This is a genomic window from Bradyrhizobium sp. CCBAU 51745, assembly GCF_028128715.1.
Lineage (GTDB): Bacteria > Pseudomonadota > Alphaproteobacteria > Rhizobiales > Xanthobacteraceae > Bradyrhizobium > Bradyrhizobium manausense.
The window spans coordinates 275,656-387,812 of record NZ_LBJP01000008.1; the positions used below are offsets into that span (position 1 = coordinate 275,656).

106 protein-coding genes, 5 tRNA genes and 1 pseudogene (2 of these 112 only partly in view) are annotated in these 112,157 nt (G+C 64.2%); 72 read left to right on the top strand and 40 right to left on the bottom strand.

Annotated elements, in window-relative coordinates:
• Positions 1–193, top strand: partial view of a lysine-2,3-aminomutase-like protein gene (locus XH98_RS12060; protein ID WP_271618713.1) — the 3' end only. It extends 902 nt beyond the left edge of the window; only the last 193 of its 1,095 coding nucleotides appear in the window; the start codon falls outside the window, past its left edge; the stop codon is at positions 191–193.
• Between the two features lie 42 nt (positions 194–235).
• Positions 236–490 (top strand): hypothetical protein, encoded by a 255-nt coding sequence (locus XH98_RS12065; protein WP_057754665.1) that lies wholly within the window; start codon positions 236–238, stop codon positions 488–490.
• A gap of 54 nt (positions 491–544) precedes the next feature.
• Here XH98_RS12065 and XH98_RS12070 read toward each other — a convergent pair whose 3' ends face one another.
• The 6 genes from XH98_RS12070 to XH98_RS12095 form a co-directional block, all read right to left on the bottom strand.
• A complete protein-coding gene (locus tag XH98_RS12070; protein ID WP_271602814.1) occupies positions 545–1,630 on the bottom strand; it encodes a 3-deoxy-7-phosphoheptulonate synthase in 1,086 nt (361 codons plus the stop codon).
• Between the two features lie 233 nt (positions 1,631–1,863).
• Complete coding sequence (locus tag XH98_RS12075; RefSeq protein ID WP_057754671.1) at positions 1,864–2,442, bottom strand: HdeD family acid-resistance protein; 579 nt, start codon at positions 2,440–2,442, stop codon at positions 1,864–1,866.
• A 69-nt stretch (positions 2,443–2,511) separates the two neighbouring features.
• A complete protein-coding gene (locus tag XH98_RS12080; protein WP_271602812.1) occupies positions 2,512–3,552 on the bottom strand; it encodes a PrsW family glutamic-type intramembrane protease in 1,041 nt (346 codons plus the stop codon).
• Positions 3,553–4,106: 554 nt separating this feature from the next.
• Positions 4,107–4,364: a hypothetical protein gene (locus XH98_RS12085; RefSeq protein ID WP_271618714.1), complete on the bottom strand. Its 258-nt coding sequence runs from the start codon at positions 4,362–4,364 to the stop codon at positions 4,107–4,109.
• Positions 4,365–4,537: 173 nt separating this feature from the next.
• Positions 4,538–5,164 carry a PilZ domain-containing protein gene (locus XH98_RS12090; RefSeq protein WP_271602810.1) on the bottom strand — a complete coding sequence of 209 codons (627 nt, stop codon included), beginning with the start codon at positions 5,162–5,164 and terminating at the stop codon, positions 4,538–4,540.
• A gap of 136 nt (positions 5,165–5,300) precedes the next feature.
• Positions 5,301–5,966 (bottom strand): hypothetical protein, encoded by a 666-nt coding sequence (locus XH98_RS12095; protein WP_271602809.1) that lies wholly within the window; start codon positions 5,964–5,966, stop codon positions 5,301–5,303.
• A 319-nt stretch (positions 5,967–6,285) separates the two neighbouring features.
• Between XH98_RS12095 and XH98_RS12100 the strand changes: the two genes are divergently transcribed.
• Positions 6,286–7,731, top strand: coding sequence for a glycosyltransferase (locus XH98_RS12100; RefSeq protein ID WP_271618715.1), 1,446 nt, complete (start codon positions 6,286–6,288; stop codon positions 7,729–7,731).
• 134 nt (positions 7,732–7,865) lie between these two features.
• Here the strand turns inward: XH98_RS12100 and XH98_RS12105 are convergent.
• A tRNA-Glu gene (locus tag XH98_RS12105) sits at positions 7,866–7,940 on the bottom strand.
• A gap of 227 nt (positions 7,941–8,167) precedes the next feature.
• On the opposite strand from XH98_RS12105, the gene XH98_RS12110 reads away from it, so the two are divergent.
• The 3 genes from XH98_RS12110 to XH98_RS12120 are packed head-to-tail and all read left to right on the top strand — an operon-like array spanning position 8,168 to position 8,878.
• On the top strand, positions 8,168–8,422 hold the full coding sequence (locus tag XH98_RS12110) for a PilZ domain-containing protein (RefSeq protein ID WP_057754690.1): 255 nt from the start codon (positions 8,168–8,170) through the stop codon (positions 8,420–8,422).
• A gap of 46 nt (positions 8,423–8,468) precedes the next feature.
• The gene (locus XH98_RS12115) at positions 8,469–8,705 is read left to right on the top strand and encodes a porin (protein ID WP_271618716.1); all 237 of its coding nucleotides are present in this window, start codon (positions 8,469–8,471) and stop codon (positions 8,703–8,705) included.
• 5 nt (positions 8,706–8,710) lie between these two features.
• On the top strand, positions 8,711–8,878 hold the full coding sequence (locus XH98_RS12120; protein WP_271618717.1) for a hypothetical protein: 168 nt from the start codon (positions 8,711–8,713) through the stop codon (positions 8,876–8,878).
• 118 nt (positions 8,879–8,996) lie between these two features.
• Here XH98_RS12120 and XH98_RS12125 read toward each other — a convergent pair whose 3' ends face one another.
• From XH98_RS12125 to XH98_RS12135, 3 genes are all read right to left on the bottom strand, one after another.
• Entirely contained in the window at positions 8,997–9,635 is a 639-nt protein-coding gene (locus XH98_RS12125) for a glutathione S-transferase family protein (RefSeq protein ID WP_271618718.1), read from the bottom strand.
• A 347-nt stretch (positions 9,636–9,982) separates the two neighbouring features.
• Complete coding sequence (locus tag XH98_RS12130; RefSeq protein ID WP_057754696.1) at positions 9,983–10,435, bottom strand: VOC family protein; 453 nt, start codon at positions 10,433–10,435, stop codon at positions 9,983–9,985.
• A gap of 357 nt (positions 10,436–10,792) precedes the next feature.
• Positions 10,793–11,305 carry a hypothetical protein gene (locus XH98_RS12135; protein WP_271618719.1) on the bottom strand — a complete coding sequence of 171 codons (513 nt, stop codon included), beginning with the start codon at positions 11,303–11,305 and terminating at the stop codon, positions 10,793–10,795.
• Positions 11,306–11,510: 205 nt separating this feature from the next.
• On the opposite strand from XH98_RS12135, the gene XH98_RS12140 reads away from it, so the two are divergent.
• Positions 11,511–12,311, top strand: a complete 801-nt coding sequence (locus XH98_RS12140) for a hypothetical protein (protein WP_271618720.1) — start codon at positions 11,511–11,513, stop codon at positions 12,309–12,311.
• Between the two features lie 160 nt (positions 12,312–12,471).
• Here XH98_RS12140 and XH98_RS41055 read toward each other — a convergent pair whose 3' ends face one another.
• Positions 12,472–12,888 (bottom strand): tannase/feruloyl esterase family alpha/beta hydrolase, encoded by a 417-nt coding sequence (locus tag XH98_RS41055; RefSeq protein ID WP_442868575.1) that lies wholly within the window; start codon positions 12,886–12,888, stop codon positions 12,472–12,474.
• A gap of 117 nt (positions 12,889–13,005) precedes the next feature.
• Positions 13,006–14,091 (bottom strand): annotated as a pseudogene (locus XH98_RS12145) (tannase/feruloyl esterase family alpha/beta hydrolase); the annotation flags it as partial.
• A gap of 254 nt (positions 14,092–14,345) precedes the next feature.
• Here XH98_RS12145 and XH98_RS12150 point away from each other — a divergent pair.
• On the top strand, positions 14,346–15,221 hold the full coding sequence (locus tag XH98_RS12150) for an alpha/beta fold hydrolase (RefSeq protein ID WP_333931839.1): 876 nt from the start codon (positions 14,346–14,348) through the stop codon (positions 15,219–15,221).
• 91 nt (positions 15,222–15,312) lie between these two features.
• Here XH98_RS12150 and XH98_RS12155 read toward each other — a convergent pair whose 3' ends face one another.
• Together XH98_RS12155 and XH98_RS12160 are read right to left on the bottom strand one after the other, a co-directional pair.
• Positions 15,313–15,816, bottom strand: coding sequence for a hypothetical protein (locus tag XH98_RS12155; protein ID WP_271602801.1), 504 nt, complete (start codon positions 15,814–15,816; stop codon positions 15,313–15,315).
• A 23-nt stretch (positions 15,817–15,839) separates the two neighbouring features.
• Entirely contained in the window at positions 15,840–16,343 is a 504-nt protein-coding gene (locus XH98_RS12160) for a Spy/CpxP family protein refolding chaperone (protein ID WP_271618723.1), read from the bottom strand.
• A gap of 214 nt (positions 16,344–16,557) precedes the next feature.
• Here XH98_RS12160 and XH98_RS12165 point away from each other — a divergent pair, with 214 nt between their 5' ends.
• Together XH98_RS12165 and XH98_RS12170 are read left to right on the top strand one after the other, a co-directional pair.
• Entirely contained in the window at positions 16,558–17,187 is a 630-nt protein-coding gene (locus tag XH98_RS12165; RefSeq protein WP_271602799.1) for a hypothetical protein, read from the top strand.
• A 365-nt stretch (positions 17,188–17,552) separates the two neighbouring features.
• Positions 17,553–17,888 carry a GYD domain-containing protein gene (locus XH98_RS12170; RefSeq protein ID WP_057754711.1) on the top strand — a complete coding sequence of 112 codons (336 nt, stop codon included), beginning with the start codon at positions 17,553–17,555 and terminating at the stop codon, positions 17,886–17,888.
• A gap of 243 nt (positions 17,889–18,131) precedes the next feature.
• Here the strand turns inward: XH98_RS12170 and XH98_RS12175 are convergent, their stop codons facing one another.
• A complete protein-coding gene (locus tag XH98_RS12175) occupies positions 18,132–18,449 on the bottom strand; it encodes a PilZ domain-containing protein (RefSeq protein WP_271598729.1) in 318 nt (105 codons plus the stop codon).
• Positions 18,450–18,746: 297 nt separating this feature from the next.
• Between XH98_RS12175 and XH98_RS12180 the strand changes: the two genes are divergently transcribed.
• Together XH98_RS12180 and XH98_RS12185 are read left to right on the top strand one after the other, a co-directional pair.
• Positions 18,747–18,998 (top strand): hypothetical protein, encoded by a 252-nt coding sequence (locus tag XH98_RS12180; protein WP_271618724.1) that lies wholly within the window; start codon positions 18,747–18,749, stop codon positions 18,996–18,998.
• A gap of 6 nt (positions 18,999–19,004) precedes the next feature.
• The gene (locus XH98_RS12185; protein WP_271598731.1) at positions 19,005–19,169 is read left to right on the top strand and encodes a hypothetical protein; all 165 of its coding nucleotides are present in this window, start codon (positions 19,005–19,007) and stop codon (positions 19,167–19,169) included.
• A 48-nt stretch (positions 19,170–19,217) separates the two neighbouring features.
• Here the strand turns inward: XH98_RS12185 and XH98_RS12190 are convergent, their stop codons facing one another.
• Positions 19,218–19,520 (bottom strand): hypothetical protein, encoded by a 303-nt coding sequence (locus XH98_RS12190; protein ID WP_057754726.1) that lies wholly within the window; start codon positions 19,518–19,520, stop codon positions 19,218–19,220.
• A gap of 411 nt (positions 19,521–19,931) precedes the next feature.
• Between XH98_RS12190 and XH98_RS12195 the strand changes: the two genes are divergently transcribed.
• Entirely contained in the window at positions 19,932–20,228 is a 297-nt protein-coding gene (locus XH98_RS12195; RefSeq protein ID WP_057754729.1) for an HU family DNA-binding protein, read from the top strand.
• A 505-nt stretch (positions 20,229–20,733) separates the two neighbouring features.
• On the top strand, positions 20,734–20,874 hold the full coding sequence (locus XH98_RS12200) for a hypothetical protein (protein ID WP_167354004.1): 141 nt from the start codon (positions 20,734–20,736) through the stop codon (positions 20,872–20,874).
• 242 nt (positions 20,875–21,116) lie between these two features.
• On the opposite strand, the gene XH98_RS12205 is transcribed toward XH98_RS12200, so the two are convergent.
• Together XH98_RS12205 and XH98_RS12210 are read right to left on the bottom strand one after the other, a co-directional pair.
• A complete protein-coding gene (locus tag XH98_RS12205; RefSeq protein ID WP_271598732.1) occupies positions 21,117–21,242 on the bottom strand; it encodes a hypothetical protein in 126 nt (41 codons plus the stop codon).
• 73 nt (positions 21,243–21,315) lie between these two features.
• Positions 21,316–21,546, bottom strand: coding sequence for a hypothetical protein (locus tag XH98_RS12210; protein WP_271618725.1), 231 nt, complete (start codon positions 21,544–21,546; stop codon positions 21,316–21,318).
• A gap of 279 nt (positions 21,547–21,825) precedes the next feature.
• Here XH98_RS12210 and XH98_RS12215 point away from each other — a divergent pair, with 279 nt between their 5' ends.
• On the top strand, positions 21,826–22,110 hold the full coding sequence (locus tag XH98_RS12215) for a hypothetical protein (RefSeq protein WP_271598733.1): 285 nt from the start codon (positions 21,826–21,828) through the stop codon (positions 22,108–22,110).
• Between the two features lie 72 nt (positions 22,111–22,182).
• On the opposite strand, the gene XH98_RS12220 is transcribed toward XH98_RS12215, so the two are convergent.
• Complete coding sequence (locus XH98_RS12220; RefSeq protein ID WP_167354005.1) at positions 22,183–22,347, bottom strand: hypothetical protein; 165 nt, start codon at positions 22,345–22,347, stop codon at positions 22,183–22,185.
• Between the two features lie 266 nt (positions 22,348–22,613).
• On the opposite strand from XH98_RS12220, the gene XH98_RS12225 reads away from it, so the two are divergent.
• The 6 genes from XH98_RS12225 to XH98_RS12250 all read left to right on the top strand — a co-directional run bounded on the left by XH98_RS12225 (position 22,614) and on the right by XH98_RS12250 (position 26,709).
• Positions 22,614–23,375 carry a Sir2 family NAD-dependent protein deacetylase gene (locus tag XH98_RS12225; protein ID WP_271598734.1) on the top strand — a complete coding sequence of 254 codons (762 nt, stop codon included), beginning with the start codon at positions 22,614–22,616 and terminating at the stop codon, positions 23,373–23,375.
• Between the two features lie 200 nt (positions 23,376–23,575).
• Positions 23,576–24,208, top strand: a complete 633-nt coding sequence (locus tag XH98_RS12230) for a cold-shock protein (RefSeq protein WP_220004806.1) — start codon at positions 23,576–23,578, stop codon at positions 24,206–24,208.
• Between the two features lie 161 nt (positions 24,209–24,369).
• A complete protein-coding gene (locus tag XH98_RS12235; RefSeq protein ID WP_271618726.1) occupies positions 24,370–24,849 on the top strand; it encodes a DUF192 domain-containing protein in 480 nt (159 codons plus the stop codon).
• Between the two features lie 169 nt (positions 24,850–25,018).
• A tRNA-Pro gene (locus XH98_RS12240) sits at positions 25,019–25,095 on the top strand.
• Positions 25,096–25,262: 167 nt separating this feature from the next.
• Complete coding sequence (locus tag XH98_RS12245) at positions 25,263–25,991, top strand: outer membrane protein (protein WP_271618727.1); 729 nt, start codon at positions 25,263–25,265, stop codon at positions 25,989–25,991.
• Positions 25,992–26,517: 526 nt separating this feature from the next.
• Positions 26,518–26,709: a hypothetical protein gene (locus tag XH98_RS12250; protein WP_271598738.1), complete on the top strand. Its 192-nt coding sequence runs from the start codon at positions 26,518–26,520 to the stop codon at positions 26,707–26,709.
• A gap of 139 nt (positions 26,710–26,848) precedes the next feature.
• Here XH98_RS12250 and XH98_RS12255 read toward each other — a convergent pair whose 3' ends face one another.
• Together XH98_RS12255 and XH98_RS12260 are read right to left on the bottom strand one after the other, a co-directional pair.
• Positions 26,849–27,274, bottom strand: a complete 426-nt coding sequence (locus XH98_RS12255) for a hypothetical protein (RefSeq protein ID WP_057754806.1) — start codon at positions 27,272–27,274, stop codon at positions 26,849–26,851.
• 164 nt (positions 27,275–27,438) lie between these two features.
• Positions 27,439–28,620 carry an OpgC domain-containing protein gene (locus tag XH98_RS12260; RefSeq protein WP_271598739.1) on the bottom strand — a complete coding sequence of 394 codons (1,182 nt, stop codon included), beginning with the start codon at positions 28,618–28,620 and terminating at the stop codon, positions 27,439–27,441.
• A 254-nt stretch (positions 28,621–28,874) separates the two neighbouring features.
• Between XH98_RS12260 and XH98_RS12265 the strand changes: the two genes are divergently transcribed.
• Positions 28,875–29,180, top strand: a complete 306-nt coding sequence (locus XH98_RS12265) for an ETC complex I subunit (RefSeq protein WP_057754809.1) — start codon at positions 28,875–28,877, stop codon at positions 29,178–29,180.
• A 236-nt stretch (positions 29,181–29,416) separates the two neighbouring features.
• A complete protein-coding gene (locus XH98_RS12270) occupies positions 29,417–29,908 on the top strand; it encodes an Lrp/AsnC family transcriptional regulator (RefSeq protein WP_057754812.1) in 492 nt (163 codons plus the stop codon).
• A gap of 30 nt (positions 29,909–29,938) precedes the next feature.
• Here XH98_RS12270 and XH98_RS12275 read toward each other — a convergent pair whose 3' ends face one another.
• Positions 29,939–30,967: an AraC family transcriptional regulator gene (locus tag XH98_RS12275; RefSeq protein WP_271598740.1), complete on the bottom strand. Its 1,029-nt coding sequence runs from the start codon at positions 30,965–30,967 to the stop codon at positions 29,939–29,941.
• 160 nt (positions 30,968–31,127) lie between these two features.
• On the opposite strand from XH98_RS12275, the gene XH98_RS12280 reads away from it, so the two are divergent.
• Genes XH98_RS12280 through XH98_RS12295 form a run of 4 tightly spaced genes read left to right on the top strand, consistent with a single transcriptional unit; the run spans position 31,128 to position 36,815 of the window.
• The gene (locus tag XH98_RS12280; RefSeq protein WP_271598830.1) at positions 31,128–32,255 is read left to right on the top strand and encodes an isovaleryl-CoA dehydrogenase; all 1,128 of its coding nucleotides are present in this window, start codon (positions 31,128–31,130) and stop codon (positions 32,253–32,255) included.
• A 34-nt stretch (positions 32,256–32,289) separates the two neighbouring features.
• A complete protein-coding gene (locus tag XH98_RS12285) occupies positions 32,290–33,894 on the top strand; it encodes a carboxyl transferase domain-containing protein (RefSeq protein WP_271618728.1) in 1,605 nt (534 codons plus the stop codon).
• A gap of 4 nt (positions 33,895–33,898) precedes the next feature.
• Positions 33,899–35,902 carry an acetyl/propionyl/methylcrotonyl-CoA carboxylase subunit alpha gene (locus XH98_RS12290; protein ID WP_271618729.1) on the top strand — a complete coding sequence of 668 codons (2,004 nt, stop codon included), beginning with the start codon at positions 33,899–33,901 and terminating at the stop codon, positions 35,900–35,902.
• Between the two features lies 1 nt (position 35,903).
• Positions 35,904–36,815 (top strand): hydroxymethylglutaryl-CoA lyase, encoded by a 912-nt coding sequence (locus XH98_RS12295; RefSeq protein ID WP_271618730.1) that lies wholly within the window; start codon positions 35,904–35,906, stop codon positions 36,813–36,815.
• Positions 36,816–36,918: 103 nt separating this feature from the next.
• Here the strand turns inward: XH98_RS12295 and XH98_RS12300 are convergent, their stop codons facing one another.
• From XH98_RS12300 to XH98_RS12310, 3 genes are read right to left on the bottom strand one after another with little or no spacing between them, the layout of a single operon-like run.
• Positions 36,919–38,277, bottom strand: coding sequence for a TRAP transporter large permease (locus XH98_RS12300; protein WP_271598744.1), 1,359 nt, complete (start codon positions 38,275–38,277; stop codon positions 36,919–36,921).
• Positions 38,274–38,828, bottom strand: coding sequence for a TRAP transporter small permease (locus XH98_RS12305; protein ID WP_271598745.1), 555 nt, complete (start codon positions 38,826–38,828; stop codon positions 38,274–38,276). The genes XH98_RS12300 and XH98_RS12305 overlap by 4 nt, the downstream gene beginning before the upstream one ends.
• Positions 38,825–39,847, bottom strand: coding sequence for a TRAP transporter substrate-binding protein (locus XH98_RS12310; RefSeq protein WP_271598746.1), 1,023 nt, complete (start codon positions 39,845–39,847; stop codon positions 38,825–38,827). Before XH98_RS12310 ends, XH98_RS12305 begins: the two co-directional genes overlap by 4 nt.
• A 344-nt stretch (positions 39,848–40,191) precedes the next feature.
• Here XH98_RS12310 and XH98_RS12315 point away from each other — a divergent pair, with 344 nt between their 5' ends.
• The gene (locus XH98_RS12315) at positions 40,192–40,434 is read left to right on the top strand and encodes a pentapeptide MXKDX repeat protein (RefSeq protein ID WP_271598747.1); all 243 of its coding nucleotides are present in this window, start codon (positions 40,192–40,194) and stop codon (positions 40,432–40,434) included.
• Between the two features lie 158 nt (positions 40,435–40,592).
• Here the strand turns inward: XH98_RS12315 and XH98_RS12320 are convergent, their stop codons facing one another.
• Positions 40,593–40,940 carry a DUF6481 family protein gene (locus tag XH98_RS12320; RefSeq protein WP_271598748.1) on the bottom strand — a complete coding sequence of 116 codons (348 nt, stop codon included), beginning with the start codon at positions 40,938–40,940 and terminating at the stop codon, positions 40,593–40,595.
• 264 nt (positions 40,941–41,204) lie between these two features.
• On the opposite strand from XH98_RS12320, the gene XH98_RS12325 reads away from it, so the two are divergent.
• The 3 genes from XH98_RS12325 to XH98_RS12335 all read left to right on the top strand — a co-directional run bounded on the left by XH98_RS12325 (position 41,205) and on the right by XH98_RS12335 (position 42,755).
• Entirely contained in the window at positions 41,205–41,441 is a 237-nt protein-coding gene (locus XH98_RS12325) for a hypothetical protein (RefSeq protein WP_271618731.1), read from the top strand.
• A 122-nt stretch (positions 41,442–41,563) separates the two neighbouring features.
• A complete protein-coding gene (locus tag XH98_RS12330; RefSeq protein ID WP_442868569.1) occupies positions 41,564–41,785 on the top strand; it encodes a hypothetical protein in 222 nt (73 codons plus the stop codon).
• A 184-nt stretch (positions 41,786–41,969) separates the two neighbouring features.
• Complete coding sequence (locus XH98_RS12335) at positions 41,970–42,755, top strand: hypothetical protein (RefSeq protein ID WP_271618733.1); 786 nt, start codon at positions 41,970–41,972, stop codon at positions 42,753–42,755.
• Positions 42,756–43,086: 331 nt separating this feature from the next.
• On the opposite strand, the gene XH98_RS12340 is transcribed toward XH98_RS12335, so the two are convergent.
• Complete coding sequence (locus XH98_RS12340; RefSeq protein WP_271598751.1) at positions 43,087–43,257, bottom strand: hypothetical protein; 171 nt, start codon at positions 43,255–43,257, stop codon at positions 43,087–43,089.
• A gap of 337 nt (positions 43,258–43,594) precedes the next feature.
• On the opposite strand from XH98_RS12340, the gene XH98_RS12345 reads away from it, so the two are divergent.
• Positions 43,595–43,726 (top strand): hypothetical protein, encoded by a 132-nt coding sequence (locus XH98_RS12345; RefSeq protein ID WP_271618734.1) that lies wholly within the window; start codon positions 43,595–43,597, stop codon positions 43,724–43,726.
• Positions 43,727–44,987: 1,261 nt separating this feature from the next.
• Here the strand turns inward: XH98_RS12345 and XH98_RS12350 are convergent.
• Positions 44,988–45,064: transfer RNA gene (locus tag XH98_RS12350), tRNA-Arg, on the bottom strand.
• 403 nt (positions 45,065–45,467) lie between these two features.
• Between XH98_RS12350 and XH98_RS12355 the strand changes: the two genes are divergently transcribed.
• From XH98_RS12355 to XH98_RS12385, 7 genes are all read left to right on the top strand, one after another.
• The gene (locus XH98_RS12355; protein WP_271618735.1) at positions 45,468–50,672 is read left to right on the top strand and encodes an alpha-2-macroglobulin family protein; all 5,205 of its coding nucleotides are present in this window, start codon (positions 45,468–45,470) and stop codon (positions 50,670–50,672) included.
• Positions 50,673–50,680: 8 nt separating this feature from the next.
• Positions 50,681–52,888: a penicillin-binding protein 1C gene (gene pbpC / locus XH98_RS12360; RefSeq protein WP_271618736.1), complete on the top strand. Its 2,208-nt coding sequence runs from the start codon at positions 50,681–50,683 to the stop codon at positions 52,886–52,888.
• Between the two features lie 50 nt (positions 52,889–52,938).
• Positions 52,939–54,681 carry an ArnT family glycosyltransferase gene (locus tag XH98_RS12365; protein WP_271618737.1) on the top strand — a complete coding sequence of 581 codons (1,743 nt, stop codon included), beginning with the start codon at positions 52,939–52,941 and terminating at the stop codon, positions 54,679–54,681.
• 1 nt (position 54,682) lies between these two features.
• The gene (locus XH98_RS12370) at positions 54,683–55,528 is read left to right on the top strand and encodes a phosphatase PAP2 family protein (protein WP_271618738.1); all 846 of its coding nucleotides are present in this window, start codon (positions 54,683–54,685) and stop codon (positions 55,526–55,528) included.
• A gap of 63 nt (positions 55,529–55,591) precedes the next feature.
• A complete protein-coding gene (locus XH98_RS12375) occupies positions 55,592–56,326 on the top strand; it encodes a glycosyltransferase family 2 protein (RefSeq protein ID WP_271618739.1) in 735 nt (244 codons plus the stop codon).
• A complete protein-coding gene (locus tag XH98_RS12380) occupies positions 56,323–56,661 on the top strand; it encodes a lipid-A-disaccharide synthase N-terminal domain-containing protein (protein ID WP_027557997.1) in 339 nt (112 codons plus the stop codon). The genes XH98_RS12375 and XH98_RS12380 overlap by 4 nt, the downstream gene beginning before the upstream one ends.
• Before the next feature lie 38 nt (positions 56,662–56,699).
• Positions 56,700–57,137, top strand: coding sequence for a DUF3592 domain-containing protein (locus XH98_RS12385; RefSeq protein WP_271618740.1), 438 nt, complete (start codon positions 56,700–56,702; stop codon positions 57,135–57,137).
• On the opposite strand, the gene XH98_RS12390 is transcribed toward XH98_RS12385, so the two are convergent.
• Positions 57,111–58,799 carry a Na/Pi cotransporter family protein gene (locus XH98_RS12390; RefSeq protein ID WP_271618741.1) on the bottom strand — a complete coding sequence of 563 codons (1,689 nt, stop codon included), beginning with the start codon at positions 58,797–58,799 and terminating at the stop codon, positions 57,111–57,113. The genes XH98_RS12385 and XH98_RS12390 overlap by 27 nt on opposite strands.
• 156 nt (positions 58,800–58,955) lie before the next feature.
• Complete coding sequence (metC, locus tag XH98_RS12395) at positions 58,956–60,140, bottom strand: cystathionine beta-lyase (protein WP_271618742.1); 1,185 nt, start codon at positions 60,138–60,140, stop codon at positions 58,956–58,958.
• A gap of 370 nt (positions 60,141–60,510) precedes the next feature.
• On the opposite strand from metC, the gene XH98_RS12400 reads away from it, so the two are divergent.
• Genes XH98_RS12400 through XH98_RS12415 form a run of 4 tightly spaced genes read left to right on the top strand, consistent with a single transcriptional unit; the run spans position 60,511 to position 65,022 of the window.
• The gene (locus XH98_RS12400; protein WP_271598760.1) at positions 60,511–61,527 is read left to right on the top strand and encodes an amino acid ABC transporter substrate-binding protein; all 1,017 of its coding nucleotides are present in this window, start codon (positions 60,511–60,513) and stop codon (positions 61,525–61,527) included.
• Between the two features lie 23 nt (positions 61,528–61,550).
• Complete coding sequence (locus XH98_RS12405; protein ID WP_271598761.1) at positions 61,551–62,756, top strand: amino acid ABC transporter permease; 1,206 nt, start codon at positions 61,551–61,553, stop codon at positions 62,754–62,756.
• Positions 62,753–64,273, top strand: a complete 1,521-nt coding sequence (locus tag XH98_RS12410) for an amino acid ABC transporter permease (protein WP_271618743.1) — start codon at positions 62,753–62,755, stop codon at positions 64,271–64,273. Before XH98_RS12405 ends, XH98_RS12410 begins: the two co-directional genes overlap by 4 nt.
• 11 nt (positions 64,274–64,284) lie before the next feature.
• On the top strand, positions 64,285–65,022 hold the full coding sequence (locus XH98_RS12415; protein WP_271598763.1) for an amino acid ABC transporter ATP-binding protein: 738 nt from the start codon (positions 64,285–64,287) through the stop codon (positions 65,020–65,022).
• Positions 65,023–65,050: 28 nt separating this feature from the next.
• On the opposite strand, the gene XH98_RS12420 is transcribed toward XH98_RS12415, so the two are convergent.
• The 4 genes from XH98_RS12420 to XH98_RS12435 all read right to left on the bottom strand — a co-directional run bounded on the left by XH98_RS12420 (position 65,051) and on the right by XH98_RS12435 (position 69,660).
• The gene (locus tag XH98_RS12420; protein WP_271618744.1) at positions 65,051–66,085 is read right to left on the bottom strand and encodes a cysteine synthase A; all 1,035 of its coding nucleotides are present in this window, start codon (positions 66,083–66,085) and stop codon (positions 65,051–65,053) included.
• A gap of 97 nt (positions 66,086–66,182) precedes the next feature.
• Positions 66,183–67,412, bottom strand: a complete 1,230-nt coding sequence (locus XH98_RS12425) for an SAM-dependent methyltransferase (RefSeq protein ID WP_271618745.1) — start codon at positions 67,410–67,412, stop codon at positions 66,183–66,185.
• Between the two features lie 99 nt (positions 67,413–67,511).
• Positions 67,512–68,342: a DUF1365 domain-containing protein gene (locus tag XH98_RS12430; RefSeq protein WP_271598765.1), complete on the bottom strand. Its 831-nt coding sequence runs from the start codon at positions 68,340–68,342 to the stop codon at positions 67,512–67,514.
• 4 nt (positions 68,343–68,346) lie between these two features.
• Positions 68,347–69,660, bottom strand: a complete 1,314-nt coding sequence (locus XH98_RS12435; protein ID WP_271598766.1) for an NAD(P)/FAD-dependent oxidoreductase — start codon at positions 69,658–69,660, stop codon at positions 68,347–68,349.
• A 495-nt stretch (positions 69,661–70,155) separates the two neighbouring features.
• On the opposite strand from XH98_RS12435, the gene XH98_RS12440 reads away from it, so the two are divergent.
• The 7 genes from XH98_RS12440 to XH98_RS12470 all read left to right on the top strand — a co-directional run bounded on the left by XH98_RS12440 (position 70,156) and on the right by XH98_RS12470 (position 80,562).
• Positions 70,156–71,568 carry an efflux transporter outer membrane subunit gene (locus XH98_RS12440; RefSeq protein ID WP_271598767.1) on the top strand — a complete coding sequence of 471 codons (1,413 nt, stop codon included), beginning with the start codon at positions 70,156–70,158 and terminating at the stop codon, positions 71,566–71,568.
• A complete protein-coding gene (locus XH98_RS12445; protein ID WP_271598768.1) occupies positions 71,558–72,973 on the top strand; it encodes an efflux RND transporter periplasmic adaptor subunit in 1,416 nt (471 codons plus the stop codon). The genes XH98_RS12440 and XH98_RS12445 overlap by 11 nt, the downstream gene beginning before the upstream one ends.
• A gap of 37 nt (positions 72,974–73,010) precedes the next feature.
• Positions 73,011–76,157, top strand: coding sequence for an efflux RND transporter permease subunit (locus tag XH98_RS12450; RefSeq protein WP_271598769.1), 3,147 nt, complete (start codon positions 73,011–73,013; stop codon positions 76,155–76,157).
• A complete protein-coding gene (locus tag XH98_RS12455; RefSeq protein WP_271618746.1) occupies positions 76,157–79,264 on the top strand; it encodes an efflux RND transporter permease subunit in 3,108 nt (1,035 codons plus the stop codon). Before XH98_RS12450 ends, XH98_RS12455 begins: the two co-directional genes overlap by 1 nt.
• A gap of 37 nt (positions 79,265–79,301) precedes the next feature.
• The gene (locus XH98_RS12460; protein ID WP_271598771.1) at positions 79,302–80,042 is read left to right on the top strand and encodes a tRNA-uridine aminocarboxypropyltransferase; all 741 of its coding nucleotides are present in this window, start codon (positions 79,302–79,304) and stop codon (positions 80,040–80,042) included.
• A 108-nt stretch (positions 80,043–80,150) separates the two neighbouring features.
• Positions 80,151–80,224 (top strand) — tRNA-Cys (locus tag XH98_RS12465).
• Between the two features lie 191 nt (positions 80,225–80,415).
• On the top strand, positions 80,416–80,562 hold the full coding sequence (locus XH98_RS12470) for a hypothetical protein (protein ID WP_167354006.1): 147 nt from the start codon (positions 80,416–80,418) through the stop codon (positions 80,560–80,562).
• Between the two features lie 52 nt (positions 80,563–80,614).
• On the opposite strand, the gene XH98_RS12475 is transcribed toward XH98_RS12470, so the two are convergent.
• A complete protein-coding gene (locus tag XH98_RS12475) occupies positions 80,615–80,821 on the bottom strand; it encodes a hypothetical protein (RefSeq protein WP_271618747.1) in 207 nt (68 codons plus the stop codon).
• Positions 80,822–81,095: 274 nt separating this feature from the next.
• Here XH98_RS12475 and XH98_RS12480 point away from each other — a divergent pair, with 274 nt between their 5' ends.
• The 6 genes from XH98_RS12480 (at position 81,096) to XH98_RS12505 (ending at position 88,560) form a co-directional block, all read left to right on the top strand.
• Complete coding sequence (locus XH98_RS12480; protein WP_057756641.1) at positions 81,096–81,359, top strand: hypothetical protein; 264 nt, start codon at positions 81,096–81,098, stop codon at positions 81,357–81,359.
• Positions 81,360–81,834: 475 nt separating this feature from the next.
• On the top strand, positions 81,835–82,716 hold the full coding sequence (locus XH98_RS12485) for an ABC transporter substrate-binding protein (protein WP_271618748.1): 882 nt from the start codon (positions 81,835–81,837) through the stop codon (positions 82,714–82,716).
• Positions 82,716–84,338 carry an amino acid ABC transporter permease/ATP-binding protein gene (locus tag XH98_RS12490; protein ID WP_271618749.1) on the top strand — a complete coding sequence of 541 codons (1,623 nt, stop codon included), beginning with the start codon at positions 82,716–82,718 and terminating at the stop codon, positions 84,336–84,338. The genes XH98_RS12485 and XH98_RS12490 overlap by 1 nt, the downstream gene beginning before the upstream one ends.
• Before the next feature lie 43 nt (positions 84,339–84,381).
• Positions 84,382–85,623 carry an acetamidase/formamidase family protein gene (locus tag XH98_RS12495; RefSeq protein WP_271618750.1) on the top strand — a complete coding sequence of 414 codons (1,242 nt, stop codon included), beginning with the start codon at positions 84,382–84,384 and terminating at the stop codon, positions 85,621–85,623.
• A gap of 205 nt (positions 85,624–85,828) precedes the next feature.
• Positions 85,829–88,180, top strand: coding sequence for an acetamidase/formamidase family protein (locus XH98_RS12500; protein ID WP_271618790.1), 2,352 nt, complete (start codon positions 85,829–85,831; stop codon positions 88,178–88,180).
• Positions 88,177–88,560: a RidA family protein gene (locus XH98_RS12505; protein WP_271598775.1), complete on the top strand. Its 384-nt coding sequence runs from the start codon at positions 88,177–88,179 to the stop codon at positions 88,558–88,560. Before XH98_RS12500 ends, XH98_RS12505 begins: the two co-directional genes overlap by 4 nt.
• A gap of 40 nt (positions 88,561–88,600) precedes the next feature.
• Here XH98_RS12505 and XH98_RS12510 read toward each other — a convergent pair whose 3' ends face one another.
• Complete coding sequence (locus tag XH98_RS12510) at positions 88,601–89,743, bottom strand: transporter substrate-binding domain-containing protein (protein ID WP_271618751.1); 1,143 nt, start codon at positions 89,741–89,743, stop codon at positions 88,601–88,603.
• Between the two features lie 711 nt (positions 89,744–90,454).
• Between XH98_RS12510 and XH98_RS12515 the strand changes: the two genes are divergently transcribed.
• The 10 genes from XH98_RS12515 to XH98_RS12560 all read left to right on the top strand — a co-directional run bounded on the left by XH98_RS12515 (position 90,455) and on the right by XH98_RS12560 (position 101,732).
• Positions 90,455–91,618, top strand: coding sequence for a PspA/IM30 family protein (locus XH98_RS12515; RefSeq protein WP_271618752.1), 1,164 nt, complete (start codon positions 90,455–90,457; stop codon positions 91,616–91,618).
• 13 nt (positions 91,619–91,631) lie between these two features.
• On the top strand, positions 91,632–92,300 hold the full coding sequence (locus tag XH98_RS12520) for an OB-fold-containig protein (RefSeq protein ID WP_271598778.1): 669 nt from the start codon (positions 91,632–91,634) through the stop codon (positions 92,298–92,300).
• A gap of 11 nt (positions 92,301–92,311) precedes the next feature.
• Entirely contained in the window at positions 92,312–94,021 is a 1,710-nt protein-coding gene (locus XH98_RS12525; protein ID WP_271598779.1) for a flotillin family protein, read from the top strand.
• Between the two features lie 209 nt (positions 94,022–94,230).
• Positions 94,231–94,599 (top strand): hypothetical protein, encoded by a 369-nt coding sequence (locus XH98_RS12530; protein ID WP_271598780.1) that lies wholly within the window; start codon positions 94,231–94,233, stop codon positions 94,597–94,599.
• A gap of 145 nt (positions 94,600–94,744) precedes the next feature.
• A tRNA-Asn gene (locus XH98_RS12535) sits at positions 94,745–94,819 on the top strand.
• 214 nt (positions 94,820–95,033) lie between these two features.
• Complete coding sequence (locus tag XH98_RS12540; RefSeq protein WP_057754932.1) at positions 95,034–95,213, top strand: hypothetical protein; 180 nt, start codon at positions 95,034–95,036, stop codon at positions 95,211–95,213.
• 139 nt (positions 95,214–95,352) lie between these two features.
• Entirely contained in the window at positions 95,353–96,015 is a 663-nt protein-coding gene (locus tag XH98_RS12545; protein ID WP_271598781.1) for a protein-L-isoaspartate O-methyltransferase family protein, read from the top strand.
• 204 nt (positions 96,016–96,219) lie between these two features.
• The gene (locus XH98_RS12550; RefSeq protein ID WP_271598833.1) at positions 96,220–97,611 is read left to right on the top strand and encodes a TolC family outer membrane protein; all 1,392 of its coding nucleotides are present in this window, start codon (positions 96,220–96,222) and stop codon (positions 97,609–97,611) included.
• A 303-nt stretch (positions 97,612–97,914) separates the two neighbouring features.
• Positions 97,915–98,682, top strand: a complete 768-nt coding sequence (locus XH98_RS12555; protein WP_271618753.1) for a PopZ family protein — start codon at positions 97,915–97,917, stop codon at positions 98,680–98,682.
• Between the two features lie 173 nt (positions 98,683–98,855).
• The gene (locus XH98_RS12560) at positions 98,856–101,732 is read left to right on the top strand and encodes a valine--tRNA ligase (protein WP_271618754.1); all 2,877 of its coding nucleotides are present in this window, start codon (positions 98,856–98,858) and stop codon (positions 101,730–101,732) included.
• A 114-nt stretch (positions 101,733–101,846) separates the two neighbouring features.
• On the opposite strand, the gene XH98_RS12565 is transcribed toward XH98_RS12560, so the two are convergent.
• Positions 101,847–102,449 (bottom strand): DNA-3-methyladenine glycosylase, encoded by a 603-nt coding sequence (locus XH98_RS12565; RefSeq protein WP_057754944.1) that lies wholly within the window; start codon positions 102,447–102,449, stop codon positions 101,847–101,849.
• A gap of 130 nt (positions 102,450–102,579) precedes the next feature.
• Between XH98_RS12565 and lipA the strand changes: the two genes are divergently transcribed.
• Both lipA and XH98_RS12575 read left to right on the top strand, forming a co-directional pair.
• Entirely contained in the window at positions 102,580–103,536 is a 957-nt protein-coding gene (gene lipA / locus XH98_RS12570; RefSeq protein WP_220006839.1) for a lipoyl synthase, read from the top strand.
• 6 nt (positions 103,537–103,542) lie between these two features.
• Positions 103,543–104,025: a type II toxin-antitoxin system RatA family toxin gene (locus XH98_RS12575; RefSeq protein WP_271598784.1), complete on the top strand. Its 483-nt coding sequence runs from the start codon at positions 103,543–103,545 to the stop codon at positions 104,023–104,025.
• Between the two features lie 100 nt (positions 104,026–104,125).
• On the opposite strand, the gene XH98_RS12580 is transcribed toward XH98_RS12575, so the two are convergent.
• Both XH98_RS12580 and XH98_RS12585 read right to left on the bottom strand, forming a co-directional pair.
• On the bottom strand, positions 104,126–104,734 hold the full coding sequence (locus XH98_RS12580; protein WP_271598785.1) for a CinA family protein: 609 nt from the start codon (positions 104,732–104,734) through the stop codon (positions 104,126–104,128).
• 4 nt (positions 104,735–104,738) lie between these two features.
• Positions 104,739–105,920 (bottom strand): bifunctional 2-C-methyl-D-erythritol 4-phosphate cytidylyltransferase/2-C-methyl-D-erythritol 2,4-cyclodiphosphate synthase, encoded by a 1,182-nt coding sequence (locus tag XH98_RS12585; protein WP_271618755.1) that lies wholly within the window; start codon positions 105,918–105,920, stop codon positions 104,739–104,741.
• 280 nt (positions 105,921–106,200) lie between these two features.
• On the opposite strand from XH98_RS12585, the gene dusB reads away from it, so the two are divergent.
• From dusB to ntrC, 3 genes are read left to right on the top strand one after another with little or no spacing between them, the layout of a single operon-like run.
• Positions 106,201–107,202 (top strand): tRNA dihydrouridine synthase DusB, encoded by a 1,002-nt coding sequence (gene dusB / locus XH98_RS12590; RefSeq protein WP_271618791.1) that lies wholly within the window; start codon positions 106,201–106,203, stop codon positions 107,200–107,202.
• A complete protein-coding gene (locus tag XH98_RS12595) occupies positions 107,199–108,368 on the top strand; it encodes a two-component system sensor histidine kinase NtrB (protein ID WP_220006843.1) in 1,170 nt (389 codons plus the stop codon). The genes dusB and XH98_RS12595 overlap by 4 nt, the downstream gene beginning before the upstream one ends.
• A 9-nt stretch (positions 108,369–108,377) precedes the next feature.
• On the top strand, positions 108,378–109,820 hold the full coding sequence (gene ntrC / locus XH98_RS12600) for a nitrogen regulation protein NR(I) (protein ID WP_271618756.1): 1,443 nt from the start codon (positions 108,378–108,380) through the stop codon (positions 109,818–109,820).
• Between the two features lie 189 nt (positions 109,821–110,009).
• On the opposite strand, the gene XH98_RS12605 is transcribed toward ntrC, so the two are convergent.
• Complete coding sequence (locus XH98_RS12605; protein ID WP_271598788.1) at positions 110,010–110,156, bottom strand: hypothetical protein; 147 nt, start codon at positions 110,154–110,156, stop codon at positions 110,010–110,012.
• 177 nt (positions 110,157–110,333) lie between these two features.
• On the opposite strand from XH98_RS12605, the gene XH98_RS12610 reads away from it, so the two are divergent.
• Positions 110,334–112,157, top strand: the 5' portion of a protein-coding gene (locus tag XH98_RS12610; protein WP_271618757.1) for a DUF3141 domain-containing protein. The gene runs 399 nt beyond the window's last position; only the first 1,824 of its 2,223 coding nucleotides appear in the window; the start codon lies at positions 110,334–110,336; its stop codon lies beyond the right edge, outside the window.

Below are 112,157 nucleotides of genomic sequence, written 5' to 3' on the forward strand. Positions count from 1 at the left end.
ACGGGTGTCAGGACTGTGTCAGCCCGAATACGTGATCGACATTCCCGGCGGCGTCGGCAAATCACCGATCGGGCCGAATTATGTGTTGGCGGCACAAAATACCGCAGTCGATGCTGGTGATGCGATGACGGAAACGCGCTATCGTATCGTCGACTATTGCGGCGATGTTCATCTCTATCCGCCCGAAGCGTGAGCGGGTCAGGGGGACGGCGGTTTGAGGAATGGAGGTACGGATATGAAGAAGATCATGGTGGCGGCATCGCTCGTGGTCTTGCTTGGCGGAGCAGCGATTGCCCAACCCGCCGCCAAGGGATCGACGTCAGGTGGCGCAAGCTCGGGATCGGTGCCGCAGGCGCCCGTCGGCCATCGACAGCCCCGTGCCGGCGACGTTCCGAACGAAAAGAATATCAGCAGCGATCCCAACGATCCCCTGAGCAAGGAAAACCTGGCGCTCGACAAGAAGATCAAGAGCATCTGTCGCGGCTGCTAGCAACAAGAGCGGGCAGGGCGCGAGCAGCGTCGCCCCGCCCGCGTTTGTCCCTGATTACGCGGAGCGCTCGTGCAGTCCGGCGCGAGCAGTGTTGCGGCGGATTTCGACCGCATCAGCGAGCTGCTCGAGCACGGTGGCCGTTGTCGCCCAATCAATGCATCCGTCGGTAATGCTCTGGCCGTACACGAGCGGCTTGCCCGGTACCACATCCTGACGGCCCGCGACGAGATTGCTCTCGATCATCACGCCCATGATGCGATTCTCGCCGCCCGAGATTTGGCCCGCGATGTCGGCCATGACCAGCGGCTGGTTTTCCGGCTTCTTGTTCGAATTGGCGTGGCTGGCATCCACCATCACCAGCGGCGCGACGCCTGATTTTGAAAGTTCGTTGCACGCTGCCGCAACGCCTGCCGCGTCGTAGTTCGGCTTGGCGCCGCCGCGCAGGATGATGTGGCAGTCCTCATTGCCCGCGGTCGAGGCGATCGCCGAACGGCCAAGCTTCGTCACCGCCATGAAGTGATGCGGATGCGAGGCCGACTTCACCGCGTCCGCCGCGATGCGCACGTTGCCATCGGTACCGTTCTTGAACCCGACCGGGCAGGACAGACCCGAGGCCAGCTCGCGATGGATCTGGCTTTCGGTCGTGCGCGCGCCAATCGCAGCCCAGGAGACGAGGTCGGCGATGTATTGCGGCGTCGTCATGTCCAAAAATTCCGTGCCGGCGGGGAGGCCGAGATTGTTGACGGCCGAGAGCACGTTGCGCGCGAGGCGCAGGCCCTTGTTGATGTCGAAGCTGCCGTCGAGATCGGGGTCGTTGATCAGGCCCTTCCAGCCGACTGTCGTCCGCGGCTTCTCGAAATAGACCCGCATCACGATCTCGAGCTGGTCGGCGAGGTCTTCGCGCAGCTTAGCGAGGCGCTCGGCGTAGTCGAGCGCCGCCTTGGGATCGTGCACCGAGCAGGGACCGACGACGACCAACAGCCGGTCGTCCTGGCCGCCCAGGATGGCGTGGATGGCGTTGCGCGCCGCCATGACCACACGCGTGGCTGTGAGGGTGCGCGGGACCTCCCGCATCACGTCCTCGGGCGTGCTCAGCTCTTTCAGTTCGCGGATACGAAGATCGTCGGTCGTGCTCAGCACGGCGGGCTCCTGTCTGTTTCGAGAACCTGCCGGCCAATAAAAAAGCCGCCAGGTCTGGCGGCTGTTCGGACTTTGGCTTCAATACCTTAGATTGAGCGCGATCCTCCTGCCGCCAGCAAGCTGTCGTAGCTAAAGTACCAAAAATAGCTGGTGGCGACGGTGATCATGGCCGGTCATATAGCGCGCCGCCAGCGAGTTGTCACCCCCCAATCGGCGCGCATGGGCCAGGTGCCTCAGCTGCTGCTCTTGCGCGCCGCCAGCGCCATGCCGATCAGGGTGGCGCCGCCGAACAAAAGATTGATGCCGACGAGCACGCCGATGGCCCATTCTGCCGAGCTAGGCAGTCCCGTGATCACCATGAACGCGATCGCGATGTCGACCAGGCCCGAGATCAGCAGCCACGACCAGCGCCCGCTCAGCTCGCGGCGGTGCTCCAGGGCGTACATGATGGTGGTGACGCCCTCGGCGAGGAAATAGGCGCCGAGCACGATGGTCAGCGTCAGCACGGCCTGCATCGGGCGCGCCAGCAGTAACATGCCGGCAAGTACGGCGAGTGCCGCAGAGATCAGCGACCACCAGAAGCCCGGCGTGGCGCGCGCCCAATAGGTCGCGATCAATCCGCCGATGCCGCTGATCAGGAACATCCAGCCGAGGAAGATCGTGACGGCGAGGCTCGCGAGCGGTGGCAGGATCAGCGCGGCAATGCCGAGGACGGCGAGCAAAATGCCTTCGAACAGAAAGGCCTTCCAATGCGCCTTGACCGCCTTGCTCATCGCAGATTGCAGCCGTGAAAATTCCTCAGGCGACGTCATCGGCAAGCTCCAGATCGAAAGATGTAGGTTCAATCTAGGACGCACACACGACGCTTGCCATGCGATGGATCAACCGCCGCCGTGCGCTGACGAAAAACCTTCGCCAGTTGTGCGGATGCGGTTGCGGCCGAGCACGTAGATCGCGGTCGTAACGACCAACAGCGCAAGGCCGAGCAGAATCGAGACGAAGCCGATCGGGATCAGTGCCAGCGTCAAATTGCGGTCGGGGTTGATGAGCCAGTGGTGGATCGAGGTCAGCACGAAGGCGAGGCCGAGGAAGCCGACGCCGCCGCCCGCCAGCCACAGCGCCCACATCCGGCGCAGCTGGCTGAGACGTTCCCGCGCGATATCGGTGCGGGGCGCGTGATGGCGTGCGACGCGGCGCACCAGACGCATGGCGAAGGCAATCGAGCTGAAGCCGATCAGCAGGCTCGCGCCGCCGAGCCACATTCGCAAGGTAGGATCGAGGTCCGGCATGCGTTGGAGCGTGAGCAGCGGGAAGTCGAAGGCCGAATGCAGTGCCAGCGGGCCGGCGAAGATCAGCAGGCGGCTGGAGAGGCGGGCCCAGTCGCGGTGATGGCGGTTCGCGCCCAGTGCCGTGCCGGCACGCGCGATCGTCAGATAAGCGCCAGCGATGATGCCGAGTGCGCCATGGAACGGGACGGTGAGCACGCTGCGCAGCGCTGCCAGCGATCGCCACATCTCGGCGTGCTGGACCAGATAAGCGAGGTTTTCGTACGCCGCGAAACCGAGGCCGACGGCGGCGCCGTAAACCACGGTATCCATGGGATTGGCGAAGGTCCGCCGCTTGGTCGAGGAGACCAGCACGATCGCGATCACCTTCACCGCCTCCTCGGGCAGCGCGACGCCGAAGACCGAATGCATGGCAAGCTCCGCCCAGGGATTTTCGGGCGCGGCGACCATCTTGGCGAACGGGGCCCGGGCGAGGCCGAGAAGCGAAATGCTGGCTGCGCCGAGCAGGAACGCCGTCCAGACCTGGGCTGGCGGTCCAGGACGTTCCTCGGCCGCGATCACAAGCCACAGCATCAGCAGTGCCGGGGCGATGGCGGCCGTTCCGATGACGGTGGGTAACGCTTCAATCAGGTACATCGGCGTCGAAAATAGGTTCCCTTGGCCGGCTTATCCACTCGCGGCAGTTGCGACCATCTGTCATGCACTGGCTGTCGCGTCGCTTAACAAGCGCGACAGCTGGCATTCATCAGGACCCCTACGTGTTGGAATACCAGCGCGATCAACTGCATGACACGACCGCCCTGGCGTCCTTGGTGACCGTTCCCCGGTTGTTGTTGGACCGGAATTGCCAAGGTGGATCAAGGTGGTGCGCCAGTTTCTTCACGATGCACGTCTGCGGGCTTCGAGTCCAGAGGCGGGCGTGAAGCCTCCCCCGGACAGCGCGAGTCCCTAGTCGCGCTTGGTTACACGTTGGCGCGGCGGTGACGCAATTCGGCGGGCTCGGATCTGCTCCAACTCCCAAAGGGCGCGTACGAGGCACGTGCCGAGACAGGAGACGAGAAGGAACAGCAGGAAGGCCTGGTCGACGGCTGGGATCTGCATCATGGCAAATATTAAGCAATGCGCATGCCATGCGTTCCCGTTCTCGCCTGCGCTGAGCGCATAGACGACCACGCCGCCGCTTGCGGCGCTCAATGCGTGGTGAGCGGCGATGGGGCGTCGGGCGCGACGTCGAAGGCGCCGAGATGGAATTCCCCGGCGATGGTCTGGTCCAACTCGGAAGCGTTTGCAAGTAGCGTGAATGCGGCTTGCGGGTATTGCTTCCAGATATCCAGATCGCCGGCCGTGATCGTCAGCCAGCCGAATGTGTACATGTAGCGTCCAGGCTCGGTCACCCGCCCGACCCGGTCCCAAGTGATCTTGTCAACTGTGATCCTACCGACTGCCATCCGGTCCCCCGATCGCAAGTCTGCAACTGACGGTCCGGCGCGCCGGACCCTCGAAGGTTGATCCTGCATTGGGGCCGGGATAGGGCAGCGATGCTTAGGCACATCGCTTGGGCACGTCGCTTGGGAAAGTCGGTTGAGCAAGTCGGTTGACCGCAGGAGGCTGAGCTTCGGCGTCAAGCCGGCGGCGGCGCAGCCTGGCGCACGAGCAAGCGGACGAGGTTGTCGCGCTGCTGCTTCTCGGCGAACTTCACCGCGAAGCCATTGTCGAACTTTCGGATGACGCGCCCGACGCAGGCGCCGACTGCAAGCGGGGTACCTAGCGTCGGGTCATATTCGCAGGAGATGGCGACGCCGGCGGTGGAGACGTCGATGATGAAGCAGGAATGACCGCTGCCGTCGGCCAGCGTCAGAGTGGTGTGGGAGGCCTGCGGAACGAAGCGGGCCTCGCGCCGCAGCTCCTGGATGCTCTCATCCCTCTGCTTTTTCTCGAGCCAGGTCAGCTTTTCCGACATCCAGGCGCGACGCGCCCGCGTCATCTCGAGCTCCATCAGGAAGCCCGACTTGAGCGTTGCGCTGATGGTGCCCTGGAATTCGCCGAAATCCTGGAAGTAGGAGGTCACGCGCTCGCCGATCTTGCCGACGACCGGCACGTCCACGATCATGCGGAACGGCGAGACACGCTTGGTGCGGCAGGCGAAGTTTCGCAACTTGCCCTCGCAATCATACCAGCGAGGCAGCGAATAGCTGCCGTCCACCGTCACTTCCACTGCACGCTGCCTGAGGAACTCTGCGACGGACATGGGCGCCCAAATTGTGTTTCGGATTGTTTCCGTACTTCCACGGTAGCAATCGAGTTCTAAGCAAATGATACCGGAGCTCAGGAGCAGGGGTAAATTTCCGGTAAACGGGCGACCTCGCCCGGACCGGACCAGGTCTTCAAACGGCGCCGAGCAGCACCACCAGCAGCAGCGCACCGATGGCGATCACGAATTTGATGGTCGTAACAGTCAGGCCGTCGAGCCCGACCTCCCATCCGAACCGCAGCCGAGCACGTCGCATCGCAAGCGATCCGAGGGCTTCGACCACGGAGAGCGCAAGGGCGATGCCGGCGATGTTGGCCCACGACTGCGACGGCGGCAGGAGCGGCGCAAGCCAGACCGGGGCGGAAGTTCGCAAGCACGCGAGCAGGGCGATCCATCCGAACCACGAGGCGAACGCTTTGATGAGGTCGGGCCCGACCGTATCGGGCTCGAACCGGACGCCGACCGCCGCGAAGGCGCCTTCGATGCGCGCATCGTCGGCCAAGAACAGAAACGCGCCGAGATAGAGGGGAATGCGCGACATGCACAGAATGGCGATCGCGCCGAACAGGACGATATAGCCGAACAGATCGCCGAGGATGTCCAGGCCACTCTTTCGTGCCGGCACCGGTGCGACAGCGGGCTGATGCTGGGGCACCGATCTGGCGCGCGCCATGTGCTCCAGCATCTTGGCGCGCCGGTCGGGCGAATAGGACGTCGCACGATGCATCCAAGTGGGAGGCGCGCTCGTCGCCGACGGGACGCCCGACTGGTCGTTCTTGGTGGATTTGCGCTGCTCCATGGGCCGAACCGATCTTGCCGTCCGTGACGCCATCGCGGCGGGCGGGGCGGTTTCCTTCCGACGTTGGTCGGAGGTGAGGGGCGGGGAGGTTCAAGCCTGGATGGCGGATTTTCTCGGGCCCGAGGCCCGATCTCGCGTCATCGCTCGTCGACCATCTTCCTGTTGATCTCGTCTCCCAGTTGCGCTTGTGTACCGCAAGGTCTGGGGGGACCATGTTGATGGCTATTTTCATGGCTGCGTCGTCTTGCGCAGCCGCGTTTGGTTTCGCGATTGATTTCAGTTCGAGCGGGCTCAACCAGGCCTGTGGCTTGCATTGGACATGACCGTGACGTCCGGCTGCCTGTCGCCGCGGAAAGCGGGCATTCTCGATCACGCTGAGCGCATTGCCACGGATCGCGTGGCATGGCGGGAAAAGAACAGCTTTTTCCACCACGAGGATGAGCGCTATCTCCAGTTTCTGATCCCCGCAAGGAGTCGCGTGCTCGACATCGGCTGCGGCGTCGGTGATACGCTTGCGAGCCTCGCGCCGTCATATGGCGTTGGAATCGATTTCTGTCGCAAGCAAATTGCGATCGCGCGGCAGCGCCATCCTGATCTCATGTTCGTCGAGGGCGATGCCGAGGACCCGGTGACGCTCGAGGCGCTGCAGGGCCCGTTCGACTACATCCTCGTCCTCGATACGATCGGCTCGCTTGAGGATTGCCAGAAATTCATCGCCCAGCTCCATCCGCTCTGCACCCGGGATACGCGGCTGGTGATCGGCTACTTCTCCCATCTCTGGTACCCGGTGCTCAAATTCGCCGAATTCGTCGGCCTGCGGATGCCGCATCCCGAGCAGAACGTGCTGTCGCCGCCTGATTTGCGCAGCCTTGCCAGGCTTGCGGATTTCGATCCGGTGAAGTCGGAGCAGCGGGTGCTCTTACCGGTCCGGATGTTCGGGCTCGGACGCTTTCTCAATCGTTTCGTCAGCGTGCTGCCGGGGATCCGCCAGTTGGCGTTGCGGCACTATCTGGTGGCGCGCTCCAGCCTCAAGGCGAGGGAAGAATTCGCCTCGGCCACCGTCGTCGTCCCGGCGCGCAACGAGCGCGGCAATATCGAGCCTGCGGTCCAACGCATTCCCGATTTTTGCAACGATATCGAGATCATCTTCGTCGAAGGCCACAGCCAGGACGGTACCTTCGAGGAGATGGGGCGGGTCAAACAGGCCTACCCGTCCAAGGACATCAAGGTGATGCGTCAGCCCGGCAAAGGCAAGGCCGACGCCGTCTTCACCGCCTTCGATGCTGCGCGCGGCGACGTGCTGGTGATCCTCGATGCCGACCTGACCATGCCGCCGGAGCAGATTCCGAAATTCGCCGAGGCGTTGCTGTCGGGCAAGGGCGAATTCATCAACGGATCGCGCCTGGTCTATCCCATGGATGATGGCGCGATGCGCTTCCTCAACCTGATCGCCAACAAGATCTTTTCCTATCTGTTCTCCTGGCTGCTCAATCAGCGCTACACGGACACGCTGTGCGGCACCAAGGCTCTGCGCCGCAGCGACTATCGGCGCCTGAAGGCCGGCAAGGCCTATTTCGGCGATTTCGATCCGTTCGGCGATTTCGACCTGATCTTCGGCGCCTCGAAGCTCAATCTGAAATCGGTGGATCTGCCGATCCGCTACGCCGCGCGCACCTATGGCGAGACCCAGATCTCGAGGTTTCGACATGGCTGGATGTTGCTGAAGATGGTGGCTTTCGCCTTCCTCAAGATCAAGGCGATCTAGATCGCGGACCATGTCAGAGCATTGCAGCTTTCCTGACGCACGCGTAAGCGGGAGGATCAGAGCTCTGCGCGCTCGCCTGCGCCAAGGTGCAGGCCGAGGTCGCGGGCGGCGCGGTGAGGGGAAGTCCGGCTGCGTGGCGCTCCCTAGCGGAATCGAACCGCTCTCTCCACCGTGAAAGGGTGGCGTCCTAACCGATAGACGAAGGGAGCAAACGCAAGGCCACGCCGCTGATGGCGACAGGCCCGCTGGCCGTCCGAGTCGTGCCCGGCGGCTTGCAGCGGGCGAACGTATAGTGGCCTTTGCGGCCGTGGGCAAGCCGTTCCGGCAGGCTCTTTGGCCGGCGGTGGATAGAAGGCCCCGGACTGGTTCGGGCCGCGATTTCAACGGTTTCTTAGGGTTCCTTGCGCTAGCGCTGACGCGGGAGATATTTTCGCCGATGCCTCAGCCCAAGAAGCGCGCAGCCCGCAAGCTGCTGTCGCAGCACGCCTGGATCACGCTGGACGGCGGATTCGCGGCGCGGCATTGCCTGGTCCGGGACATCTCGCCCTCGGGCGCCAGGATCACGCTGGACGAGGATGCCAGCCAGCTTCCGGGCGTGATCCGGATGGCCTTTGCGCGGGACGCCCGGACCGGGCGCAGCTGCCAGGTGGTCTGGCGCCGCGGCAAGTCGGCGGGCGTCCGGTTCCTCTGACCGCCGCCGGATGGCGCCCGCTAGCGCGCCACGCTACAAGGGCCGCATGCGTGCTCTCCTCATCCTCGCCTCGCTCGCGATGACCCAAGCCGCCGGCGCCGAGACCCTGCGCCTGCCGCCGACCGACCAGACGCAGTCCGCCAAGACCCTGCCGCTCAAGGGCACAAGCGGGACAGCGAAGGCCAATGCCTGCGCCGCCTATGGCCAGGGCTTCACCATGGTCGAGGGCACCTGCGTGAAGATCGGCGGGGCGGTCCGCCTCGACACCACGGTCAGGCACTGAGGCCGATGCCGGCGGATCTGGTGCGGCTCGATCTTCTGGTGCCCGTGCTGATGTATTGCGCGCTGCTGTGGTGGGTCGGCCGCGGGCTGTCCTGGACCGCAAGGATAGCCACGGTGGTGGTGACGCTGGCGCTGATCGCCATCGTCGTGACGGTCGAGCGCACCTGGCACTAGGCCCCTTCAAACCAAAATGCGAAAACAACCCCATGCACAGTAGACGCCGAGCGCGGGCTGTTTTGCGCGGTTTCGGCAATTCAGCATGCGATTTCCGTCCCTTAAGCGCGCCAGCGGCTCACGACATCGGCGGGGCCACATGCTCGGCAAATCCCGGCCGCTTGCCGAGCGCGGCGAGCCACCGCGTCAGGTTCGGCTGCGCCGGACGGGTGATGCCCTCGACCCCCAGCCAGCGCCGCGCATAGGCGCCCACGGCGATATCGGCGAGCGTGAAGGCGTCGCCCTCCATGTAGGGGCGGCTCGCCAAGAGCTGATCCGCGATCGCCCAGACCTCGGCGGCGGCATCGGCATCCTTCTGCACCTGGATCATGTCGCGCTCGGCGGGCGGCGTCCGCACGATGCCCCAGAACACCGGGCGGTCGACCGGCTGCACCGTCGACAGCGTCCAGTCGAGCCAGCGGTCGACGCCGGCGCGCAGCTTCGGCGCTTCCGGATAGATCGGCGTGCCGCGTCCATGCGCCATGCAGAGATAGCGCATGATCGAATTCGACTCCCACAGCGAGAAGTCGCCCTCGACCAGCGTCGGCACCCGCGCATTGGGGTTCATGGCGAGATAGGCGGGCTCGCGGGTCTTGCCGTAGGCCATGCCGGCATCGATGCGCTGATAGGGCAGCGCGAGCTCCGTCAGGCACCACAGCACCTTCTGCACGTTGACCGAATTGGCGCGGCCCCAGATCGTCAGCTGTGTGTCCGGCATCAAGCGTCTCCCGCAGGTTTATTTATCGCGGGTGATAGCCGAATTCGCCGTAGGCAGCGACGCCGATTGCGCGCGCCCCTCATGCAAAAAGCTCCGCTCAGGCGAGCGGAGCTTTCATTGCGGGGTAGCCGAATGCGACATCAGCAAGATGCGTTTGCGCTGGAGCGACAAACGCTAAACGCGTTCGCGCTGATATCAATGGCCGAAGAACAGCCACAACAGAATGATCACCGGGATCGGCACACCCAGCAGCCACAGCAAAATTCCGCGTCCCATCGCGTTCTCCTCCATCAGCATTATCGGAGGGCCAACGCCGGCCGCGAGCGCTTGTTCCTGCTGATAGCCGCCTACCAGTGCCCGGTGTTCGGCATTGAAACCCAGGGCTCGGCGGGCGCCTTCGGCTCGCCCTTCTGCAGCAGCTCGATCGAGTGCAGATCGGGCGAGCGGACGAAGGCCATGTTGCCGTCGCGCGGCGGCCGGTTGATGGTGACGCCGGCCTTCTGCAGCTTCTCGCAGGTGGCGTAGATGTCGTCGACCTCATAGGCGAGATGGCCGAAGAAGCGGTCCTCGCCATACTTCTCCTCGTCCCAGTTGTAAGTGAGCTCGACCAGCGGCGCGCCGCGCGTCGGCGGCTGCTTTTTCAGTGCCTCGAGATCGTCAGGCGCGCACAGGAACACCAGCGTGAACCGCCCCTTCTCGTTGTCGATCCGCCGCACCTCCTTCAGCCCCAGCGCATCCTGGTAAAACTTCAGCGCGACATCGAGATTGCGCACGCGCAGCATGGTGTGGAGATAACGCATGGTTGTTGCTCCTTTTGGGTCGGAGGGTTTTGCTTTGGGCCGGAACGGCGAGGGAGAGATAGCAGGAAAGTGGGGGGAGGGGCAGGGGGCGGGGAACCTGAGGCAGGGTTGGGCCTGTCGGAAAATTGCGGTCAAACTGTTTGGTGGGGGGGGGGGGGGGGGGGGTTCTTCTGCTGCAACGCCCATAGCGAGTGCTGGAGCAACAGACGGCGCGGTTGCTGAAGCCAGCCAAGCTTGATTGCAGTGCCACCGCTATCCGACGCTGACGATATTTTGAAGACCGGGAAAACTCGGCAAAGACGTTTGCGTTATAGGACCAATGGGAGACGCCGAAGAGGTGAGGAGATGAGCAATTTTTCAATTTTCACCATATTCAGTGCCGGTCTGTTCGTCCTGCTGATCCATGGTTTGGTCGCCTCCGACGTATCGCAAAGGGAAGATTTGGACACTGCTTCCTTGCGCAGAATTTGCGAAGCGGAAAACGTAACCGATGTCCAAATTCATGAATGCACAATCAGACACAGAATGCAGCACGCCGTCGAAGCACGATTGAATCGAAGAATTGCGGTGACAGTGCCCTAAATTGGGTATCCGCCGAGCACTATTCGAAAGCCGCTGCAAACGCGACGCCGGGGCACCATTCGAAAGCCGCTGCAAGGGTATACAGCCCGCAGGACGGGTTGAGCCCTTGCGAAACCCATCGCTCTTGTTGCGTGGTAGTGCCGCCCCATGACCGCGGACCTCCTCGGCTTTGTTTCGTGTGGAGGCTTCTTCACCGTCAATCGGGCCGAGCGGAAGCTGACGTTGCTGACGGGTTATCTCGGGTTTACGGAGAGCGGTAATCGAGAAGAGATGGGTTTCGCGGGGCACAACCCATCCTGCAAGCTCAATTCACAATGGCCGTTAGGCGGCCGCACGGCGACGACGTGTGGAGTTTAGTGCACTGTCACCGCAATGAAATGTGAGCCGGCTTCCCGGCACGTCCGATGAATGGAGCCGGCAACATACTGGTGACAGCGGTTCAATTGGTGCACAGTTCCTGCTATTCGCGATGCCGATGGAAGAATAGCGGCGAATGGAAGAACAACGGATTCTGCGCAGAGTTGAAACTTGGCCTGGTCGACGTCCGACACAGCTTGCCTTCGAGGCACGCGGCTACTCGCTCCACCGAGCGTGGCAAGAAAGGGTCGCAGGTTTCTGTGGCGAGGGCCAGAGCGATATTCTCAATCAATATTGGGATGACGTCGCTCTGGAAACGATGCAATCGCTGGGACGCGGCGATCCCGACACGCGGAAGTTCGTTATCCAGCCCCGGTATCGCTCGCGTCTTCTGGACGGGCTTTTCCTCGAGAGGGTCGTCGAAGAGCCGTTTCGAGCTCCGCCACTGGTCCCATGCTTGTTCGAGCGCTACAAGAAAATCTACTTCGACGCGGCATTTCGAGAAGGTGAGACCGCCTTCTTCCGGAGTCTACATGAACGCGAAAGAGAGCGTTTGGGTATCAAGCCAACCAATTGGTCTGGCAGGAAGCGTGATTTTGTTCCTTTCGCGGATGAATTCTGTACCGCGCTTGGTTTCACCCGCCGCCGCAATCAATGGCTGAAGACGATCGCGGACTTTGATGATGATGCTCTGATTTTTGAAGTTGGGGTCGATACCGGGGGGAATGCGTTCTGCATCGGCCCGCCGATCATCTTCAAGATCTACTGCGAGAACGATCCGAAGTTCGCCTTTGAGATCACAAATTTGGAAACTCTCGATCGGTTGGTTCCTGGCGTCATCGAATACAAGCGGGTTTTCGAGAGCGACGATCTGTTGCTTGGCGGCAAGGCGCTTATCGAACTGTTTGACGTCATCGCGGAGTCGCTGAACGATTGAGAGCCTCACTACGGTGACAGTGCTCGACTGCACCCCCGAAGTGAGACACGAAAATTTCGGTGACAGCGGGGCAGAAAATTACGGTGCACTCAATTGCTTCCGCCGCCCACTATTCGAAGTCTCTGCAAGATGAATTGAATGCATAACCGCGCGCATCTCCCTACCTGCACTCAAAACTCGCCGCGCTCTCCGGGTCGCCTTGGCCCTTGTACTGCGCATGTTGCGGATAGGCGCAAAGCGGGCGGCTGCGGCCGGGGAAGGCGGGTCCGGTCGCGACCACCTGATCGGGCGCCTTGCCGTCTTCGACCCAGTTCACGACCGCGCTGAGCAGATCGAAACGATCGAGCGTTTCGCCGCTCGAGCAGTGACCCATGCCGGGCACCAGGAAGGCCCGGCTCGATGTCTCCCGCACCATCTCCATGCCGCCGGACTCCGCCGCCATGCGCTCGTAGTAATTCACGGTGTCGTTCGCCGAGAACCAGGGATCGCTCACACCGTGGTAAAACAGCAGCTTGCCGCCACGGCCGAAATAGCTCGACAGGTTGGTCCAGTAGGCGGTGTTGGTGAGGCGATCCATCCCGCTCGCGTTGACCCGGTCTTCGAGTTGATCGACGTCGATGCTTTCCCAGACAGGCGGCCCGACCGGGCTGCGCGCGCCTGTCGCCAGGATGCCGGGAATGGCAACGCCTTCGGCGGCCACGCCGCTGTCCCACGGGAACGGCGGGTAGACCGGCGTGCCGCGTGAATTCTTCGGGCCGGCAAAAGCTTTCCTGAGGGCATCGACCTGCGGCGGCGCCAGACAGGAATCGGTCTTGTCGCCTTTGCAGGTGAGCACGGCGGGATCGAATTGACAGGCCCTGCCGTCGAAGATCAGGCCATCCCTAACGCCGTCCTTGGCGTCGCAGGCATCGAGGATCGCGTTGGTGATCCGCTTGCGCTCATCAGCGGAAAAAGTCCTGGCGGGGTCCGGCTTGCCGGACGCATCTTTCGGCGCGATTTTGCTGAAAGCAGCGTTGGCCCAGGCGAGACCGATATTGGAGTTGCCGGTGCGCATCGCAGGCGCGCCGGCGACGATGCCGTCGAATTGTTCGGGATAGCGCGCCGAGGCCAGCATGCCTTCGCGGCCGCCGGTCGAGCACCCCGTGAAATAGGAACGTCTTGCGGGCTGGCCATAGTAATGCGCGACGATCGCCTTGGCGGCCATCGTTACCTTGCCGACGGATGCCGTGGCGAAGTTGAGCGCGGCTTCCTGGTCCTTCAGGAACGAGGCATCGAACACCGCGCCCTGATGACCGCTATCGGTCGAGACGACGGCAAAGCCGCGCGCCAGCGCCGGCACCTCGCCGGCCGCCTGGTAACCCAGCGGCGGCCTGATCGAGCCGTTCAAACCGCCGCCGCCCTGAAACAAAAACCGGCCATTCCAGCGATCGGGCAGGGCGACGGCAAAGCCGATCGCGTAAGGTTTGCCCTCGACCCCCACACGCTGATCGATCACGCCATCGGCGCGGCAGTTTTGCGGAAGCGCCACCGATATTGTGGCCGGCGCCGGCGGCGACGGCTGCACGGTGCCCGGCGGCGCCTCCGGCACCAGCTCGGCCTTGGTGACAGATGCCGTCGATCCCGGCAGCTTCCAGCCGGTCAAGTCAGCGCATTTGAGCGCAGGTGGGATGTTGGCTGAATCTTCGGCGCGTGCCGGCGAGATGGCAAGGACCATGATGGCTGCTACGAGAGCCGGGCAAGCCATGGCACTATCAGGCGCCAGATTTCTTTTTCGCTGCATCGTTTCTTCCCTGCCGTTTTTTTGCGGTGCACGTCACTGACGCTGGCGGCGGACGATCCGGTGCACCGACACTGCCATGATCGTGTCTCACTTCAGGGATGCAGTCCAGTCCAGCAGCATCACCGTCATTCCCCATGACCGATTGCAACCCGCAGGGCTGCGCTCCGCCCTCGAATCCTGGAACGCAACCTGCACCTATCTATTGATGGGAATGTTGTGGCTTCAGATGAGCGGGGGAGTCGACCTTGAAGACTGTGCGCACCGATATTCTCGAGATCGCCTATCTGGAGGAGGGCCCCGCTGGTGGTTGGCCCGTGGTGCTGTCGCATGGGTTTCCATACGACGTTCACGCCTACGATGACGTCGTCCCAAAACTTACTGAGGCGGGTGCCCGCGTCATTGTGCCTTATCTCAGGGGCTTCGGGCCGACGCGCTTCTTGTCGGCCGACCGCATGCGGAGCGGTCAGCAGGCGGCGCTCGCTGCCGACATCATCGGCCTGCTCGACGGTCTGGGACTGGATCGCGCGATTCTGGCGGGGTACGACTGGGGCGGCCTCGCCTCGTGCGTCGCTTCGGCGTTGTGGCCGGAGCGGGTTACGGGACTGGTCTCCTACGCCGGTTATGACGTCGCCGATGTCGAGCGCCAGCGGCACGCCTACGAGCCCTCGCTTGAACAAGTTGTCTGGTATCAGCACCTGTTCCAGCGCGAGCGCGGGCGCGAGTGTCTTGCGAACTACCGGCGCGAGCTTTGCCGGATTCTGTGGGCGCAATGGTCCCCGGGCTGGCAATTCGATGATGCGACGTTTGACCGGACGGCCGCCTCATTCGACAACCCCGACTTTGTGGATGTTGTCATCCATTGCTATCGCTTCCATTTGGGAACGGAAGCGGGCGAGCGACACCTGGATCCGCTTGAAGCGCGGCTCGCGGATAAGCCCAAGATCAGCGTTCCCTGCGTGACACTCGACGGCACCCGCGACCCGCTGAAGCCGGGCGGAACGGCCAGCCATGCGCCGATGTTCAGCGGCCGCCACGAACATCGCGTCGTCGACTGCGGTCACAATTTGCCCTGGGAAGCACCTGAAGACTTTGCAGCGGCCGTTCTGACGGTACGAAGCTGGACCAGCTGAATGTGCAGGACGCTTCGCGCCGATTCTTGAATGTCGGCCGTTCGACGTCGCGGGGGCGGTATAGCCCGCCGCCCGCGCCCGATCGATTTCGTCAGTAGCTGTATCCGTAAGGATATTGGCCGGGACAGACGTAGTTGCCAGAGGCGTCGTAGTAACAGCCGCTGTTGTAGTTGTTGTAGTAGCCGTAAGCTCCTGCAGCGGCTGCTGCTCCCACAGCGGCGGCACCGTAGCCCCAGCCGGGGCGATAGTAGCCGCCACCATATCCGGGGTAGCCGGCGATTGGACGGCCCGGACGGCCCGCGATCGGACGACCGGGATAGCCGGGGCGACCAGGCCGGCCCGCTATTGGATGCGACGGCCGAGGACCTCCGGCGACGCGGTAGCCGCGGCCACCATGGATGCGCCCGGCATGAACGGCACCGCCGCGGACGTGAGCTCCGCGCATGCCGCCGCCATGAAAGCCCCCGGCGCGCATGCCGCCACCACCACGGTACCCGCCACCGCCGCCACCTCGCCGGGCGAGCGCGTCATCGGGAACGAGACTGGCCGTCACGAGAATGAGTGCTGCCAAAGCAGTGAGGATGTATCGAAGCATGATCTACCTCCATGTGGATGGCTCTAATCGTCGTCGTCCTCGGCTTCGACGCTGTGCTCGATCACGTCGTGCATGCCCCGCACGACGACATAGGAAGCAAAAGACATTCTCCTCTTCTGATCATCACTCAATGTTTTGTAGAGCGGCTCCCAGGCATCGGCGAGCTTCTTGAGATCGGCTCCGCGCTGAATCAGCCGGTCCGCCCTGCGTTGCATGAGCTCGACCGGGTTGCCTTGGTGGAGGGGATCCGTGGCGTCGTCATGCAGTTCGGCGATCCGCTCCAGGCGAGCCTGCCGGTTCTTCGCTCTGTTGCGGATGGCCTCCTCGACGGCCGGCCAGAGTTTTTCCTGCTCGGAGGTCAATTGCAACGCGGCCTTGACGATGCCGACACGCATGTCCGTCAGGCTTTTCAGGTCGGCGGCGCTCGGCTGCGCTACTCCCACCGTCGATGGCGTCTCGGCTGCGAAGGTGAGAGATGAAGTCGTCGCCAGCAGCGCGATCGCCGCAAAGCTTGCTTTGCTGCCCATGGCACACTCCTGAGCTTTGTATCCTGCGCCCCCGAGTAGAAGGAGCTGCGCGGGCGGGCGCTATGTTGACCTAAGTCAAAGGACAGGTGACCGGCCTATAGACGCGCTTCCGACGGTTCCCCGCAGCTGGATGAAGGGCAAAGGCTCCATCAAGACTTCGCAGTGAACGGTGGAAGCCAACTGAACCCTTGTCGAGCGAGCGCGACTAAGCTGCATGGTTCAGACAAAGACGCTCTTCCTGCTGCTTCTGCTTTTCGCGATTCCTGCGGATGTCTGCTTCGCGCAGACATCGCCGCCGCCACTCGACGAACATGCGCTCGAGCGCGTGCCGCCGACGGTCGCGAAGAGATTGGCGACCCGCTTTTCGCTGGGCGGATTCGCCGGCCGCTTCGAGGAGACGCCGCTCGGTGCTATCAGCGAAGCCGTGGGCGAGGGGACCATGCAACAGCAGGGCGACGCTGCAGGTAGCATCTACTGGCTGTGTTATCGGCGCGCGCAGCATCTGATATGGGTGATGTCCAGCGGAGAGATGGGCGGCGCGGACCATCGCGTCACGGAGATCGTCGAGGAGCTCGCCGAGAAAGACGCCAGCGCCTCGACCGATTGCGCCATCATCCCGGACAAGTTCTCGCCCGTCGTCTTCGACGGCAAGCTGCATTTGGGTATGTCGCGTCAGCAGGTCATCACGGCGCTGGGACCACCGTCGAAGTCGGAAGCTGCCCAGATGGTGTATTCTCACGCGGGAAAGCGCCCACACGGTTTCGATGAGACCGCATGGCTCATTCTCGGATTTCGTGAGGACAAGCTGGTGTCCATGCGCGGTGGCAAGACCACGACGAATTGAAGTGGCTGCTGGCGGCGTTCATGCTTCACCGCGTGATGCGAGCGAGCAACGCGCGCTGCCGCCATGATCCCCATCGGATACCCCGGCTTCTTCACCACCTTCGAAAAATGCGGTGACAGTGCACTTGCAAGAGCGCAACTCATCCGACGCGCTTGCAGCGGCTGCACGCGAAAGGCGTCTTTCACACCTGCTCCGGCTGATGTATCGTCAGGACGAGCCGCCAACGAGGTGTGCCGAAATCTCGTCGGTAACCGGCGGCCTTTGTGCCCACGGCGGGCAAGTACTCCATCATTGTTCGCAAGCCTACGCTCGTGACGACCAACTCGTCGCGGCCAGATTTTCATGAGTTCAGAAGGAATTCAGCCATGCATTTCTGTATCACAGGGCAATACACCCCGCGTTCTCTCAATGCGATCCTGGAAAACCCCACGACCAATCGCCAGGAAGCGGCAGCAAAGGTGATCGAAGCCGGCGGTGGCAAGCTGGTCTCGATGTACAGCGTTGCTGCCGACGGGCCCGGTGTTCTCGTGATCTTCGACGTGCCTGATCCGAGCATTGCACCGGCGATTTCGGGGCTGACCGTCGCCACAGGTGCGCTGCAGAACGTGAAGCTGACGCGCCTGTTCACTCAGGACGAGATCAAGCAGGTGCGGCAGAATGCGGTCAAGCTGCGCGCGTCCTACAAGCCGCCGGGCAGCTGATCTCTGTGAACCACCGCTGTCGCAGGGTGGGTTAGCCCTGCGACCGCAAAGCGCGGTTCGCACGGCGTGACCCACCATGCTTTTCGCAAATGCCAACCGAAGTTGGTGGGTTACGCTCAACGGACTGCGCTTCGCGCATCCGCTGAGCTAACCCACCCTACAAAGCACCCCCCGCTACAAGCGGCCCTCAGGATGAGGGCAGATTGACGTGGCAGCGCTGCCAGTCTGTTTGGGAGCTCCCCGTCACTTCACCAGGGTTTCGCCGCGCCGCGCTCGCTTCGCTGCCCTGCCGCGATTGATGAATTGAACGCCGACGAATTCGCCATTGATCCAGGCAAGCTCGCAGTGTCGGTAGGCGAGGCCGATGGGGGACAGCACCAGGAAGAATTCCCTCTGGCCAATATCCGTCACCGCGCCGTCGATCACCAGCTTCGCCCCCATTTCGGAGACGTCGTGGATCTTGCAGGCGCGCTGCCATGTGCCGTCGATCGCCATGACGCGCGCATCGAGCGGCCGTTCGAACGCGATGCGCCTGTCCTTGCGTAACTCTCCCTCGCTCATCGAGCACCCCCGCTGATGATCTCCAAGCGGCGGTGCAGGCTAGGGCAAGAAGCTTGATCTTCGGTGAACAAGGCGGCGGCGGAGGCTTAAGATCACGGTGAGAGTTGCGCGGGATTGTTGCGCGGCGTCGCACTGATCCAGGTCGAGGCGAGCCCTGAACGGCGCCTCATGAACCCCCGGCGGGCCAGGGCGACCAAGTCACATGCTGAAGGGCTTGCAATTGCGGTGACGACGTCGGGCAAAGCGAAGCGGGGACAGTGGTGGCGTCTCCCGCAGGCGAAGCAAGCATGAACCGGGATGGCGCTTGAGGCGACGAATGCCTGGAAACGAGGGCATTTCGCCGTGACATGGTTCAAACGATACGTCGTCAGTTGCCTGATCGCGGTGGTCTTTTTTGCCGGCTACGATGCCTGTCGGCGGCCTGGCGAGGACGCGCATTTGGCGACGATCCTGGTCGTGTCTGCAGGCTGGCCGGTGTTCGCTGCGCTGGTCGTGGGCGGCTCGATCGGCGACACGGTGCACGGCATCAAGTCTGGCAGGGCTGGATGAGCCGCCATGCTTGACGCCTTGTTCGGCTTCGTCTTCGAGATGGTCCTCAACCTGGTTGGAGCCGCCATCGCCAAATTGTTCGGCGCGGACGACGTGGCAGATGCCGGGAGCATGATCATCGGCATCGGCATTCTCGCGATCGGCTTCGCCATCGCGATATGGGGGCACTGAAGGGCGATCGTCCCGAGGACGATCGCTCGTTGTGTCGGCGCTCGCCGCCTATGCCGCGATCCGTTGCTCTGGCGGCGTCGTCAAATATTTCAGTGCTTCGGCATGCTCGAGGTCAGGCACCGCGATCGCCGTGTGGCTGTAGATCGCGTGCGTGCGCGACTTTGCGATGTTGTCCAGGATATCTTTGCCCTTGATGACGTGAAGGCCCATGCCGTCTCCGGACGGGAAGATCGCCAGCACCACGTCGTAGGCCCTGATGACCGACCTCAGCGCTTCGGCCTTGTCTTCAGCGACATCGACAAATACGCGGACATCGGCCGCGAGTTCACGCAGCTCATCAAAATTCAGCACTTTTCGGGTACTCCAACGCAACAAGACTGCATGAAAGAGTGGATGCGTTAGGTTACCAGAGTCTGAACAACATCCATCAAGATCAAAGTTTCCCGGTGAGGTGAGGCCTGGTGTGGAAAACTCCCGCGACGGTCAACGCGCGGACCTCCCTCACGCGGGTTCAAGCGCGCCGAAGCATCGGACGTACGCCGTCCTCAGCACTGTTGCCGTGGCGACGTCATCGCCACGGCCAGACGGAAACAGGACGGAACCCGAGCCGAACTGCTGCTTGCGTTTTCGCCCCTGATGGGCTCTAAGCCCGGCTGCTTCGTGGCCTTCAGGCACGAACAGACGCGGCGCGCATGGTTTTACCGTTTCCGGGACAAAGCTACAGCGCAGCTCGCGCGCACCCCATTCAGAGGAATTCCAGACATGGCGAAGATGACCAAGACTCAATTGATCGATGCGATTGCCGAGGGCACGCAGCTTGCGAAGAACGACGTAAAGTCGGTCATCGAGTACATGGCGACGGTCGGCTACAAGGAGCTCAACGAGTCCGGCGAGTTCGTTATTCCCGGTTTCGTGAAGATGTCGGTCGTCAACAAGCCGGCGACCGAGGCCCGCATGGGCATCAATCCCTTCACCAAGGAGCCGATGCAGTTTGCTGCCAAGCCGGCGAGCAAATCGGTCAAGGCCTCGCCGCTGAAGGTGGCCAAGGACGCCGTCTGATCCGGCTGTCGCGCGTCATCCGCGCCCGCGGGCGCGGCGTGAGAATCTTCTAAAGCGCGATGGGAGTGGGTTGAATCACCATCGCGCTTTAGCTTTTGGTTTGAGCATGATCTTTTCGGAAAACCGCTTCACACTTTTCCGGATCATGCTCTAAGACTGATGTCGTCAAGTTCTGCGTGGAATTCTCCAAGGCCATCCCTGCACAACGAAAAAACCCCGCGCTTGCGCACGGGGCTCTCTCGCTGACGGCGTTGGGATTTCAGCGCCTGGCCGCCAGCCGCTCTCTAACTTAAGGTTGAAAATCCAAAAAGCAACAGCGCCGCGTGACGGAATATGTTCGTCCATCGCGGCGCTGCCAATCTGACTGGGCGCTGAAATCCCCAGCTTCCATAGGTCTTGGGCGCGCCGAAAAGGTTCAACGTGACACGCAGGAAATTCGCGTGCGGGCTGGACTTTATGTTCTCATTTTGTTCTAGTGAGTCATCAGCTCAAGGAGAGATGATTCATGACCGTTGAGAAGCAGCGCGAAGTGATCCGGCTCTGGAACCAGCTCAGGAAGGTCGAGGGCCCGGCCGCAGAGGAAATCCGCATCCAGATCCTGGAATGCTTTGCGGAGAAGCCGAGCGCCCGGCGCGCGGCGGCTTGAAGGCCTCCGCTCGAGGCGATGACGATCCCCTATGACGGCGCGTCGCTTCATCGCTCGTTAGGAAATGCTTGCCCCCGAATGACTCGCCTCCGATTCGTTCTTCAAGAACGAAATGGAGTCGGATGCAGAACGGGTCGTGTGTGAGGAGGCATCGGCGCCGTGGCCTGTGCCAAACCAGTCGATCGACTCCTTTGAAAGGCCGACCGGCTGGTACGTACGGCGGGTCACGTGCGGCAGGCTAATTAGCGTTTGCTGCGGCAGGTCTCGTCCTCGGCGGAGTCGTGCGAGCACCCAGCGCCGCTTGTTGCGAGCGCCACGAAGCCGGCATAGCCGGAGAGGTTGAGCAAGACTTCGAGCCAGACGGGCATGATGAGCTCCTCTTGCGGGAAGACGATTTCAACCCGCGCGCGAGGCGCCTGTTCCCTTGCGAAGAAACGCCGCTCAAAGCGGCGAGGTGGGATCGAGCCGCCGACCGAGCGTCGCAACCGCCTCCGGGGACGGCGATGATTTGAGGAACTCGGCGATGGCGCGGGCGAGCTCGCCGTCGCTCATTGGCGTCGGGGGCGGGCGAAGCGCGCCTGTGCCGAAGTTCCGGACGATCTCGTCGTAATGCGGCGTGTCGTTTGCGGGAACGAGCCTGCGGATGCGGGCGAGCAAAGCGGATATCGGCAATCTTGTCTCCTCGGCCTCCCGCCCCGTTGGCAGCCATTGATGTCTGCTGCCATTTTGTCCGCGAAACTGAAAACCCCGCCAGCACCGCGGAGATGCTGACGGGGTCGTCATGCTCTTGCCCCAACCTGATGGCGGAGGCCTTCGCATGTATCGCGTCAATCCATCGCAGTTCAAAACGTTCCGTCCGCCGGGAGATTATTTTCTGGCCGCTGCGGTTCCATCCGGGGCGAACCAATGCGTCGGGGCTGCGTTGTCCGACCAGATGCGAAGGAGGAGATCATGAAAAAGACACTCGCCGTCCTTGCCACCGTCGCCGCCGTCGGCGTGACCGCGGCTGCGGCACCTGCACAGGCGCACGACTACGGCCCGGGCCTTGCGTTCGGTCTCGCCGCCGGCGCGATCACCGCGGGCGCCGTCGCAGCGTCCCATCCGTACGGCTATTACGGACCGAGATACGGCTATTATGGCGGCCCGGTCTATTATGAAGGCTACGGCCCGGGCCCGTATGCTTATTATGGCGGACCGTACTACCGGCACCACCGCTACTACTACCGTCACTGGTAATGGCCCAAGGAATCGAAAAGCCCGGAGCGATGCTCCGGGCTTTTTTCGTTCGCGGGGCACCGCGCGATGCGCTCACGGCCAAAGCGAGGGTCGTTCCACCTTGCGTGCGTTCTCCAGCGTCGAGACGAAATACTCTTCGCGCTCGCGCTTGAATTTCTCCTGCGTGGCTCGGAAGGCGGCGACACGGGCGGCGATCTCTTCGCGTTCGCGGATCTTGCGTTGTTCGGCTTCGGTCATGTCAAATCCCCACTCCACTTGAGTCTATGTGCGCGTCTGAACTCAAGTTACTGCCGCCGCAATCACGTTGAGTCGCGTCAATACATGCATTGGCGCTTCTGATTGGGGCGTCAATGGGGAGGAGGCATTGCAGGATTGTGATAAGCGAGGGTCGGGAAGGAATTGCCGCCTGATGACAGTGCATGCGCGGCGGGGGATAAGAGCGTCAACAATCCTGCCGCTTGCAAATGGTGCAGCAGGCGCGACTTTGAATCGGGAGGTGGCGCATGATTGCAAAGGACCTTCAGAGCGGCGTCGAGCAACTCGGCGACATGATCGCGCGTGCCAGGATCATCGTGCCGTTTACCGGTGCCGGCATCTCGACCGAATGCGGCATCCCGGACTTCCGCTCACCGGGCGGCATTTGGACCCGCCACCGCCCGATCCAGTTCGAAGAGTTCGTCGCGAGCCAGTCGGCACGCGATGAATCCTGGCGCCGCCGTTTCGCGATGGATGAGGTGTTCGCCGCGGCAAAGCCCGGCCGCGGTCATCGTGCGCTGGCGGCACTGCATCGCGCCGGCAAGGTTCCGGCAGTGATCACCCAGAACATCGACAATCTGCACCAGGCCTCCGGCTTCGCTCCCGATTGCGTGATTGAACTTCATGGCAATACCACTTACGCGCGCTGCATCGGATGCGGGCAGGTCTATCAGCTCGACTGGGTGAAGCGCCGCTTCGACCAGGACGGCGCGGCGCCTGACTGTACCGCATGCGACGAGCCGGTGAAAACCGCAACGATCTCATTTGGTCAGGCGATGCCCGAGGATGAAATGCAGCGCGCGACCGAGCTGTCGCAGTCTTGCGACCTCTTCATCGCCATCGGTTCCTCGCTCGTGGTGTGGCCGGCGGCCGGCTTTCCGATGATGGCGAAGAATTCGGGTGCACGTTTGGTGATCATCAATCGCGAGCCGACCGAGCAGGACGACATCGCCGACCTCGTCATCCACCACGACATCGGCGAGACGCTCGGCCCCTTTGTCGGCAATTGAGGCGTTAGTTTGATTCGCGGCCGTGCAAGCTGTTCATAGGTTCCAGCGAATCTCTTTTTTATCTATGCGTCTCAACCGGGAGTGTTATCTTTTGAGTCGAAAGATTCGCGTCGCGTCGAAATGAGAAGATTCTCTTAAGACGCGTGATTCGAGCACCGCCAATGTGGCGGGTTGCATGACAGTTTGCGGGGTCCGGGGTTATGGGGTCGTCGGACGGATTTGAGTCCAAGAAGCTGGGAGTTCCCGCGTCGGGCGAGCACGGCGCCGGTCGCGACAACGCGCTCAGTCCCTTCACGGGGCTAGGTGAGGGCAGCGCCAACCTCGTCGAGGTCCATGGCGTCATCAAATGGTTCGACGCCTCAAAGGGCTACGGCTTCATCGTCCCCGACAATGGTTGGCCCGACGTCCTCCTGCACGTTACCGTGCTTAGACGCGACGGCTTCCAGACCGCTTACGAGGGCGCCCGCATCGTCGTCGAGTGCGTCCAGCGCGCCAAGGGCTACCAGGCTTTCCGCGTCGTCTCGATGGACGAGTCGACCGCGATCCATCCCGCACAGATGCTGCCGCCGCGCACCCACGTCACGGTCACCGCGACCAGCGGCCTCGAGCGGGCCCAGGTCAAATGGTTCAACCGGCTGCGCGGCTTCGGCTTCCTGACCTGTGGCGAGGGCACGCCCGACATTTTCGTGCACATGGAGACGCTGCGCCGCTTCGGCATGACCGAGCTGCGCCCGGGTCAGTATGTGCTGGTCCGCTTCGGGCCCGGCTCCAAGGGCATGATGGCCGCCGAGATCCACCCCGAAACCGGCTCGCCAGGCCTCCAGTCGCACTAGCGGCTTCAAATTTTCGTATTCGTCAGCAGAAGCGCGCAGGGACCTTGCGCGCTTCTGGCTTTTGCGGCGGTGGCCGCGTAAGGATGTCGCAGTCCCGCAACCGCCGGGCCGTCATAATCGTCCCCGCGTTTCCTGCCGAGTTTTCTGCCGAGTATCCCGTCATGAGCTTTGATCGAAAGGCCGCCCGGTCCGTTGCCCGGGGCTTTCTTGCCGCCGCTCTCGTCATTGTCGGCTTCGCCCTCGCCCCCGTTCGCGCCGCCAGTTTTCAGCCGCTCGAGATCGTCACCAAGAACGGCGTGCAGGTGTTCTCGGTGGAGATGGCGACCACGGAGGAGGAGAAGCAGACCGGGCTGATGTACCGCAAGGAATTGGCCGACGGCAAAGGCATGCTGTTCGACTTCAATCCCGAGCAGGAAGTGTCGATGTGGATGAAGAACACCTATGTCTCGCTCGACATGATCTTCATTCGCGCCGATGGCCGCATCCTGCGCATCACCGAAAACACCGAGCCGCTCTCGACCAAGATCATCTCATCCAAGGGACCCGCCCGGGCCGTCCTCGAGGTCGTTGCGGGAACAGCCCAGAAATACGGCATTCGCCCCGGCGACCGCGTCGGGCACCCCCTGTTCGGCAGCAAATAGATCGGGCAGGGCTGTTGCGGCCCGGCGGATGGATTTTCGGGCAGCGCCGGCGGCTTTTGAATGCCTGCCGGCGGCTTGGATGCTTGCCGGCGGATTGGATGCTTGCCGGCGGCTTGGAAAGCTTGATGGCCCTCCAGGAAGCGTGTATCGACGGGGCTCGCCGGACATTCGGGGTATAGCGCAGCCTGGTAGCGCGGCAGTTTTGGGTACTGCAGGTCGTTGGTTCGAATCCAGCTGCCCCGACCAGTCCCGGGCTTAGGCCCCCTCCATTTTCCCTGGAGAATGAGAAGCGCATCCGCCGCATTGGCTTCGTCAGGCCGGCGGAACTGTCGCCGCGACACGTTGGTCGCGCCACAACCTCCGCGTCAGCTTCGCGTGCTTTACCTCTGCGCATGCAATGGGGACGACCGGATATGTTTAGAACTCTCTGCACTACGGCGCTTCTCGCCTTCTCCGCGACGACGGCAACGGCGGCCGACTATGGGAGGCCGGCACCTCCGATGGTTCCGCCCACCTTTAACTGGACCGGCTGCTATCTCGGAGCTCATCTCGGCGGCGGCGCGAGCGACGATCGCACGATCAGCAACGCCGGCGGGACGGTCGATTTCGGCGCAGGCGGCTTTGTCGGTGGTGGACAGGTCGGCTGCGATCATCAATTTGCATCCAACTGGGTCGTCGGCGCCGAAGGCCGGGCCGCATGGTCGAGCCTGTCGAGCCAGCACGCGAGCCATGTGGTCTTTCCAGCGCTCGGCAATCTTGCCGTGCCCTCGCAGTTCGGCATCAAGAACGATTTTCTCGCCTCGATCACCGCGCGTTTCGGCTACGCCTATGGCTCAGGCTGGCTGTTCTACGGGCGAGGCGGCGTCGCCTGGACCCACGAGAAGATCGATGAGGGGTATATCAATCCGACCACCGGTTTCGCGGTCGATCCAAGCGCGTCCGTCATGCGGACGGGCTGGACGTTGGGGGCCGGCGTGGAATGGGCGTTTGCACCGTGCTGGTCGGCCAATGTCGAATACAACTACCACGACTTCGGCACCAAGAGCCCGATCCAACTGATCAGTCCGACCGAAGGAGTCACCGTGGCCCATCTCAAGGACACGATCCATGCTGCGACGATCGGCGTGAACTATCACTACTAAGCTGCATCGTTGCTTGGACGCCGCCAAGCGAAGATACTCCGCTTGCGCGGCGCTGCGCTTTTCAAGGCTTAGCCCGAGGCGCACCAGCCCGCCGGAAACGGGACCAGCGGCCAGACCGGATGATTGTCGTTGGCAGCCTTCGGCGATCGATCCGGCGGCTGTATGGCGACCGGTGTCGGGAGCGGCCAAATCATAGCCAGACGCAAATATCCACATTGCAAATTCATGATCGTCGACCTGCGCAAGTCAGTCGCTTGAAAAATTCAGCCTGAAATCAGCCCCGGCGCGCTCTTCGGAAACGGCGCATTCATTCTCAAATCGCGCTTGCATCTTAAGAAAGATAGGCAGGCGTTTCAACCGGCAACGCGGCTGTCCGTCGACGGGTAAGGTTGATCGGTTAGGTTAAGCAGGGAGCGTCGTTGCGGCCATTTTGACTGATGGTATCAACCGGTTTCGGCACGCGACGACCCGGCAGTGGCTCACACGAGATCACATTCGTCGCGGCGTTTCGCGCGAGTTGTCCGTTATGGCTTTCGATCTCACGAAAACATCCCGCCAACGGCCTGATTGGACCGAGATCTGGCATCTCTGGACCGTCATCGTGCCGCGCCGCTCAATCAATGGGCAGCTCGTCTACGGCAAGGTCTGGCGCCGTCACGACGGCCGCGACTGGATCTACAAGAAATTCACCGAGTACGACGGCGAGGCGGCGGCCTGAGACGGAGGCGCCTTGCCTAAAGCGCGATGTGATTGGGTTGAATCGTCATCGCGCTTTAGGCTCTTTGTTTGAGCATGATCTTTTCGGAAAACCGCTTCACACTTTGCGCTAACGCGGCCCTTCGGGTCCGGATCATGCTCTAGCCGGCGTGCCTTTCACCCGCGGCGGCGCCGGGGGGCTGCACGCGCGGCAGCGGCAATTTGAAGTGACGCTTGGCGTAAGCGACGATCTCGTTGTCGGTGGGATGATCGGCCGCTTCCACCGCGACGATCCGCTTGGCGAGATCGGGCGCATGGGCGCGAATGTGGCTGGCGAGCTCGGTCTTCGCGTTCGCCGGACCGATGATGAGGATTTCTCCGGCGTCGGCGAGAGCTTTGGTCACCTCGGCGAGGAAGGTTGCGTCGGGCGCGGCGTGGCCGCTGCCGATTTCGTTGGCCTTGTGATGAAGATGCCGTGTTGCCAGCTGCGGATGCAGCGTGACTTCGTCGGAGCCGCTCAGGCCAAGATGGAAGATCCGGGCCTGCGAATGATCGATCCAAACCACGGCGTGAAAATGAGAGGGCATGTGCTTGTGCCTTGTCCGAGGGGAGGCCGCCGACATCGGTGCGGCGGCGCGTGTCCTCGTGACCCTAGGCCGATCGGCGTTGCTCCCGGTTGACCCAGGTCAAGCCGATCCCTGACAAGCCGGGCACGGCAACGCATGTCGAACGCAAGCGCGCGTTCGACGCCTTAGGCGGCCTTTGCCGCCGGGGGAGCTGCGGGCTGCTTTGCCGGCGGCGGCTTCAGCGGCTTGTCCTGCCGCTTCGACCAGGAGATGTAATAGGCGACCGTCGTCATGATCGCGATGCCGGCGATGGAGACGAACAGCTGCGCAAACAGCGAGCCCGAGCTCATCGACAGCTCGAAACGGCCGACGAAGGACAGGAACACGCCGACGCAGAACACGGCGAGCGATTGCTGGCCGCAGACGATCACGGGATCGAAGACCTTCCACTCCAGCCCCGGCCAGTCCTTCGGCACGAAGCGGATCACCAGGATCACGATCACGACGAAATGGATGAAGCGATAGGGCGCAAGGTTGGTCTTGTCGTTGGGATTGAAGGCCGAGAACAGCCATTCCGGGAACATGCCGCCGAGCGCCGGGAAACGGCCGGCCATGGTCATGACCAGCGCGAAGGCGAGATAGGCCAGGCAGACCCACAACGTGATCTGCGAATTGATCAGCCAGCCCGAGCGACGCGCGCCGCCCATGGCGCACCAGGCGCCGAACACGAACAGCACCTGCCAGCAATAGGGGTTGAAGTACCACTGGCCGGCCGGATAGGCGGTCAAATTCCAGCCGAAGTGCCGCGCCGAGAGCCACAGTACGATGGACGCCACCATCGTCAGATCGGGCTTGCGCAGCATGAACCACAGCACCGGCGGAAACAGGCCCATCAGCACGATGTACAGAGGCAGCACGTCGAGATTGAGCGGCTTGAAGCGCAGGAAAAGGCCCTGGCGCAAGGTCTCGGTGGCGTTGTCGACGAGGCCGGCGACGTTGAACTCGTTGATCATCTCTGAATCGCCAAAGCGCAGCGCCAGATAGCTGATCGAGGCGATGTAGATCACGAACAGGATGATGTGGGCGACATAAAGCTGCCAGACCCGCTTGGTCAGGCGGGTGGCGCCGACGATGAAGCCGCGCTCCAGCATCATCCGCGCATAGACGAACGAGGCCGTATAGCCGGAGATGAAGACGAACAGGTCGGCGGCGTCGGAGAAGCCGTAGTTGCGCGTCGTGATCCAGTTCACGACGTTGTCGGGGATATGGTCGAGGAAGATCGCCCAGTTGGCGATGCCGCGAAACAGGTCGAGCCTGAGGTCACGGCCCTTGTCGGGGAGCGTGGCATTGATGTTCAGGAAGGCCATGCGACGAAAGCTCTCGAAGGGGGCAGATACCCTGAAGGCGGCGAGGTGGGGCCGCCGGGCGGGATTCCCGGGCGGAGGGCGGGTACGCAATTGTCACAGTGCAGCATAATGACTATACCCGTCGGTGAGAGACCCGGGAGGGCCGGAATCACCGATCAGTTCCCGAAGGTGTCTCTATACTATGCCCGCGGTTTGCACCAATCGCTACCGTGACGCACGAAAATCGAACGAAAGACGAAGAGGCCGGACCGCCAATGACCGCACGCATTTTCAAGCCCGCCAAGAACGCGATGCAATCCGGCCGGTCCAAGACCAAGGAATGGCAACTCGATTACGAGCCGGAGCAGCCGCGCGCGGTGGAGCCGCTGATGGGCTGGACCTCATCGGGCGACATGAAGCAACAGATCACGCTGCGCTTCCACACCAAGGACGAGGCGGTCGCCTATTGCGAGCGCAAGGGCATCGCCTACCAGGTGATCGAGCCCAAGGAATCCCTGCATCGCCAGGTCGCCTATGCCGACAATTTCTCCTTCCGCCGCGGCGAGCCCTGGACGCACTGATCCGCGACAAACTCTAACGGGACGTCATGCCCGGGCTTGTCCCGCCTGCGCGGCCAAAGCCGCTTCGGCGTGGCGACGGCCCGGGCATCCACGTCTTTCGGGCCGCGTGAAAGAACGTGGATGGCCGGGACAAGCCCGGCCATGACGCCAGGAGACACCAGCTCTCCAAGCCCTTGGCACGGCCTGCACCCCGTGCTTCGCTAACTCGCATGACGGGACCATGACGAGGTTAAGGGATGGCCGGGCGTGTCCAGCTCGACAGCGTCGATCTGAAGATACTCTCCGAATTGCAGCAGGACGGGCGCGTCCGCAACAACGAGCTGGCGCTGCGCATCGGCGTATCGGCCCCGAACTGCCTGCGGCGGCTCAAATCACTGTTCAGCCGCGGCGTGATCCGCGCCGTGCGCGCCGTCATCGACGAGCGACTGCTCGGCTATGAAGTGGTGTCGTTCGTCTCGATCCAGCTCGGCAGCCAGGCTCAGCCGGTGCTGGAGGCCTTCGAGGGCTCGATAGCAGCGATCCCGCGCATCCAGCAATGCTGGCGCATTTCGGGCGACACCGACTATCTGCTCAAATGCGTGGCGCCGAGCGTCGAGAGCATGCGCCAGCAGCTGTTGCATTTCGCCGCCATGCCCAACGTAAAGAACGTGCGCAGCTTTCCAGTGCTGGGTGTGGCAAAGGACGTGCCGCTGCCCGTAAAGGAAATCGCGGTCGCGCCGGCAGGCTAGGGCGATGAGAGACGACGCGACTGCGCGCTATCAACGATAGCGGTCGCGAAACTCGCGCGGGCTGGCGCCGGTCCAGGAGCGGAAAGCCCGCGAAAAACTCTTTTCGTTGCGGAAGCCGGCGATCTCGGCGATCCGCTTGATCGGATTGCGGCCGCGCATCAGCTCCTGCTTGGCGAGCTCGAGCTTTGCTTCTTCCTTGAGGTCGCGCAGCGAGGTGGCTTCTTCACGTAGCCGCCGATGCATGGTGCGGGTGGAGAGCGCGAGCTCGCTCGCGACGTCCTCCGCGCCGAGAATGCGTCCGCGCGCCTCGCGCAGCACGCGGCGGACGCGCTCGACCAGCAAGCGGTCGCGGCGATAGGGCAGCACGGTCAGGCGCAGCGCTCCCTTGAGCATGCTGTCGAGATCGGCGGGGCTGCGGGTCAGGGGCAGTGAGAGATAGTGCTTGTCGAAGATGATGCGGGCGGTCTCCGCATCGAAGCGGATGTGCTTGCAGAAGATGGTCGGATAGACCGAGACGTGGGCGGGCTCCGTATAAGGGAATTCCGCCGCACGCAGCGCGATTGCGGAATCCACCGCCCAGCAGGAGAAGCCGAGCACGTAGCGGAGCAGGGTGACGAGGCAAAATTCGCGGCAGTCGGCGAGATCGCGCTGCTCGCGAAGGGAGATGGTCGCGGTCTCGCCGCTGACCTCGAGCTCGAACAGCACGTCCTCGGTCAGCAGGCGATGATGCCGGCACCAGCGCTTCAGCGCGACCTCGAGATTGGGCGCGGTGATCGAGGCACGGCACAGCATGCCGTAGCTGCCCCAGGGCAGGCGGCGCGAGAACCAGCCGAGCGCCTCGTCGTCGAGCTCGCGCATGGCGTGGCCGGCCAGCGCCTCGAACTGGACGGCCGTGATCCGCCCGTCGGCCGATCCGACCAGGTCAGGCTGGACCTGTCCCTTGGCGAGCGCCTCGGTCGGATCCCGCCCATAGCGGGCATAGGCCGCGGCCACGCCGCGGACGAAGGCGGCGGGGGTCATGGCGCGGCGGGGCGTCGCGGTTACGGCCTGGAAGGGCATCGGAAAATCCTCGCCAAACTTGGCGGAAAATGCAACCTTTTCGACCGCCGGAGCGCCCGGGCGGGGGTAGGTTCGGACCCGACAAGAAACTTGCAGGATCCTTGGAGGAATCGCCTTGAACATCCCGAGCATCGACTTCGATCTGGGCGACGACATCAGCATGCTGCGCGACACCCTGCGCGCCTTCGTCGAGGCGGAGATCGCCCCGCGCGCTGCCGAGATCGAGAAGGCCAATCTGTTCCCTGCCGACCTGTGGAAGCGCCTTGGCGACCTCGGCGTGCTCGGCATGACCGCGCCGGAGCAGTATGGCGGCTCCAACATGGGCTATCTCGCCCATATCGTCGCCATGGAGGAGATTTCGCGCGGCTCCGCGGCCGTAGGCCTGTCCTACGGCGCCCACTCCAACCTCTGTGTCAACCAGATCCGCCGCAACGGCAATGACGCGCAGCGACAGCGCTATCTGCCGAAGCTGATCTCAGGCGACTATGTCGGGGCGCTCGCGATGTCCGAGCCCGGCGCCGGCTCCGACGTCGTCTCGATGAAGCTGCGCGCCGACAAGCGCGGCGATCGCTATGTGCTGAACGGCTCGAAGATGTGGATCACCAATGGCGGCGATGCCGACGTGCTGGTGGTCTACGCCAAGACCGATCCGGAGGCCGGCCCGCGCGGCATGACAGCATTCCTGATCGAGAAGGGTTTCAAGGGCTTCACCCATGGCCAGCACCTCGACAAGCTCGGCATGCGCGGCTCCAACACCTATCCGCTGTTCTTCGACGAATGCGAGGTGCCGGAGGAGAACGTGCTCGGCAAGGTCGGCGAGGGCGTCAAGGTGCTGATGTCCGGCCTCGACTATGAGCGCGCGGTGCTGTCGGGCGGCCCGCTCGGCATCATGGCGGCCTGCATGGACGCGGTGGTGCCTTACATGCACGAGCGAAAGCAGTTCGGCCAGCCGATCGGCGATTTCCAGCTGATGCAGGGCAAGCTCGCCGACATGTATGCGACCTGGCAGGCCACGCGCGCCTATGTCTACGCTGTGGGAAAGGCCTGCGATCGCGCCGACCACGTGCGCACGCTGCGCAAGGACGCGGCGGCCGCGATCCTGTATTCCGCGGAGAAGGCGACGTGGATGGCGGGCGAGGCGATCCAGGCGCTCGGCGGCGTCGGCTATACGTCCGAGTTTCCGGTCGGCCGGCTCTGGCGCGACGCCAAGCTCTACGAGATCGGCGCGGGCACGTCCGAAGTGCGCCGCATGCTGATCGGCCGCGAGCTGATGTCGGAAACCGCTTAAACCCTCAACCACGTCATCAGAAACGCGGGACCACATGCCGCTCCATTCCAGCATCGACCCATCGTCATCCGATTTTGCCCGCAATGCGGACGCGATGCGCGCGCTCGTCGCGGACTTGCGTGAAAAGCTCGCCGAGGTCGCCGGCGGCGGCGGCGAGGCCTCACGCAACCGCCATACCTCGCGCGGCAAGATGCTGGCGCGCGAGCGCGTCGATCTGCTGGTCGATCCCGGCACCTCGTTCCTGGAGCTGTCGCCGCTGGCGGCCCATGGCCTCTATGGCGGCGACGTGCATTCGGCGAGCATCGTCACCGGCGTCGGGCGCATCTCGGGCCGCGAATGTGTGATCGTCGCCAACGACGCCACCATCAAGGGCGGAACTTACTATCCCATGACCGTGAAGAAGCATCTGCGGGCGCAGGACATCGCGCGGCAGAACAATCTGCCCTGCGTCTACATGGTCGATTCCGGCGGCGCCTTCCTGCCGCTGCAGGACGAGATCTTTCCGGACGAGCGGCACTTCGGCCGCATCTTCTACAACCAGGCGCAGATGTCCTCACAGGGCATTCCGCAGATCGCCATCGTGATGGGCTCCTGCACAGCCGGCGGCGCCTATGTGCCGGCGATGTCGGACGAGAGCATCATCGTGCGCAATCAAGGCACCATCTTCCTCGGCGGCCCGCCGCTGGTGAAGGCTGCGACCGGCGAGGTCGTCAGCGCCGAAGAACTCGGCGGCGCTGACGTGCATTCGCGGCAATCCGGCGTCACCGATCACTACGCCCAGAACGATGCCCATGCGATCGGCATCGCGCGCCGCATCGTCGGCACCTTGAAGCCATCGGCGCGGCCTAACCTCAACATGCATCCGCCGCGTGATCCGCTTTATGCGGCTGAGGAGATTTACGGCGTGGTGCCTGTCGATGGCAGAAAACCGTTCGACGTGCGCGACATCATCGCGCGCGTGGTCGACGGGTCCGAGTTCGACGAATTCAAGAAGCTCTACGGCACGACGCTGGTGTGCGGCTTCGCCCATATCTGGGGCTTTCCGGTCGGCATCATCGCCAATAACGGCATTCTGTTCAGCGAGAGCTCGCTGAAGGGCGCGCATTTCATCGAGCTGTGCTGCCAGCGCGGTATTCCCCTGGTGTTCCTGCAGAACATCACCGGCTTCATGGTCGGCAAGAAATACGAGGCGGGCGGCATCGCGCGCGACGGCGCCAAGCTCGTGACGGCGGTCGCGACGGCGTCCGTGCCAAAATTCACCGTGGTGATCGGCGGCTCCTACGGCGCCGGCAATTACGGCATGTGCGGCCGCGCCTATTCGCCGCGCTTCCTCTGGATGTGGCCGAACGCGCGCATCTCGGTGATGGGCGGCGAGCAGGCCTCGATGGTGCTGAGCCAGGTCCGCCGCGATAACATTGAGGCCAAAGGCGACAGCTGGTCGAAGGAGGAGGAGGACAAGTTCCGCAAGCCGATCCGCGACCAATATGAGAGTCAGGGCCATCCTTATTATGCCACCGCGCGCCTGTGGGACGATGGCGTGATCGACCCTGCCGACACGCGCCTCGTGCTCGGCCTCGGCCTGTCGGCGGCGTCGAATGCGCCGATCGAGCCGACCAAATTCGGCCTGTTCAGGATGTGATGCGATGGACCGCACAAAGCTCTACCGCCGTTTTCGCAACGTCCTGATCGCCAACCGTGGCGAGATCGCCTGCCGCGTCATCCGCACGGCGCGTGCCATGGGGCTGCGCACCGTCGCCGTCTATTCCGAGGCCGACCGCGACGCGATGCATGTGGCGCTCGCGGATGAGGCCGTGCTGCTCGGACCCGCGCGGGCTCGCGACAGCTATCTCGACATCGAGCGGCTGATCGAGGCCGCGCGCAAGACCGGCGCCGACGCCGTGCATCCCGGCTACGGCTTCCTGTCTGAAAATGCCGAATTCGCGCAGGCCTGTTACGATGCCGGCCTCGTTTTCGTCGGCCCGACCGCCGGGATGATGAATGCAATGGGCTCGAAATCAGGCTCGAAAGCGCTGATGGAGAGGGCCGGCGTGCCGCTGGTGCCCGGCTATCATGGCGACGCGCAGGACGATGCAACGCTGGCGAAGGCGGCCGAAAAGGTCGGTTTCCCGATCCTGGTGAAGGCATCGGCCGGCGGCGGCGGCCGCGGCATGCGCATCGTGCGCTCGGCGGCCGAACTCGGGCCGGCGATCGTCAGCGCCAAGCGCGAGGCCAAGGCCGCGTTCGGCGATGACCGCATGCTGATCGAAAAGTACGTCGACAATCCCCGGCATATCGAGGTGCAGATCATCGGCGACAGCCACGGCAATCTGCTGTCGCTGTTCGAGCGCGAATGCACCTTGCAGCGCCGCCACCAGAAGGTGATCGAGGAGGCGCCGTCGCCGACGCTCAATGCAGCCCAGCGCGAAACGGTCTGCGCTGCCGCGCGAAAGGCGGCGGGCGCGGTGAACTATGTCGGCGCCGGCACCATCGAGTTCGTCTCCGACGGCAAGGACGTCTTCTTCATCGAGATGAACACGCGTCTTCAGGTCGAGCATCCCGTGACCGAGTTGATTACGGGCGTCGACCTCGTCGAATGGCAGCTGCGCGTCGCGTTCGGCGAGGCGCTGCCGCTGAAGCAAGACGAGATCAAGCTCAACGGCCACGCCATCGAGGCCCGTGTCTATGCCGAAAACCCCACCAAGAATTTCATGCCCTCGGTCGGGAGGATCTCGACCTGGCGGCTGCCTGCCGAGACAGGCGGCCTGCGCATCGACGCCGGCTATCGCGAGGACGACAGCGTCTCGCCGTACTACGACGCCATGCTGGCAAAGATGATCGCCTGGGCGCCGACGCGCGATGTGGCGATCGACCGGCTCAACCGCGGGCTGGAAGACTCGGACGTCCGTGGCATCGTCACCAATATCCCGTTCCTGTCGGCGCTGATCACGCATCCGAAGGTGCGGGCCAATGCGATCGACACCGGATTCATCGAGCGTGAGCTGGCGGTCCTGACATCGGCGGCGCCGGCACCGGGCGAGCTCGAGCTCTGTGCCGCGGTTGCCGCCATCGTCAATGACGAGCGGCAGGCGGAGCAAGGCGAGCCGCGTTCGCCATGGCAGACCTTCGGCTGGCAGCCGGTCGGCCGCCGCCAGCGCAATTTTGCCTTCCGCGTCGGCCATGGCCCCGAGCAGAAGATTGCGCTGAACTATGGCAGCGGGCCATCGACGCTGCTGATCGGCGAGCGCGAGCTGGCGTTCGCGATTGCGCCGAAGGATGGCGGCTTCGATCTGACGCTGGATGGCGTCAAATCATCCGTCGCCGCCGTGATCGACGGCCACGAGCTGTATCTGCGCACACGCCATGGGCGTTTCGACCTGCACTGGGTCGATCCGTTCGGCGGCGAGAGCGAGGAGCATGTCGGAGAAGACAAGATCGCAGCGCCTCTGCCGGGCACGGTCGTCGCCGTTCTGGCCGAGGAAGGCGCAAGGCTCGAGAAGGGCGCGCCCATCCTGACGCTGGAAGTGATGAAGATGGAGCAGACGCTGCGGGCGCCCTATGCCGGCGTGCTGAAGTCCATCAAATGCAAAGTCGGCGACATCGTGCAGGAAGGCATCGAGCTCGCCGTGGTCGAGGCCTCCGGAGAGTGACATGAGTGACCCCGTCCGCATCATCGAGATGGGCCCGCGCGACGGCCTCCAGAACGAGAAGACGCCTGTCAGCGTCGAGGCCCGGATCGCCTTCATCGAGGCGCTGGTTGCGGCCGGGCTCGATACGGTCGAGGTCGGCGCCTTCGTCTCGCCCAAGGCGATCCCGCAGATGGCGAGCTCAGATGCCGTGCTGCGCGGCGTGAGCCACATCAAGGGCGCCGAATTCCACGTGCTGGTGCCGAACGAGAAGGGTTACGACGCTGCGCGTGCCGCAGGCGCAAAAGTGGTCTCCGTGTTCGCGGCAGCCTCCGAAGGCTTTTCGCGCGCCAACATCAACTGCACGATTGCGGAATCGATCGAGCGGTTCAAGCCGGTGCTGGCGCGCGCCGCGGCCGATGGCGTGCCGGTGCGCGGCTATATCTCTTGCGTGCTCGGATGTCCGTTCGACGGCGAGATCAAGCCGAAGGCGGTGGCCGATCTCGCCAGCACGCTGTGGGATCTCGGCTGCTACGAGATCTCGCTCGGCGACACCATCGGTGTCGGCACGCCCACCAAGGCCAAGGAGATGCTGCGCGCTGTCGCGGCGAACGTTCCCGCCGCAAAGCTCGCGATGCATTTCCACGACACCTACGGCCAGGCGCTGGCCAATCTCTATGCTGGGATGGAGGAGGGCGTCCGCGTGATCGATGCCGCCGCCGGCGGGCTCGGTGGCTGTCCCTACGCGCCGGGGGCAACGGGGAATGTGGCGACGGAGGATGTGGTCTACATGCTCGAGGGCATGGGCGTGAGGACCGGCGTCGATATGGAGAAGCTGCTGGCGGCGACGAATGAGATGAGCGCGGTTCTGGGCAAACCGCCGGTGAGCCGCGTGGCGTCCGCGCTGAATGCGAAGACGAAGCGGGCGACGCCCTGAGGCTCAGTGCCGTAGGGTGGGCAAAGCGAAGCGTGCCCACCATTCAGGAGTGGTGGGCACGGCGCTACGCGCCTTTGCCCACCCTACTGCACCTGTTCTGCTGTCACCTGCTTCCGTCCGGTCCCATCACCAGATCCGGCAGCCAGGTCGAGATCTCCGGCACGAGACAGAGCAGCAGCACCGCGCCCATCATCAGGAGCACGAAAGGCAGCGTACCCCAGATCACCTCGCTCAGCGGGATATCCGGCGCGACGTTGCGGATGACGAAGATGTTGAGCCCGACGGGTGGATGGATCAGCCCCATCTCCATCACGATGGTCATGACCACGCCGAACCAGATGATGTCGAAATTGGCGGCGCGTAACGGCGGCAGGATGATCGGCGCGGTCATCAGGATGATCGAGACCGGCGGCAGGAAGAAGCCGAGCACGACGACCATGACCAGGATTGCGAGCAGCAGGCCCCAGCGCGGCAGGTGCATCGCCACGACGGATTCGGCGGCCGATTGCGAGATGTGCAGATAGCTCATCACGTAGGAATAGAGCAGCGACATGCCGATGATCATCATCAGCATGGTCGATTCGCGGATCGTCGACTTCATGATGGGGCCGAGATCTTCCGGCCGCCACACGCCGTAGATCGCCGCGATCAGCCCCAGCGCCAGAAGTCCGCCGAGGCCGGCGGTCTCCGACGGCGTGGCAAAGCCGCCATAGAGCGCGGCCATGACACCGGTGAGCAAGAGGACGAACGGGATCACGCGTGGCAGCACGCTGAAGCGTTCGGCCAGCGTGTACTCGTCGCGGGCGAGGATTGCCGTCTCCGGACCGCCGTTCTTGTAGATCGCTTCGGCCGCAGCATATTCCCGGCGGAAGCGGTACACCGCATAGAATCCGAACAGCGAGACCAGCAACAGGCCGGGCCCGATGCCGGCGAGGAACAGGCGTCCAAGCGACTTCTCGGCCGCGACCGCAAACAGGATCATGGTGATCGAGGGCGGCAAAAGAATGCCGAGCGTACCGCCGGCGGCGATGATGCCGGCCGCGAAGCCGCCGGAATAGCCGCGCTTGCGCATCTCGGGGATGCCGGCCGAACCGATGGCCGAGCAGGTCGCGGGGCTCGAGCCCGCCATTGCCGCAAACAGCGCGCAGGCAAACACGTTGGCGACGCCGAGGCCGCCGGGCACGCGATGCAGCCAGGCGTGGAGCGCGGAATAGAGATCCTGGCCGGCGCGCGATTTGCCGATCGCCGCGCCCTTCAGGATGAACAGCGGGATCGACAGCAGCGTGATCGAGGCCATTTCCTCGTAGACGTTCTGCGTCACCGTATCGAGCGAGGCCGAGGGCATGTAGATGCCCATGAACACGACCGCGACCGCGCCGAGCGCGAACGCAATCGGCATGCCCGAAAACATCACGAGCAGCGTCGCAACGCCGTAAGCGATACCGATGCCGAAAACGCTCATGGCCGCTTGGCTCCTGCGAAGGGCAGCGCCAGCTGCACGAGGATCTGGAGGCAGAGCAGGCTCATGCCAAGCGCCATCAGCGAATAGGGAATGGCCAGCGGCGGCGACCACATCGAGTTCGAGACCTGGCCGTCGACATAGGCCTCATGCGTCAGCGTCCACGACTTCCAGGTGAAGAAGGCGCAGAACAGGAACGTGGCGGCATCGACGATCCAGAGCCGGACCCTATTCGCCAGCGGCGACAGCAGGCCGACGAAGGCTTCGATGCCGATATGGCCGCGATTCTGCTGCACATAGGCAGCGGTCATGAAGGTGGCGCCGACCAGCAGAAACACGGCGGCCTCGTCCTGCCAGTAATTTGCGGCCTTGAACAACGCGCGGCTGAGCACGCTGTAGCTCAGGATGGCGCAGGCCGCGACCAGCGCCAGCGCCGCGAACACGATGATGATGCGGTTGAGGAGGGCGAGGCCGCGATCGAGCGTTGCCGCAAGGCCGGTCCTTGCGGCAGCATTGGCCTGATCGTCACGATCCGGCTGAGGACCGTGGCTCATGCAGCGACGTCGGAGGCAAGCTTGAGCAGGTTGGCGGCGGTCGCCGTCTTGGCACCGTAATCCTTCCACGCGGTGTCGCGGGCGATGTCGCGCCACTTGCCGACGGTGGCGGCATCGAGCGCGCTCACCTTGGCGCCGGCCTTCTCGTAGACCCTGGCGACCTCGACGTCGTCATCCTGCGCGCCCTTGCGGCCGAAGGCTTCGAGCTCTTGGCCCACAGTGACCAGGATGTCCTGCTGGTTCTTCGGCAGCTTGTCGAAGATCGCCTTCGACATCATCAATGGCTCGAGCATGAACCAGTAGGACGCGCCGGCGCCCGAGGTCAGCGACTTCGCGACCTCTTCGAGGCGGAACGAGATCAGGCTGGTGGAGGAGGTGATGCCGGCATCGCATGCGCCGGTCTGCATCGCCGCGTAGAGTTCGTTTGACGGTACCGACAGCACCGAGGCGCCGGCGGTCTGCAGCACCATGTCCATCTCGCGCGAGCCGCCGCGCACCTTCATGCCCTTGGCATCTTCCGGCGCCACGATCGGCTTGGAACGGCTGGCGACGCCGCCGGCCTGCCAGACCCAGGTGAGCAGGATGATGCCCTTGTCGGCGAGGAAGTCGGAGAGCGCCTTGCCGACCGGCTCCTTCTTCCAGCGCATGCCCTGGTCATAGGTGGTGACGAGGCCGGGCATCAGCCCGATATTGGTCTCCGGCAATTCGCCGCCGGCATAGGGCATCGGATACAGCGAGATGTCGAGCGCACCCTTGCGCATCGCTGAGAACTGCGCGTTGGTCTTGACCAGCGACGAGTTCGGATAGATCTCGGCGGCAATGTCGCCATTGCTGCGTTTGGCGACTTCAGCTGCAAACATGCGGCAGAGCCGGTCGCGGAAATCACCCTTGTCGATGGTGCCGCCGGGGAATTGGTGCGAGATCTTCAGCGTGGTCGCGGCGTGCGCGGTGCCGATGCCGAAGCGGAGAATGGCGGGGGCTGCGACGGCTGTCGCGAGCAGGTGACGACGCGTGAACATGAAGTATCCCCTTCGACGGTTCTTTGAACGCTTCTCATCTGAGTGATCTGGCGGGTCGTGAGACCGGCACGGAGGCCCATTCTAGCCGGTCTAGGACCTTGAGTTCTCTCATCTGATAGTTCGAGATGGAAGGCCGCGGCAAGTGTTCGCCTTGCTGCGCTGCACTCGCCGAGCCTTCGTGTTTCGGCCGATAACGCTTTTGGTCAGGGAAACGATCGCCCAAGCGCGCGGAGGCTGACGAAAAAACTTCGCAACGTCGCGTAACAAGCGCGCGTGTCGATCCGTCGAGATTGAGTAGCGGCACCTGTCGCTTTCACAACACCATCTCGAAGGGATTATCTCTCATGACCATTCGCACCCGCATCGTGCTCGGCGTCTCGGCTGCCGCTCTCTCGCTTGGCCTGGCGCTGTCGCCGGCCGCTTTTGCCCAGGACAAGATGGGCAAGGACGACGGCATGATGAAGAAGGACACGATGTCCAAGGACAGCATGAAGAAGGATCACATGTCCAAGGACGACGGCATGAAGAAGGATACGATGGCGAAGGATGGCATGAAAAAAGACGACGGGATGATGAAGAAGAACTGATCTTCTGCTGTCATGCCGGCGGCCTCCAACGGGGCGAGCCCGGCATGCCCAGCATCTGCCTCGTCCATCCACGGCCCGTCGTCGCGTTTCGCGTTCGCGGCTGGTGCGGCACGATTTGACCTGGAGCCGATGGGCCCCAGGTCAAATTTTGTTGAAGCTTACTTCCGCTTGGCCTTGCGGGCGGCGTAACGGGCGTCGCGCTTGGCCTTCTGCTCGGCCTCGAGCGCTGCCGCCTTGGCAGCCGCGTCCTCGGCCTCTCGCGCAAGGCGCGCGGCTTCAGCGGCCTTGGCTTCTTCCTCGCGGCGCTTCTGCTCGGCTTTTTCGGCCTCGCGCGCAGCCTTCGCTTCGGCGCGCTTGGCCGCGAGCGCCTCGCGCTCGGCGCGCTTCGCCAACACAGCGGGATCGTCAGGTCCCGGCTGCGACTTGAATTTGTTCAAAAGATTTTTGCGGGCTTCCAGCGCCGCCTTCTGCCGGTCTGCGAAGCCGGGTTCCCTAAATCCACTCATTCGACGAGCCTTGTCTTCCTCGCTTTCGATCCTAAATCACTGCCTGTTGGTACGTCGGCTGGGCACAAGCAGGCGCCACGCGACGCAGAAGCGTGTACATCGCCACGCGTCGCGAAGCCACCCATATTCGCAGCCGATCAGGTCCACGAAATCGCTGAACCAGCCGACCCTTCGTAGCCCGGAAAAACTGCCGAATTGTGATGTCCCTCATAAGGGCACCCAGCGGCGGCGCCTAGCGTCCGCCATACGAGACGGAGCACGGGCATGATCTTCTTCCGGCTGAGCCCGAAAGCCCTTGCGATCGTGGTCGCCGCAGTGGCGGTCGTTAGCGCGGTCCTGTTGGCTGCCCGTCCGCAGCCGATCGAGAGTGCCGTTCTTGGCGCCGCTTGGGAGTGTACCCAAACCGCGTTCATCCTGACGAGCTGCGCGCCGCGCACCCAGCAGGCGATCCCGGCGGTCGAGACCTTGCGCAAGGAAGCGGTGCGGCAGACCAAGGGTTGAACGGCCAACGTTGAGCGGCCAAGGGTCGGGCGGCGACGGCCGCGCGGGGATGTGACGTGACGTCGCGGAGGTGATAAACGGCCTCAGCGAGCGCCAAGGTCGCCATGTCCGAGCCTGACTTGATGCCCGAACCCGTAGAGAAGCCCAACGCTTCGCCCAAACCCCAATCCCCCAAATCCCAATCCGGCGACAGCCGTCGCGGCGCGGTCGCGGGGCTCATCATTGCTGCCGCCCTTCTCGCAGTTGGCCTGTGGCTCGCTCGGGATCTCACCGCCGCCAGCAAGATGCAGGATTGCCTGATGTCGGGGCGACGCAATTGCGATGTGATCGAGCCGGCGCGCTAGGCCGGGTTTACCGCCTGTCCGGACGAAAATTCGCCGCGATCTTAACCAGATGTAACGGGACGTAGCGGCCTTTGCAGCTCAATCTGGCAAATCAGTTATGTCAGCCGGCATCAGCCACATGCGATCGGAATCGGCTATCGCGCATGGGCCACGGCAATTTCTGAAAGTTAAGGGGTAGGCACGAATGAGTGCGTCCAGCCGTATGAAGATCATCCTTCCCGTGGTTTCGGCCATGTCGTTGCTGGCATTGTCCGCCCAGGCGCAGGACGCGGGTCCGCCCAAGGGCGCAGGTCAACCGCCAGGGCAGGGCGCAGCTAGCCCGCCACCGGCCGACCAGAACACCCGCAAAGGTCCACCACCGCAGGCAGGGCGATCCGGCTCCCAACCTGGCGGTCAGGCCCACGTGACGCCTGGAGCCGGTCCGCACCGTGCCGATGGTCCGTCCCCGAGGCCCGGCCGCACCATGGCGCGCGGTCCTGCGCCCGCGCGTGACTGGGGTGGACATACCTACCGTGGCAATCTTGCCTGGGAGGGCGGCCGCTGGCGTCATGAGGTCCATAATGGCCGTCCCGGCTGGTGGTGGGACGTCGGCGGGGTCTGGTACTATTATCCGCAGCGGATGGACGGCCCACCCGCTTATATCTCCGAGGAATATGTGGACGACGTGCCGGTGGCCTACGCGCCGCCGCCGGGTCCGCCCGTGGCTTACGAACCACCTCCGCCCCCGCCGCCGGCGCCCGATCCCGGCGCGAGCGCGCTGGGCGGCGCCATTGTCGGCGGTGTGCTCGGCGGCCTGCTTTCGGGCAACGCCTCGGGTGCGGCTGCGGGCGCGGTCATCGGCGGTGCAACCGGTGCCATCGCGGGAGCAACGGCCGCTTCACGTCCGGGCTACTATGTCGCCGAAGGGGTTTGTTATTACCGCTATCCCAGCGGCCAGTATGTGCAGGTCGATCCGCGCGCCTGTTACTGAGCGTCTCAGCGAGATCTGAATTGAACGAGGCGGGCTCAAGCCCGCCTCATTTGTTTGCGGAAATGACAGAAGGCTGTTGTTTGCGGAAATGACAGAAGGCCGTTTTTTTGCAAATCAATCTCTGTGGCGGCGCGCAACAACTGCCTTTAATTTCCACTGGCGCTCATTGTGGCGTCACGCATTGATCAAAGAAAAAATCAAAAGTGAGTCGCAGGGGACGGGAACATGCTGGACGCGATCCAGATCAGCTTGGCGCTATGGGCCATGATCGTTTGCGGGGGTATCAAGGGGGTGCAGATCGTGCACCTCCTGTTTTAGCGCGCCATTCGCGCTACGAGACAAGCCAGCTCAGGAACGCCATCGCAGCCCAGACCAGGGCACCGATCCAGGCGGTCATCACGATGGCTATGGTTGCGAGAAAGGCGAAGCCTTGCAGGTCGGCCTTGCGCGTCGACGCGGGCGCTTGCGCTTCGGCTTCTCGTCTCGTGAGGGGGATAGCCATCGATCCTCTGTCGCGTTCTGCGGAGCAGTATGTCGCTCTTTAGCGGACGCGCCGAGCCACGGCTGTGATGCAATTCACAGATCGGCGCAAATGAACGGGCCTCACCGCTTTGTGTGTATGATCAGCACCATCGTGCGCGGCGGGCCCTTGCCGGCGGTTTGAAACCGCCAGTGCAATTCTATGGAGGTCACAATTAGAGCGTGCTGAAATCATCAGCAACACGCCCCGTTATCCGCAATCATACGGACGAAATTGCCACGCACTTGTCCGGATCGAGCGGTTAGAGTCGGCACTCATGTGTACCGAGTACGATCCACAGCATGAAGCCGAGGCAGCTATGAAGCGTGCCGCCGAGTCGGAAGGCCCCGACCGGCAGCGCCTCATCGAACTGGCGCTGGCGTGGCATCAGCTTGCGCGCGATCGTCGCGAAGACGAATCGAGCGCAGGGACTGATCGCATCGGGCCGTAGGGCCCGTTTGGTCGCGACCACCTGGTCGAACATCCGGACAAGTACGGCATTCATCGCGCGCGTTGCAGTGCTGACGATGGCAACGATGGCGCGGAAGACCGAGATCGCTCGACGGCCGACGGTGGTTCAATGAACCGCAACCCTGCATGGTCGCTGACGTAGAATATAGAGGGAGCCACCGGTTCGCGCTGGCGGGCCCATAGTTCTCCGGGCGGAGGAAGGTTGTGCTGATCCTGCTTTGTCTTTGAACGTGTATTTATAAGCGGAACACCCAGGTAGGGAGCGCGTTTGAGGATAACATAGGTTAATTTTTGAGCAGACAACGCGCGGGATCTGTGCCCAAATCTAAGGCATCAACACCTTGGCTAAAGCCAGATGGAACTGTTTAAGGCGGAAAAGATCGGCGAAACCGAAAGCCGACCCGACAGGAAGTGTAGATTTTGCGGAAGAACGCTTCGCTTGTTGAGGGTGGTGTATTTCCCAGACCACGGTACGACCGTGCGCGCATTCGAATGCGAATGCGGCGACCGAACCTGGGATGATTAAGCCAGCCTCAAGCTATGCTGCTCGCGTTGGCCGCCCCTTGTCTCTTTGTTCTCCGGTCGAGAACGGACTTTGAATATAATAGGCCTGCTTTTGTTCTTCGGACGTGTACTTACAAGCGGAACACCCGGACGTTGGGCCGCCTCAGTTGGCGGCCTCTTTCCTTCCTCTAGTCCCAACCCTCTAGTCCCAACCGTCGATCAAGCCACGCATAATTCGTGCGAACATTCTCGCCCAATCGATCGCTTGCTCGCGCGGGACTTGTCCTGGACGGAGCCGTCGCGATGGTAGGTCGTCGAAATAAAAGTATCGACTTCGGCGACCATCCGCGAAGCGGACCTCGAAGCTTCCTGTGCCGGGCACGGCTTCGTGTTTGAGAAGGCGGACACTCATTCCGCGATCGAAACTCGATACTGTCGAGAGTCAAATAGTCGATTCCTTGTGGCACTGAACGAGCGCGAGCTACTGCCAGTCGTTGGTCCTAAGGATCGCGACGGCGCCTCACCCGATCCCTGTAAGTATTGCGTTGATCATCGCAGCGCGGCGTTCGTGAACGGAAAGCGAATGAGCGTGTTGCTGCCGTGTTGCCTGGAGTGATTTGTAGTGCCGCGCAACGCGTGGAATTTGCTGTCGGCGCCATGCGACGTTGCGCAACACGGATCGGGCGCAAGAACGAAGCGGATACCTTGCCAAGGTTTTGATTTGGAAGTTGAAAGGGTGGCGATCCCGGCAGGAATCGAACCTGCAACCCTCAGAGTAGAAATCTGATGCTCTATCCAGTTGAGCTACGGGACCGTTCCGGCCAGCCCGGGTTGGGGCCCGGCTGTTCATATATCATGGCAATATGAAAAATCTGGTCTTTCGCCAAGCCTGAACCGAACCGTTTTCCTCAGTGCTGCGACAAACCGGAACGGTGAAGGGTCAGGGTGCCGGGTTGAGCGGCAGCGGACTGGACGACGGATCACGTCGCCGGCAACGCTGACCAGCTTCCGGGACACGGTCGCCGGTCGACTGGTCCGATATTGCCTGCGCCTCAGGACGGCGTGCGCGGCGGTAGCGTGATCGGTCTCCTCTGGGCGTGCCTTGCCATGGCGAATGCGACGTTTTGCACCTTTGGTTCCATCGCCACGAGTCCGTCATCTTTCCGCACACATTATCGTCGCCGCGGCGCTCGTCCGCGATTTCCGGGAGTCCATTCATGATCGGTCTGGTTCGCGCCGTCACCCTCTGCGCAACGCTGGCGTTTGGCCTGAGCGCGGCGCATGCCGCCGACAAGACGTTCAAGCGCGACGATCTCGCTGATTCTGCGATCAAGCTGGAGGCGCAGATCAAGAGCGAGGCAGGGCCGGTCGCCAAGACCAATGCGACGCTGAAGACGGACGCCGACGCCGCCTTCAAGCGCAACGATTACCGCACCGGGCTCTCCGTCCTTGGCCAGATCGCCGCGACCACGCCCGATGACGCCGGTAACTGGCTGCGGCTCGCCAAGGTGATCTTCCAGATCACGCCGCGGAGCTCGAGCGAGCAGACGTTCCTCTGGGAACGGGCCTCGACGGCCGCCTACATCGCTTACATGCGCGCCGGCAATCAGGGCGAGGAGGCCGATGCGCTCGCGGTGCTCGGCAAGTCGCTCGCCGAACGGCATCTGTTCCGCCCCTCGCTCGACGCATTGCGGCTGTCGCTGGACATGCGCGAGGTCGCCGATGTCCGCGGCCAATACGAGAAGCTGCGCGACGAGCACGGCTTCCGCCTGCTCGACTATACCGTGGACTCGGATTCGGCGAGCCCGCGCGCCTGCTTCCAGTTCTCGGAAGAGCTCGCCAAGCGCACCGATTTCGCGCCGTTCCTGGCGCTCGCAGGTCAGGACAAGCCGGCGCTGTCGGCGGAGGGCAAGCAGCTCTGCGTCGACGGGCTGAAGCATGGCGAGCGCTACAACATCAACTTACGTGCCGGCCTGCCGTCGACGGTGAAGGAAGGCCTGCCGAAATCGGCCGAGTTCAACATCTATGTGCGCGACCGCAAGCCGTTCGTGCGCTTCACCAGCCGCGCCTACGTGCTGCCGCGGACCGGCCAGCGCGGCATTCCCGTGGTCAGCGTCAACACGCCCGCGGTGAACATCAATGTTTTCCGGATCGGCGATCGCAACCTGATCAACACGGTGGTCGACAGCGACTTCCAGAAGACTTTGTCGAAGTACCAGCTCAGCGATCTCGGCAACGAGCGCGGCGTCAAGGTCTGGTCCGGCGAGCTCGCGACCGCGATGACGCTGAACCAGGACGTCACCACCGCATTCCCGGTCGACGAGGCGCTGGGCGAGCTGCAGCCCGGCGTCTATGTGATGACGGCGGCGGCCAAGGGGCCGGGCAGCGACGATGATTATCAGCTCGCAACCCAATGGTTCATCGTTTCCGACCTCGGCGTGTCAGCCTATTCCGGCAATGACGGCATCCATGTCTTCGTGAACTCACTGGCCTCGACCGATCCGGTCGGCAAAGCCGAGGTGCGGCTGGTCGCCCGCAACAACGAGATTTTGGCGACGCGCAAGACCGACGATGCCGGCCATGTGCTGTTCGAGGCGGGGCTGGCGCGCGGCGAGGGCGGCCTGTCGCCCGCGATGTTGACGGTGACCGGCGACAAGGCCGACTACGCTTTCCTGAGCCTGAAGAGCTCGGCCTTTGACCTCAGTGACCGGGGTGTCTCGGGCCGCGTCGTGCCTGCGGGTGCCGATGCCTTCGTCTATGCCGAGCGCGGCGTCTATCGCTCCAGCGAGACCGTCTATCTCACCGCGCTGCTGCGCGACGGGCAGGGCAATGCCGTCAATGGTGGGCCGCTGACGCTCGTGATCGAGCGTCCCGATGGCGTCGAATTCCGCCGCGCCGTGCTGGCTGACCAGGGGGCCGGCGGCCGCACGCTTGCCGTGCCGCTCAACTCGGCCGTTCCGACCGGGACCTGGCGGGTGCGCGCCTTCACCGATCCGAAGGGCTCGTCGGTCGGCGAGACCACCTTCATGGTCGAGGATTACGTCCCCGATCGGATCGAATTCGAATTGTCCGCCAAGGACAAGCTGATCAAAGCTAACGCTCCTGTGGAGCTCAAGGCGGACGGTCATTTCCTCTATGGCGCGCCGGCTTCTGGCCTCAGCCTCGAAGGCGACATGCTGATTGCACCAGCCTCCGGGCGGCCCGGCTATGCGGGCTACCAGTTCGGCGTCGATGACGAGCAGACCACCTCGAACGAGCGCACGCCGCTGGAGAACCTGCCCGAGGCCGACGCCAATGGCGTTGCGACCTTCCCGGTGACGCTGGAGAAGCAGCCGGCCTCGACCCGTCCGCAGGAGGCGCAGATCTTCGTCCGCATGGTCGAGACGGGGGGCCGCGCCGTCGAGCGCAAGCTCGTTCTGCCGGTCGCGCCCGCGACCGCGCTGATCGGCATCAAGCCGCTGTTCGGCGACAAGAACGTCGCGGAAGGCGACAAGGCCGAGTTCGACGTCGTGTTCGTCTCGCCCGAGGGCAAGACGCTTCCCCGCGACGGCCTGCGCTACGAGCTCCTGAAGATGGAGTCGCGCTACCAGTGGTACCGCCAGAACAATTATTGGGAGTACGAGCCGGTCAAGTCGACCTCGCGCGTCGCCGACGGTGAGGTCACGGTCGCCGCCGACAAGCCGACGCGGATTTCACTGGCACCCCGGCCCGGCCGCTACCGGCTCGATGTGAAGTCGAATGACGCCGACGGTCCGGTGACCTCGGTGCAGTTCGACGTCGGCTGGTATTCCGACGGCAGCGCCGACACGCCGGACCTCTTGGAGACCTCGATCGACAAGCCGCAATACGCCTCCGGCGATACCATGACGGTGTCGGTCAATGTCCGCTCCGCCGGCAAGCTCACCGTCAATGTGGTCGGCGACCGCCTGCTGACGACGCAGACCGTCGACGTCAAGGAAGGCACCGCGCAGGTGAAGCTCCCGGTCGGCAAGGACTGGGGCACCGGCGCCTATGTGGTGGCGACGCTGCGCCGTCCACTCGATGCGGCCGCCCAGCGCATGCCTGGCCGGGCGATCGGCCTGAAATGGTTCGGCATCGACAAGCAGGCGCGCACGCTTGCCGTGAAGCTGACGCCGCCGGATCTGATCCGGCCGAACTCGATGCTCAAGATCCCGGTCAGGCTCGACGGGCTCAATCCTGGCGAGGACGCCAAGATCGTGATCGCCGCGGTCGATGTCGGCATCCTCAATCTCACCAATTACAAGCCGCCGGCGCCGGACGATTATTATCTTGGCCAGCGTCAGCTCTCCGCGGAGATCCGCGATCTCTACGGGCAGCTGATCGACGGCATGTCCGGCACGCGCGGCCAGATCAAGTCGGGCGGCGACGCCGGCGCTGCCGAGCTGCAGGGCTCACCGCCCGCGCAGAAACCGCTCGCGCTCTATTCCGGCATCGTCACCGTCGGCGCCGACGGCACGGCGGAGGTCAGCTTCGACATTCCGGAGTTTGCCGGCACCGCGCGCGTGATGGCGGTGGCGTGGACCGCGACAAAACTCGGCCGCGCCAACACCGATGTCGTGATCCGCGATCCCGTGGTTCTGACCACGACCCTGCCGCGCTTCCTGCTCAATGGCGACCACGGCACGGTCAATCTCGAGATCGACAATGTCGAGGGCCAGGCCGGCGATTACGTCATCAGCGTCAAGACAGGCGGTCCGGTAAAGATGACGGGCCACCCTGCCACCACGGTGAAGCTCGCCGCCAAGCAGCGCAATTCGTCCGCGCTTGCCATCGATGCCACCGCGGCCGGGCAGGCAACGCTTGACGTCGACATCAAGGGGCCGAATGGCCTGACGCTGGCGCGCCACTACGCGCTCGACGTCAAGGCGGCAACCCAGGTGCTGGCGCGGCGCTCGATCCGGACGCTGGCGAAAGGCGAGAGCCTGACGCTGACCTCGGACATGTTCTCCGACCTCGTGCCGGGCACCGGCAGCGTCTCGGTCTCGGCGAGCCTGTCGACCGCGCTCGATGCGGCGACCATCCTCAAGGCGCTCGATCGCTATCCCTATGGCTGCTCGGAGCAGATCACGAGCCGCGCGATGCCGCTGCTCTACGTCAACGACCTCGCGGCCGGGGCGCATCTCGCCATGGATACCGAGGTCGACCAGCGCATCCGCGACGCCATCGAGCGGCTCTTGGCCCGTCAGGGCTCCAACGGCTCGTTTGGCCTGTGGTCGGCCGGCGGCGATGACGCCTGGCTCGATGCCTACGTCACGGACTTCCTGACTCGCGCCCGTGAAAAGGGCTTTGTGGTGCCGGACATTCTGTTCAAGAACGCGCTCGACCGCATCAGAAACTCTGTCGTCAACGGCAATGAGCCGGAGAAAGACGGTGGCCGCGATCTCGCTTACGGCCTCTACGTGCTCGCCCGCAATGGCGCAGCTCCGATCGGCGATCTCCGCTATCTCGCCGACACCAAGCTGAACAATCTGGCGACGCCGATCGCCAAGTCTCAGCTTGCGGCGGCGCTCGCTCTGGTCGGCGATCGCAACCGCGCCGAGCGGGTCTACAGCGCGGCGCTCGACAGTCTGGCGCCAAAGCCGGTGCTGGAGTTCGGCCGTAGCGACTACGGCTCGCAGCTCCGCGATGCCGCCGCGCTGGTCTCGCTCGCCAGCGAAGGCAATGCGCCGAAGGCGACGCTGACGCAAGCGGTCTCGCGGGTGGAAGTCGCGCGCGGGCTGACGCCCTACACCTCCACGCAGGAGAATGCATGGCTGGTGCTGGCCGCGCGGGCGCTGGCCAAGGAAAACCTCTCGATCGAGGTCGACGGCCAGCCGATCAAGACTGCGCTCTACCGCAGCTACAAGGCTGATACGCTGAGCGGCAAGCCGCTGAAGATCACCAACACCGGCGATGCGCCGGTGCAGGCGGTGATCTCGGTATCGGGCTCGCCGGTGACGCCGGAGCCGGCCGCGTCGAACGGCTTCAAGATCGAACGGAACTACTTCACGCTCGACGGCAAGCCGGCCGACATCAGCAAGGTCAAGCAGAACGACCGTTTTGCCGTGGTGTTGAAGATTACGGAAGCCAAGCCTGAATACGGCCACATCATGGTGTCCGACTATCTGCCGGCCGGTCTCGAGATCGACAATCCGAAGCTGGTGTCCTCGGGCGACAGCGGCACGCTGGACTGGATCGAGGATGGCGCGGAGCCCGAGGATACCGAATTCCGCGACGACCGCTTCACCGCGGCCGTCGACCGGGCCTCGGATTCCAAGGCGATTTTCACCGTCGCCTATGTCGTGCGCGTGGTCTCGCCGGGCAAATATGTGCTGCCGCAGGCCTATGTCGAGGACATGTACAACCCCTCGCGCTACGGCCGCACCGGCACGGGCACAGTCGAGGTGCGGGCGGCGAAGTGAGTGGTGGGATGCGCGACGGCGATAATAACTCCCGTCATTCCGGGGCGGCTCGAAGAGCCGAACTATGGCGCGCAATTGCGCGCCTGAGAATCTCGAGGTTCCGGGTCTGGTCCTTCGGACCATCCCGGAACGACGGCCGCGCCGTAAAGCACGGCCATCGCCTCCTCTCCGCCCTCGCTCTCTCCTTCATCCTCGCCATCATCGGCTTCGTCGGCTGGGTCTATTCCCTCGGCCCGCTGCCGCTCGACGAGGCGCGACGCGTCTCGACCACTGTCGTCGATCGCAACGGCAAGCTGTTGCGTGCCTACGCGATGGCGGATGGGCGCTGGCGTCTGCCTGTTGATGCCAAGACGAATGTCGATCCGACTTACCTGAAGCTGCTGTTCGCCTATGAGGACCAGCGCTTCTACGCCCATGACGGCATCGATCCGCTGGCGCTCGGGCGCGCGGCGGTGCAGCTCGGCACGCGCGGTCACATCGTGTCGGGCGGCTCGACCATCTCGATGCAGCTCGCCCGGCTGATGGAGCCGCGGCGGCAACGCTCGCTTTACGCAAAGCTGCATCAGATCGTCCGCGCGATCGAGCTGGAGCGGAAGCTGAGCAAGGACGAGATCCTTAACCTCTACCTCGCGCTTGCGCCCTATGGCGGCAATCTCGAAGGCATTCGTGCCGCATCGATCGCTTATCTCGGCAAGGAGCCGAAGCGGCTGTCGCTGGCGGAAGCCGCGCTCCTGGTCGCGTTGCCGCAATCGCCGGAAACCCGTCGGCTCGACCGTTATCCCGACGCCGCGCGCATCGCGCGGGATCGCGTGCTCGACCGCATGGTCGAGGAGCATGTGGTCAGCATCGAGGATGCCAAGCAGGCCAAGGCCGTGCCAGTGCCAACGCTGCGCAAGCCGATGCCGATCCTGGCCCCGCATGCCTCCGACAACGCGCTGGCAACGGTCAAGGATGCGCCTGTTATCAAGCTGACGCTGGACTCAAATCTGCAGAAGGTGCTGGAGCCGCTTGCGCGCGACCGCGCCATTGCGCTGGGGCCGAACATCTCGGTCGGCATCATTGTCGTCGACGTCGAGAGCGGTGACGTGCTCGCTCGTGTCGGCTCGGCCGATTATTTCGATGTGAGCCGGGCAGGGCAGGTCGATATGACCCGCGCCATCCGCTCGCCGGGCTCGACGCTGAAACCGTTCATCTATGGCCTCGCTTTCGAGGACGGCTTCGTTCACCCCGACAGCCTGATCGACGATCGTCCGGTGCGCTTCGGCTCCTACGCGCCCGAAAACTTCGACATGACGTTCCAGGGCACCGTGCCGGTGAAGAAGGCCCTGCAGATGTCATTGAACGTGCCGGCCATCGTGCTGCTCGACCGCGTCGGCTCGAGCCGGCTGGCCTCGCGGCTGCGGCAGGCCGGCGGTAATCTGGTTCTGCCCAAGGACGAGTCGCCAGGGCTCGCGATGGGCCTCGGCGGTGTCGGCATTACGCTCCAGGATCTGGCGCAGCTTTATGCAGGCTTCGCTCGGCTCGGCACCACCAAGCCACTCCGCGAGATCATGGCCACCAAGGATGATCGCGAGCCGCTGCGGCTCTTGGACCCCGTGGCGGCCTGGCAGGTCGGCAACGTGCTGCTGGGAACCCCGCCGCCGGAGAACGCAGCCCATAACCGCATCGCCTTCAAGACCGGCACCTCCTATGGTTATCGCGATGCCTGGTCGGTGGGGTTCGACGGCCGCATGACCATCGGCGTCTGGGTCGGCCGGCCCGATGGCGCGCCGGTGCCCGGCCTGATCGGCCGCCTCGCCGCCGCGCCCATCCTGTTCGATGCCTTCGCGCGGACCGGCAAGACGTTGACCCCACTGCCAAAGCCCCCCAAGGGAACCCTCCTTGCCAGCAACGCCAAGTTGCCGTTGCCGCTGAAACGGTTCCGGCCCGTCGGGGAACTGGTCCGGACCGGCGGCGAGCAGGCGCTTCACATCCAGTTCCCGCTCAACGGTAGCAGGATCGACGTGGATCGGTCGGGCGGAGCGGAGGCGGCCGCCATGCCGGTCAAGGTCGCCGGCGGGGTACTGCCGATGACTGTCATGGTCAACGGAACGGCGCTCGGCGAGATCGACGGACGGCGCCAGCGCCTGATCGATCCGCCCGGTCCGGGCTTTGCACGGCTGACGGTGATCGACGCCACGGGCGCCGCGGACACAGTCGTCATTCGAATTCAATGAGAGCGGCTTAAGCGGTTGTGGCGATGGCGGTTTCAGCGTAAGCGGAACCAATGGCCGAGACCTATCCGACTCCCCGATTTGGAGCGCCCCGACAGCCGAAAACGCCCGTGAATCCGGGCAGTCGGCTTGTGCTGATGCTCGACTTTGTCACCGCCAGCCACGCCCGCGCCGTGGGCTTCCTGGTGCTGTGCGCGCTGCTGCTGTTTCTGCCGGGATTTTTCACCATCCCGCCCGTCGACCGCGACGAGGCACGGTTCGCGCAGGCCACCAAGCAGATGGTCGAGAGCCGCGACTATGTGGACATTCGCTTCCAGGAGGACGTTCGCTACAAGAAGCCGGTCGGCATCTACTGGTTGCAATCCGCGGCCGTCGAAGTGGCCACGGTGCTGAAGCTTCCCAAGGCCGAATTGCGCATCTGGGTCTATCGGCTGCCCTCGTTGATCGGTGCGATCGGCGCGGTGCTGATGACCTATTGGACGGCGCTGGGCTTCGTCACGCGGCGCGGGGCAGTGCTCGCCGCGCTGCTGATGGCCGCCTCCGTGCTGCTTGGTGTCGAGGCGCGCCTCGCCAAGACCGACGCTGTGCTGCTGTTCGCGGTGGTCGCCGCAATGGGCGCGATGTCACGCGCCTATCTGTCCTGGCAGCGTGCCGAGGACGAGGCCCATCCGCCCTGGAGCTGGCCGGCGATTTTCTGGACCGCGCTCGCGGTCGGCATTCTGATCAAGGGCCCGCTGATCCTGATGTTCGCAGGGCTCACCATCATCGCGCTCGCGATCCAGGATCGCGATGCCTCCTGGCTGTGGCGCTTGCGCCCGGTCTGGGGTCTGATGTGGGTGCTGGTGCTGGTGCTGCCCTGGTTCGTCGCGATCTTCTGGCGCGCCGGCGATGCCTTCTTTGCGGATTCCGTCGGCGGCGACATGCTGAGCAAGATTGGCGCGCAGGAATCCCATGGCGCGCCGCCCGGTGTCTATCTGGCGCTGTTCTGGATCACCTTCTGGCCCGGCGCGCCGCTTGCGGCGATGGCGGCGCCGGCGGTGTGGCGGGCGCGGCGCGAGCCCGGCGCACAATTCCTGCTGGCCTGGCTGATCCCGTCCTGGATCGTGTTCGAGGCGGTGCTGACCAAGCTGCCGCATTACGTGTTGCCGCTCTATCCCGCGATTGCGATCCTCACCGCCGGCGCGGTGGAGCGAAACGTGCTGTCGCGCTCGTGGCTCGCGCGCGGCTCGGCCTGGTGGTTCGTGATCCCTGCGGGCGGTTCGATCATCGCAGTCGTCGGCGCGGTGATGCTGACGCGGCAGCCGGCCTTCGTGGCCTGGCCGTTCATCGCGGCCTCGCTGATCTTCGGCCTGTTCGCCTGGTGGCTGGTCGACACCAATCGCGCCGAGCGCTCGTTGCTCAACGCGCTGGTCGCAGCGCTCATGCTGGCCGTCGCGGTCTACGGCATCGTGCTGCCGTCGTTGACGCCGCTGTTTCCGAGCATCGAGGTCGCGCGCGCGCTGCGCAACGTGACTTGCGTCGGGCCCAGGGCGGCCTCGGCCGGCTATGCCGAGCCGAGCCTTGTGTTCCTGACCGGCACCCAGACGCTGCTGACCGACGGATCGGGGGCTGCCGATTTCCTCAGGCAGGGAAGCTGCCGGTTTGCCCTGGTCGAGCAGCGCTCGGAGCGCAGCTTCGTGCAGCGCGCCGAGGCGATCGGGCTGCGCTACAAGGTCGGCGCGCGTATCGACGGCTATAATTTCTCGCAGGGGCGTGCGATCTCGATCTCGATCTTCCGTTCCGAGGGCCCTGACTAGGATGCCTGATACGGCCACCATCGCGCCGCGTGCGAGTTACCCCACGCAATTGGTCTCTGTCGTGGGACGGGCGCTCGCGCAGCTCGTGCGTTCGCCGTCGCATTCGCGCCGTGCTGCGGCTGCGCGAAAACTGGCGCGGCATTCGCTGTGGCTCAGCGCGGCGGGTGCCGCTTTGGTGATCGTTCTGATGCTCGCGTTCGATGGGACCGAGATCCAGCTGATGCCGGCTCGCGGCACGGCCTGGCTGTGGCCGATCCGCATCCTCACCGATTTCGGCAAGGACGAGAACGTGCTCTGGGTGCTGGGCGCAGCCTTGGTGGTCGTGGCGCTCGTCGCGAGCGGAATGCATGGCAGCCGCCGGGCGCTGCTGCTCGGCTTCGGGACGCGGCTGCAATATCTGTTTCTGTCTGTTGCGCTGTCGGTGTTCGTCACCGAGATCCTGAAATATCTCATCGGTCGCGGACGTCCGTTCGTCGGCGGCAAAGCCGATCCGTTCAATTTCATCCCGCTCGAAGGCACGGGGGCTTATGCCAGCCTGCCGTCGGGGCATGCGGTGACGGCGTTCGCGCTCGCCTTTGCGGTTTCGGCGCTTTGGCCGCGTCTGCGCGTGGTCATGTTCACTTACGCCGTTGTCATCCTGCTGACGCGCCTGGTGCTGCTGGCGCATCACCCGAGTGACGTCACGGCCGGTGCGCTGGTCGGCATGGTCGGCGCCATGGCGGTCCGCTATTGGTTTGCGGCGCGCCGGCTCGCCTTCGCCATCCGCGCCGACGGCAGCATCGTGCCGCTTCCAGGAGCGCTTCCAGGGCGCCTCAAAAGGGTTGCCCGCGGCCCATCCGCCTCATAAAAGCGGCTGCTTCCCGGGCCAAGGGTTCCCGGGAACGGGCCAATCCAACCACGAGCTTTCGATTTGTCGTCGTCCCAGCCTTCGGTCTCCATCGTCGTCCCCGTGCGCAACGAAGCCGACAACATTGCGCCCCTGATCGAGGAGATCACGGCCGCGCTCGATGGCCGCTGGGCCTATGAGATCATCTATGTCAACGACGGCTCGACCGATGCGACCGGCGAACGGCTCGCGGCGATCATGAAGCAGCGCGGCAATCTGCGGCAGCTTCGTCACGCAAAATCCACCGGCCAGTCGGCCGCGGTTCGCAGCGGCGTGCGCGCGGCGCGCGGCGCGATCGTGGCGACGCTCGACGGCGACGGCCAGAACAATCCTGCTTTCCTGCCGGACCTGATCGCGGCGGTTGAGAAGGGCGTCAATGTCGGCCTTGCCGCCGGACAGCGCGTCGGGCGCAAGGACACCGGCTTCAAGAAGTTCCAGTCGCGGGTGGCCAACAAGGTTCGCAGCGCCATCCTGAAGGACGGCACGCGCGACACCGGCTGCGGACTGAAGGCGTTCCGCCGCGAGGTCTTCCTGATGATGCCCTATTTCGACGGGCTGCATCGCTTCCTGCCGGCGCTGATGCGCCGCGAAGGCTTCGATATCGCCTATGTCGACGTGATCGACCGGCCCCGCCATTCCGGCGTGTCCAATTACGGCTTCTTCGACCGGCTGTGGATCGGGATCATGGATCTCGCCGGCGTGTGGTGGTTGATCCGCCGCAAGAAGCCGACGCCGGAAGTAACTGAGGTGAACGCATGATCATCCAATACGGACAGGCGTTGAGCAATTATCTCTACGACGTCTTCGTCGCCAAGTTCGATTTCTGGCTGGCGTTCGGCCTGGTTGCGCAGCTGTTCTTCACCGCGCGTTTCCTGGTGCAGTGGATCGCGAGCGAGCGCGCCGGCAACAGCGTAGTGCCGATGGCGTTCTGGTTCTGCTCGATGGGCGGCGGCTTGATGACGCTGGTCTACGGCGTCGTCAAACGTGAGCCCGTCATCATCCTCGGACAGGCGCTGGCGACGATCATCTACGTCCGCAACATCATGCTGATCATCAAGAACCGCGGCCGCGCGTCGAAGACGTTGGATCGCTGATTCAGGGCTCGCGTCGACATGCAAATCTCCGGATCGGCATGGGCAAAATCCCGCTAGTTCTGTTCCTGTTGGTCCTCCTGGTCGGCCTGACCTTGCTCGGGCGCGGCCTTTTCGATCTGGGCGACACGATCGCTTTTCTTGCCAGGGCCGAGCAGACCGAAGCGCGCTTCGTCGGTGCCGTCGCACGAAGCGGTGGAAACCACGGCGGCACGTTTCTCCATCCGACCTTTCAATTCACCACACGCGACGGCCGCGTGATGACGTTCACCTCCCCATCCGGATCGACCGCACAGCCCTATGCCGATGGCGAGCCGGTCAGGATCGCCTACGATCCGCAGCGCCCCGGCGATGCTCGCCTGCTGTCGTTCCTGACATTGTGGATCGCCCCGACGCTGCTTTGCGCAGCGGGGCTGTTGCTGTCGGGCGGTGCCGTGCTGGTGCGCGCAGCCCTAGCGCGGCAGCGCCGTCGCGCCTGAGGCGGGCAGGGCTGATGTCTCCGCCTCGGAACGGCGATAGGGCTCGCCCGCCGCATCCAGCACAGGATAGGCGACCGAGCAGATATGCGAGTGGATGCGCCTGAGATCGCGCAGCACATCCAGGTGCAGCGATGTGGTCTCGATCGTCTCGGGCCGGCCCTCGCGCAGGCGGTCGAGATGGCGCTCGACGGCGGCGAGCTCGGTGTTCTTCAGCGCGGTCTTTTCCACCAGCAGCTTGCGGGCCTCGTTGGCATCGCCCGACATGAACACGCCGAAAGCGATCCGCAGCGAATCCATCGTGCGCTTGTGGAAGGCGGCGAGCTCGTCCGCGCCCTCGGGCGAGAACTGGAAGCGCCGCTTGATCTTCTTGGTGGCGAGCTCGCTCAGGTTCTTGTCGATGATATCGCCGATATGTTCGAGGTTGATGGCGAAGGAGATGATCTCCATCGCACGCCGGCCCTCGCTCTCGTCGAGGCTGCCGCGGGTCAGCTTGGTGACGTAGAGCTTGATGGCCTCGTCGAGGCCGTCGACGATGTTGTCCATCTTGGAGACCTGGTCGACCAGCGAACGATCGCCCGTCATCATCGCGGCCATCACCTTGCGCAGCATGGTCTCGACCAGATCGCCCATGCGCAGGGTTTCGCGGGCGGCGTCCGCAAGCGCCAGTGACGGAGTCTCCAGCGCGGTCTCATCGAGATAGCGCGGCCGGGCGGGATCGGTTTCCTGCACGCGATCGGGCAGCAGCCGGGTGAGCAGACGCGACAGGGTATCGAGCAGGCCGACGAAGAGGATGGCCGTGCCGACATTGAACGCGACATGGAAGGCGGCCGTCATCCGGGCAAGGTCCGGCTGCCAGGCGTGGATGTGATCCGCGATCGTGCCCAGGAAGGGCAGGACCAGTGCGATACCGACCACGCGGTTGACGAGATTGCCGACCGGCAGGCGGTAGCTCGCGGGGTCGTCGCGCTTGGTGCCTTCGAACACGGGATTGATGGCGCTGCCAAGATTGGCGCCAAGCACCAAAGCGAGAGCCGCATACGGCGTGATGAACTGCGAATAGGCCAGCGACATGATCAGCAGCACGCTGGCGACGCTCGAATGCACCAGCCAGGTGAGGAGGGCGGCAATCACGATGCAAAGGACGGGATCACCCGTGATCGCCGTCATCACCACCCGCATGCCGGGCGCATTCTCCGCCGGCGCCAGCGTGTCGAGCAGGATGTGCAGCGACAGCAGCATCAAGCCGAGGCCGATGCAGACGCGGCCGATGTCCTTGATCCGCGAGCGCGGGCCCGCGCGGAAGGCGACGAGGCCGAGCACGAATAGCACGGGCGCAACGGCGGCGATATTGAACGACAGCACCTGCACGATCAGGGTTGTGCCGACATTGGCCCCGAGCATGATGGCAAGCGCAGCGACGAGGCTCAGCAGACCCTCGGCGGCGAAAGAGCTGGTGAGCAGGGCCGTTGCCGTGCTGCTTTGGAGCAGCGCGGTGAGGCCAAGGCCGGCGGCGAAGGCGCTGAAGCGGTTGCCGAGGGCTTTGCCGAGCAGATGCCTGAGGTCAGGACCGAACGCACGCAAAATCCCGCTGTGGACCATATGCAGGCCCCACAGCAACAGCGCCACGCCACCCATCAGATCGAGCACAACCAACGTACCCATTCTCCGTGTCCGGACCTGGAGTCGAAGGGGGCAGGCTAACGCCAAACGTCGGCGGATCAACCCCTTGTTGGCTCGTCGGCGTCAACGTCCGGTGCTCCTGCACGTTCTCGCGGCGCGCATTGGCGCGTGCGCAGGCGGAATGGCGCGTGAGCAGGCTCACATCGCCGCTTTGAGGGCAGCGAAGCCGCGGTCGAGATCGGCCTTGAGGTCGTCGACGCTCTCGAGCCCGATGTGGAGTCGCAGCGTCGGGCCGCCCGGTGCCCATTTGGTCGCGGTGCGGTAGGCATCGCAATCGAAGGGAATCGCCAGGCTTTCGAAACCGCCCCAGGAAAAACCCATGCCGAACAGCTTGAGCGTGTTCAGCATGGTGTCGACCGCCTTTTGCGGCGCGGGCTTCAGCACGATGCTGAACAGGCCGGAGGCGCCGGTGAAGTCGCGCTTCCAGATCGCGTGCCCCGGATCGGTCTCGAGCCCCGGATGCAGCACGCGCGCCACTTCCGGCCGGCCAGCGAGCCAGCGCGCCATCTCCAGCCCTGAACGGTGATGCTGCGCGAGCCGCACCGACAGCGTGCGCAGGCCGCGCAGTGCGAGGAAGACATCGTCGGGGCCGGCGCAGACACCGAGCAGGCGGATGCCTTCGGCTATCTGCGGCCAGGCCCTGGCATTGGCCGAGATCGTGCCGAACATGATGTCGGAATGGCCGCCGATATATTTGGTGGCCGCCTGCATGGAGATGTCGACGCCCTGTTCGAGCGAGCGGTGATAGAGCGGCGTCGCCCAAGTGTTGTCGTCGATGACGAGCGCGTCACGCCCATGCGCGACGTCGGCGATGGCGCGGATGTCAGGCATCTCGAAGGACTGCGAGCCCGGCGCCTCGACCAGCACGGCGCGGGTATTGGGCTTGAACAGCTTCTCGACGCCGGCGCCGATCAGCGGATCAAAATAGGTTGTCTGGACGCCGTAACGGGCGAGCATGCCGTTGCAGAAATTGCGTGAGGGCCGATAGATGTTGTCAACAACAAGGATGTGATCGCCGGTCTTCAGCACCGAGAGCAGGGTGGTGGAGATCGCCGAAAGGCCCGACGGCACGATGCCGACACCGGCGCATTGCGGTCCCTCCAGCGCCATCAGCGTGTCCTGGAACGCCCTGGTGGTCGGGGTGCCGTGGCGGCCATAGGTGAACTCGCCGCGGTGGGCATGCAGGTCCTCGGCGGTGGGATAGAGCACGGTCGAGCCGTGGAACACGGGCGGATTGACGAACCCCTTCTGCGCCTTGGTGTCGCGACCGGAGGTGACCAGGCGGGTTTCGGCGTGCTGCTCTGCGGAGTGCGAGGAATCCATGCGTCTGCTTTCAAAAAAGCGTTTCCGCCGGGCGCGGACCGCACGGCCGGGGCGGCCTCGGGGCCGCGATCGTTAATAACAGAACACAGAAGAGTCCCGTCAACCCCTTGACCCGGCTCGCCAGTCGTTCTGTGATGCGCAGGTGCTATTCAGTCGCCGCATGTTGAGGGGCCTGCCGCGACCTTCGATCCATCGTCTGACCGGACCTTGCGCCACAGCCACAGCGGCGGGCGCCAGCGGCGAGGATTAAGGTATGGCTCCCTGGGATGGGCGGGTGTTCGGCAAGGTTTTCCAGCATGACTCTTGCAAGGCGCGTCCTTGCAGGGATTCCGTTCCCGACCTTGAGATGACTTTGAAAGGCTTGAAGCCCATGAAACGTGTAACCCTGGCTCTCTCTCTTGCTCTCGCCGCCGGCCTCTCAGCCCAAGCTGCTGACGCGCAAACGCTCAAGACCATCAAGGATCGGGGCATGTTGTCCTGCGGCGTCAGCCAGGGCCTGCCCGGCTTCTCCTCGCCCGACGACAAGGGCAACTGGACCGGCATTGACGTCGACGTTTGCCGCGCGATCGCCGCCGCGGTCTTCAATGATCCGACCAAGGTCAAGTTCGTGTCGCTGTCTGCCAAGGACCGCTTCACGGCGCTCCAATCCGGCGAGATCGACGTGCTGTCGCGCAACACCACCTGGACGATATCGCGCGACACCTCGCTTGGCGCCAATTTCACCGGCGTGACTTATTATGACGGGCAGGGCTTCATGGTGAAGAAGTCGCTCAAGGTGAATTCAGCCCTGGAGCTCAACAGCGCCTCCGTCTGCGTCCAGACCGGCACCACCACCGAGCTGAACCTCGCCGACTACTTCAAGGCCAACAACATGAAGTATGAGGTGATCGCGTTCGGCACGATCGACGAGACCGTCAAGGCCTACGAGTCGGGGCGCTGCGACGTCTTCACCGACGATTCGTCCGGACTCTATGCCACCCGCCTGAAGCTGACGAATCCTGCCGATCACGTTGTGCTGCCCGAGATCATTTCCAAGGAGCCGCTGGGTCCGATGGTGCGTCACGGCGATGATCAGTGGTTCGACATCGTGAAATGGACGCTGTTTGCGATGGTCACGGCCGAGGAGCTCGGCATCACCCAGAAGAACGTCGACGAGATGGTGAAGTCCGACAAGCCGGAGCTGAAGCGGGTGCTCGGCACCGACGGCAATCTCGGCGAACAGCTTGGCCTTACCAAGGATTGGGTGATCCGGATCGTCAAGGCGGTCGGCAATTATGGAGAGTCGTTCGATCGCAACGTCGGCGCCGGCTCGCCGCTCAAGATCGCCCGCGGCGTCAACGCCCTCTGGTCCAAGGGCGGCCTGCAATACGCGCCGCCGATCCGCTGATCGGCAAAGCGAAGGCTGCGCCGATGGGCGTCGAGGCCCGGAAACCGCCACCGCAGATCGCGCTGAAGCTCCGGCGCGCGCTTGGTGGCAAGGCAGGCTGGAACGGCGTCGCCGTCCAGCTTGTCTTTGGCGCGATCCTGGCATGGATGGCCTATGAGATCATATCCAATGCCCGCACCAACCTGGAAACCCAGCACATTGCCGCGGGCTTCGGGTTCCTGCAAAACAGCGCCAGCTTCGACGTCAATCAGACCCTGATTTCCTATTCGGCGTCAGATACCTATTTCCGCGTGTTCCTGGTCGGCGTGCTGAACACGCTGCTGGTCTCGGTGGTCGGCATCTTCTTTGCGACCGTGATCGGTTTCGTCGTGGCGCTCTGCCGTCTGTCGCCGAACTGGCTGGTGTCGCGCGTCGGCGGCCTCTATGTCGAGGCGATCCGAAACCTGCCGCTGCTGTTCCAGATCCTGTTCTGGTATCTCGCCGTGCTCGCGGCGCTGCCGTCGCCGCGGCAAAGCGTGTCGGTCCTCGGCGCCTTCTTTCTCAACAATCGTGGTGTGATCGTGCCGTCGGCGCTGGGGCAGCCTGGCCTCGTTCCTTTCCTTGCCGCGCTGGCGCTCGGCCTTGTCGCGTCGCTGGCGTTGCGCAGCTACGCGAAGAGGGCGCTGTTCGGTCAGGGCCGCGTGATCCGGATCTGGCCATACGTACTGATTTTGCTTGTCGGATTGCCGCTCGCGACGATCCTTGCCTTCGGTCCTCCCGTCACGTTCGAATTTCCACAGCTGAAGGGATTCAACTTTGCCGGCGGGGCGCGGGTCATTCCGGAATTCGTCGCGCTGACAGTGGGGCTGTCGACCTATACCGCGGCCTTCATCGCCGAGATCGTGCGTGCAGGAATCCTCTCGGTCCACAAGGGGCAGATGGAGGCGGGCTCCTCGCTGGGCCTTAGCCGAGGCGCGACCTTGCGGCTGATCGTGGTGCCGCAAGCCATGCGCGTGATCGTGCCGCCGCTCACCAACCAGTACCTCAACCTGACCAAGAACTCGTCGCTTGCGGTCGCGATCGGTTATCCCGATCTCGTTTCGGTGTTCGCCGGCACGGCATTGAGCCAGACCGGACAGGCGATCGAGATCATCGCCATGACGATGGGCGTGTATCTGCTCACCTCGCTCGTCACCAGCGCCATCATGAGCGTCTATGGCTGGCGCATCAGCCGGAGCCTGGGTGCATGACCGATATCGTGGCGTCGTCCTATGTCCGACAGGACCTGGTTGCCGAGCGCCCGGCGCCGGTGAAGACCACCGGCTTTGCCGGCTTCGTCCGCACGCGCCTGTTGAACTCGCCGACCAATATCCTGCTGACCATCCTGGGCCTGTTGCTGATCTGGTACATCGTTGTTCCAAGCTTCAAGTTCTTGCTGGTCGATGCGGTCTGGAGCGGCAAGGACCGCACGGCCTGCCTTGCCGAGAATGTCGGTCATCCGGTCGGCGCCTGCTGGCCCTTTATCCAGGCCAAGTCCACGCAGCTTATCTACGGCTTCTATCCCGAGGCCGAACGCTGGCGGGTCACCCTGACCTTCGCGCTCGGCGCTGTGCTGCTTCTGCCGCTGCTGATTCCGCGGCTGCCGGCCAAGAGCGTGAATGCCGGACTGTTCTTCTTTGCGTTTCCCGCCGTTGCTTTCTTTCTGCTGCATGGCGGCGGCATCGCCGGCTTCGGCGTGAGCTGGGTTGCAGGCCTGCTGCAATTGTTCGCCGACAGCATCAGCGGAGCCGGTGCGGTTGTGGTCGGCCTGAGCAAGACCTCGGCCGTCGGCCCGCTGCTGTGGGCGATCGGCAGCGTCATCGCGCTGATCGGCACGTTGCTGCATTGGGTGATCTTTCCACTGACCTGGCTACGCGACCAGATGCAGGCGGCAGGACAGGGGCCCTGGCTCGACTTCCTGGTCACGGCCGTGGTCGTCTCGGTGATCCTGTTCGTGCTCGGTGGCGGCGCGCGGGCCGGATTGCGGCCGTTGATCACAAGCCTCGCCACCTTCGCCGGAATTGCCGCGGTGATCAAGCTGATGGGGCTCGATCACGGCGGCTTGCCGATCGTCGATACGCGGCTGTGGGGCGGGCTGCTGGTGACACTGGTGATCGCCATTACCGGCATCGTGGCGTCCTTGCCGATCGGCGTCGCGCTCGCGCTCGGCCGGCGCTCGACCATTCCCCTGATCCGGATCTTCTCGATCACCTATATCGAGTTCTGGCGCGGGGTGCCGCTGATCACGGTGCTGTTCTTCGCGACCTACATGCTGCCCTTATTCCTGCCGGGCAACTTCACCGTCGACGGGCTGGTGCGCGCGCTGATCGGCGTTTCCCTGTTCACAGGCGCCTATCAGGCCGAGAACCTGCGCGGCGGTCTGGCAGCGGTGCCGCGCGGGCAGGGCGAGGCGGCCTCCGCGCTCGGCCTGTCCTGGTGGAAGACCACATCGCTGATCGTGCTGCCGCAGGCGCTGCGCCACGTCATTCCCGCCATCGTCAACAGCTTCATCTCGCTGTTCAAGGACACCTCGCTGGTGTCGATCGTCGCGCTGTTCGATCTGCTCGGCTCGCTGCGCGCCTCATTCGCCGATCCGGTCTGGACCACGCCATCGACCGCGTTCACCGGCTTTGCCTTCGTCGGCATCATCTACTTCATCTTCTGCTTTGGAATGTCGCGCTACTCGCTCTTCGTCGAGCACCGCCTCAACGCCCACCGCCGCAATTGATCGAGGCCACCATGTCCGACCCCATCGTCAAGATTTCCGGCCTGAACAAATGGTACGGCGAGTTTCACGTGCTCCGCGACATCGATCTCGACGTCAGCAAGGGCGAGCGCATCGTCATCTGCGGCCCCTCGGGCTCGGGCAAGTCGACCTTGATCCGCTGCATCAACGCGCTCGAGGAGTTCCAGGAGGGCGAGATCGTCGTCGACGGCATCGAGCTCGGGCCGAACCTCAAGCATGTCGACGCGGTGCGCCGCGAGGTCGGCATGGTGTTCCAGAGCTTTAACCTGTTTCCGCATCTCACCGTGCTCGACAATTGCACGCTGGCGCCGATCTGGGTCCGCAACATTCCCAAGAAGGATGCCGAAGCCACCGCGATGAAGTTCCTGGAGCGGGTCAAGATCCCGCACCAGGCCAACAAGTTTCCCGGCCAGATGTCCGGCGGCCAGCAGCAGCGCGTCGCCATCGCGCGCGCGCTGACCATGAACCCGAAGGTGATGCTGTTCGACGAGCCGACCTCGGCGCTCGATCCCGAAATGGTCAAGGAGGTGCTCGACACCATGGTCGACCTCGCCGAGGAAGGGATGACCATGCTGGTCGTCACCCACGAGATGGGCTTTGCCAAGGAAGTCGCCAACCGCGTGGTGTTCATGGACGCCGGCCAGATCATCGAGGCCAACACGCCGAACGAATTCTTCGCCGCGCCCCAACACGCCCGCACCAAGCTGTTCCTGAGCCAGATCCTGCGCTGAGCTAGGCAGCTGGAGCCGACCGATCGAGCTAGACGAACGGCAGCTTGATGTTGCTGCGCTTCTCCAGCCATTCCGGCACGGGCAGGTTCTTGGCCCGCATGAAGTCGGCATTGAACAGCTTCGACTGATAGCGGCTGCCGGAATCGCAGAGAATGGTGACGATGGTCTTGCCTGGTCCGAGCTGCTTGGCGAGCCGCATCGCGCCGACAATATTGATGCCGGTTGAGCCGCCGAGGCATAGGCCTTCGTGCTGCAGCAGCTCGTAGATCACACTCACAGCTTCCGCATCCGGAATGAGAAAGGCGTCATCGACCCTGGCGCTCTCGACGATCGCGGTTTTGCGGCCGAGCCCGATGCCTTCCGTGATGGAGTCGCCGGGCGTCGCCTTGGCTTCGCCGGTCCTGAAATATTCGAACATGCCGGCGCCGTGCGGATCGGCGCAGGCAATCCGGATGTCCTTGTTCTTTTCTTTCAGAAAACGGCTGACGCCGGCGAGCGTGCCGCCGCTGCCGACCGAACAGACGAAGCCGTCGATCTTGCCGCCGGTCTGCGCCCAGATCTCGGGACCGGTCGAGTCGTAATGCGCCTTGGCATTGTCGAGGTTGTTCCACTGGTCGGCGAACAGCACGCCGTTCGGCTCGGTCTTGCGCAGCTCGTCGGCAAGACGGCGGCCGACATGCTGGTAATTGTTCGGATTGGAATAGGGCAGCGCCGGCGATTCCAGCAGCTCGGCACCGCACAGCTTCAGAAAATCCTTCTTCTCCTGGCTCTGCGTCTCCGGGATCACGATCAGCGTACGATAGCCGCGCGCGCTCGCGACCACCGCGAGCCCAATGCCGGTGTTGCCGGCGGTTGCTTCCACCACGAGGCCGCTCGGCTTCAGCTCGCCGCGCTTCTCAGCCTCCAGGATCATCCATTTGCCGGCGCGGTCCTTGACCGACTGGCCGGGATTCATGAACTCGGCCTTGCCGAGAATGGTGCAGCCGGTCAGTTCGGATGCGCGCTTGAGCTTGATCAGCGGGGTGTTGCCGATGGCTTCGACAACGTCGTTTTTGATGGTCATGTCAGGCAATTACCGGCTGGGGGCGAGAAAGTCGTCAGAGCCTAAAGTAGGGTCGCCAGCCATACAAGGACCCCTTGCAAGGCGAGGGCCTTAACTCTCATTGCTGCTTTGCGAAGATGACCTGCCGGACGTCGATATTGCCGGACAGGAATCCGGCCTCGCAATAGGCGAGATAATACTCCCACAGCCGCCGGAACCGGTCGTCGAAGCCGAGGGGAGCGAGAGCCGGCCATGCCGCGCGGAAATTATTCCGCCAGGTGGCGAGCGTCTTGGCATAATCTTGCCCGAAGATGCGCTCACGGATGACGGGTATGCTGAACCTGTCCCCGAGCGATTTCAGCACGGCAGGCGAGGGCAGCATGCCGCCTGGAAAAACGTAGCGCTGGATGAAATCGACCTCGCGTCGGTAGCCCTGGAAGAGCCGGTCCTGGATCGTGATGGCCTGGATGCCTGCCAATCCGCCCGGCAGCAGGCGGTCGCGCAGCTGGGCGAAATAGCGCGGCCAGAATTGCTCGCCGACCGCCTCGATCATCTCGATGGAGGCAATCCGGTCGTAGCGATCGCGCTCGTCGCGATAATCCTGCAACCGGATCTCGACTTGTTCGGCAAGCCCTGCTTCGTGGATGCGCTTCTGCGCAAAATCGCGCTGCTCGGTCGAGATGGTCAGGCCGACGACGCGCGCGCCAAAGGTCTTGGCGGCGAATTCGGCAAAGCCACCCCAGCCGCAGCCGATCTCGAGCAGCTTCTGGCCGGGCTTCAGGTCGAGTGCCTCGGCGAGGCGGCGGTATTTGTTGGTTTGGGCTGCCGTGAGATCGGTGGTCGAGCCTTCGAACAGCGCCGACGAATAGGTCATGCTCGGATCGAGCCAGGCCGAGTAGAACTCATTGCCGATGTCGTAATGGGCGTGGATGTTGCGCCTCGCCTGGCGGCGCGTGTTGCGGTTGAACCAGTGCTGCACCATCTGCACGAACCGCATCAGCGGTTTGTCGCGCAGCATGGCCTGGATCAGGTCATGGTTGACGCAGAACAGGTACAGAAACTGCGTGAGATCAGGCGTGTCCCAATCGCCGGCGAGATAGGCTTCGGCAATGCCGATGTCGCCGCCGTTGATCAGGCGCGATGCGAAGCCGTAATTGTGCAGCCGCATCGCGGCTTCAGGACCCGGCTCGTGTCCGCCGAGCCGGATCACACGGCCGTCGGGCAGAGTGACGTCGAGCGTGCCGCGTCGCAGCCGCGACCCGAAGGCCAGCGCAAGGCGAACGATGCGCGGCAGGTCGGCGAACACTGTCTCGACGTCATCAGGTGTTACCGAAATGGCATTCGACATCGGCAGATCCATGGTCCCGACGGATACTGTCCGACCGCGAGCCGAGTGCGCCCATCCCGCTCTGTTGCTTGACCCGAGCGCCCCGCAAACGGTCAGCGATCAAATAATATAGGGGTGCGATTTGCCCTGCGCCAAGATGGTTTCGTCGCTGCGCTGCCCTGCGGCATCGGGGTGTGGCACCAGCCGCGCTCCTTTCAGCCAGAGCCGCAGCGCCTCCCAGTGGATCGCCGCCATCACCTTGAGGCTGACGAGCGGCAGGCTGAAGAACGATCGCAACAGGGCAGGCGTGGTCAGAGCCCGGCGGCGACCGCTGAAGGTCGCCGCGAGCAGCGGGCCGTCGTGGTCGGTCTCCAGGATGCGCAGCTTGACCGTGTCGGACGGCGGCAGCACCCGGAAATGGTAGCGCATCGCCATCGGCACGAAGGGCGAGACGTAGAACAGCTTGTCCTGTTGCTGCCGCAGACCCGCGGCATTCAGCTCGCCGGCCCCGACAGGCAACACGTACGGATGAATCTCGCCAAAGGTGTTGCGCACCTCGTAGATCACCAGCACCAGCTCGCCGGCGGTGTTACGGCAAAAATAGACCGAGAGTGGATTGAAGCCGTAGCCGAGCAGGCGGGGATAGCACAACAACTCGACCCGGCCGCCGTGGAGGTCGATGCCTTCAGCGGCAGCGCAGCGCTCCGCATAGGCGCGTAGCGAGGAGCCGTCGCGCGGGCCGTGATCCTTCTCGTGAAAACTGTAGAGCGCGGCGCGATTGACGCCGAACAGCGCCGACTGCCTGTTAGCCTCATCCAGCCGGTCGAGATCGATCAGGAGGCTCATGACGCGGTAGCTGAAGCGATGGCCCGTCGGCTTCAGCCGCGCGTGCATAACGTCGCCGAAATAGAGCGCGGCGGCATCCGATGCCGGAAGGGCTGTCCTCGCCATCGCGCTACTCCGCCGCCTCCGCCAGCTCGACGGGGCCCGTGCGCCAGGGCGCAGTCACCCCCAGCGCTTCGGCAACCGAAAGGCCCGAGCGCAAGCCGTCCTCGTGAAAGCCGTAGCCGGTCCAGGCGCCGCAAAACCAGGTGTGCCGCGGGCCTTGGATCTCCGCCAGGCGCTTCTGGGCTGCAAAGGCCGCCGCATTGTACTGCGGATGCTCGCACAGATATTGACCGAAGGTGAGCTCGGGCGCGGGTTCGAAGGGCGGGTTGAGGCTGACGAACAACGGCTTGTCGGCGTCGATCCCTTGAAGCCGGTTCATCCAGTAGGTCACCGCGACGTCGTTCATCGCCGCTCCCTCGCGCTGCCAGCGCAGGAAATTCCAAGACGCCCAGGCGCGGCGCCGCTTCGGCATCAGCCTGACGTCGCGATGCAGATAGACCTTGTTCGGAGAATAGTTGATGGCGCCGAGGATGTCGCGCTCGCGCTTGTCTGCATCAGACAGCATCGCGAGCGCCTGGTCACTATGCGCTGCGATCACCACATGGTCGAAACTCTCGTGCCGGCCGTGGCTGTCACCGACCACGACGCCGTGCGACGTGCGCGCGATCGAGGTCACGGCGCAGCCGAGCCGGATGCGGTCCCTGAACGCGGCCTGGAGCCGCCCGACATAGGTCTGGCTGCCGCCCCTCACCGTGCGCCAGACCGGCCGGTCGTAGTGCAGCAGGCGATGATTGTCGAAGAAAGCGACGAAGTTCTCGGCCGGAAAGTCTAGTATGTCGTGCGCAGGAGCCGACCAGATCGCAGCGCCCATGGGGGCGAGATAGTCGGTCAGAAGTCGCTTGGAGAATCGCCGCTGGCGGAAATAGGCGCCGAGCGTCAGTCCGCTGAGGCGGCCGCTCCGAAGGTCGTCGATACTTTGGCGGCCGAACGCCGGGATCTCCGTCAGCATCCGCAGGTAGGACGGGGAGAGCAGATTGGCCGGTTGGGCAAACAGGCCGGCCCCGGTCGCCCACCAATCATTGCCACCGCCGCGCCATTCGAAACGGCCACCGTCGGCGGACACCGCAAAACTCATGCAGCTTGCGACCGTCGCAACGCCGAGATGGGCGAACATTGCGGTCAGATCGGGATAGTTGAGCTCGTTGTAGACGATGAAGCCGATATCCACGGTTACAGGCGTGCCCTGATAGTCGATGGTGACGGTGTGGCTGTGGCCGCCTGGACGCAGCTCGCGCTCATAGATCGTCACCGGGTAGCGCTGGGAAAGCGTCCAGGCCGCCGTGTTGCCGGCGATGCCCGTTCCGATGACCGCGATGCGCATGCGTCAATGTCCCTGCCTCGTGCTGGACAAGCTACGATGCGTTGCGGCGGGGGTTTCAGTGGAGAGCAGGCCCTTGGCTTTGCGTCTTCGGGGCCACTGTGGCTGCAATATCACATGAAATCTTTGTAAGCTTGATGTGTTTCCGGACCTTTCTGGAATCGAAAAAGCCGCTGCAAGACAGGGATCTTCTTCATTCCGACGATCGGATCGCGGGCGTGATCGGCTGTGCGTTTCGCGGGTGCGGGACTGTCCCGCAGTTCCGCGCCCGGCTAGTATGAATCTCCGGTTCCGCAGAAAGCATCACGTTGTGAACGAGTTACAGAATGGCCTCCGGCCGCCCGCCCGCCTATCGGCTCGTCCGGCCGCGCGGGAGCGGCATGACCTGCCCGTCGGGGGGTGGATGTGACACAGCGGGTTCCGGCCCTTGTCAGGCGGCAAGTCCTTGGGCAAGTCCTTGGGCAAGTCCTCGGGCAAGTCCTCGGGGCTGCCCCCCGAATGCTGCGTGCGGTCGCCGTGCTATTCCTGGCCTCGAGCTCGGGCGCCTGCGTGTTGACCCAGGACCTTCCCGATCCCGCGCTCGATGTCCCCACGCAGTACAAATATGCCGGGAAGGCGGACGCACCGCCCTCGTTGGATTGGTGGCGCGGCTTCCGCTCGGCCGAGCTGACGCAGCTGATGGAAGAGGCGCAGACCGTCAACCTCGATATCGCTGCCGCGGTCGCCCGCATCGTCGAGGCCGATGCGCAGGCGCGCCAGGCGGGCGCGGCGCTGTTGCCGAGCCTGTCGGGAACGGGACAAGAGACTTATTCGCGCACCTCCGGCTCCTCGGCTTCGGGGCTTACCAATGGCGGCCGTGAGGTCGTCAACTACCAGGCGTCGCTGAGCGCGAGCTATCAGCTCGACTTCTGGGGCCAGAACCGCGATGCGCTGCAAACGGCGGAGGAGACCGCCAAGGCCAACCGCTTCGATCGCGACACCGTCGCGCTGACGACGCTCGCCGCCGTTGCCAATGCTTATTTCCAGGTGCTGGCCTCACAGGACCGCCTGCGCACCGCCCAGCGCAACATCGCCAGCGCCCAGCGCATCCTCGATGCCATCCGCGAGCGCCGCAAGGCCGGGACGGGGACCGACCTCGACGTCGCCCAGCAGGAGAGTGTGCTCGCCAACCAGAAGGCGTTGGTGCCGCCCTTGCGCCAGACCCTCGACCAGAACGCCAATGCGCTTGCCGTGCTGGTGTCGCGCCCGCCGGAGAGCGTGCGCCTTGCTGGCGGATCGCTGGACCGGATCGCCATTCCGCGTGTCACGCCCGGGCTGCCGTCGGAACTGCTGACGCAGCGGCCTGATATCCGCCGGCAGGAGGCGCAGCTCGCCTCCGCCACCGCGAATATCGGCAACGCCCGCGCGCAGTTCTTCCCGAGCATCCAGCTCACCGGCAATGGCGGCTATCAGAGCTCGGCGCTGTTTTCGCTGTTCCAGCCGCACGCGGCGTTCTTCCAGCTGGTCGGCAGCGCGACCCAGCCGATCTTCGACGGCGGCAAGATCCTCGGCAATTTCGAATATGCCAAGGCGCGGCAGGACGAACTGCTGCAGACCTACCGCAAAACCATCGTCCAGGCCTTCACCGACGTCGACAACGCACTATTTTCAATCAAGCAGACCACGATCAAGCTGCAATTGCAGCGCGACGTGGTCAACGCCTCGCGGCGCGCCTTCGATCTCGCCGAGCAGCAGCTGCGCGCCGGCACGGCCGATATCGTGACCGTGCTCAACACCCAGCTGACGCTGTTCCAGGCCGAAGACACCCTGTCACAGGCGCAGCTCGCACGGCTTCTTGCCATCGTGAGCCTGTATCAGGCGCTCGGCGGCGGCTGGGAGCCGCGAATGGAGAAACCGGTCAATGCTCTTTAAGCCGGATACAAAGGACGGCGCGAAAGCGGGGATGGCGAAGAAGTCGCGCGGCCGCGGCTTTGTCATGACTCTGATCACGCTCGCGATCCTCGGCGGTCTCGGCTATCTCGGCTGGATCGCGTGGCATCAGAAGCCGGCAAATGACCGCAACGCTCGGCCCGATCTGCCGGTGCCTGTGCTGGCGGCGACGCCGCGCGTGCAGGACGTGCCGGTCTATCTCGACGGCGTCGGCGCCATCCGCGCGCTCAACACGGTCACCGTGCGCTCCCAGGTCGACGGCAAGCTGATTGCGGTGAAGTTCACCGAAGGCCAGGACGTCAAAAAGGGCGACGTGCTCGGCGAGATCGACCCCGCGCTCTACCAGGCGACCTATGACCAGGCCGTAGCCAAGAAGGCACAGGACGAGGCCCAGCTCGCCAACCAGCGCATCGACCTTGCGCGCTACGAGCAGTTAGCTGCCTCCAATGCCGGCTCCAAGCAGCAGGCCGACACCCAGCGCGCTGCGGTCGCGCAGACCGAGGCGTTGGTCAAGGCCGACCAGGCCGCAATCGACAATGCGGCGGCGACGCTGAGCTACACCAAGATCGTGGCGCCGCTGTCGGGCCGCGCCGGCCTGCGCCAGGTCGACCAGGGCAACATCATCCACGCCTCCGACACCACCGGCCTCGTCGTCATCACCCAATTGCAGCCGATCGCGGTGTGGTTCAGCCTGCCGCAGCAGCAAATCATGCGCGTCAATGCCGCTGCCGCGAAGGGCGCGCTGTCGGTCGACGTGTTCGGCAATGACGGCGTCACCGTGATCGACACCGGCAAGCTCACCGGCATCGACAACCAGGTCGACCAGACCACCGGCACGCTGAGGCTCAAGGCGGAATTCCCCAACGCCAATTACCAGCTCTGGCCCGGGCAGTTCGTCAATGTCCGCCTCAAGGTCGAAACGCTGAACCAGGCGCTGGTGGTGCCGACCTCGGCGGTGCAGCGCGGGCCGATCGGCACGTTCAGCTACGTCATCGGCGAGGACAACGTCGTGACGGCCAAGCCTGTCACGGTGACGCAGCAGAACGAGCGTGATGCGGTGATTGCGAGCGGCCTGACGCCGAACGATCGGGTCGTAACCACCGGTTTTGCCAATCTGTCCGACGGCTCCAAGGTCAGCGTCGGCCGCGACGAGCAGACGCCGTCGGCCGACCTCGCTCCGCGCAAGCGCACGCGCGCTCCGCAAGCCGACGGCAAGGGCGGTCAGGCGAAGGAGGGCCAGAAGGACGGACAAGGCAAGGACGGCGAATTCCGCGCCAAGCGGAACAGCAGCGAAGGCGACCAGAAGGGCCAGACGGGCCCAGCGCCGGGGCCGGGGGCTCAACCATCGGGGGCTCAATCATCCGGATCTGGAGCCAAGCAGCCATGATCCCGGCAACAGCCGCCTGACGCGGCAGGCGTATCCCATGGGTGTCTCCGAACCCTTCATCCGCCGGCCGATCGCAACTTCGCTGCTTGGCATTGCGCTGCTGATCGGCGGGCTGCTCGGCTATTTCGCGCTGCCGGTCTCGGCGCTGCCGCAGGTCGACTTCCCGACGGTGCAGGTGACGACGCAGCTGCCGGGCGCGAGCCCCGACGTGATCGCCTCGCTGATCACCGCGCCGCTGGAGCGGCAGCTCGGCCAGATCCCGTCGCTGACGGCGATGAACTCGACGAGCTCGTTCGGCGTCAGCCAGATCTCGCTGCAGTTCGACCTCAACCGCGACATCGACGGTGCGACCCAGGACGTGCAGGCTGCGATCAACGCCGCCGCCGGCGTCCTGCCCAAGACGCTGCCTTACCCGCCGACCTACGCCAAGGTGAACCCGGCGGATGCGCCGGTCATGACGCTGGCGCTGCGCTCGGACACGATCTCGCTGCGGGCGATGAGCGACATCGCCGACACGCTGCTGGCCCAACGCCTCAGCCAGATCTCCGGCGTCGGCCGCGTCTCCGTGCTCGGCGGGCTGAAGCCGGCCGTGCGCATCCAGGCCGATCTGGCGCGGCTTGCCGCCTACGGCATCGCCATGGAGGACTTGCGCGCAGCCATCGCAAACGCCAATGTCTCCGGGCCAAAGGGCTCGCTCGACGGTGCCCAGCAGTCCTACATCATCGCGGCCAACGACCAGATCGCCGCCGCCGAGGCTTACCGTCCCATCATCATCGCCTATCGCAACGGCTCGCCGGTGACGATCGGCGACGTCGCGCAGATCGTCGACGGGCTCGAGAACGACCGCACCGGCGGCTGGTACCAGGGCACGCCGGCCGTCATCATCGACATCCAGCGCCAGCCCGGCGCCAATGTCATTGACGTCGTCAGCCAGATCCGCGCCGAGATTCCGAAGGTGCAGCGTGCCATTCCGGCCGGCGTAAAACTGACCATCGTCTCAGACCGCACCGTCACCATTCGCGCCTCGGTCCACGACGTGCAGTTTACGCTCGTGCTTGCCGTCGTGCTGGTGACGCTGGTGGTGCTGCTGTTCCTGCGCTCGCTGCGCGCAACACTGATCGCGGGCGTGGCGCTGCCGCTGTCGCTGATCACGAGCTTCGGCATCATGTATTTTGCCGGCTTCAGCCTCGACAATCTTTCGCTGATGGCGCTGACGATCGGCACCGGCTTCGTGGTCGACGATGCCATCGTGATGATCGAGAACATCGTCCGCCACATGGAGAATGGCGACAACGCGATGCAAGCCTCGCTGAGGGGCGCCAGTGAAATCGGCTTCACAGTGATCTCGCTGACGGTGTCGCTGATCGCGGTGTTCATCCCGCTTTTGTTCATGTCGGGTCTTGTGGGACGCATGTTCCGCGAATTCGCGCTGACGCTGACGATTGCGGTCGTGACCTCGGCGGTGGTCTCGCTGACGCTGACGCCGATGATGTGCTCGCGCCTGCTCAAGCACACCCATGAGGAGCTGGCGGTGCCGGGCCTCGCCGCCATCAGCCGCTTCATCGATCGCACCGTCGAATTCTATCACCGCACGTTGCTCGTGGTGTTGCGGCATCAGCGCACCACGCTGGTGGTGACCTTCGTGACGCTGGCCGCAACACTCGTCCTGTATGTCGTCGCGCCAAAGGGGTTCTTGCCGCTGCAGGACACCGCCTCGATCACCGCGGTGACAGAGGCCGGCCCGGATGTCTCCTTCGCCGAGATGCAGAAGCGGCAGGCCGATGCCGCCGACGCCATCAAGGCCGATCCCGACGTCACAGGCGTCGTCTCGGTGATTGGCGCGGGTTCGGTCAATCCGACCACCAATGTCGGGCGCCTCGTCATGACGCTGAAGCCGCGTGGCGAGCGACGCGACGATATCGGAGCGGTCATTGCCCGGTTGAAGGACAAGGTCTCCGGCATTCCCGGCATGACCGTCTATTTCCAGCCGGTGCAGGACGTGCAGATCTCGACCCAGTCGAGCCGCTCGCAATACCAGTACACGCTGACCGGCACCGACGCGGCGCTGGTGTCGGAATGGGCACGCAAGCTCGTCGATGAAATGCGGCGCGATCCCTTGTTCCGCGACGTCTCCTCGGAAGCCCAGGAGGGCGGCCTGCGCGCGCAGCTCGAGGTCGACCGCACCCGCGCCGGCCAGCTCGGCGTCAGCCTGCAGGCCATCACCGACACGCTCAACGATGCTTTTGCACAAAGGCAGATCTCGACCATCTATGGCCAGGCCAACCAGTACCGCGTGGTGCTGGAGGCGCTGCCGATGTACCAGCGCGATCCCTCGATCCTGTCAAAGCTGTATCTGCCGGGCGGCGCCAGCGCGACCGCCGGCGCGCCCAACGCGCAAGTGCCGCTCGATGCGGTGGCGACCTTGAAGCGCACCACGGCGCCGCTGGCGATCTCGCACCAGGCGCAATTCCCGGCGATCTCGCTCAGCTTCAACCTCGCCCCGGGCGCCGCGCTCGGCGATGCCGTCGAGGCGGTGAAAGCGATCGAGACCCGGATCGAGATGCCCAACAGCATCGTCGGCGTCTATGCTGGCGATGCCGCCGAATTCGCCAAGGCGCTGGCCGGCCAGCCCTGGCTGCTGCTCGCCGCCGTGATCACGATCTACATCGTGCTGGGCGTGCTCTATGAGAGCTACATCCACCCGATCACGATCCTCTCGACGCTGCCATCGGCCGGCGTCGGCGCCATCCTGGCGCTGATGCTGTTTGGGCAGGACCTCTCGGTGATCGGCCTGATCGGCATCATCCTCTTGATGGGCATCGTCAAGAAGAACGCGATCATGATGATCGACTTCGCGCTGGAGGCCGAGCGCGGGCAGGGCATGCCGGCCCATGAAGCCATCGTGCAGGCCTGCCTGTTGCGCTTCCGGCCGATCATGATGACGACGCTCGCGGCGCTGTTCGGCGCGCTGCCGCTGGCGATCGAGAGCGGCACCGGCGCGGAGCTGCGCTTTCCGCTCGGCATCTCCATCATCGGCGGCCTGCTCCTGAGCCAGCTGCTGACGCTCTACACCACGCCCGTGATCTACCTCGCGCTCGACCGCATCAATCGCCGCCTCGAGCAGGCGCTGCCGCCGCCCGAGCCCGAGGCGCCCACGGCCGGCGCGACCGAGGGGATGCAGTGATGGCATCGATCTCGGAACCGTTCATCCGCCGTCCCGTCGCGACCACGCTGCTGTCGATCGGGCTGTTCCTACTGGGAGCGGTCGCCTACGAGTTGCTTCCCGTCGCTTCCGTCCCCAACGTCGACTTCCCCGCCATCTTCGTCTCGGCGAGCCGTCCCGGCGCCGACCCGTCGGTGATGGCGGCCACCGTCGCCGCGCCGCTTGAACGGCGGCTCGGTGAAATCGCCGGCATCAACCAGATCACCTCGACGTCGTCGCTCGGCGTCGCGAACATCCAGCTCCAGTTCGACATCGGCCGCAACATCGACAAGGCGGCGCGCGATGTGCAGGCCGCGATCAACGCGGCCCTCGTCGACCTGCCCAGCGACCTGCCGGCGCTGCCGCGCTTCCGGAAAGCGAACACGGCCGGCGCGCCGGTCTTCGTGCTGGCGCTGACCTCCAAGACGCTATCGGCGAGCGCGATTTACGACGTCGCCGATACCGTGCTGGCGCAGCGCATCTCGCAGGTACCCGGTGTCGGCGACGTGACGGTATCGGGCGCCGACCAGCCGGCGGTTCGGATTCAGCTCAACCCGGTGGCGCTGTCGAATGCGGGGATCGCCACCGACGACGTGCGTACCGCTATCATCAACGCCAACCCGCTTGGCCCCGTCGGCATCTTCAACGGCGAGCGCCAGAGCGAGACGCTGTCGCTGAACCGGCAGATGCGCACGGCGCAGGAATTCCGCGACATCGTGGTCAAGAGCTCGAACGGCAATTTCGTCCGGCTCTCCGACGTCGCCGATATCGAGGACAGCGTCCGCAACGCGCGCTCGATCGCCTGGTTCAACAAGCAGCCGGCGGTGCTGATCCAGATCACCAAGCAGGGGGACGCCAACGTCATCGACACCGTCGACCGGGTCAAGGCGCTGATTCCCGAGCTGAGGCAATGGATTCCGGCCGGCGTTGACGTGTCTACGCTGGTCGATCGGACCACCACGATCCGCGCCAGCGTGATGGATATGCAGTGGACGCTGCTTGCGACCGCCGGCCTGGTGATGGTCGTGGTGTTCGTGTTCCTGCGTCGGATCACGCCGACGATCGCCGCCGGCATCTCGGTGCCGCTGGCGCTGGCCGGCACCTGTGCCGGCATGTGGGTCGCCGGCTTCTCGATCGACAATCTGTCGCTTATGGCGCTGGCGATCTCGGTCGGCTTCGTCGTCGACGACGCCATCGTCATGATCGAGAACATGTTCCGCAACCTCGAGCATGGCATGCGGCCGATGCGGGCGGCGCTCGAGGGCGCCAAACAGATCGGCTTCACCGTGGTTTCGATCAGCCTGTCGCTGATCGCGGCGTTCACACCGCTCCTTTTCATGAACGGGATTCAGGGACGCCTGCTCCGTGAATTCTCATTGACGCTGACCTTCGCAATCGTGGTCTCGACCCTGGTGTCGCTGACGGTGACGCCGATGATCTGCGCCCATTATATCCGGCAGACAACGTCGGAGACCGCGACGCTGTTCGATCGCGTCATTGAAGGTTTGCTATCGCGTATCGTCGCCTTTTATGCCCGCAGCTTGCGCGCCGTGCTCGAATTCCCGCTGCTGACGTTGCTGGTCTTCTTTGCCACCATCGGTCTAACCGTAACGCTCTACATCAAGGTTCCCAAATCCGATTTTCCGGTCGACGATTCCGGCTTCGTCATCGGAGCGACGCGCGCCTCGGCCGACATCTCGTTCCAGTCGATGCTGAGCCTGCAGCAGCGGCTCGCCGACATCGTGATGCAGGATCCGGCCGTCGCCGGCATCGGGTCGACCGTCGGCAGTGGTGTCGGGGGCCCCGGTTCGGCGACCTCGAATCGTGGCACCATGTTCATCAGCCTGAAGCCGCCGGAAGAGCGCGATCACGTCTCGACCCAGATCGTGATCGACCGTCTCAGGAAGGCATTGTATCCCGTGCCCGGCATTCGTCTGTTCATGTTCGCCGCCCAGGACGTGCGCGCCGGCGGGCGGCAGAGCGATTCCAACTTCCAATATACGCTCTCCAGCACCGACCTCGATCTGCTGCAGAAATGGGCGCCGATCGTGGCCAAGCGGATGGAGACGGTGGAGGGCATCACCGACATCTCCAGCGACCGCGATCCCGGCGGGCTCCAGCTGACATTGAACATTGATCGCCAGAAGGCCGCGGCGCTGGGCGTCAGGGTGCAGGACATCGACAACGCCCTGAACAACGCCTTCTCGCAGCGCCAGATCTCGATCATCTACACTCAGCGCAACCAGTACATGACGGTGCTGGAGATCGATCCGAAATTCCAGGTCGACCCGTCCAATCTCGATCGCATCTACGTCGCCGGCGCTGGTGGCGTGCAGGTGCCGCTGTCGGCCGTGGTCCGCGCGACGCGCGGGCTTGCCGCGCTCGCGGTCTATCATTCGCAATCGGTGCCATCGACCACGGTATCGTTCAACACCTTGCCTGACGTCGTGCTCGAGGCTGCCACGCGGAACATCCAGCGTGCGGTCGACGAATTGCACATGCCCGAGGGCATCCGCGGCAGCTTTGACGGCAATGCCGGCGAATTTGCCAGGACCAGCAGTCGGCAGCCGCTCTTGATCCTCGGCGCGCTGGTGGCGATGTATATCGTGCTCGGGGTGCTCTATGAGAGCCTCGCCCATCCGCTCACGATCATCTCGACACTGCCTTCGGCCGGCCTCGGCGCGCTGCTGGCGCTGCAGATCACCAATACGCCGCTGACGGTGATCGCCTTCGTCGGCATCATCCTGTTGATCGGCATCGTCAAGAAGAACGGCATCATGATGGTCGACTTCGCGCTCGATGCCGAGCGCCAGCGCGGCCTGTCCTCGGCCGAGGCGATCTTCGAGGCCTGCCAGGCGCGCTTCCGTCCGATCCTGATGACGACCATGGCCGCGCTGTTCGCCGGCATTCCGCTCGTGGTCGCGACCGGGCCGGGCACGGAGCTGCGCCGTCCGCTCGGCATCACCATCATCGGCGGCCTGTTCGTCTCGCAGGTCCTCACCCTCTACACCACGCCGGTGATTTACCTCTTGATTGACCGCCTGCGTCGGCGGTCCGAGCCGCGTGCGCTGCCGGCGCCGGCGGAATAGGTTGTTGAACGGCTGTACCGAGCGTATAGCGGCGGTCATGTCGAACCCAGCCGAGACCACGGCCGCAGCGCCTGAGCCTGTCCCCGAATGCCCGCACTGCCAGAAGCCGATGCCGCTCTGCATCTGCGACACTGTCACGCCGATCGAGAACAAGCTCTCGCTCCTGATCCTGCAGCATCCGCAGGAGCAGGACAGGGCGCTCGGCACGGCGCGGCTGCTTGCCAGGCACTTTGAAGACGCGACTGTGAAGGTCGGCCTGTCCTGGCCGAGCCTGTCCAAGGCGCTTGGCCGTCCGGTCGAGAACGCCTCGCACTGGGCTGTGCTCTATCTCGGTTCGGCGCGCGCCGCGGACCTCGACGTCGAGGGCGAGATCGTCGCGCTCAACCGCAAGGGCGAGGTCGCGGAGAACCAGCGTGCCATTTTTGGCAAGCTCGAAGGCGTGGTGCTGCTCGACGGCACCTGGAGCCAGGCCAAGGCGCTGTGGTGGCGCAATCCCTGGATGCTGAAATGCCAGCGCGTGATCCTCAACCCCAAGCACCCATCGCGCTACGGTCGCCTGCGTCGCGAGCCACGCAAGGACGGGCTGTCGACCATCGAGGCAGCGGCGACGCTGCTGGCGGGGCTCGAGCGGCGCCCCGACATCGCCGAGACGTTGAACGCCAGTTTTGAACGGCTGTTGACGCGTTATCGCGAAGTCCAGGCCGAGATGCCTGAACTCGCGCCAAAGCCGGAACCCAAAGGCCGCCGGCGCGACTTCCGCCGCGGCAAACGGTCCTGACCTGGGCTGATCCCAATTCTGCGGTTGATTGCCTCGCGGTGCGAAGGCGTAAGCGCCCGGCCGGGGTTGCCTAACCCCCTGATCCTCTATATTGGTCCGCCCTTACGGGGCCACGTGGCGGAGTGGTTACGCAACGGTCTGCAAAACCGTGTACACCAGTTCAATTCTGGTCGTGGCCTCCATCACCAAACTTCTGATATTTCAGCCTAAATCGTGATTCCGTTCGGTCCGCCAAGGGCGCGGACAGCAACTGCACGAGCCGCGCCCACCGGAATTGCCCGGGGCTTGCTGGAAACCCTCGATTCAGGCCCGATGGCATAAACTTCGCATCTGCGAAGGCATGCAGTCCTATCAATCGAGCGCTGGAGCACACGTGGGCGAGATCGTCCGGTTTATCCCGAAATCCGAGCTTGAGCGGGCTCGCCTTATTGCCGAGGCGCGCGCGATCTATGACAGCATCTTCCCGCCTGATGTGCCCGACAGGGCGCCGCAGGATGACAAGGACAGCGTCAAGAATTGATCGCAGACCCGTGGCCTGCCGTCAGGTTTGGCTAGGAGGTTTCAGCAGGTTTTCAGGAGGCGGCGTACCAGCCATCCGGAAAGGGCAGCAGGGGCCATGCGCCCTCATTGTCATTCGCGGCCTTGAGCGGCTTCTTGAGCGCTGCGTCGAAGCTCCACGGGCGGGGCACGAAGTCCTCCAGCGGCGCAGGCGCGAAAGTGTCGTGAATCATGGCGTCCCGGACGGCATCCAGCATCAAATTGAATTCGGCTTCGCTCATCACACCCTCCGGAACGCGGATGGCGAACTGTGGCAAAGCCGGTTTGTTGGCCGGTTGACCCGATCGTTCGGATTTTAACGATCGGGCGATCGAGGTCCGTTTGGTTACCGATTTCTGAAGATCCCCGAACCCCCAGTAAATCCGGGGACCTCTAGGAAGTTCCAGGCGGCCGCCAGTGTGCAAGAGATCACATCCCCCGCGATTTATTCCTCCTACCTCTTTGCCCGCACCGGCCAACAGCGGCCGGTCCGGCAGGGCAGACAGGAGACTGGTCATGAAGGCGAGGTTCTTGCGGTTTGCGGGTGTGAGAAGCCGGGCGCGTCGCGCCTCCACAGTCGGCCTGTTCCTGACGTTGTTTGCATCAGCTGCGAATGCGCAGCAGGGCACACCGGAGCAGCGCCGGGCCTGCACGCCCGACGTCTACCGGCTCTGTGCCGGCGAAATCCCCAACGTCCGGGCCATCACGGCCTGTCTGCGTCGTAACCGCTCCAGCTTGAGCGAGGCTTGCCGCAGCGTGTTCGACCAGGCCGGCGGCTGACGCACTCCCTGTGGGTTTGTGCGCAGCAAGTGCTCGTGTGGTCTCGCGAATCCGGCATGGTCGGCCTGTGGATATGCTGCGGACAGGCTGTGGAGTGCTGTGGATTCCGACCGCAGATATGTTCGCCCGCGCCGTATCTGGGCGAGGTATCGGCATATTCTCTGTCAAATGACCTAACCAGATGATTTCCAGGTTGCGTGGACTATTTCGCAGGACGAGACCATTTGGTTCTTCCGAATTCGGAATTGCGTGCCGTCGTGCGCCTCCCGCGCGAACAGTTTTTGTGCAGCCGACTGCCCAAATCGCGGGCCGCTTCCATCCAATTTTTTGTACGCCCGCGGACAAGCTTTTCGGCTCGCCCTCCACCTAGGCTCCCTCCCGAGATCTGGAACATGGCCAACGCCATGACAATTCGAAGGAGCATGAGATGGACAGACGGGTTTTGCCCCAAAGATTGCACCACATGCGGCGGGGGATGTCGCGCGCATTGCCGTCGCGCACGGCCGCGCTCGGCGCCGCCATCGCGGTCGGCCTCGTTGCCGCGGCACCGTCGAGCGCACAGGCCGCGGCGCCCACTACCTGCGCCGCTCTCCAGGAGAAATATCCGGACTGGAAGGGCAAGACGCTCGTCAACGCCATCAACCCGCACACGCCGGGCTATGAGACGATCGATCCGAAGGATCCCAGCAAATATATCGGCTTCGACATCGATCTCGGCGAAGCCATCGGCGAATGCCTCGGCTTCAAGCTGACCTACAAGCCGGTGGTGTTCGCGGCGCTCCTGACGACGCTGTCCGCAGGGCAGGCCGACATCGTGATCTCCGACATCTACGCCACCAAGGAGCGCGCCAAGGCGGCCGACTTCATTACCTACTCAAAGGTGTTCGACGGCGTGCTGGTCGCCAAGGGCAATCCGAAGGGCATCAACGGCATCAACATGTCGATGTGCGGCGCAGCCGCGGCCGAAAACACCGGTTTTGTCGAGGTGCCGCTGGTTCAGGCGCTGATGCCCGAGTGCAAGAAGGCAGGCAAGGCGGAGCCGACGGTCCAGCTCTACGACAACAACGCCAACTGCATCCAGGCGATCCTCGCCGGTCGCGCCGACACCTATGTCAACGACGTCAATACCGTCGACAGCGCGGTCAAGGCCTATCCGGACAAGCTGGAGAAAGCGATCGCGGTGACGATCCCGTACTCGGTCGGCATCGCCGTCCCGAAGGACAAGCCGAAGTTCCGCGACGCGGTGCTCGCTGCGCTGATCGAGGTGCAGAAGGCCGGCATTCACATGGAGCTCCTGAAGAAGCATGAGCTCGATGTGAACAACTTCAAGGAGCCGGACGTCCTGACGGCCGATTGATGTCGCTGTTCCTCCATTACCTGAGCATGCCGTATCTGCTCGAGGGCATCGAGCTCACCCTCGAGGTGACCGCCCTCGGGCTCGGCGGCGGATCGATCCTCGGATTGATCCTCGCCGGCATGCAGCTCTCGCGCTTCTGGGTGCTTGCGGCGATCGCGCGGGGCTACACCGTGATCTTCCGCGGCACGCCGCTGATCCTCCAGATGGTGTTCGCCTACGACGCGCTGCCGCATATCGGCATCAAGCTGCCGGCGGTGCTGGCCGCAGGTCTCGCGCTCGCCTGCAACGAAGCACCGTTCATCGCGGAGATGCTGCGTGCCGGCGTGCTCGGCGTCGATCGCGGGCAGGTGACGGCAGGCCAGGCACTCGGCATGACCCCGCGGATACTGATGTGGCGCGTGATCGCGCCGCAGGCGATCCGCACCATGATTCCGGCCTTCGGCAACGAGGCCGTCAGCGCGCTGAAGAATTCCTCGCTTGCCTCCGTCGTCGCGGTGCAGGAGCTGACGCTGCGCTCGACGCAGCTGGCGTCCTCGACCTTCGACTTCTTCTCGATCTTCTTCGCCTCGGGGCTGCTCTATCTTGTGTTGACAGCGACCATTAGCGGCATCCAGCTGTTCGTCGAATGGCTGCTCGATCTCGACCGCACAAGCAGCCGTGAGCGCAAGCTCGCCGATTACCTGCCGTGGAGGCGCGTCGATCTCGCCACCAAGCTTACGTTCGCCGAGACCGCCTTGGCCGATCCCGAACCGGCGCCGGCCGAGCTTGCGGACACGCCACCGCTGGCCTTGACCCGCGAACAGCGCGCCCGCCGCGCCGCCACGATCGCGCGCAACAATATCGCGGTGGAGGCCAAGGGTCTCACCAAGAGCTACGGCAGGCAGAAAGTGCTCGACGGCCTCGACCTCACGGTCCGCGTCGGCGAGGTGGTCGCGCTGCTCGGGCCCAGCGGCTCCGGCAAGAGCACGCTGCTCCGCTGCATCAACCATCTCGAAAACTGGGACAACGGCTCCGTCCGCGTCGGTGGCCGCCGCCTCGGCTTTGCCGACGACGGCAAGCCCTTGACGCCGCGCGCCATCGCCAACGAACGCGCGAACGTCGGCGTCGGCATGGTGTTCCAGCAATTCAATTTGTTCGCCCACCTGTCGGCGCGGGAAAACATCGCGGGACCGCTGCGCTGGGTGCACGGCATGACCGGGATCGACGCCGATCGCCGCGCCACCGAGCTGCTCGACCGCGTCGGTCTCTCACATCGTGCCGACGCACTGCCGCGGCATCTCTCCGGTGGCCAGCAGCAGCGCGTCGCCATTGCGCGCGCGCTGGCGCCGAACCCGAGCGTGCTGCTGCTGGACGAGCCGACCTCGGCGCTCGACCCCGAGCTCGTCAACGAGGTGCTGGAGGTGATCCGCCGTCTCGCCATCGACGATGGCCTCACCATGATCATCTCGACCCATCAGATCCGCTTCGCCGATGAGGTCGCCGACCGCGTCGCTTTCCTGAGCGGCGGCGCGATCATCGAAGAGGGGCCGGCGCACGAGGTGCTCTCCAACCCGCGCAATCCGCTGACCGCACGTTTCCTCAGCGTGATGGAAGCCGACAGGACCCCGGAGGCGGTGCGATGAGCCCCGCATCCGCGACGTTCAAGACTCCCGAAGAGGCCACCTCATGAAGCATTTCACGCTGCCGGTTTCGCCCAAAACGGTCCACTGGGGCTATTTCTCCAAGAAAGTTACGCCGGCGCTGACACTGCGTTCGGGCGATCGCGCCACCATCGAGACGCTCACCCATCACGCCAATGACGATTACGAGCGGATGATCGCGGGCGATCCCGGCGCCGAGAGCGTGTTCCAGTGGACGCGCGAGCACAAGGCGGTGGCGCGCCGCGGCTCAGGCCCGACCGAAGGCCCGTTCATCCGCGGCGCAGGCGAGGGGATCGGCGTGCATCTCCTCACAGGTCCGGTGGCAATCGAGGGCGCCGAACCCGGCGATATTCTAGAGGTGCGCATCCTCGATATCAGGCCGCGGCCGAGCTGCAGCGCCTGCCATGCCGGCCGCTGCTTCGGCTCCAATGTCGCGGCGAATTGGGGCTTTCACTATCACGACCTGATCGAGGAGCCGAAGCCGCGCGAGGTTGTCACCATCTTCGAGCTCGACACCTCAGGCGAGCCCTACGCGAAAGCCGTCTACAACTACGTCTGGACCCCGCAGACCGACCCCGACGGCATCGTGCATCCGACCATCGATTATCCCGGCGTCCGTGTCGACCACGCCACGATCAGGAAACGCGAGAACATCCTCGCGAGCGTGAAGGTGCCGGCGCGACTGCACTTCGGCACCATGGGCCTCGCGCCGTCGGAGGCCGATTTCGTCAGCTCGATCCCGCCGAGCTACACCGGCGGCAATATCGACGATTGGCGCATCGGCAAGGGCGCGCGCATGTTCTATCCGGTCGCGGTGCCAGGCGCCTATTTCTCGGTCGGCGATCCCCATGCCGCGCAAGGCGACAGTGAGCTCGGCGGCACCGCGATCGAAACCTCGCTGACCGGCGATTTCGAGTTCATCCTGCACAAGAAGGCTGATCTGGCCGGCACCCATCTCGAAGGCCTCGACCATCCCATGCTCGAGACCGACCACGCCTGGTCATTTTATGGGTTCACCTATCCGAACTATCTCGCAGCCCTCGGTGCCGACGCACAAACCGAGATTGCCAACCACTCAAGCCTCGACCGCGCGATGCGCGATGCGTTCCGGAAACTGCGCCGGTTCCTGATGACCGTGCATGGTCTCAGCGAGGACGAGGCGATCTCGCTGATGTCGGTGGGCGCCGATTTCGGCGTCACCCAGGTCGTCGATGCCAATTGGGGCGTCCACGGCACGATCAGAAAGAACATGTTTCGGTGCGAGTGATGGCCATACTCCGTCATTCCGGGGCGGTCCGCAGGACCGAACCCGGAATCTCGAGGTTCCGGGTTCTCGCTTCGCGAGCCCCGGAACGACTGGCAGGACAATCGCGGTGACCAACGAACCTCATCTGCAGCCCGTCGCTGCGACGGATGACCGCGTGCGTCTGGCACAGAGGTTGCTTCGATCGACCGCAATCTGGGTCGATCCGATGAGTTTTCGCCCTTTCACGAGCGAGTCCTACGCGCAAGACGACCGCCCTGAAGCCTGGCGGGACGTGCTGGCTGCGGTCGGCCTGCGACCGGCGGCGAATAATTTGTTTTATGACGGGCACGCGACCGCCTCGCATCGTCATGCCACAGGCGTCGCGCTGACGCGCATGGCCGCGGGGGCGCAGAGCGTCGCACCGCTCGCGCAGGCGAATGACGATCCGCCGATTGCGTTGATGCCGGTCGAGGATGGCATGGTGCTGAAAAGCACGGGCGGTCATCGCATCGTTCCGGTTGGCCATCTGGTGTTGCTGCCGCGCAGCGGCGACTGGAGCATCGTGTTCCAGCGCGACATGCGCGCCATTGTGCTGGCCGTGACCTCGGAGGCGCTGCATGGGCGCCTCTCCGGCAAACCTCGGCTCGGCGAGCCCCGCGTCGTTCCATCGGGCGGATTCGCTGACGTCTTCGCCCGCTTGCTGGACGCGACCGCGCGCACGCTCGACACACTCGGCGATGCCGAGTGGAATGCGGTCGCGCAGTCGCTGGTCGATCTCCTGCTGACGCTCGCCCATCAGCAGGCCACCGCGACGTCAGACGCGGGATCGAGTGCGACGCAGGCCGCGCTGCTGCACCGGATCTGCCAGACCATCGAACGCCGTCTCGGCGATCCTGATCTGGTGCCGGTGCGCGTCGCACAGGCTGAGGGGATTTCCGAGCGCTACCTGCAAAAGCTGTTCGAAACCGTGGGCGACAACTTTACCCATTACGTTCGCGAGCGACGGCTCCAGCGCGCCTGGGCCGATCTGTCGAGCCCGACCGAAGCGCATCGCTCGATCTCGGAAATCGCCTACGCCTATGGCTTCGGCGATTCCGCCCATTTCAGCCGCGCCTTCCGCCATCGCTTTGGCCTCGCTCCGCGGGAGTTTCGCCATCAGGAGGCCGAGCGCGCGACGTTGCAGCACGGTCTTGCCGGTCAGCGCGGCTGGCCGCAAGAGGCGCTTGCGCAGCTGCGCGTGCATGCGAGCGCGGAGGCCCGCAGCAATGTCTTGCGCACGGACACCGGGGAGGCGAGAACCGCCGGGCAACGGCATCATCATCTCCCGGTCGAGGCCAGTCGCGTCCATTGGGGCTATTTCAGCCGCTCGCTGCCGCCGCAGATCGAGATCGCTTCTGGCGATACCATCACGATCGAGACCCTGACCCAGCACGCCTCGGATGCGCCGGAGATGATGATCGCAGGCGATCCCGGCGCTGAAAGCGTGTTTGGCTGGACGGCCGCCAGGAAGAACGTCGACCGCCGCGGCGCGGGCCCTATGGATGCCAGCGTGTTTGGTCGTGGCGCCGGCGAGGGGTTTGGCGTCCACATCTGCACCGGGCCCGTTGCGGTGAAGGACGCGCAGCCCGGCGACGTGCTGGAGGTGCGCATCCTCGACATCGTGCCTCGCGCAAGTCGTAGCCCGGACCATGCGGGTCGCGTATTCGGCTCTTCGGTGGCGGCGTGGTGGGGTTATCATTACAACGAGTTTCTCGGCGGCCCGAGGCCGCGCGAGATCGTCACTATCTACGAGATCTTCGACGACGCGGTGGAGCCGCACGCCCGCGCGCTTTATTCCTACCGCTGGGAACCGCAGACCGATCCCTTCGGTGTTGTGCACGCCACCTACGACTATCCTGGCATTCCCGTTGCACCTGCTACGATCAAGCGCCGGCATGCCGTGCTCGACGGCGTCCGTATTCCGCTGCGGCCGCATTTCGGCGTGATCGCGGTAGCACCGCGCGAGGTTGACTTCGTCGACTCGGTTCCGCCGTCCTATTTCGGCGGCAACCTCGACAATTGGCGGCTGGGCAAGGGATCGACGGTTTATCTGCCGGTGTCCGTTCCCGGCGGGCTGCTATCTGTCGGGGATTCCCACGCTACACAGGGCGACGGTGAGCTCAGCGGCACCGCGATTGAATGCTCGATGACCGGGACGTTCGAGGTGATCCTGCACAAGAAGGCGGATCTCGCCGGCCGGCCCTTTGCCGATCTCTCTTATCCCCTGATCGAGACCGCGACCGACTGGGTTCTGACCGGCTTCAGCCATCCCAATTATCTCGCCGAGTTCGGCGCGCAGGGCCAGAGCGAGGTCTATGCAACATCCTCGCTCGACCTCGCCATGAAGGATGCGTTCCGCAAGATGCGGCGTTTCCTGATGAACGTGAAGGGCCTCAGCGAGGACGAGGCGATCGCGCTGATGTCGGCCGCGGTCGATTTCGGCGTGACGCAGGTGGTCGACGGCAATTGGGGCGTGCACGCCATCCTCAGCAAGCGCCTGTTTCGGGACGCGTCCAAAACCCAGGGATCATTCGAGTGAAATTCCACATGATCAGCGGCGGACCGAAGCCGGTCGCGCCCTTCAGCCACGCCGTCGAAACCGACGGCTTTGTCTTCGTCACCGGCCAGATGCCGGATACGCCACACGCACCGGGCGTCCTGCCCGACGGCATCGTCGCGCAAACCCGTGCCGTGATGGAGAACTTGAAACTGGTTCTTGCCGGTCTCGATCTCGGCCTCGAGCACGTGGTGATGACGCGCGTGTACCTGACTCGCTTCAAGGAAGACTACGCCATGATGAACGAGACTTACCGCACGTACTTTGCACCCGGTTGCCTTCCGGCCCGCACCTGCGTCGGCGTCACCGGGCTTGCCTACGATGCGTTGATCGAGATCGATTTGGTCTGCCGGCGGCCATGACGGCCAGCCCCATGACGATTCAACCCGATCTCATCGCGCCTTAGTGCTTGCCGAACCATTCCTCGTAGATCCGCAGATAGGTGTCGTTCTCGCGCAGCCCCAGAAGGGCTTCGTTGACCTGCTTGCGCAAAGGACTGCCGGTTGGGAAGACAATGCCGTAATCTTCCTTGTGAAAGACGTCGCCGACAGTCCGCGCCAATCCGCGGCCGTCATGAGTGGTGTAGTAGAGCAGGGCGGGTGCATCGAACACGACGGCGTCGACCTGCTGGTCCAGCAGCGCCTTGTAGAGGTCATCGACCTTCTCGAACTCGCGAACCTCTGCCTTGAGCTCGCTCAGATAGGCGGTTGCCGTGCTGCCGCGCGTGCTGCCGACGGTCTTGCCGACAAGATCCTGCTGGCCGTTGATCGGCCCCTTGATCTGCTGCACCGTCAGTGAAGCCGTCAGTTGGGCTGTATAGAACGCGACGAACACCACCCCCGTGAACATCCACAGCACGGCCACGATCCGGGCTATCCAGTGCCGTGGCATCTGATCGGCCTGGGTGGCCAGCGTGCCCGCCGCCCAGAACATCGCATGGAAAATCCCCGGAAAATATTTTTGGGTTGGAATGATGCCGCTGTGATGCGTGCGCTCGACCAGGAACATCAGGTGCGCCGGCACGAGGATCAGGAGCAGCGCAATGCCGAGCCAGACCAGCAGGGTGCGCGAGAAGAACAATTGCATCAGCTCGCGGAGCGGATTGGCTTCGACATTGACGGCCGTGCCGCGCACCAGGATTTGCAGGCCAGAGTTCATGATCGGCTGCGAGAAGTCGAACCTGTCCTCGCGCTCCGACGTGATCGAGATTGCCGCGATGGCGAGATCGGCTCGTCCACTTGCCACCGCATCGAGCAATTCGCTCACATCGGGCAACACGACATATTCGGTCTCGCGATTGAGCCGCTTGCCGATGCTGTTCCAGAGCTCGATGCTGAAGCCGCCCAGCACGCCGTTATTCTCGACGACCATGGGAGGCACGATGCGGGTCGCGACCCTCAGCTTGGCGGTCTCGGCCTCGGCCGTCGACCACGCCGCGCAGATGAGCAGTGCCAACACCGGCCCGCGTGCGATCCTGACGGCGAGTGCCCAGAGCAGCCGGGCGGTTCGCACTCGATAGCCGGTCGCCTGATGCGGAGCAGTCATCGATCGTGTCCCGGTCTCGAACCGCGCTCGGCGGACGCTTGAGGGGATAGTCCCGTGACGGATTGATGGCCCAGTCCGGAATAAAACACCATCCCTTGCGTTGCCCGGCGGGCAAAACACCCAAGCAGCGGGTCAATCGGCGCGCGCGAAAATATTCCGTGTTACCGAAATTCGACTTTGGCGTATTCATGCGTCACCTCTTCCCGGTCAGAGGGGCGTATCGCGATCGTCACGAACGTGGGGTGAGCCATGGTGGACGCAGGACGCGGAGCTATATCTGCGAGTAAGATGCGAGTTATCGGAGCGCCATGCAGGACCCTCGCTCCGTCATTGCGAGCGTAGCGAAGCAATCCAGAATCCCTCCGCGGAAAGATTCTGGGTTGCTTCGTCGCGAAGGGCTCCTCGCAATGACGGTGGAGAGAGTGGAGCGCGTCAACCTCGGTCTCGCGCCCCGGCTCTGCGCCGCAACGTTTCACCTTGCAGCGTGTCCGGGACATGAGGCGGAGCTGCCAACTGCGTTGCCAATCGCTCCCTCGCATTTCGTCTCAAATTGCAACCCGCGCGTGCAAGAAGTCTTGATCGGCGGTGAGGTAGGAGTGATGGGCCGCCTTGAACGCGGCCCCAGGCGACAGCGACTAACCCATAGAGTGCACCAGGATCAGCGGAATTTGATCGAGCTTCCCTCTTGGAAAGCACTAAAATGGTGCTTTAGTGCTTTCCATGAGCCCGTCGCCCCGAAATGCGCCATCGGCGCTTCGATACCGGCTTGCCCCTGACCCGGCCGCCAAGGCCGCGATGGAGGCGACGTTCCAGGCCTATGACCGCATGATGGAGATCCTGGATGAGGTCGCGCGGACCCACAATGTGGGCTCCAACGTCGTCCTGCTGCACGCCCATGCCTATGAGCCGATCCGCAAAGAGACCGCGCTGCCGTCGCGGCTGGTGACGCTGGGCCTGCGCGACCGCGCCGAGTACCGCGCGTCGCAAGGCCGCCGCCTGCCGCTCGACGACAAGCTCGCCAAGATCAAGGGCCCGGCCACCATTTCGATTTCGACCGTGCAGGGGCGCTTCAGCGTCCCCTTCGACTATGCCGGCTACGCGGAGGGCTGGGGGCAGAGCGTGCCCGCGCACCTGATCCGCACCGACGACGGTTTCGAGGTTCACTACGGCGTCACGCCGAACAGTCTGCCAGAGGAGGAGAACGCTATGGATACCATCGCAGCCGCTCCCGAGAATTTCCTGTCACGGGTCGGGCGTCTGATCGCCGGCATCGCCTATGACGCGATCGAGCAGGCGGAAGGCAACAACAAGCTGAAAGTCGTGGGCCAGGCCATTCGCGAGATCGAGCGCGCCGAGAGCGAGGCGCGCGATGCACTCGCCGCTGCCCGCGCCGAGGAATACCGCCTCAACGCCCGCCGCACCGAGATCGAGCGCGAGATGACCGATCTTGCCGCCAAGATCGAGGGCGCGATCACAGACGGCCGCGACGATCTCGCCCGCGCCGGCATCGCCCGGCAGATGGATCTGGAGGCCCAGTTCGAGGTGCTCTCCCGCGCCATCGACGAGAACAACGAGAAGATCGAGCAATGCGTGACATCGCTGCGTGCCGTGCTCTCGGCGCTGCAGGATGCCGAGCAGCGCCGCGTCGATCTCGCAAAGAGCGAGGCGGAAGCAAGCCACCACGCTTCGCATTCGCCGCGTAAGCGCGGCGGCAGCGCCGCGGCGGCGAAGGCGCTGCGTGCGGGCAGGGCGGTGGCGCGCGTCACCGGCGTGCCGGCGGGCATTCCGTATTCCAGCGACATCGACGAGCTCAGCGCGCTGCATCGCGACAAGGAGATTGCGGCAAGGCTCGCGCGGTTGAAGTCGCGTTCCTGAAGAGTATCGTGTCATGAGCGCATTGCTCGAACACGTCATGGCGCCGGAGGTCCGGCCGTTCGCGATCGCGGCGGCCATGATCCTCATCGTCGGCGCGCTCGAAGTGGTCACGATGCTGGTCGGGGCCTCCTTGAGCGAGATGCTCGGCACCAGCATCGATTTCAGCCATTCCAGCGACAATGGCGTGATCAACGCCATCTCCTGGATCAATGTCGGCGGCGTGCCGCTCTTGATCTTCCTGCTGCTGGCGCTGGGCGCCTTCTCGATCACCGGCTTCCTGATCCAGGACGTCGCACGGATGGTGGCCGGGCCCTTGCCGGCTTCAATCGCTTCGCTGGCGGCGGTCGTCGTCTCGGTCCCGCTGGTCCGCGGCGCGAGCCGGGGTATTGCCCGGATCATTCCGAAGGATGAAAGCTACGTTATCGGCCTCGGCGATCTCGTCGGCCGCGTCGGTGAGGTCGTCGTCGGCCCGCTCGACCAGGGCCCGCCCGGTCGCGTCAGCGTCGCCGATATCCACGGCAACCGCCACTTCGTGCTTGCGGTTGCAGCGCCGGACTCGGCGCCGCTGCCGCAGGGAACCCTCGTCCTCCTGGTCGATCGTGTCGACACCCGTTTCGTCGCGGTGAAGGCAGACGATGAACTCAAACCGGCCAAAGCAACTCTAAGCCAGCAAGTCCATTAGCGGAGAAAGTTATGTTCGACATCGCAGTCCCGGCCATGATCGGCGTCGCGCTGATCGTCGTTTTGGGCATCATCTTCACCATCCTTTACAAGCGCGCCACGCGCGACGAGGCCTTCGTGCGCACCGGCCTCGGCGGCAAGAAGGTCGTGCTCGACGGCGGCGCCATGATCCTGCCGATCTTCCATTCCTATGCCAGCGTCAACCTGAAGACGCTCAGGCTCACGGTCGAGCGCAAGGAGCGGGAGTCCCTGATCACCAAGGACCGGTTGCGCGTCGACATCGTCGCCGAATTCTACGTCCGCGTTCGCCCCGACGACGAGAGCATTGCGCTGGCGAGCCAGACCTTGGGCGCGCTGACCAATGACGCCGAAGCCCTGCGCAACCAGGTCGAGGCGAAATTCGTCGACGGCCTGCGCTCGGTGGCGGCGACCATGACCATCCTGGAATTGCAGGAAAAGCGCAGCGATTTCGTCAAGCACGTGCAGGCAACGGTCGAGTCCGACGTGAAATCCAACGGCCTCGAACTGGAGTCGGTGTCACTGACAAAGCTCGACCAGACCGACGTCAAGTTCTTCAACCCCGAGAACTTCTTCGACGCCGAAGGCCTGACCCAGCTCAAGACCATCACCGAGACCCGCCGCCGTGACCGCAACGCCATTGTGCGCGACAACGAAGTCGCGATCGCCCAGAAGGATCTTGAAGCGCGCCAGCAGACGCTGGGGATCGAGCGGACCAAGAAGGAGGCCGAGCTGTCGCAGGAGCGCGACATCGCCAACAAGACTGCGAGCACGCGCGCCGAGGTCGCAACCGCAACCCAGACCGCGCGCCTGACGGAAGAGAACGCCCGCATCGACACCGATCGGGCGGTCGCCGAGAAGGAAGCGGGCGCGAAACAAATCAAGGAGACCGCAGTCATCGAGTCGGATCTTGCGATCAACAAGCGTAAGACCGACGCGCAGCGCGAGATCCAGATCGCCACGCAGGAGAACGAGATCCAGATCGCGGCCAAGAGCAAGCAGACCTCGGAAGCTGTCGCCGAGGCCAAGACGGCCGAAGCGCTTGCCGTTTCCGCCGAAGAAAAGGTGGTCACCGCGCGCGCCGTCGAGGTCGCGGACCGTGCCCGTCTGACCCAGGTGCTTGCCGCACGCACCGAGGCCGAACGCAAATCGACCGAGCTGATCGTCGCGGCCGAAGCCGAGAAGAGGGCCTCGCTCGACCGCGCCGAGGCCGTCAAGACGCTGGCGACCGCCGAAGCTGAATCCAACAAGATCAAGGCGGTTGGCGTGCGCAACATCGGCGAGGCCGAGGCTGCCGTCATCACCATGAAGAACGAGGCGCAGAACAAGCTCGGCGCCAACGTCATCGATTTCGAGATCGCCAAGAAGCGGATCGAGACGATGCCCTCGGCGTTGGCGGAGATGGTCAGGCCGATCGCCAACCTCAAGGACGTCCGCATCCTGCACACCGGCGGCGCGTTCGGTGGCAATGGCAACGGAGCTGTGGGCGGCGGCGTCGGCTTCGGCGAGGGGCTCGCCGGCGAGCTGCTCAAGGTGCACGCGCTGCGACCGATGATCGACGAGATCCTGCGCCAGAGCGGCTTTGCGCCCGGCGATGATCCCGTGAAGGCGCTGGTCGGCGCCGTGACCGGCAAGGCCAATGGTGCGGCGGGTACGCCGGCGGCGGTGCCTGCGCCGGAGAAAACCAACTCGGCCGATCTATGAATGCCGGTTCATTGCTGCTGAGAAGTCGGAACGATAAGAACGTCCCGTGCGCGTCTCGCGTCGCGCACGGCTCCGGAGGGCGGTTCGATTGCGTGTTGAGCCTTTCGACTGCGCTCCGGACGAATTTCTCGAGGCAACGCCATTTGTTGCCGCGGCGCCTGCGCCGATCGACGTCAGGCGCTGAGGCCTGTTTCGATCGGGGATTTCATATGAAGTATTTTCTCTCCGGGCTGATCGCCGTTGGCCTGTCTGTCGCTGCCACGGCAGCCTTCGCCGCCGATGCCCGCAACGTCACCGTCGTCAACGAGACCGGCTACGCCATCAAATTCCTCGGCTTCAATGCCCCTGATGATGGCCTGGACGAATGGGACAACGAACTTGACAAGGTTTTGCAGAACCAGGCGAGCACCTATGTCGAGTTCGACGATGACGATGAGGGGTGCGTCTGGAACATCCGCGTCGACTGGCAGAACTATGACGAGTCTGTCCTCTGGAAGAACGTCAACCTCTGCAAGTTTACGGCGCTGCGGCTGCGCTACGACCCCGGCACCAAGACCACCTCGTTCGTCGCCGAGTAACTCGGCCTGACCGAGGCCTGACAAGCCCGCGGGGAGGGCTCGATCAGCCCTGCCTCGATGCTTTGCGGATGATGACGAATTCGTCCTTTGCAAGCGCAATCGGCTTTGTTATACGCAGCGCGCGCGAACGAACGGTTCGCCCTTTTCCTCGGTAGCTCAGCGGTAGAGCATCCGACTGTTAATCGGATGGTCGCTGGTTCGAATCCAGCCCGGGGAGCCAAATTCCGCCTTACTTTCAATAATTTGCAGGCGCATATTGATGTGGCGGGCGATCTTGCTCGATTGGTCTCTCAACCCCGTCGCACGGCCAGGCCCCGCAGAATCGTGTTCAAGCGGATGTGTACGTCGAGACGCACACCGTAACGCAGACGGCACCAAATCGACTTAATTCACATCGAGCTTCGCTGGGCCGGACTCTTACGGAGCTGATTCCCATGCCCGACATCCAGATCGACCGTGCCGACCAGGCCCCCTCGATTCTGCCGGCTGATATCCCTGAATTGAGCGACGATCAGTGCCTTGCCTGTCTCGCTCGCGCGGTCGAGACACCCGATTCGGCGCGGCTGGACGAAGTGGCGGCCCTGATTGGCCGTCTGGCGGTCGCGATCGAATAAGCCTTCGCACCTCTATGCGCTGACGTTGCGCAGCCGCTGGCTGACCGGCCAACGGACGTGTTGCGTTTTCGCGGAGCCTGTTCCAAAGATGCCGCCAAATTCATCTTTCGCGGCATCGTCCGCCTTGCAGGGTCCGCAAATGTCCGGTTTCTCGACCGCGCGCCAAAAAATGGTCGATGGCCAGGTGCGCACCAATGACGTCACCGATCGCCGCATTCTCGATGCCATGCTCACGGTTCCCCGCGAGGCCTTCGTGCCGGCGGGCCGGCAGGCTCTGGCCTATCTCGACCTCGATCTCGATGTCAGCGAGAGCGGCGCCAAGCGCTTCCTGATCAAGCCGCAGCTCACCGGCAAGCTGCTCCAGGCCGCCGAGATCGGCGAGGGCGACAGCGTACTGGTGGTCGGCTGCGCGACCGGCTATCTCGCTGCGCTGACCGCGAGGCTCGCGCGCCAGGTTACAGCCACGGAAAGCGATTCGGCTCTGGTGGCCAAAGCCAAGGACGCCTTCGCCGCGCTCGGGCTCACCAATGTGACCTGCAAGGCTGCCGCCTGCACCGAGGGCGAGCCGGCCGGCGCGCCCTATGACGTGATCGTCCTCAACGGCGCCACCGAAGTGACGCCGGACGGCCTGTTTGGCCAGCTCAAAGAAGGCGGGCGCCTGGTGGGGGTCTCGGCCGAATCCAGGCCCTCTCGGGCCATGATCGTGACCCGCTCGCACGGCGAGTTCGGCTACCGGCCGCTGTTCGACGCGGCTGCCCCGGTGCTGCCCGGCCTGGAACGGGCCCCTGCCTTCGTCTTCTGACGACCGAAACCCCGTAAAATCCCGTTCTGAATCAGAAGTGTGGCCGGGATGCTGCACGTGAAGAGTTTCCACTGAGAACCACCGGGAGGTGGTTCCGTCGCGCTTGACCGCGTCTTATGTTGCGGCGGGGCAACGACTCCACTCGGATACGGTAACCAGGCTCGCGGGCACGAGCCTGGCGTGAGAATGAACGGAATTTCAGGGATGCATGGGGTGAAGCTTTTCACCGGAGCAGCGGTTTCGGTCCTGCTGATGGCGCTTGCCGGGCCGGTGCCTGCATTGGCGGATACGATCGAGGCTGCGCTCGTGCGCGCCTATCAGAACAATCCGCAGCTCAACGCACAGCGTGCGCAGGTGCGCTCGACCGACGAAGGCGTGCCTCAGGCCCTGTCGGGCTATCGCCCGAAGGTCAATCTGAGCCTCAGCAGCGGTTATCAATACCAGGACGTCCAGCCGACGCAGAAGGGCCTCGCGATCCATAGCGACCCGCCGCTTCAGCCCAACGCCGCCAGCGTGAGCGTCAGCCAGACGCTCTACAATGGCAACCAGACCGCCAACAAGACGCGCGCGGCGGAGAGCCAGGTCTCCGGTACGCGCGAAGCACTGCGCAGCATGGACCAATCCGTGCTTCTGAGTGCAGCTACGATCTATATGGACTATCTGCGCGACTCCGCGACATTGGAAGTCCAGCGCAGCAACGTGCGCGTGCTCGAACAGACGCTGAAGCAGACGCGTGATCGCTTCAACGTGGGCGAAGTGACACGCACCGACGTCGCGCAGTCCGAAGCGCAGCTGGCTGCCGGCAGGACTCAAGCGCTGACCGCGGAATCGACGCTCACGACGACGCGCGCGAATTTCCGCCGGATCATCGGCAACGAGCCGACGAATCTGGCGCCGGGCTCCCCGGTCGACCGATTCCTGCCGCCAACGCTCGCCTCGGCCGTCGAGCTCAGCCTGACCCAACATCCCGACGTCACGGCTGCGATGTACGGCATCGACGTCAACTATCTCCAGGTCAAGATCAACGAAGGCGCGTTGCTGCCGACTGTTACGGTCGCGGCGACTGCCAGCACGGCCTACCAGCAGCAGCTGACGGTCTTCCGAACGAGCACCGCGTCAGCCATCGCGACGGCCTCCGTGCCGATCTTTCAGGGCGGCGCAGAATATTCGCTGATCCGCCAATCGAAGGAAAACCTGGCGCAGCAACGTCTGAACCTCGAAAAGACTCGCGACACTGTTCGCGCCAACGTGGTGCAGTTCTGGGGGACTTTGCAGGCCGGCAAGGCGCAGGTGCAGTCCGCGCAGGCGCAGGTCACCGCGTCCGAGATCGCGCTGAACGGTGTGCGCGAGGAAGCCAAGGCCGGTCAGCGCACCACCCTCGACGTCCTCAACGCCCAGCAGGCGCTGGTCAATGCGCGCGTCGCGCTGGTCACCGCACAGCACGATCGGGTCGTCGCATCCTACAACGTGCTCGCCTCCGTTGGCCGCCTTGCACCGCAGGTGCTCGGCCTCAACACCACCGTCTACGATCCGAGCGTGCACTACCAGCAGGTCCGCGACAGCTGGGTCGGCGTGCGCACGCCTGACGGACGCTGATTGCCGTAGTTCTCCGGTCGGCCTCGCAAACTGCCGAGACCGACCGGTGCCTTGCTTGCAATCGTCAAAATCCCTGACATAGCCTTGCCAAGATGCTGCCGATCGATTCGGCCCGCATCCGATGTTGCGTGCGTGGCGCTTGAGTGACGGGGCAGGGGCGCGCCGCCTCATGTTGAGTCGTGATCTGGGGACAAGTCTGGCTGTCGCGACGAAAATGTCGGACGACGCATCCGGAACCGGCCAATGCCGTCGTGCTTGGTGTAAAACAACGCATGCGAGGGCGTTGATGATGTGGAGTCGGAGATGACGCAGCCTGCAAAGGTCACAGAACCCTCCATGGAGGAGATTCTGGCCTCGATCCGGCGCATCATTGCCGATGACGAGGCGAAGCCGCCGCCCGCAGAGGCTGCAAAGCCTGCACCTGCGCCTGCAGCAAAGCCGATGGCTGACATTCCTCCATCCAAGATCGCTCCTGCAAAGCCTGCTGCCGAAAAGCCGGCGCCGCCGCCGGCTGCCAAGCCCGCGCCACCTCCGCCGCCTGCGCCCGCCGCTGATGCCGGGCCCAACAGCCAGGACGATATCGACGCACTGTTGGCAGGGCTCGACGAGGCCACGGAGGCGCCCGAAGTGCGGGCTCCTGAACCCGAGGCCGAACCGGAGCCCGAGCCCGACGTGCTCGAGCTGACCGACGAGATGGCGATGGATCCCGCGCCGACACCGGCGCCGCCGCCGCCAAGCTTCCGCAAGGTCGAGCCGCGCGACGATCTCGAATTCGCCGAGGCGCCGCCGCCGCGTCCGGCGCCTCCGCCGTCCTACGCGCCGGTCGATTATGACGCGCCGCCGCTGCCGCCGCAGCAGCCGATTCTGGCCCAGTCGACCGTCTCGGCGGTCGAATCCGCCTTCAACTCGCTGGCCCACACGGTGCTCAGCAGCAATGCGCGGACGCTGGAGGACCTGGTCAAGGAGATGCTGCGTCCGATGCTGAAATCCTGGCTCGACGACAATCTGCCGGGCCTGGTCGAACGCATCGTCAAGGCTGAAATCGAGCGGGTCTCGCGTGGCGGCCGCTGAGGGCCAAGCCAGGCTCATCCAAGCCAAGCTCTTCCAAACCAAGCTCTTCCAAGCCAAGCCCTGATTAAGCCCCGCTTGAGCGCTATATCAGGGCTTCCGAACGGGCCGGAAAGCCCTTTTGCCGCTGAGCTTTCCGTTGACTTGAGCCCCGCGCGCGGCTTTCTAGCAGCCCCATGATCGAGAAAAATTACCAGCCCGCCGATATCGAAGCCCGCATGTCTGTGGTGTGGGAGGACAGCCTTGCCTTCAAGGCCGGCCGTCCCGACCGCCGCGACGCGGTGCCCTTTACCATCGTGATCCCGCCGCCGAACGTGACGGGCTCGCTGCACATGGGCCACGCCCTCAACAACACGCTCCAGGACATTCTGTGCCGGTTCGAGCGCATGCGCGGTCGCGACGTGCTGTGGCAGCCCGGCACCGACCATGCCGGCATCGCCACCCAGATGGTGGTCGAGCGCCAGCTGATGGAGCGCCAGCAGCCCGGTCGCCGCGAGATGGGTCGCGAGAAGTTTCTGGAGCGGGTCTGGCAGTGGAAGGCCGAGAGCGGCGACACCATCATCAACCAGCTCAAGCGCCTCGGCGCCTCCTGCGACTGGTCGCGTGAGCGCTTCACCATGGACGAGGGTCTGTCCAAGGCCGTCATCAAGGTGTTCGTGGAGCTGCACCGCGAAGGCCTGATCTACAAGGACAAGCGGCTGGTGAACTGGGACACCAAGCTGCTCACGGCGATCTCCGATCTCGAAGTGCAGCAGACCGAGGTGAAGGGTCACCTCTGGTATCTGCGCTATCCGATCGAGGGCAAGACCTTCGACCCGGAGGATCGCTCGACCTTCATCGTGGTTGCCACGACGCGTCCCGAGACCATGCTCGGCGACACTGGCGTTGCCGTGCATCCCGAGGACCAGCGCTATCAGAAGCTGATCGGCAAGAACGTGGTCCTGCCGCTGGTCGGTCGCAAGATCAAGATCGTCGCCGACGAATATTCCGATCCGGAAAAGGGCTCGGGCGCCGTGAAGGTGACGCCGGCGCACGACTTCAACGATTTCGAGGTCGGCAATCGCCACGGCCTGCGCCGCATCAGCGTGCTGGACAAGGAAGGCTGTCTCGACCTCGTCGACAACGAGGATTATCTGAAGGGCCTGCCGGAAGGCGCCACGCAATTCGCCGAGGAGTTCAACAAGGTCGACCGCTTCGTGGCGCGCAAGCGCATCGTCGAGCGGCTGGAATCGTTCGGCTTTGTCGAACGCATCGAGCCTCACACCCACATGGTCCCGCACGGCGATCGGTCGGGCAGCGTGATCGAGCCTTATCTCACCGACCAGTGGTATGTCGACGCCAAGACGCTGGCAAAACCCGCAATCGCGGCGGTGCGGTCGGGCGAGACGACCTTCGTGCCGAAGAACTGGGAAAAGACCTATTACGAGTGGATGGAGAACATCCAGCCCTGGTGCATCTCGCGCCAGCTCTGGTGGGGCCATCAGATTCCGGCCTGGTACGGTCCCGACGGCAAGGTGTTCGTCGCGGAGACCGAGGAGGAGGCGGTCAGCCACGCGCTCGGCTATTACGTCGAGCAGGAGGTGATCACGGCCGAGCAGGGCCGCGAGATGGCGCTCGACCGCAACAAGCGCGAGGGCTTCATCACGCGCGATGAGGACGTGCTCGATACCTGGTTCTCCTCGGCGCTGTGGCCGTTCTCGACGCTCGGCTGGCCCGAGGACGCGCCCGAAGTTCAGCGCTACTACCCGACCAACGCGCTGGTGACCGGCTTCGACATCATCTTCTTCTGGGTGGCCCGGATGATGATGATGGGCCTTCACTTCATGAAGGAGATCCCGTTCTCGACGATCTACATCCACGCGCTCGTCCGCGACGAGAAGGGCGCCAAGATGTCGAAGTCGAAGGGCAATGTCATCGATCCGCTCAACCTGATCGACGAATATGGCGCCGATGCGCTGCGCTTCACGCTGGCTGCGATGGCCGCGCAGGGGCGCGACATCAAGCTCGCCACCAGCCGCGTGGAGGGCTATCGCAATTTCGCGACCAAGCTCTGGAACGCCTCGCGCTTCGCCGAGATGAACCATTGCGCCGTGCCCGAAGGGTTCGAGCCGGCCAAGGCCAAGGAAACGCTGAATCGCTGGATCGCGCATGAGACCGCGCACACCACACGCGAGGTGACCGAGGCCATTGAAGCCTATCGCTTCAACGACGCCGCAGGCAGCATCTACCGCTTCGTCTGGAACGTCTATTGCGACTGGTATGTCGAGCTCGCAAAACCCGTGCTGCTCGGTCCCGATAGCCCGGCCAAGAATGAGACCCGCGCCATGGTCGCCTGGGCGCGCGACGAGATTCTGAAGCTGCTGCACCCCTTCATGCCCTTCATCACCGAAGAACTGTGGGAGGTGACGGCCAAGCGCGACGGCCTGCTGGCGCTGGCGGAGTGGCCGCTGAAGCCAGCCGCTCCCTCGCCGGAGCAATTGGCGATTCTGGCAGCGGCGGCAGGTCCCACCGATCCGCTGGTCTCGCCGGCATTCGTGATGCCGATCTTCGACCATGCCGACTTCACCGATCCCAAGGCGGAAGCGGAGATCGGCTGGGTGATCGACCTGATCACGCAGATCCGCTCGGTCCGCGCGGAGATGAACATCGCGCCGGCGACGCTCACTGCTCTGGTGCTCGCGGGCGCCTCGGCCGAGACCAGGGAACGCGCGCCGCGCTGGACCGACGTCATCAAGCGTATGGCGCGGCTGTCTGACATCTCCTTCGCCGATCGCGCGCCCGACGGCGCGGTTCAGTTGCTGGTGCGCGGCGAGGTGGCGGCGCTGCCGCTGAAGGGCGTGGTCGATTTCGCCGCCGAACGGACCCGTCTCGACAAGGAAATCGGCAAGGCCGACGCCGACATCAAGCGTGCCGAGTCCAAGCTCGCCAACGAAAAATTCGTTGCCAACGCGGCCGAGGAGGTCGTCGAGGAAGAGCGCGAAAAGCGCGAGGCGGCGCTGGCCCGCAAGGCCAAGCTGCTCGAGGCGCTGGAGCGGCTGAAGCAGGCGTCGTGAACCCGGTAACGTCATTCCGGGGCGGCTCGGAGAGCCGAACCCGGAATCTCGAGATTCCCCGGTGCGCAATCGTGCACCTGAGGTCTGGTCCTTCGGACCATCCCGGAATGACAGTTACTTCGGGAACGGCTTGCTGAGGAATTTCGAGCCCCTGACACCATAGCGCCAGGGCAGATCGACAGCTTTGGTGATGCCGATCCGGATGCCGGTTGCGACCTCGACATCCTCCGTCCGTGCATGCAGCGCGATCGGCGGCCGGTCCAGGGGCAGGGCGTTGTGCGCGATGGTGATGCCGAGGGCCTCGGTCAGTTTGCCTGGGCCCGAGCACAGCGCGTGCACCTCCTGGAGATGGCGGCGGCGACGCATCGCAGCCAAACCATGCGTCGGCTCCAGCGCGCGGATCAGCACGGCGGAAGCCGAGCCTTCCGCCTCGCAGACGAAGTTGACGCACCAGTGGATGCCGTAGGAGCGGTAGACATAGGCAAAGCCGGGCGGACCGAACATGATCTGGTTCCGCGGGGTCGGGCCATTGTAGGAATGTGCCGCCGGCTCGGTATGATGATAGGCCTCGACCTCGACGATGATCCCGCCGACGCCGTCGACCAGCATGGTCGCCCCGATCAGGTCGGACGCGACCTCGCGGACGTCGCGGTCGAAAAAGCTGCGCTTCAGGGCCTTGCCGAGCCGGGGTGTGGAAGACTTCGAGACTGGAGCCATTCGAGGTGAGAATCGCCTGAGAACTGAGCAGGATATTGCCCATATCTGCCATGTTCCCTGAAGCGGCGCGAGCCGGGTTGCGGCAAGCAGCCAGACCGACTAGGTAGGACCTGAACAGACCGGACAGATCATGGTCGTTATTGTCGATACCATCACGAACCCGCTGCGCCCGCGCCACCCCGAGAAGGTGAATCGTCCTGATTCCGCTTCGCCGCCGAAGCCGGACTGGATCCGCGTGCGCGCGCCCAACACCCGCGGCTATGCCGACACCCGCAATATCGTGCGCGCCAACGGCCTGCACACGGTGTGCGAGGAGGCGGGCTGCCCGAACATCGGCGAGTGCTGGGACAAGAAGCACGCGACCTTCATGATCATGGGTGACACCTGCACCCGGGCCTGCGCCTTCTGCAATGTCAAGACCGGCCTGCCCAACGCGCTGGATGCGGCCGAGCCGCAGAACGTCGCCGAGGCTGTCGCCAAGCTGGGTCTCGCTCACGTGGTCATCACCTCCGTCGACCGCGACGATCTCGCCGACGGCGGCGCCGAGCACTTTGCCCAGACCATCCGCGCAATCCGTGCTGCCTGTCCCTCGACGACGATCGAGATCCTGACGCCGGACTTCCTGCGCAAGGAGGGGGCGCTCGAAGTCGTCGTGGCCGCGCGGCCCGACGTCTTCAACCACAATCTCGAGACCGTGCCGTCGCGCTATCTCACGGTGCGGCCGGGTGCGCGCTATTTCCACTCGATCCGGCTGCTGCAGCGGGTCAAGGAGCTCGATCCCGCCATCTTCACCAAGTCCGGCATCATGGTCGGCCTCGGCGAGGAGCGCCACGAGGTGCAGCAGGTGATGGACGATCTGCGCTCGGCCGACGTCGATTTCCTGACCATCGGGCAATATCTCCAGCCGACCCGCAAGCATCACGCCGTGATGCGCTACGTGCCGCCCGACGAGTTCAGCTCTTACGAAAAGGTTGCCTATACCAAGGGCTTCCTGATGGTGTCGGCGAGCCCGCTGACCCGCTCGTCGCATCACGCCGGCGAGGACTTTGCGAGACTGAAGGCCGCGCGGGCTGCGACCGCGCGCTGAACCGATATGCCCCGATTTTCGAGCAAGCGCCGTGTCAATCACAGCGCATCCGAGATGTTTGATCTGGTCGCCGACGTCGAGCGTTACCCGGAATTCGTGCCCCTGTGCAGCGCACTGAAGATCCGCCAGCGCATGGCCAAGCCTGACGGCACCGAGGTGCTGGTCGCCGACATGACGGTGTCGTTCAAGCTGGTCAAGGAATCCTTCACCAGCCGCGTGACGCTCGACCGCGCCAATCTGAAAATCCTGGTCGAATATCTGCAAGGCCCGTTCAGTAATCTCGAAAACCGCTGGACCTTCGAGCCGAAGGGCCAGCAGAACGGCAATGAATTCTGCGACGTCGGCTTCTTCCTCGCCTATGAATTCAAGAGTCGCATGCTGGCAATGCTGATGGGCTCGATGTTTGACGCCGCGTTTGCGCGGTTTTCAACCGCATTCGAAAAAAGGGCGGATGCGATCTATGGCCGGCCGAAGCTGGCGTCGTCGTAGTTTGCTTGTAGCCCGGATGGAGCGCAGCGCAATCCGGGATTCCCTCCGCGAACATAAAAGTCCCGGATTGCGCTGCGCTTCATCCGGTCTGCGGGACTTGCTATCCCCTCGGTGATCGTGGCGGCCTGCGCTTTGCCGCATGCCGGCGCGGCGTGCGCGTCACGCGGGGACGCAGGCGGCTCGCGGCGGCGCGTTGCGGCTTGGCCGCGACTTGCGGGCCACGGGCGAGCTCCATCAGCATGCGCAGCGCTTCGACCACCGAACGCTGGCGCACCGCGGTGCGGCCGATCGCGCCGAAGCGCTGCTCGCGATGGATGATGCGGCCGTCGCGCGCGGCAGCGGCGAAATGCACGAGGCCGACCGGCTTGCCCGGCGTGGCGCCGCCGGGACCCGCGATGCCGGTGATCGCAACGGCAAGATCGACGTCCGCCCGTTCAAGCGCACCGACTGCCATTGCGGTCGCGGTCTCCTTGCTGACCGCGCCGAAATTGGCAAGCGTGCTGGCCTCGACGCCCAGCATCGCGCGCTTGGCGTCGTTGGAATAGGTGACGAAGCCGCGGTCAATGACGTCGGACGAGCCGGGGATGTCGGTGAGTGCGCCGGCGACGAGGCCGCCGGTACAGGACTCGGCGGTCGCGATCGTCAGCTTGCGCATCCGGCACAAATCGAGCAGCGAGCGGGAGAGGGCGCGTGCGTCGCTGCCTCCCATGATCCTACGCGCTCCAGGGCAGGCGGACGGTGGCGCTCGCGGTGGCCGCGATGCCTTCCTCGCGGCCGGTGAAGCCGAGCCGCTCGCTGGTGGTTGCCTTCACCGCGACGCGGGAGATGTCGACGCCTGAGATCTCGGCGATGCGCGCGCGCATGACGTCACGCAGCGGGCCGATCTTCGGTCGCTCGCAGATCATGGTGACCTCGAGATTGGCGATACGGCCGCCGCGCGCGGTGACGCGCTCGATGGCGTATTTCAGGAACTGGTCGGAGGAGGCGCCCTTCCACTTCGCATCGCTCGGCGGGAAGTGCGAACCAATGTCGCCGTCGGCGAGCGCGCCGAGAATCGCATCGACCAGGGCATGCAGGCCGACGTCACCGTCGGAATGAGCCAGAAAGCCTTTCGTGTGCGGCACGCGCACGCCGCAGAGCATGACATGGTCGCCTTCGCCGAAGGCGTGCACGTCGTAGCCGGTGCCGGTCCTGATATCACCGAGCAGGCTGGCCAGGCGCGCTTCCTCGCGCACGAAATCCTCGGGTGTGGTCAGCTTCATATTGGCAACATCGCCTTCAAAGGTCGCAACCGTCAATCCCGCCCATTCGGCGATCGCGGCATCATCGGTGAAATCAGATCGCCCGTCCTTGGCCGCGCGACGATGCGCCTCGAGGATGACATCGAAACGAAAGGATTGCGGCGTCTGGGCTACTCGCAAACGCGCGCGGTCCGGCGTGTCCTCGACATCGCCGTCAGCGCTCGTGACCTTGATGGTATCGGTGACGGGGACGACGGGGATGGCCGCGCCGGTGCGGCTGGCCGCCTCGATCGCGCGCGAGATCACGCCCGCCGAGACGAACGGACGCGCGGCGTCATGAATCAGGACGATGTCGGGCTGGTGCTGCGCCAGCGCTTCGAGACCCGCCAGCACCGAAGCCTGGCGCGTCGCGCCGCCATTGGCCGGTGCCTCGTGCTTGAGGCCTGCGACCGCCGCCGTGAACATGGCGCTGTCATCAGGGTTCACCACCGGCTGCACGGCTGATACTTCGGGATGGGTGCTGAACGCCTCCATGGCGCGGTAGATCACGGGAACGCCGCCGATCTCTCGATATTGCTTGGGGCCACCGGCGCCTGCGCGCAGGCCACGTCCGGCCGCGACGAGAACGACTGCGGTGCGCTGTGATTTCGCCATAGGACTCAAATATTCAACTGCTAAGGGAAGAGTCGGAGTGAGGTGATTGCCGGCATGCCTCTAGCACGGCAGGCCCGCAAAAAAAGGGGGTTTCCCGGGATTGTGGGATTCAGCATTTTGCTGCACTGCACTTGAAAGATCTGCAGAACTGTCTAAACTGTAGGCATGGCGCTTGACTGCACAAGAATTGTGCGCAAGATAGATCATGGCAGGCGCGATGAGGCGCTGCCCAGGCAACGAGACCCCCGTGACCGGCTCGGCAGTATCAGGCTCTAAGCCGTTGAAAATAGGCGATATTGAAATCGCCAGTCCGGTCTTCCTGGCACCGATGTCGGGAGTGACGGACTCACCCGTCCGCCGTCTGGCCGCCGAGCTGGGGGCCGGCCTGGTCGTCTCCGAAATGACGGCCAGTGACGAGCTCGCCAATGGTCACCGGATGTCGCGGTTGCGCTGCGAAGCGACCGGGGTTGGGCCCCATGTGGTCCAGCTCGCCGGCTGCGAGGCGCATTGGATGGCGGAGGGCGCCCGGATTGCCGAGGCCGAGGGCGCCGACATCATCGATATCAACATGGGCTGTCCGGCCCGTCACGTCACCGGCGGCCAATCAGGCTCGGCCCTGATGCGCGATCTCGATCACGCCGTCGGCCTGATCGAGGCGACGATATCAGCGGTGAAAGTGCCGGTGACGCTGAAGATGCGGCTCGGCTGGGACGATCGCACCCGCAACGCGCCGGAGCTAGCGCGGCGCGCGGAGGCCGCCGGCGTCAGGCTCGTCACCGTTCACGGCCGCACCCGTTGCCAGTTCTACAAGGGCGAGGCCGATTGGGATGCGATCCGCGCCGTGCGCGAGGCCATCTCGATTCCGCTCGTCGTCAATGGCGACATCACCTCTTACGACAGGGCCCTCGCGGCGCTCGAGGCCTCCGGCGCCGATGCCGTGATGATCGGTCGCGGCGCCAACGGCCAGCCCTGGCTGCCCGGCGAAATCGGGCGACGGCTGAAGGGTGGGGCGGCTGAAGCCACGCCCTCGCTCGCGACGCAGCTGCATTATGTCCGCACGCTTTATGAGGGCGTCTGCGCACTCTATGGCCTGCGGGTCGGGCTCAAGCATGCGCGCAAACATCTTGGCTGGGCGCTCGATGTCGCGGCCGACGCCAGCGGTGCGCCAGCCCCGACGCTGAAGGCCTGGCGCCAGAAGATCTTGACCTCCGAGGATCCGGGCCTGGTCCACCGATCGCTACAGGATGCCTTCGACGATTTTGCATGGAGCGCTGCTGCATGAGCTCAGCCGCGGACCATCGCAAACCCGCCGACAGCGAGGCGATCCTCGATGCCTTGCCCAATCCCGTGCTGTTGATCGGGCCGGACGGCAAGATCGTCGCCGCCAATATTGCGACCGAAGCCTTCTTCGATATCTCGACGCAGTTCCTGAAGCGGCAGTCGCTGAAAGAGCTGGTGCCGTTCGGCAGCCCCTTGCTGGCGCTGATCGACCAGGTGCGGTCGTCGAACTCGCCGGTCAACGAATACAAGGTCGATCTGGGCACGCCGCGCATGGGCGGCGATCGCCAGGTCGATCTGCATGTCGCCCCGCTCACCGAGCGGCCCGGCCATATCGTCGTGATGCTCCAGGAGCGCTCCATCGCCGACAAGATGGACCGCCAGCTCACCCACCGCAGCGCTGCGCGCTCGGTGATAGCGCTAGCAGCGATGCTCGCGCATGAAATCAAGAATCCGCTCTCCGGCATCCGCGGCGCGGCGCAGCTCCTGGAGCAGCAGGCATCCTCCGAAGACCGCATGTTGACCCGCCTGATCTGCGACGAGGCCGACCGCATTGTCACGCTGGTCGATCGCATGGAAGTGTTCGGCGACGAGCGCCCCGTGGTGCGCGGTCCCGTCAACATCCACTCCGTGCTCGATCACGTGAAGCGGCTGGCGCAGTCGGGCTTTGCCCGCAACATCCGCCTCATCGAGGACTATGATCCTTCGCTCCCCCCGGTGCTGGCCAACCAGGACCAGCTGATTCAGGTGTTCCTCAATCTGGTGAAGAATGCCGCGGAAGCCTTGATCGACGTCCCCGACGCCGAGATTCAGCTTACCACCGCGTTCCGCCCCGGCGTGCGCCTGTCAGTTCCCGGTCAAAAATCCCGGGTATCCCTGCCGCTCGAATTCTGCGTGCGGGACAATGGACCAGGCGTGCCGGACGATCTTCTGCCCAATTTGTTCGACCCGTTCGTGACCACCAAGCAGACCGGCTCTGGCCTCGGTCTTGCTCTGGTCGCCAAGATCGTCGGCGATCACGGCGGCATCATCGAATGCGAGTCTCAGCCGCGCAAGACCACCTTCCGCGTGCTGATGCCGATGTACTCGACATCGGTCAAACACACAGATCACAGCAGTCGCGACGGCTCTGCCGGGAAGTCGTCGTCTGCATCACAGGGGGCAAAATGAGGATTAACAATGCCCGCAGGTAGCATTCTCGTCGCTGATGACGACACCGCCATCCGCACGGTTCTCAACCAGGCACTTTCCCGGGCCGGGTATGAAGTCAGGCTGACCGGCAACGCCGCGACGCTATGGCGCTGGGTCAGCCAGGGGGAGGGCGATCTCGTCATCACCGACGTGGTGATGCCGGACGAAAACGCCTTCGACCTGTTGCCGCGGATCAAGAAGATGCGGCCGAATTTGCCGGTCATCGTCATGAGCGCGCAAAACACCTTCATGACGGCGATCCGTGCCTCCGAGCGCGGTGCCTATGAATATCTGCCAAAGCCCTTCGACCTGAAGGAGCTAATCGCGATCGTCGGCCGCGCGCTGGCCGAGCCGAAGGAACGCGTCTCGTCGCCGGACGATGACGCAGAGATGGAGGCGATCCCGCTGGTCGGCCGCTCGCCGGCGATGCAGGAAATCTACCGCGTGCTCGCGCGTCTGATGCAGACCGACCTCACCGTGATGATCACGGGCGAGTCCGGCACCGGCAAGGAGTTGGTGGCGCGCGCACTGCACGATTACGGCAAGCGCCGCAACGGCCCGTTCGTCGCGGTCAACATGGCGGCGATCCCGCGCGACCTCATCGAATCCGAGCTGTTCGGCCATGAGCGCGGCGCCTTCACCGGTGCCAACACGCGTGCGTCCGGCCGCTTCGAGCAGGCCGAAGGCGGCACGCTGTTCCTCGACGAGATCGGCGACATGCCGATGGAGGCACAGACCCGCCTGCTGCGCGTGCTGCAGCAGGGCGAATACACCACGGTGGGCGGCCGCACCCCGATCAAGACCGACGTGCGCATCGTTGCGGCCTCCAACAAGGATCTGCGCGTCTTGATCCAGCAGGGCCTGTTCCGCGAGGACCTGTTCTTCCGCCTCAACGTCGTGCCGCTGCGGCTGCCGCCCTTGCGCGAGCGCATCGAGGATCTTCCGGATCTCGTGCGTCACTTCTTCGCGCTCGCCGAGAAGGACGGCTTGCCGCCGAAGAAGCTCGATGGGCTCGCGCTGGAGCGGATGAAGCAGCACCGCTGGCCCGGTAACGTGCGCGAGCTGGAGAACCTCGCCCGTCGCCTCGCCGCGCTCTACCCGCAGGACGTGATCACCGCCTCCGTCATCGACGGCGAGCTGGCGCCGCCTTCGGTCAGTCCGGGGGCCGCGGTCCAGCAAGGTGTCGACAATCTTGGCGGCGCGGTGGAAGCCTATCTCTCATCGCACTTCCAGGGCTTCCCGAACGGCGTGCCGCCGCCCGGCCTCTATCACCGCATCCTCAAGGAGATCGAGGTACCGCTGCTCACGGCCGCGCTCGCCGCGACCCGCGGCAACCAGATCCGCGCCGCCGATCTGCTCGGCCTCAACCGCAACACGCTGCGGAAGAAGATCCGGGATCTCGATATCCAGGTGTACAGGAGCGGGGGCTAGTCCCAGCGACAAACGCCGAGTGCATTTGCGCAGGAGTGGCTCAGCTCCCCTACCACAGCGGAGCTGAGCCTGTCCGGATCGCGCTGGCTGTTCGTGGCAGGCGCGAAGGACAGAAGTCCTGATAGGGCTGATATGTTCCGCTAGAACATTCGAATTGTCGTCATGCCGTCGCAGCACGCCACCTCGCGCCTATCTGAGCAGGCGCGCTGCGACTGGCTGGATATTGGCCATCTCCACGGTCGGGTCCTGCCTGCTTGGCCCGTTGACCAGGAGGTCAGAGGCCACGATCAGCAGCAACACCGCCGAAACCATCGTTGCGAGGAAGAATCTGTCCATTCCGGTTAAGCCGGAAAGGCTGCAATCCGTTCCCGCCGTCGACCTCGGTCTTCTTGCCTCTTCTTCACAGGGGTTCCGCGTAGCGGCGGCGCGCGCAAGTCGCCCACCGTTGACCTATGTCAACGTGAGCCGTGGCGGCTCGCCTTGAATGACCTCGCACCCACGACGAGGTCGAACATGGCAATGGAAAATTTGAAGCTGCCTGATGGTCCCATGTCAGGGCTGGTCGCCTCGGCCGTGGAATATCTGGTCGATGCCGGCCAGCGCAGCGTGCTGTTCCTGGACATCATGCGCCAGCGCGGCGACCAATATCGCGAGCATGTCGCGCAGACCGCACCGCATGTGCTGCAATATGCTGCCGAATTAATCACCGACGGCCGCACGCTGGATGAGCCCGTCAATTACGCGCTGGTGCGCATCATCCCGCCCAAGGACGTCACGATCGACATGACCCGGCGACCATTCGTCGTGGTCGATCCGCGCGCAGGCCATGGCCCCGGCATCGGCGGCTTCAAGGCGGACAGCGAGATCGGCGTCGCGATGAAGGCCGGGCATCCCTGTTATTTCATCGGGTTCCTGCCCGAACCCATGCCGGGCCAGACGATCGAGCGCATCGCGCGGGCGGAAGCGAAGTTTCTTGAAACTGTCATCAACCGTCACCCCGAGGCCGACGGCAAGCCCTGCGTCATCGGCAATTGTCAGGCCGGCTGGGCGGTCATGATCCTGGCATCGCTGCGGCCGGAACTGTTCGGTCCGCTGATCATTGCCGGCGCGCCGCTCGCGTATTGGGCAGGCGTCCACGGCAAATATCCGATGCGCTATTCGGGTGGCCTGTTGGGCGGAAGCTGGCTCACCGCGCTCGCCAGCGATCTCGGCGCCGGCAAGTTCGACGGCGCCTGGCTGGTGCAGAATTTCGAGAACCAGAACCCCTCGAACACGCTCTGGACCAAGCAATACAACGTCTATTCCAAGGTCGACACCGAGGCCGAGCGCTATCTCGATTTCGAGCGCTGGTGGGGGGGCCACGTCAACCTCAATGCGGAAGAGATCCAGTTCATCGTCGACGAGCTCTTCATCGGCAACAATCTCGCGGCCGGCCGCATCGAGATGTCCGATGGCCAGAAGGTCGATCTGCGCAACATCCGTTCGCCGATCGTGGTGTTCTGCTCCAAGGGCGACAATGTCACCCCGCCGCAGCAGGCGCTGGACTGGATTCTCGACTGTTATGCCGATGTCGACGAGATCAGGGCCTATGGCCAGACCATCGTCTACACCGTTCACGACAGCATCGGCCATCTCGGCATCTTCGTGTCCGGCGGCGTCGCCAAGAAGGAGCACGCCGAGTTCTCCAGCAATATCGACCTGATCGACGTGCTGCCCCCCGGGCTTTACGAGGCGACGTTCGAGGCGAGGGGCGACGAGACGCTCAATGCCGATCTTGCGGCCGGGCAATGGGTGATGCGCTGCGAGGCACGAACGCTCGACGACATCAGGGCGATGGGCGGCAATTCCCCCGAGGACGAGCGGCGGTTCGCGGCCGCCAAGCGCATCTCCGAGCTCAATCTGGCGGCCTATCAGAAATTCGTGCAGCCCTGGGTCAAGAAGATGGTGACGCCGCAGGTGGCGGATTGGGCGCGCAACATGCATCCGTTGCGGATGCAGTACGAGGCGTTCAGCAGCCAGAATCCCTGGATGTCCACGGTGAAAGCGGCCGCCGATCGTGTCGAGGAGAAGCGCCGGCCGGTGTCGAAGGACAATCCGTTCCTGGCCTTCCAGGAGCAGATCTCGAAGCAGATCGTGCACGCGCTCGATAGCTGGCGCGACACCCAGGAGGCGCTCAGCGAGACCATCTTCCTCAACGTCTATGGCTCACCTGCGCTGCAGGCCGCGGTCGGCATCGATCCCAATTCCGTGCCGTCGCGCCGCCGCGAGATGTCGGACGAGCATCGCGCCATGCTCGAAAAGCGCATTGCGGAATTGAAGGCGAAGATCGGCGAGGGT

What these genes read in the sequence shown, in the direction of transcription:
- XH98_RS12065 (WP_057754665.1), top strand. Translation starts at nt 236, where the DNA reads ATGAAGAAGATCATGGTGGCGGCATCGCTCGTGGTCTTGCTTGGCGGA.
- XH98_RS12075 (WP_057754671.1), bottom strand. Translation starts at nt 2,442, where the DNA reads ATGACGTCGCCTGAGGAATTTTCACGGCTGCAATCTGCGATGAGCAAG.
- XH98_RS12080 (WP_271602812.1), bottom strand. Translation starts at nt 3,552, where the DNA reads ATGTACCTGATTGAAGCGTTACCCACCGTCATCGGAACGGCCGCCATC.
- XH98_RS12085 (WP_271618714.1), bottom strand. Translation starts at nt 4,364, where the DNA reads ATGGCAGTCGGTAGGATCACAGTTGACAAGATCACTTGGGACCGGGTC.
- XH98_RS12090 (WP_271602810.1), bottom strand. Translation starts at nt 5,164, where the DNA reads ATGTCCGTCGCAGAGTTCCTCAGGCAGCGTGCAGTGGAAGTGACGGTG.
- XH98_RS12095 (WP_271602809.1), bottom strand. Translation starts at nt 5,966, where the DNA reads ATGGAGCAGCGCAAATCCACCAAGAACGACCAGTCGGGCGTCCCGTCG.
- XH98_RS12100 (WP_271618715.1), top strand. Translation starts at nt 6,286, where the DNA reads ATGACCGTGACGTCCGGCTGCCTGTCGCCGCGGAAAGCGGGCATTCTC.
- XH98_RS12110 (WP_057754690.1), top strand. Translation starts at nt 8,168, where the DNA reads ATGCCTCAGCCCAAGAAGCGCGCAGCCCGCAAGCTGCTGTCGCAGCAC.
- XH98_RS12115 (WP_271618716.1), top strand. Translation starts at nt 8,469, where the DNA reads ATGCGTGCTCTCCTCATCCTCGCCTCGCTCGCGATGACCCAAGCCGCC.
- XH98_RS12120 (WP_271618717.1), top strand. Translation starts at nt 8,711, where the DNA reads ATGCCGGCGGATCTGGTGCGGCTCGATCTTCTGGTGCCCGTGCTGATG.
- XH98_RS12125 (WP_271618718.1), bottom strand. Translation starts at nt 9,635, where the DNA reads ATGCCGGACACACAGCTGACGATCTGGGGCCGCGCCAATTCGGTCAAC.
- XH98_RS12130 (WP_057754696.1), bottom strand. Translation starts at nt 10,435, where the DNA reads ATGCGTTATCTCCACACCATGCTGCGCGTGCGCAATCTCGATGTCGCG.
- XH98_RS12140 (WP_271618720.1), top strand. Translation starts at nt 11,511, where the DNA reads ATGGAAGAACAACGGATTCTGCGCAGAGTTGAAACTTGGCCTGGTCGA.
- XH98_RS41055 (WP_442868575.1), bottom strand. Translation starts at nt 12,888, where the DNA reads ATGGATCGCCTCACCAACACCGCCTACTGGACCAACCTGTCGAGCTAT.
- XH98_RS12155 (WP_271602801.1), bottom strand. Translation starts at nt 15,816, where the DNA reads ATGCTTCGATACATCCTCACTGCTTTGGCAGCACTCATTCTCGTGACG.
- XH98_RS12160 (WP_271618723.1), bottom strand. Translation starts at nt 16,343, where the DNA reads ATGGGCAGCAAAGCAAGCTTTGCGGCGATCGCGCTGCTGGCGACGACT.
- XH98_RS12165 (WP_271602799.1), top strand. Translation starts at nt 16,558, where the DNA reads ATGGTTCAGACAAAGACGCTCTTCCTGCTGCTTCTGCTTTTCGCGATT.
- XH98_RS12170 (WP_057754711.1), top strand. Translation starts at nt 17,553, where the DNA reads ATGCATTTCTGTATCACAGGGCAATACACCCCGCGTTCTCTCAATGCG.
- XH98_RS12175 (WP_271598729.1), bottom strand. Translation starts at nt 18,449, where the DNA reads ATGAGCGAGGGAGAGTTACGCAAGGACAGGCGCATCGCGTTCGAACGG.
- XH98_RS12180 (WP_271618724.1), top strand. Translation starts at nt 18,747, where the DNA reads ATGGCGCTTGAGGCGACGAATGCCTGGAAACGAGGGCATTTCGCCGTG.
- XH98_RS12185 (WP_271598731.1), top strand. Translation starts at nt 19,005, where the DNA reads ATGCTTGACGCCTTGTTCGGCTTCGTCTTCGAGATGGTCCTCAACCTG.
- XH98_RS12195 (WP_057754729.1), top strand. Translation starts at nt 19,932, where the DNA reads ATGGCGAAGATGACCAAGACTCAATTGATCGATGCGATTGCCGAGGGC.
- XH98_RS12200 (WP_167354004.1), top strand. Translation starts at nt 20,734, where the DNA reads ATGACCGTTGAGAAGCAGCGCGAAGTGATCCGGCTCTGGAACCAGCTC.
- XH98_RS12205 (WP_271598732.1), bottom strand. Translation starts at nt 21,242, where the DNA reads ATGCCCGTCTGGCTCGAAGTCTTGCTCAACCTCTCCGGCTATGCCGGC.
- XH98_RS12215 (WP_271598733.1), top strand. Translation starts at nt 21,826, where the DNA reads ATGAAAAAGACACTCGCCGTCCTTGCCACCGTCGCCGCCGTCGGCGTG.
- XH98_RS12220 (WP_167354005.1), bottom strand. Translation starts at nt 22,347, where the DNA reads ATGACCGAAGCCGAACAACGCAAGATCCGCGAACGCGAAGAGATCGCC.
- XH98_RS12225 (WP_271598734.1), top strand. Translation starts at nt 22,614, where the DNA reads ATGATTGCAAAGGACCTTCAGAGCGGCGTCGAGCAACTCGGCGACATG.
- XH98_RS12230 (WP_220004806.1), top strand. Translation starts at nt 23,576, where the DNA reads ATGGGGTCGTCGGACGGATTTGAGTCCAAGAAGCTGGGAGTTCCCGCG.
- XH98_RS12235 (WP_271618726.1), top strand. Translation starts at nt 24,370, where the DNA reads ATGAGCTTTGATCGAAAGGCCGCCCGGTCCGTTGCCCGGGGCTTTCTT.
- XH98_RS12245 (WP_271618727.1), top strand. Translation starts at nt 25,263, where the DNA reads ATGTTTAGAACTCTCTGCACTACGGCGCTTCTCGCCTTCTCCGCGACG.
- XH98_RS12250 (WP_271598738.1), top strand. Translation starts at nt 26,518, where the DNA reads ATGGCTTTCGATCTCACGAAAACATCCCGCCAACGGCCTGATTGGACC.
- XH98_RS12255 (WP_057754806.1), bottom strand. Translation starts at nt 27,274, where the DNA reads ATGCCCTCTCATTTTCACGCCGTGGTTTGGATCGATCATTCGCAGGCC.
- XH98_RS12260 (WP_271598739.1), bottom strand. Translation starts at nt 28,620, where the DNA reads ATGGCCTTCCTGAACATCAATGCCACGCTCCCCGACAAGGGCCGTGAC.
- XH98_RS12265 (WP_057754809.1), top strand. Translation starts at nt 28,875, where the DNA reads ATGACCGCACGCATTTTCAAGCCCGCCAAGAACGCGATGCAATCCGGC.
- XH98_RS12270 (WP_057754812.1), top strand. Translation starts at nt 29,417, where the DNA reads ATGGCCGGGCGTGTCCAGCTCGACAGCGTCGATCTGAAGATACTCTCC.
- XH98_RS12275 (WP_271598740.1), bottom strand. Translation starts at nt 30,967, where the DNA reads ATGCCCTTCCAGGCCGTAACCGCGACGCCCCGCCGCGCCATGACCCCC.
- XH98_RS12280 (WP_271598830.1), top strand. Translation starts at nt 31,128, where the DNA reads ATGCTGCGCGACACCCTGCGCGCCTTCGTCGAGGCGGAGATCGCCCCG.
- XH98_RS12285 (WP_271618728.1), top strand. Translation starts at nt 32,290, where the DNA reads ATGCCGCTCCATTCCAGCATCGACCCATCGTCATCCGATTTTGCCCGC.
- XH98_RS12290 (WP_271618729.1), top strand. Translation starts at nt 33,899, where the DNA reads ATGGACCGCACAAAGCTCTACCGCCGTTTTCGCAACGTCCTGATCGCC.
- XH98_RS12295 (WP_271618730.1), top strand. Translation starts at nt 35,904, where the DNA reads ATGAGTGACCCCGTCCGCATCATCGAGATGGGCCCGCGCGACGGCCTC.
- XH98_RS12300 (WP_271598744.1), bottom strand. Translation starts at nt 38,277, where the DNA reads ATGAGCGTTTTCGGCATCGGTATCGCTTACGGCGTTGCGACGCTGCTC.
- XH98_RS12305 (WP_271598745.1), bottom strand. Translation starts at nt 38,828, where the DNA reads ATGAGCCACGGTCCTCAGCCGGATCGTGACGATCAGGCCAATGCTGCC.
- XH98_RS12310 (WP_271598746.1), bottom strand. Translation starts at nt 39,847, where the DNA reads ATGTTCACGCGTCGTCACCTGCTCGCGACAGCCGTCGCAGCCCCCGCC.
- XH98_RS12315 (WP_271598747.1), top strand. Translation starts at nt 40,192, where the DNA reads ATGACCATTCGCACCCGCATCGTGCTCGGCGTCTCGGCTGCCGCTCTC.
- XH98_RS12320 (WP_271598748.1), bottom strand. Translation starts at nt 40,940, where the DNA reads ATGAGTGGATTTAGGGAACCCGGCTTCGCAGACCGGCAGAAGGCGGCG.
- XH98_RS12325 (WP_271618731.1), top strand. Translation starts at nt 41,205, where the DNA reads ATGATCTTCTTCCGGCTGAGCCCGAAAGCCCTTGCGATCGTGGTCGCC.
- XH98_RS12330 (WP_442868569.1), top strand. Translation starts at nt 41,564, where the DNA reads ATGCCCGAACCCGTAGAGAAGCCCAACGCTTCGCCCAAACCCCAATCC.
- XH98_RS12335 (WP_271618733.1), top strand. Translation starts at nt 41,970, where the DNA reads ATGAGTGCGTCCAGCCGTATGAAGATCATCCTTCCCGTGGTTTCGGCC.
- XH98_RS12340 (WP_271598751.1), bottom strand. Translation starts at nt 43,257, where the DNA reads ATGGCTATCCCCCTCACGAGACGAGAAGCCGAAGCGCAAGCGCCCGCG.
- XH98_RS12345 (WP_271618734.1), top strand. Translation starts at nt 43,595, where the DNA reads ATGAAGCGTGCCGCCGAGTCGGAAGGCCCCGACCGGCAGCGCCTCATC.
- XH98_RS12355 (WP_271618735.1), top strand. Translation starts at nt 45,468, where the DNA reads ATGATCGGTCTGGTTCGCGCCGTCACCCTCTGCGCAACGCTGGCGTTT.
- pbpC (WP_271618736.1), top strand. Translation starts at nt 50,681, where the DNA reads ATGCGCGACGGCGATAATAACTCCCGTCATTCCGGGGCGGCTCGAAGA.
- XH98_RS12365 (WP_271618737.1), top strand. Translation starts at nt 52,939, where the DNA reads ATGGCCGAGACCTATCCGACTCCCCGATTTGGAGCGCCCCGACAGCCG.
- XH98_RS12370 (WP_271618738.1), top strand. Translation starts at nt 54,683, where the DNA reads ATGCCTGATACGGCCACCATCGCGCCGCGTGCGAGTTACCCCACGCAA.
- XH98_RS12380 (WP_027557997.1), top strand. Translation starts at nt 56,323, where the DNA reads ATGATCATCCAATACGGACAGGCGTTGAGCAATTATCTCTACGACGTC.
- XH98_RS12385 (WP_271618740.1), top strand. Translation starts at nt 56,700, where the DNA reads ATGGGCAAAATCCCGCTAGTTCTGTTCCTGTTGGTCCTCCTGGTCGGC.
- XH98_RS12390 (WP_271618741.1), bottom strand. Translation starts at nt 58,799, where the DNA reads ATGGGTACGTTGGTTGTGCTCGATCTGATGGGTGGCGTGGCGCTGTTG.
- metC (WP_271618742.1), bottom strand. Translation starts at nt 60,140, where the DNA reads ATGGATTCCTCGCACTCCGCAGAGCAGCACGCCGAAACCCGCCTGGTC.
- XH98_RS12400 (WP_271598760.1), top strand. Translation starts at nt 60,511, where the DNA reads ATGAAACGTGTAACCCTGGCTCTCTCTCTTGCTCTCGCCGCCGGCCTC.
- XH98_RS12405 (WP_271598761.1), top strand. Translation starts at nt 61,551, where the DNA reads ATGGGCGTCGAGGCCCGGAAACCGCCACCGCAGATCGCGCTGAAGCTC.
- XH98_RS12410 (WP_271618743.1), top strand. Translation starts at nt 62,753, where the DNA reads ATGACCGATATCGTGGCGTCGTCCTATGTCCGACAGGACCTGGTTGCC.
- XH98_RS12415 (WP_271598763.1), top strand. Translation starts at nt 64,285, where the DNA reads ATGTCCGACCCCATCGTCAAGATTTCCGGCCTGAACAAATGGTACGGC.
- XH98_RS12420 (WP_271618744.1), bottom strand. Translation starts at nt 66,085, where the DNA reads ATGACCATCAAAAACGACGTTGTCGAAGCCATCGGCAACACCCCGCTG.
- XH98_RS12425 (WP_271618745.1), bottom strand. Translation starts at nt 67,412, where the DNA reads ATGTCGAATGCCATTTCGGTAACACCTGATGACGTCGAGACAGTGTTC.
- XH98_RS12430 (WP_271598765.1), bottom strand. Translation starts at nt 68,342, where the DNA reads ATGGCGAGGACAGCCCTTCCGGCATCGGATGCCGCCGCGCTCTATTTC.
- XH98_RS12435 (WP_271598766.1), bottom strand. Translation starts at nt 69,660, where the DNA reads ATGCGCATCGCGGTCATCGGAACGGGCATCGCCGGCAACACGGCGGCC.
- XH98_RS12440 (WP_271598767.1), top strand. Translation starts at nt 70,156, where the DNA reads ATGCTGCGTGCGGTCGCCGTGCTATTCCTGGCCTCGAGCTCGGGCGCC.
- XH98_RS12445 (WP_271598768.1), top strand. Translation starts at nt 71,558, where the DNA reads ATGCTCTTTAAGCCGGATACAAAGGACGGCGCGAAAGCGGGGATGGCG.
- XH98_RS12450 (WP_271598769.1), top strand. Translation starts at nt 73,011, where the DNA reads ATGGGTGTCTCCGAACCCTTCATCCGCCGGCCGATCGCAACTTCGCTG.
- XH98_RS12455 (WP_271618746.1), top strand. Translation starts at nt 76,157, where the DNA reads ATGGCATCGATCTCGGAACCGTTCATCCGCCGTCCCGTCGCGACCACG.
- XH98_RS12460 (WP_271598771.1), top strand. Translation starts at nt 79,302, where the DNA reads ATGTCGAACCCAGCCGAGACCACGGCCGCAGCGCCTGAGCCTGTCCCC.
- XH98_RS12475 (WP_271618747.1), bottom strand. Translation starts at nt 80,821, where the DNA reads ATGAGCGAAGCCGAATTCAATTTGATGCTGGATGCCGTCCGGGACGCC.
- XH98_RS12480 (WP_057756641.1), top strand. Translation starts at nt 81,096, where the DNA reads ATGAAGGCGAGGTTCTTGCGGTTTGCGGGTGTGAGAAGCCGGGCGCGT.
- XH98_RS12485 (WP_271618748.1), top strand. Translation starts at nt 81,835, where the DNA reads ATGTCGCGCGCATTGCCGTCGCGCACGGCCGCGCTCGGCGCCGCCATC.
- XH98_RS12490 (WP_271618749.1), top strand. Translation starts at nt 82,716, where the DNA reads ATGTCGCTGTTCCTCCATTACCTGAGCATGCCGTATCTGCTCGAGGGC.
- XH98_RS12495 (WP_271618750.1), top strand. Translation starts at nt 84,382, where the DNA reads ATGAAGCATTTCACGCTGCCGGTTTCGCCCAAAACGGTCCACTGGGGC.
- XH98_RS12500 (WP_271618790.1), top strand. Translation starts at nt 85,829, where the DNA reads ATGAGTTTTCGCCCTTTCACGAGCGAGTCCTACGCGCAAGACGACCGC.
- XH98_RS12510 (WP_271618751.1), bottom strand. Translation starts at nt 89,743, where the DNA reads ATGACTGCTCCGCATCAGGCGACCGGCTATCGAGTGCGAACCGCCCGG.
- XH98_RS12520 (WP_271598778.1), top strand. Translation starts at nt 91,632, where the DNA reads ATGAGCGCATTGCTCGAACACGTCATGGCGCCGGAGGTCCGGCCGTTC.
- XH98_RS12525 (WP_271598779.1), top strand. Translation starts at nt 92,312, where the DNA reads ATGTTCGACATCGCAGTCCCGGCCATGATCGGCGTCGCGCTGATCGTC.
- XH98_RS12530 (WP_271598780.1), top strand. Translation starts at nt 94,231, where the DNA reads ATGAAGTATTTTCTCTCCGGGCTGATCGCCGTTGGCCTGTCTGTCGCT.
- XH98_RS12540 (WP_057754932.1), top strand. Translation starts at nt 95,034, where the DNA reads ATGCCCGACATCCAGATCGACCGTGCCGACCAGGCCCCCTCGATTCTG.
- XH98_RS12545 (WP_271598781.1), top strand. Translation starts at nt 95,353, where the DNA reads ATGTCCGGTTTCTCGACCGCGCGCCAAAAAATGGTCGATGGCCAGGTG.
- XH98_RS12550 (WP_271598833.1), top strand. Translation starts at nt 96,220, where the DNA reads ATGCATGGGGTGAAGCTTTTCACCGGAGCAGCGGTTTCGGTCCTGCTG.
- XH98_RS12555 (WP_271618753.1), top strand. Translation starts at nt 97,915, where the DNA reads ATGACGCAGCCTGCAAAGGTCACAGAACCCTCCATGGAGGAGATTCTG.
- XH98_RS12560 (WP_271618754.1), top strand. Translation starts at nt 98,856, where the DNA reads ATGATCGAGAAAAATTACCAGCCCGCCGATATCGAAGCCCGCATGTCT.
- XH98_RS12565 (WP_057754944.1), bottom strand. Translation starts at nt 102,449, where the DNA reads ATGGCTCCAGTCTCGAAGTCTTCCACACCCCGGCTCGGCAAGGCCCTG.
- lipA (WP_220006839.1), top strand. Translation starts at nt 102,580, where the DNA reads ATGGTCGTTATTGTCGATACCATCACGAACCCGCTGCGCCCGCGCCAC.
- XH98_RS12575 (WP_271598784.1), top strand. Translation starts at nt 103,543, where the DNA reads ATGCCCCGATTTTCGAGCAAGCGCCGTGTCAATCACAGCGCATCCGAG.
- XH98_RS12580 (WP_271598785.1), bottom strand. Translation starts at nt 104,734, where the DNA reads ATGGGAGGCAGCGACGCACGCGCCCTCTCCCGCTCGCTGCTCGATTTG.
- XH98_RS12585 (WP_271618755.1), bottom strand. Translation starts at nt 105,920, where the DNA reads ATGGCGAAATCACAGCGCACCGCAGTCGTTCTCGTCGCGGCCGGACGT.
- XH98_RS12595 (WP_220006843.1), top strand. Translation starts at nt 107,199, where the DNA reads ATGAGCTCAGCCGCGGACCATCGCAAACCCGCCGACAGCGAGGCGATC.
- ntrC (WP_271618756.1), top strand. Translation starts at nt 108,378, where the DNA reads ATGCCCGCAGGTAGCATTCTCGTCGCTGATGACGACACCGCCATCCGC.
- XH98_RS12605 (WP_271598788.1), bottom strand. Translation starts at nt 110,156, where the DNA reads ATGGACAGATTCTTCCTCGCAACGATGGTTTCGGCGGTGTTGCTGCTG.